This is a genomic window from Anaerobiospirillum sp. NML120511, assembly GCF_023050955.1.
GTDB lineage: Bacteria > Pseudomonadota > Gammaproteobacteria > Enterobacterales > Succinivibrionaceae > Anaerobiospirillum.
Genome location: NZ_JALKIK010000022.1, coordinates 1 through 86,063, shown reverse-complemented (window position 1 = coordinate 86,063; position 86,063 = coordinate 1). Strand labels below are relative to the sequence as shown.

General features: G+C 54.2%; 22 protein-coding genes. 8 read left to right on the top strand and 14 right to left on the bottom strand.

The features are described from left to right. Positions 1 to 87 precede the first annotated feature (87 nt). Entirely contained in the window at positions 88 to 1,029 is a 942-nt protein-coding gene (locus MXE39_RS07665) for a flagellin (RefSeq protein WP_246978001.1), read from the top strand. Positions 1,030 to 5,580: 4,551 nt separating this feature from the next. Continuing rightward, on the top strand, positions 5,581 to 11,457 hold the full coding sequence (locus MXE39_RS07660; RefSeq protein WP_246978000.1) for a hypothetical protein: 5,877 nt from the start codon (positions 5,581 to 5,583) through the stop codon (positions 11,455 to 11,457). A gap of 1,915 nt (positions 11,458 to 13,372) precedes the next feature. Here MXE39_RS07660 and MXE39_RS07655 read toward each other — a convergent pair. The 4 genes from MXE39_RS07655 to MXE39_RS07640 form a co-directional block, all read right to left on the bottom strand. Next, complete coding sequence (locus MXE39_RS07655) at positions 13,373 to 13,993, bottom strand: hypothetical protein (protein WP_246977999.1); 621 nt, start codon at positions 13,991 to 13,993, stop codon at positions 13,373 to 13,375. 420 nt (positions 13,994 to 14,413) lie between these two features. Beyond that, positions 14,414 to 14,641: a hypothetical protein gene (locus MXE39_RS07650; RefSeq protein WP_246977998.1), complete on the bottom strand. Its 228-nt coding sequence runs from the start codon at positions 14,639 to 14,641 to the stop codon at positions 14,414 to 14,416. A 529-nt stretch (positions 14,642 to 15,170) separates the two neighbouring features. Beyond that, a complete protein-coding gene (locus MXE39_RS07645; protein ID WP_246977997.1) occupies positions 15,171 to 21,077 on the bottom strand; it encodes an autotransporter domain-containing protein in 5,907 nt (1,968 codons plus the stop codon). Positions 21,078 to 23,362: 2,285 nt separating this feature from the next. Continuing rightward, positions 23,363 to 29,296 (bottom strand): autotransporter outer membrane beta-barrel domain-containing protein, encoded by a 5,934-nt coding sequence (locus MXE39_RS07640; RefSeq protein WP_246977996.1) that lies wholly within the window; start codon positions 29,294 to 29,296, stop codon positions 23,363 to 23,365. A 3,365-nt stretch (positions 29,297 to 32,661) separates the two neighbouring features. Here MXE39_RS07640 and MXE39_RS07635 point away from each other — a divergent pair. The 3 genes from MXE39_RS07635 to MXE39_RS07625 all read left to right on the top strand — a co-directional run bounded on the left by MXE39_RS07635 (position 32,662) and on the right by MXE39_RS07625 (position 60,366). Then, complete coding sequence (locus tag MXE39_RS07635; protein ID WP_246977995.1) at positions 32,662 to 47,058, top strand: hypothetical protein; 14,397 nt, start codon at positions 32,662 to 32,664, stop codon at positions 47,056 to 47,058. Next, positions 47,045 to 59,869, top strand: coding sequence for a hypothetical protein (locus MXE39_RS07630; RefSeq protein ID WP_246977994.1), 12,825 nt, complete (start codon positions 47,045 to 47,047; stop codon positions 59,867 to 59,869). Before MXE39_RS07635 ends, MXE39_RS07630 begins: the two co-directional genes overlap by 14 nt. A 221-nt stretch (positions 59,870 to 60,090) precedes the next feature. After that, positions 60,091 to 60,366 (top strand): hypothetical protein, encoded by a 276-nt coding sequence (locus MXE39_RS07625; protein ID WP_247073910.1) that lies wholly within the window; start codon positions 60,091 to 60,093, stop codon positions 60,364 to 60,366. Between the two features lie 209 nt (positions 60,367 to 60,575). Here MXE39_RS07625 and MXE39_RS07620 read toward each other — a convergent pair whose 3' ends face one another. The 10 genes from MXE39_RS07620 to MXE39_RS07575 form a co-directional block, all read right to left on the bottom strand. After that, on the bottom strand, positions 60,576 to 61,496 hold the full coding sequence (locus tag MXE39_RS07620; RefSeq protein ID WP_246977993.1) for a flagellin: 921 nt from the start codon (positions 61,494 to 61,496) through the stop codon (positions 60,576 to 60,578). A 143-nt stretch (positions 61,497 to 61,639) separates the two neighbouring features. Then, a complete protein-coding gene (locus MXE39_RS07615) occupies positions 61,640 to 62,560 on the bottom strand; it encodes a flagellin (RefSeq protein ID WP_246977992.1) in 921 nt (306 codons plus the stop codon). A gap of 141 nt (positions 62,561 to 62,701) precedes the next feature. Beyond that, complete coding sequence (locus MXE39_RS07610) at positions 62,702 to 63,631, bottom strand: flagellin (RefSeq protein WP_246977991.1); 930 nt, start codon at positions 63,629 to 63,631, stop codon at positions 62,702 to 62,704. Between the two features lie 140 nt (positions 63,632 to 63,771). Beyond that, on the bottom strand, positions 63,772 to 64,701 hold the full coding sequence (locus tag MXE39_RS07605; protein ID WP_246977990.1) for a flagellin: 930 nt from the start codon (positions 64,699 to 64,701) through the stop codon (positions 63,772 to 63,774). Between the two features lie 137 nt (positions 64,702 to 64,838). Next, positions 64,839 to 65,774: a flagellin gene (locus MXE39_RS07600; RefSeq protein WP_246977989.1), complete on the bottom strand. Its 936-nt coding sequence runs from the start codon at positions 65,772 to 65,774 to the stop codon at positions 64,839 to 64,841. Between the two features lie 139 nt (positions 65,775 to 65,913). After that, positions 65,914 to 66,837 carry a flagellin gene (locus MXE39_RS07595; RefSeq protein WP_246977988.1) on the bottom strand — a complete coding sequence of 308 codons (924 nt, stop codon included), beginning with the start codon at positions 66,835 to 66,837 and terminating at the stop codon, positions 65,914 to 65,916. Between the two features lie 137 nt (positions 66,838 to 66,974). Further along, entirely contained in the window at positions 66,975 to 67,916 is a 942-nt protein-coding gene (locus MXE39_RS07590; protein ID WP_246977987.1) for a flagellin, read from the bottom strand. Positions 67,917 to 68,330: 414 nt separating this feature from the next. Beyond that, entirely contained in the window at positions 68,331 to 69,266 is a 936-nt protein-coding gene (locus MXE39_RS07585) for a flagellin (RefSeq protein ID WP_246977986.1), read from the bottom strand. Between the two features lie 741 nt (positions 69,267 to 70,007). Further along, a complete protein-coding gene (locus tag MXE39_RS07580; RefSeq protein ID WP_246977985.1) occupies positions 70,008 to 70,532 on the bottom strand; it encodes a hypothetical protein in 525 nt (174 codons plus the stop codon). Between the two features lie 2,506 nt (positions 70,533 to 73,038). Next, the gene (locus tag MXE39_RS07575; protein ID WP_246977984.1) at positions 73,039 to 73,611 is read right to left on the bottom strand and encodes a GtrA family protein; all 573 of its coding nucleotides are present in this window, start codon (positions 73,609 to 73,611) and stop codon (positions 73,039 to 73,041) included. A 1,164-nt stretch (positions 73,612 to 74,775) separates the two neighbouring features. Here MXE39_RS07575 and MXE39_RS07570 point away from each other — a divergent pair. The 3 genes from MXE39_RS07570 to MXE39_RS07560 all read left to right on the top strand — a co-directional run bounded on the left by MXE39_RS07570 (position 74,776) and on the right by MXE39_RS07560 (position 85,155). Continuing rightward, on the top strand, positions 74,776 to 78,945 hold the full coding sequence (locus tag MXE39_RS07570) for a hypothetical protein (protein WP_246977983.1): 4,170 nt from the start codon (positions 74,776 to 74,778) through the stop codon (positions 78,943 to 78,945). 2,017 nt (positions 78,946 to 80,962) lie between these two features. Next, entirely contained in the window at positions 80,963 to 83,578 is a 2,616-nt protein-coding gene (locus MXE39_RS07565) for a hypothetical protein (protein WP_246977982.1), read from the top strand. Positions 83,579 to 84,246: 668 nt separating this feature from the next. Beyond that, positions 84,247 to 85,155, top strand: coding sequence for a flagellin (locus tag MXE39_RS07560; RefSeq protein WP_246977981.1), 909 nt, complete (start codon positions 84,247 to 84,249; stop codon positions 85,153 to 85,155). Positions 85,156 to 86,063: the final 908 nt, after the last annotated feature.

The window sequence follows — 86,063 nt, the reverse complement described above, 5'->3', positions numbered from 1 at the left end:
AAACAGGCATCAAAATCAGTGATGCCCAGATGAAATCGATAGACATGGAACCCATTGGGCCATTTCCTCTCTGGAACTATCGAATCAATGGTTTTAAAAGATCAATTTAATTGCTTACAGTTCCTTAATGGTCGCAGATATCTCAATAATGTCCAGAATCAGCTGACTACCACATACCAGAGACTCTCCTCAGGCCTGAGAATTAACAGTGCCAAAGACGACGCCGCTGGCTTACAAATCAGCAGCCGCCTGACAACTCAGATTAACGGCCTCAACCAGGGTAACCGCAATGCCTCTGACGGTATTGCCTTTGCTCAGACTGCCGAAGGCGCCATGGACGAAATCACTGGCATGCTCCAGAAGATTCGTACTCTGGCTGTTCAGGCTCGTAACGGTACCAACACTCTGGATGATCGTAAGGCCCTTGGTAAAGAGGCTTCAGCTCTCGCTCAGGAAATCACTCGTATTGCCAAGCAGACTACTTTCGGTGGTGCTCAGATTCTTGACGGTGCTGCGGGCCTGCTAACCAAGGGTGGCGGCGGTGGTGCTAACGCTGGCAAGAATGAGATTGGTAAGCTTACCCTTCAGGTTGGTGCTAACAAGGGCGATACTATTGACTTTGAAATCACTGCAATGAAGTTCTCGAACATTGCCTCTGCTGCTAAAGTAGATAAGGGCAATGCACTTGAAAAGTTCTGGAGTGCTGGCAAAAACAACGGACCAACAAGCATTACTTTCACAGATGCAGCTAATGTTGATATTGCAATTGAATCACTTGATAAGATGATTGCAGCTGTCGACGCAAGTCGTGCTGGACTAGGTGCAATCCAGAACAGATTGGAGTCCTCAATACGTAACCAGGCTAACGTTTCTGCCAACCAGGCTGATGCCCGTAGCAGAATTCGTGATGCAGACTTCGCCGAAGAGTCTGCCAACCTGTCCCAGCAGTCCATTATTCAGCAGGCTGCTGCCTCCATGCTCATGCAGGCTAACACCCGTCCACAGCTGGGTCTGTCCCTGTTAGGCTAACAGCCCTGTCTGGCAGCCTTAAAGACTGTCAGTTTCATCAGCTGTTCTAATAAAAAGCCCTCTGGTCCTTTCAGATCAGGGGGCTTTTTACTGCAAGCATTATGTTAAGTGCTTTACAAAATATTTAGTAAGTGCTTTAGTTGCATTTTCGGTTTCTGCAGGACCAGCCGCTCAAGGTCCTATACCTCTCCTCGTATCAACCCTCACTCCTGACCCTCCTGCACTCACTAATCTGCGCGCATCAATAACATCCATCTCCTCTTCGGCCCAACTGTTCGTGCGATACACTTCCTCCAGCCTTGTCCCTTTGAATTGTTCATTTTTAACAGTCTTGAAGCACAGTCCCAACGACTAAAACCCTTCCTCTTTCGTGCATTTCCTTGTCGACAAGACCCGCGAGCCTCTTTTGCTGTCTCACGCTATCAACATCGTCAAGTCTGTCCTTCTTGATATCTTTAACATTCACACTCTTACTTGGCTCAGAATTTGCCAACTGTAACCATTTGTAAAGCAAGACATACATTTTCTAATGCAAAAGCACTCGCACCATCCCTTTCTTTCACGCCTGCATTCTCACCTCGGACCTGTCTTTTCAGACGTGCAATCGTGTTGAGTGGCTACTCGACTGACTTGCCGCTTGTCAGGAGGCAAGTATGGCGTCGAGCCTGTTTCAATGCATTCTTGCCTGTCTTACTGCATTCATAAATACCATCGATCCATCCATCCTTTTATCCGTAGATCCATCCCCACCGACTAACAGCCTCCTGCTATTTGATGATGACCTGTCATACAACTGGTTTTGTAATGTTTAGGTACATGGCCAGGTGTGTCATTAGTATCTCTCGCTGCAATGTGGACTGCTGAGGATGCTGAGGCTGTATTCAGCTTGTTCATAGGCCCTTATACCATCGCCTCTGCAAAGCCTGTTACTCTCGCCACGGCTTCGTCTTCTGCTTCGTCCAAGCTATGTGCTGTCTTGATGCCTCTACACCCGTACCTGTGTGCGGGCAAGAGGCTGATGGTGCTTTTGTGATCAAATAGATCTTATAAGCATTGTCCGGTGTTATCTTCATGCGTCATGTGCTAGAATCCATCTCCACACTGTGTCTACGCCTCAGTGTTGGACATTTTTCTTTGCAGCCTCTTGTGAGTGCATGGTTATGCCCGTCGCATCAATGATCCTCATGGCGTTCATACAGTACTCAGCTTTTGGCCCAGCCTTGTTATTCTGAGCTGGTGCAGCTGGTCTGTTGATGCGTTCCTTTTGGGTTTATTGCCTGGTGAGCATGATTTTTCACTTGGATCGTATGGAAAAATGATAAAATCCAGAGGCTGTCATGAAAGACATTTCAGACAGCCCAAGATCCGCAGTTATGCCGCGTCCCTGTGGGACATTAAGCTGCTGCGGCTAATCAGACATAAGGAACATGTCTGTCAGTTCCTGAGCAGTACTTACTAAGATATCAGTCCCGGCTTGAGCCTTCTGGTCTCCTGCTATGGGTAAAATCACTGCTCAGGTACCTGTCCCTTTCACGGCAATGCATAAGCCCTGAAGGCGCAGACAGTTCAGACATCACCGACACAGTTAAGAATCTTTTCTGTGTACCATGGCTTCATTCATGACAGACCATGGCATCTCATTTTCTTTTACCTGAGCATAAGGTATGCAGCCTGTGCTTAGTACCATTCACAAGCCGGCAGTACCCTGACAATTCAGGCTTCAGCTGATCTTTTACCACTTCCCTTACCCCTTTACTTTAATTCTGCAGCAGCCTGACAGGCTGGTGTCCTTATCCTGTTGTTTTGGCTATACCCGGTAATAACACCCGGGAGTGCAAAACGGACCTGGCAGGCTCAATGCTTTGAGCAGTTAATTGCTCTGTTCTTCTGGCTTTTGACTATCGTAAGTCAGCACACGTTTTATGGACCTGCACTGTTGCCGAAAGCGGCTTACAGACACAGGGCATTTGTCTTGTTAAGGACGATGCATAGCCAGGGCTGGGCTGGGCAGGACATGAAAGACAGGACATGACAGTCAGGCTATGGTTAGGGGCCCGCAGGTTGAAGACGAGGAAAGCCAGGGCATCGCAATACCCGGCTGGACCTTGCAAGGCCTGGCCATGCTGTAGCTTGCAGCGCCTGGCCCAGCCGTAACTTGCAGCCCAGTGTCATTGCATGCTTCACAAAGCAACAGGCTGCGTACTGTGCCCGGCAATGTCCCTGTGTCCAGGGTAAAGCATTGCTCTGCTGTACCTTGCAGGCGATATCCGGCCAAATCCTGCGGGGCTGGGCCCGGCTGGTTCGGGCAATGTAATGCCGGGCTTGATTAAGCCTGGCTGGACTGCATACTGGCTGTTTGATGCGCTGGTGCAGCTGGTCGCGGCAAGCCCTGGCTCTGGCCTTTGACATGGCTCAGGCTCATGCTCAGGCTTATGGCCATTGTCCTGCCGATGCCGGGCAAGCCCATGGCAACGCAAAGCAGGCCTGGTCAATGGCCAGCTCAGCCATGTCTTTCCACGGGATGCACTGTGAGGCGTTGCCCAAAAGCCAGTGCCTTACAGGCATGCAGCCCTGTTTTTCATACAGATCCGTGTTGCATCCAGCTCAAAGGCAATCTGCATCAGTTAACTGGTGTGACCTGCCTCAATTGCACGGCAAGCTCTGCACTGCCTGCAGGTCATATCCGGCATTGTGGCAGGTTGGCCTCTGGATACTGTAATCCCCGGCTCAGGTACCGTTACTGATTCTGGTGCTTTTGCCTGCTATGGGTGCGTGCGTATGCATGGAGCCTGATGGTGCTCAAGTCGAGGTGCTGTGGTACGGACCATGTGCTGAGCTGTACCCGGCTGGTGCTGTAAACGTATTGATGCTGGGCTCTACCTGTTCTTGTGTTGAGCTCCTGTCAGCAGAGCTCATGCAACTCAGTACAGCTTCTGGTAACTAAGTACGGCTTCTGGCAGATCTGTACGTCTAGGTACAGGTAAGGAAATAAAGGTGCCCGCAGTTGTGTGCAGCTGCCTGTCGGAGCAGCCAGTACACCGTGCCTGAGAAGGGCTAACAGGTACCATTTGCTGTGTTCAGGATGGCTGTGAGCAGATCCAGTGCGGGCCGAGTGCCTGGTGTGAGGGCACTGCGCTGTTGAGAGAAGTCCTCATCTCTATGGATTCCTGTTCTTGCCATGTATACCCCGTAAGGTGCTTTGCACCTGCGGGCCAGGATTACTGCAAAACTGACTGCCCTGGGGTCAGATGTTTATTATCAATGGGCTGCAGGAGTAACTGTATGTACTCCTGGCAGCTTATGACTCCCTGCTACAGGGAGTCGATCAGGCCTGAAGCTGACAGTAGCAGCTTCAGTCCTGTCAGGATTTGTCATTTTTAACTGCCAGCCTGCGGACAGACAAACACCTTAAAAGCTGTCCTCTGGCATCAGCAGCTGTACAGCAAGCGTGAGGCTGGACTTTTGCGCTGTAAGGCCTGTGGGCAGCTTACCGGCCCAGCGGCCTGCGCAGCCCAGCGACTGTCTGGCCCTGTGGGCTTGCAGGCTGGGGCCATGTTTCAAGGCCATGCCTCGCATAAAGGCAATGCCGGCCTTTGCTCGGGCCTGCCTCTGTTATCTTGCCCGGTAATGTCGTTAGTCATGACCGGGCCTTACGCTGTGTTGCTGCTCTTAAAGGATATGTGCGTCTGTTATGCCCAGCTGCGATGTCAGATATGAAAGGCTGACGCCATGCTATGACCGGCATCTGCCAGGGGGCTGTCCACTGACAGCTGCATGGGCAGCACAGTCGTGCTGTGGAACTGCTCTGTCCAGCCCAGCCATGGCCTGTTCTGCATTCATGCCGCACAGTGGACTGTTCTGCCTTTGCCCATGCCTGCGGATAGTATGAGTCTTCCTGTGGCCTGTGCTCTGCTCTTTGAGCTGGGGCGGCAGGTCAGCAGGTCTTGGGCTGCTGCTCTAATGCAATGCGCTGTGTCCATGCTTGTGCCTGTTCTGTGTGTTAAAGGGCCCAGATGGGGCTCTTTGCTGTCTAACAGTCAGTGCGGCTGTGCTGATGCTGTCAGCTAAGCCCAGCCCTTCTGAATCTGCCGGTCAGCACAGGTTGCATCACGGAGCAGCTGTGAGACCGTTAAACCGGGCAATCAGTCCGGCTATAGCCTGAAGCTGTGCTCTGTGCCAGCCAGGATGACTATGGAAATTGCTGTCGTCAGTAGAGCATGTGCTGCAGGCCTTGCTCCGACCCGGGCCATGTCCCTGTCCCTGGTCCTGGTTGCCGGGACTGCCGTACTGCATGGCAGGAGGCAGCTGTAGCCAGCTGCCGCTGCTGATCGCTTAATGGATATGCTGCCTCCCTGGCAGACTGGTGCTCAGTCATACAGGCTTGCGCTGTGGCCGGCCTGGAGGCCTGGTGACCGGGTTATCTTGGAGGAGGTCGTATGGCCGGGCTGAATGCAGGGGCGGATGCTGGCTGGCAGGGCCGTTGGATCTGTGCTGTGCTGCGCTGTGCATGGGCGGGCAGAGCGCTGTGGTCAATACATCAGGAGTACATTTATGGAATATGCAGATAACCATAACAAGGGTCACGACTGGATGAAAGCAGCCAGCCCTGAGGGCTGTCCTGCTGATGTGGCCATGGCTGTTACTCTGCTGGCTTTCTGCACCGGCTATACTGACGCTGCATCTGTCAGTGCCATGGCAAGAGCCAACCATGACACCTTTGCCCGTATCTTTCCTGATTACCCCCTCAATGATCTCTCCGAAGACATTATCCGCCGTGCCCTGATCTTCATTGGCAGGGAAAATTCCCCACGTCTTCTGGAAAAGTTCTTACTGCCTGTTATAGGCAATGCTCTGACCCGCTGTCCTGAGGACGATACCACTACCATCATTGCCCCGGCTGCCCATAGTGAAGACCAGCAGCCATCCCCGGCTCTGCCGATGCGAGCCGGTGGTGCTCTGGGGCATATTATGGTACCGGGATCAGCTCAGGGCCGTGCTTCAATAAATTCAGCATACAGGGCAGCAGCCCAGTCAGATACAGGTACAGCCAGCTTAAGCGTACCTGGCCTTCCGGCCGGCACTGCCATGGCACCTGCCCTGCCGGTAGCTGGCTTACCTGCCTCTGCCGGCTTATCTACAGATGCCGGTACTGTGCCCTCAGGAGCTGCAGCCAGTGCTGCAGCCGGTGCCCTGCCAAATGTATCAGAGCCTGCAGCTGCCACTGCATCTGCTTTAGCTCAGGGCACTGCCGCCAGTAGCCAGCCGGAGTCAGCTGCTGTAGTCGAAGCCGCAGCCAGCGTTGACGGCCGTGCCTGCTGTGAGCATGGGGCCACTCTGTCTCATTTCCATACTCAAGACCATGCTGATGAACAGGTTCATACTCATACTCATACTTATGCCAATGGCAATGCCCATGCCGCAGCCTCAGGCTCTGGCCTAAAGACTGCCAGCGGATTATGGGATCAGCATGAGGACGGTATTCAGGTTCAGTCCTATGGTCCTCTTATCCTCAGTACTGAGCAAAGAGACAGTAATGATCACTCGGTAAACTCACCTGACTTTGCATCTCCATCACCTTCAGGCTTTGATCTGTACCATGATCAGCTTGATAACTGGGATAAGGGAGCCAGCTGTCCTGTGGGCTCATATACAGGATCTCAGGGCAGTGACCTCTGCTCATCAGGAGCAGGGGATATCAAGGTACATGCCCGCAGCTGCGGTCTTGCTGACCGTCAGGGCAGCAATCTTGAGGAGCTTAGTGCTCTTCCGGCCAGAGATCAGACCCCAGACAGTTCCCCAGCTCAGGCCCCATTGAGCTCTCCTGCCCCTGCCTCAGCTGCTGAACAGGTTGCAGCCGGTTCAGCATACAGCCAAGGTGCCCCTGTGACTGCCGATGTTGCACCAGCGGCGGCTGGTAACACCGCTGCCACTGCAGCTGTCGAGACCATAGCAGATGCGGTTGATAAAACTGGTGCCGCAATGGCTGCCGTGACCACATCAGGTGCGACTGACCACACAGCCGCCGCTGCGACGGCTAAGGGCGTATCTTGTACGGCAGATATCACTGGTGCTGCTGTGGCTGCAAGAGCCACATCAGCTCAGGATGCCAAGGGCGCATCAGGTGCAGCCACCGCTTATGGAGCCTCAGTTTCTGCCCGTGCTCATGCTGCATATACTGCCTTAGCAGGGAAGGCCTATGTTGCGTCTGATGCTTTAGGAGGGAGGGCCGATGCTGCGTCTGATGTTACACCTGAATCTGAGGCCTCATCTAAGGCGTCAAGTACCGGTTCTTATACCTCTGTACCTGCGTCTGCATCAGCAGCTGTCTCTGATGATTCCTCTGTTGCCCAAGCTGCCACTAATGGGGCTGATGCCACTGATCATGAGTCTGCTCCTGCTGCACAGAATGCAGCAGCGGCTGCACAAAGTGCTGCAGCTGCCGCTGATGCGGCAGCAAGCTCCAGTGTCAGGGGCAGGACCGGTTCCAGCACCTCCAGTTATGTTGAGAGTGGTGATGAGAGCAGCTCTGATGATGAGTATGTAGACGGAAGAGACAGGGCTTTTAAGCCGGTACTGAGAAATATCATTACTGTCAGTGAAGACCGTACCTCAAAGGGACGAGAGCGTCGTAACAGCTCTTCTGTCTATCTGCCTGCCGGTAAGGGACGTATGACTCTTGAGGAGCTGTCCATATCAGGCGCAGCTGCCTTAAATCAGCTTAGTGGACGTTCCCGCAGCAGCAATGCATACAGCGCTTCTTTTGCCAGCAGTCAGTCACGTTCATCCCAGTGGCTTAGCAGTTCATTAAGAGAACGCTTAAATACAGCCAGCTCCAGTGATAAAAGCATGTTCCCTGCAGTACGCTCAGCCTATACAGGAAGCAATGGCTATCGTGTCTCTGCAGCTGCAGCCATGTCGGCCCTGGCTGCTCTGCCCGGCCGTAAAGGCTCATGGAACGGTGTTACCGGAACCACAGCTGCAAATACTGCTCAGTCACACAATAAGAACAGCCCACAGACCATAACCAGGACTGAAAGCTCAACTGCAGCTCCCAACTCACCATCTGCAGCTGCGGCTACAGCTGTGGCTATCTCTGCTAAAGCTGATGCCTGCGTATCTGATACCAGGAGCACTACAGTTGAGCACGGGGATGCCCGTGCCATGGCAGCTCAGTCCGTAGAGCAGCCTGCTCACTCGCAGGCAGCTGCCATGGGTGCCCCTTCAATGGAGCAGCGTCAGCACCTTGATACCACTGCCACAGCCACCTCAAACGTAGAGAAGCGTGAGCACCAGGATGCTACTGCCGCAGCTGCCCAGTCCAGGGACCAGCGTAAGCACCAGGACGCTACTGCCGCAGCTGCTCAGTCCATGGACCAGCGTAAGCCCCGGGATGCTACTGCTGCAGCTGCCCATGCTGTGGAGCTGCATGAGCACCAGTGTGCTACTGCCGCAGCTGCCCATGCCGTGGAGCTGCATGAGCACCAGGAAGGTATTGCCACAGCTGCCCATGCCGTGGAGCTGCATGAGCACCAGGATGCTACTGCTGCAGCTGCCCATGCCGTGGAGCTGCATGAGTATTCGGATGCCACTGGCACAGCTGCCTCATGCATGGAGCAGCGCAAGTCCCTGGATGCCGTTGTCATGGCGACTCCATCAAGCAAGCATTCTCAGCACCTGGAACACAGTACCCCGGATGCGCTGGCCACGGAGGCACATCAGCATGAAACTGCATCTGCTGGCTGTGATGCTTATGCTGACTCAGCATCATGCGCTTGCCTGTCATCAGGCTCCTGCTCAGTTTCAGGAGCATCTTCAAGCTCAGGACCGGCTACAGGACAGTGCTCAGACCTGCGCTCACAGTCAGGCATGGGCTCAGATATTGATGCTCTTACTGATGCAAAGCTTGGCTATGATTCTGCCTCTGCCACTGGCTCTCAGGGATCTGTTTGTCAGGATGCAGCTGCGACTGCAGCTTCCAATGCAGCATCCAATGCGTCTGGTAAGGACTCTCCTGACCATTGTGCAGCTGAAGCAGTGTCCTTATTTGAGCAAGAGCCTGGAGCTGATCCTGAAGCTGCTTTTAAGGCAGTATCGACAGCCGCAGCCACAGTTAAAACCGCAGGCACAGCTAAAGCCGCAGCTGCAGAAACATCAGCATCCCCATCAGCTCAAGCAGCCCCAGCTACTGTTACAGCCTCAGGTCGCGAAGGTATCGCAAGCAATGCCGCAATAGAACCATTGTCCGGGGAAGAGGTCGTATTAAATGGCCCTTGCGAGCCTGATTTGCAATCCAGGGGCAGGTCTGCAGCTGAGGCCGCCGCCTCTGACTGTCGGCTTGAGCAGGCTTCTCAGCTTGTGGATTTGGCTGCCCGTGATGCCGATGCCCAGGCTGCTGCCTGTGCCAGTGGGCAGCAGGCTCACTGTTCCAGTAAGCAGCTGGCTGAGGGCGTGGTTGCAGCTCAGAGAGCTGATGAGACTGGTCTGCAGGACTCTGACCTTAGTGACAGAGCATCTGACAGTAAAGCTGTAAGTGTCAGTGACTCAGGTGATAACAGTACTGTACTTACTGAAGTATCAGGATATCTCAGTGCCGCCATATCACCTTTAAGTGACGCCCATTCTGGAACACTGATGGGATCTACAGCAATTTCATTAACCGCGGCTGTTACATCTGACCCGTCCTCCTGTGCACAGGAGCAGGCCAATACTTCAGCCCAGACAGCAGGCCATGGCAATCAGGCTACGGTAGCTGGTGACGGCACCGGCAGTGCCAAGGGCTCTGTAGCGGCCTCCGGGACTGTTGCAGCAAATGCTCTGGCCGCCGCCGCTGCTTCAGTCTCGTATAGTGCAGCTCAGGTTGCCGGTGCAGGCGGCGCAGGAAGTGAACGCCAGGCAGCAGGAGCTGTCGGTATTGCTCCGGCAGTTGATGCAGGAGGAGCCTCAGGATCGGCCCCTGTAACTGCAGCCGACGCTGTGGCAGCACACTCAGGACAGCTGTCAGGCACCTCTGACAGTGCTCTTGTTAGCCATCAGGTATCTGAGACCTTCAGACAGTATTATCTGCGTCAGGTAATTAAAACCCTGTCTGAGGCTGATGAGGAATATGGAGCTGCCTGGGCTGAGCTGTGTGCAGCTGTGGGCGTACCGGCTCCAGCCATGGGAGCTGCCGCTACCGCAGCAGCAACTGCGGCAGCTCATGCCGCTGCTGAGGCTGCCGCCACTGCCGCCATGAAGGCAGCAGCGACTGTTGCAGAGTCGCAGCTGCAGACCATGGGAGGCACGGCCACCTGGGGAGCAGGAGGACATGGAGCAGCTCAAATCTCAGGTGCTGCTAATCAGTCATCGGAGACTTTCAGACAGAGGTATCTGCGTCAGACCATTAAAACCCTGGCAGCAGCTGATGAGGAGTATTCAGCTGCCTGGGATGAGCTGTGTGAGAGTACTGCAGGTCTGCACAGGACCGGACTGGCACCAGCTGCGTCTGCGGCTGCTGCTGCCGCCGCAGGCGCAGCCGGTGCAGGCCGTATCACAGCCGAGCGCAGCGGCTTTAAGTCACCATGGCATGAGCTGGCCTTTTATGAGGGCAGCCGAGGTCTTGCCATGGGCTATTGCCTTGATGGCCTTGAGTGCTCAGACAGAAATGGCGCTACTGACCTTGTCCTGTCCTTTGACCTGCGTGGCTGTGTGGTAAGTGCTGCCGGTATGGCCAATCCCCGTATCTTTGTTGAGTCAGTGCTCTTTAACCATGCTGACTACTTTGTAGCCCTCAAGTCATCGCAGAAAGCAGCCTGTCAGACTGTACGCGAGGTATGTGAGCGTACCTGGGGCATACCTGATTTCCAGTACACTTTCATTGACCCGGTCAGTGCACACAGAACTGCTCGTCTCTTTACTCTGGTACCAGGTTCAGCCTTTGCTGAGGACTTCTTGAAAAAGTGGCCCGGCCTTGCACCGGGATCTGCCATGATGGTACGCACCTTAAGTGGCCCGGCCAACTCAGAGGGTGCGCTGGTAGAAGAGCGCTTCTTCCTGTCATCACTGACCTTTGACGGTTCAGACCGCAATGAGCTGCTCTCTGAGGTCATAAGCAATCACTACGACGGCCCACGCTCACGTTCCTGGCTTATGGATATCAACTTCTACCACTATGGCAGCCGCAGCTTTAATGCTGACTATCTTATTGGCACCACTCTGCTGGAGAAGACAGCTGAGAAAATTATGAATCACGCAGTAAGCCATGGTGGACATGTGACGCGTACCGGAGGCCGTTCAGCCGGAGGCCGCACCGGCTCACGCGCATCAGACAGCCGCAGCACCGGCCGTGGCACAGCCTCACGTGCCGGTGCGGCCAGCCGTACCGCCGTCAAGGCCAGCTTCAACCACCTCAACACTGCCCTGTCGAGCATTTACCAGTACCTCTCCCGCTGACGCCCACGCCCCTGGCTGCCATACAGCAATGAAGCCAGCAAAGCCATAATGCGGCCAGCACAACATCCCTGCAGCCATCACAGCACCCGTGCGGCCAAGAGGATCTATGCGGGCGTGCAGAGCAGCAGTCCCACGTTCAAGGCTGTCATACAGCCATAAGCAGCAGCCATGGGCCAGGATCGTACTGCAGCCGTCCCACACTCCATACTGCCATGCAGTCAGGAATTGCGTCTATGCTGCCATGACCGGACTGCAGCAGTCCCGCACTGCATACTGCCACGCAGTCAGGAGCTGCGTCCCTGCATCCAGTACAGCACCGCAGTGTTGCGGGATCATGCGGGCAAGGATAAAGCGCTGCAGGCATGAAAACTTGCGGCACCACGCCAGGCGCGAATTTAATTATGAGAGTGCGCCGGTGGCCCTGCCGTCAGGCATCTTGCTAAGTGACATATTGCCACGCAGATGATTGCCATGCGGCGTATTGATATGGTCAGAGCGAATGACGCAGCTAACTGATGCTGTCATGTTGTCAGCTTGTGCTGTCAGCTTACAGCTATTACCTCTGTTAACTGTTTCTGACATGCTATGAGCTGACAGCTGAACTTGGATGCAGTTAGCTGGTAAGGGTGCAGCCGGACCTCTGCTTTCACAGAGAGCTGGCAGACAGCCGTCAGCATACCTGCCGGACTGTATATATGCCATGCGACATACATGAGGGCAGTCATGCTCAGGGAGTGTGCGGTCGCACTCCCGGGGGATCAGGCTTGGCGGCTGCTATTAGGTATGTCTTTAGCAGAGCTGGATGGCGGCCAGTCATAAACTCACTGGGCAGGGCTGATCGACTGTCGTACATTCTCATAGAGGGGATAAGGTGCAGCTCTAATGTCTGGCTCCATGTCTGAGGCGCTACCAGACTTATGAACTCCTGATAAGGCAAAATGTCTGCTGGGTAAGCAGACTTACAGCCTGCTAAGAAAGCAGCCTGCCATTCGGGAAGCCAGACTGCCAGCCCTCCATACAACCAGTGCCCGGCTGTCAGCCATGCCTCCAGCCAGCCTACAACCAGTGCCCGGCTGCCAGCCATGCAGCCAGAGCCCGGCTGCCAGCCATACAACCAGAGCGCGGCGCAAGCCATACAGCCAGAGCCGGACTAAGGTCATGAATGACGCTGATTCTGATTGAGTAATGTGAAATTCTCAATATATGCGTTAGCAGATAATCATCCCATCCTGCTATTCATACATCGAACAATACATCAGTCCAGCTATTGATTCGTTCATTCACGCACCAGTCATCAGCCATACCATCATCAGGTTATCAGTTCTGATGGGGGACTGGGATTCAGGTAACAGTGTATGACTGCAAGATGAACTATTAAAAGGACTGGAGATCCGTACGTCTCGAGCACGGCAGACTGTTATACGTTGAGCGTTTGTGAGGAACACTGCTGCCAGTCCGCTACATCACTGAGCTGCGCAGCATCTCAAGTTTGGTACTGTCACATTCAATTCATACAGCTATACACACATCAAATCCAGCCCATACCACCCCATTGCACCCAGTACCAGCGCACAGTAACCAGTCCTGTCCAGTCCCTTACACTCACCTCCGTACGGTTAAGTCGTGCTACTGGAACCAGCCTGAGAGGTATGTAGACTTTTATTGGACACGACGGAATTTAGAGTTCCGGGCAAATGGACATTGACAGTCATCTGGGCCATGCTGGCGCTATTGCCCTCGTCACTCCGTAGCCTGTGCCCTCATTATGATGATACAGAGCTGTGACTGATGGTGTGCCGGGCAATGAGGTCGATCTGTTGCCGCTGTCGTGTATGTCATAATGTGCGCGGCAGGGTGCGCGCTGCAGGATGTGCGCAACGGATGCTGAGCTGACTGGGGCTGTCACAGCCATGGATCAGATAACGTCGTGAGAGAGGATTTCAAACTCAAGGGCATCGTCTGCATGATTAAGCTGGGCTCGTAAATCAAGACCCATATAGTCATCTTCCTCACCCAGCTCATCTCCAGTAAGACGCAGATGCAAAATGACAAGCAGATAGCGGGTTATATCAGGGCTGTTAAGGTCAGCCCACAGCTCCTGCCATGCTTTGCCATTATGGTATTTGCAGCGCAGTCTGCCTTCTTTGAGTTCGTAGTAATGAGATGAGCTGTCCATCCAGGTATAAGAGCACGACAGTGAGCCCACATAGTAATTACCGGTAAGAAAGCGCAGGTCAGGGAAAGAGTCCACCTCTGACATCAGGTCCGTGCTGTGAGGGTTGAGATAGTTATCCCAGATAATACCCTCAGCAAGGTCCAGCATCTCATCAATGCGTCCTCTAACTGTAGCCGCATCCTCAGGAGTCACTTCATCACCAATGGTAATGCACGGCTGCATCCTGTCTTCAAAGGTAATATAGCTGTTTTCCCTGTTCTCACGCTCAAATACCAGGCGTACCGGACGCGTCCCTGTGGTAAGACGTATACTCTGTACAGACTCACCATCTGCCAAAGCGTAATCAGACTTGCATTCCATAAACTGTCCTGTCCTGTTCTTATGTTCCCTGTCATCAGCGCTGCCAGACAAGGCAATCGACTTGCACCTGTCTATGTAAATATAATTTCTAAAACATTATGTAAACAGTATAACTGATATGCCTTTTCGAACATCAACTGTAAGTGACATGCTTCCTGCTCATGTCTAAACAGCTCATTTGGCGCTGTTTTGAAAAGCCCAGGCATGGCAGGTATTGCCTGTGACTGGTATGTTAGCATGAGGGATGAATAAAGGTATAGCCTGCTGATATATCTCAGGTTATCGTTATGTGTCATGCATCACAATGGCAGCCTTTTAGCAGCGACACTAATTTCACATCACATGACCTGAGTGCCCTTGTTTTACAGGTATCCCTGCCCAGGTTTTTCAAGCCTCCTTACCCCCGACTGCCCGCTTCAATCATCCTGCATTATCTAAACCATAAACAGTATACATAAGGTTTGTAAAGCGATTACTGACAGGCAGAGCATAGGTACGGGTATGGGGATGGATATTGATATGGATAAGGATATGGATACGAGTACAGGTACAGGTATGGATACGGGTGCGGGTACGGGTACGGGTACGGGTACGGGTATGGATACAGGTGCGGGTACGGGTATGGATACAGGTATTGCTATGCTGCACAGGTATAGTGATGAATAGCTTGCAATCGACGTATTCTGATCATTCTGGCCTCAGAAAAATATCATGACGTTGCCTGTCAATTAATAATCTACAAATCAATATGTAAAGCAACTATGCACAATTTGCCGTACAAATAGCCGTTCTCAAAAGACACAAATTTCAAACTCAATCACGCCATAAAATCGAGTTACAGTTGCAGCGGCGCCTGCCTCAAAACGAAAAAGGCGACTTCCGGATTGTTCCAGAAGTCGCCTTTAATATTTTGTAAAGCATTAAACCTGTAGTGTGTTCATGCTTCAGACTAATTCCTTACACATGAGCTTGCCTATCATGTGCAGGGAGTTTGTCATGGCATGAGCATGGTTTTGGTTTAAATGCTTTGTAAATCCTTTTGAGTGTGCATACGTATGCAACGCTCTGATAACAGCTATCCTGAGTAATGGTTACCAGGAAATCGTGATGTGGCATCACCACCAGACGCCGGGGCGGATGCCCCGGCTACGGTGACAATGAATATCACAAACTGTTATTAGAATACGTAACGTACGTTAGCGTTAACACCGAACTCCTTGACGTTGGAGGCTCCGGTGTAGTTAACACCCAGACCCATACCGAAGTTGCCGGTCTGAGCAGCAACGCCAATGGCGGTGCTGTAGGTGAAGGTGTCAACGAACTCTGACTTGATGTCAGTGCTCAGGTTGGAGATGCCTTCCCAGTCAACGGTACCGGAGGTCTCGTCATCACCGAAGTTGCCGGTTAAGGTCAGGTCAAAGGCTGGCTTGACGCTCCAGGCATCGAAAGTGTACTCCTTCTCAACGGTTACACCGACTGGTACGGAGAAGACGTTCATGGAGTTGGAGCTGTACTGAGCGAATACGTCAGTGCCGTTACCAACAGCGTAGTCGTCCTGGTCGATGCGGGTGAAGCGTAAACCAGCGTGTGGAGTTACGTTAACACCGCCGAAGTCCATGGCGTACTTGCCGGTTACACCCAGAGACAGTGCAGAGCTGTCAATGGAGGCAGCCAGAGTGCCAAGACCGGTCTGACCCTCAACAGAGTTGTCAACGGTGGTCCAGGAAACATCAGCTACAACGGAGGCAGCACCCATGGTGTAACCCATGTAAGCACCAAAGCCGTAGTAGTCGAAGTCGTTCTTGACGTTGGAGCCAAGACCCTGACCGTCGGCATCACCGGAACCTACGTTGAACATGACACCGGCACTTACATTCTCCATTACGGAGACATCAGCACCAACGGCTACGCCGTAGAGGTTCATGTCAGTACCGTAGTTAACGCCATCAGCACCGAAGCTGTCGGAATCGGCGGTCTTGTAGACAGGGGTTACCCACATGCCTGAACCCTGACCGTTAGCAGCGAAGGTAACAGTACCGTTAACGCCTACACCCATACGGGCAGCAATGGCGTCAGAGGTGGTGTTACCAGCGCGCAGAGCAGCCTGAGCTACGCCACCGAAGTCAGCCAGACGGGCAGCGGTTTCAGCGTCGACACCGTTGAGGCTGGACAGAACGTGAGCCAGCAGCTTGTTCTCAGCCTTGCGGAATACTGCCTTGTTAAAGTCAGTGGTCCAGTAGTCATTGCCCTTGTCGTCACGCAGACCTGCATCTTTCAGGGCCTGATCAACCTTGGCATCAAGATTGGTGTCAATCTCACCCTTCTCGTTTACCAGATGAATAGCGCCACTCTCATCAACGGCGAACTGGCTGTAGCGCTCGCCAACCAGATATACTGGATCCTGGGCAGCAGCGCCTTCAGCGACCTCACGGGCACCAGGGTTGTGGGCACCATAAGCATAGGTGATGATGGTGTCACGAACTGGCTGGGAGATATTGGCAAAAGCCTTCTCTGCCTTGTTGGCATTGAGATTAAGATTGAACTTGCTGCTAAGGCTGGTGTTGTCCAGAGTGTAGGAGAAGAGGCCATTCATGGTCTCTACCTTGAGCTCATTTGCACCGGTTGCGTCAAGCTTAACGCCGGCAGCATCAGTATTGGCAAAGAGCTGAATATCGCTCATGGCGTTAATGCCTTCAGAGGCGATAACTACCTTGGAGGTATCCTTATTGGCTACCTTGATAGTGGCAGCTCCACTCTTATTAAATGTTACAGCAGCACCCTTGTCATAAGCAGCGGTGCTTACAGCAAGAACTGAGTTGTTGCCAATATAGAGGTCAGCTCCGTTGTAAGCGGTAAGCTTAGCATTGGTGTTATAGCCAGTGGTAGAGCCTGAAGCATTATCATCATTGGCGTTAGAGTCAATTACGATATTGGAGCCTGAATCTACCTTGATTTCATCAGCAACATAAGCGATTGCACCTATATCATTGCTCTTGAGGGATCCAACATTGTCAAAATACTGGCCAAATGTGTTCTGGACAGCAGTGATGTTGTCAGAACCAAGGGTAACAATGGAGTTCTGCAGAGCGTAGACGACACCATTAAGAGTACCGGCAGCAAAGCCCTGATTTCCGGCGCCACTGCCTAACTGCTTGACAGCAATTACGGAGGCTGCTGAAGTACCGAACTCAGGATCAGCAACCAGCTTACCACCGTTCAGGTTAAGAGTACCAACAGAGATGTATCCGGTAGATCCAGGGGTCTTATCGGCCTTGTTACCGATAGTACCTGCCTGAATTACAGTAGTATCATCCTTGGCGTTAAGTTCACCGGCAACCAGAGAACCACCGGCAGATACGTTCAGAGGCTTGGATGCATTAACAATAGTGATCTTCTCAGCTTTGGTAACGCCCTTGGTAAAGTTGGCTTCATCATTGAAAGAAACTGCCTTGAACTGGTTGTCAGCACCAGTCAGATTAGCCACCTTACTAAAGGTAGCATCACCCTTAACATTGATGTTACCGGTAGCGGTTACTTCACCGGCAAATGAAGCAGTACCTGCCACATCAAGCTTGCCATCCATTAAGACAGGCATATCGGCAGCAGACTGGGTAAGGTTTCCGTTTACAGATAATGCAGAACCAGCGGTCAGAGCCAGCTTCTTTGCAGAGACATTACCACCTGCAGACAGGTCAGCACCTGTGGCAACACCTAATGTGCCTACATTAACAGCACCGGCTACTGAGGTCTTGCCGCTTCTTACCTGAACCTCGGCAGCGGTGCCGGAGATGTTGTTAAGAATCTCGGTTACACCATTATTGCTGTCGATGAACAGATAGGAGTCATTGCCAAGCTTAACCTGAGAGGTTACACCACCGTTTGCCAGGGTCAGCTGTGACTTGGCGTCAACACTGAAGCCCAGAACAGCATCGTTCTGACCAAGAGCAAAGTACTTCTTGCCGTCAGAGTTGGTCTTGCTGATAGCATTGTAGAAGCCTGCCTTTTTGGAGATGCCAACATTAGAGCTGTCGGTTGAGAGGCCTGAATCATTGGACTTGATGGCACCAAAATGACCGATAACCTTGTCAGAGGAGGTTACACCGGTAAGGGTAGCCTGCTGAACAGCTGGATCAATGTAGTCACCAAGGTAGTCCTGAACTTTCTTGGCATCCTCATACTTGACAGTATTAGTTGCTGCATCAACAGTCAGCTCCTTGATGGAGGCGCCATTAAGGGTAATGGTTCCGCCTACATTTGCAGCAAGCAGATCCTTGATGCTGTCAAGACCGGTAGTGCTGAGAGCAACCTTTTCGGCACCCTCTTCAGCAGCGAAGTTCAGTACCAGAGTAGAGCCAACATTAGAGGTGATAGCAGCATCAGCGATGGTATCAGTAGCGACGGTGACGTCGCCATTTTTATCAACGGTGAAGATCCTCATGGCATCTGCACCAAGGCTCATGGTGCCGTTGAGGTCGACAGTACCTGATGCCAGCTTGATACCAAAGGTATCATCACTGTCATCTTTTGGTGTGCCACCGTCGTTGTACTTGCCGTTAAGGGTATAAATACCGTCTACGGTCAGCTTACCACCTGTCTGCAGCTCAGTATCGAGGGTGGTCAGAGAGCCCCACTTCTTGACTGTTGAGCCAGAGGTATTGGTGAACTTGCCTGTAACAGTCAGACCTGCCTCAATGGCATTGCCTGAGGCATCTTTCTGTTCAGTGGCAGCGCCAATGGTCAGTGCACCGGCGGTATTGGTTAAGTTGCCGGATAATGTCCATAAGCCTGAGTCTAAGTTGACTTTGGTAGTAGCATCGCCGCTGATGAGCACGTTGGATGATACAGTACCACCCTCAGAGGCTGCAGCATAAACACCAGTCTTACCTTCAACAGCATTGATCTTGCCGAGGTTAAGCACGGCACTGGCACCAGATACGGTCAGGCCGGTACCAGTGGCTACACTCAGCTCGTTTAAGACTGTGTAGTTACCGGACTTAAGTACAGAGTCTGCGGCAGCATTACCGTTGACTGTCAGGGTCTGGGCTACAATATTACCGCTTGTTCCCAGTTCGACACCTGCCTGTGCACCAGTGATAATGAGCTCTTCAGCAACTAAAGTACCTTTAGTGGTCTTGATACCAGCAGTAGCGCTTGTACCAAGTTTATCCTTTGCAATGGTAAGTGAGCCAGTAGTATGCAGTTTGCCATCACTCTCAAGGGTAGCTAAAAGCTTATCAGTGGCACCTGTGGTGTTCAGCAGACTAGTAAAGTCCTCGCCCTTGATCTTGATAGTACCGTTGTTAGAGGCATTCAGGCCAGCCACTGCGGTGCTGCCGCTCATGGCAATGGACTTGACCTTGGTCAGGTCAATAACAGCCTTTGCGCCGTTTGCTACGAACTTGGAGGCAGCAGCTGCAGTGATAACAACATCACCATTTAAGGTGAGGGTGGAATCAACAGCAGCTCCGGAGGCAGTAACCGCAGCTCCGCTTACCTTGACGCTGTCCTTGGAGGAGTAGTTACCACCATTGATGGTTACTGCGCCTGAGACTGTAACTGCACCTTCGATAGTACCGGTTTGAGCAGTCTTACCATCGGCACTTACGCTGCTCAGCTCAAGCCCCTTCTTCAGGGTAAAGGCATCGGTGCCATTGTGGCTTATGAACTCGACGTCCTTGGCCTTGAAGCCAGCAACTCCGCTGATATCTACAGCAGCGCTACTGGTCTTTCCGAGGGTCAGCTTATTGGCAGCCTCGACAGTGAGATTGGTTCCGTTGGCAAGATCGGCGCTGACAGTCAGGTTGTTGCCCTTAATTGTAGATGCATCTTTAGCAGCCCATTTATTAAGATCAGCAGTAGCAGCATCCAGAGTAAGGCCAAGATTACCAAGGTCATAGTTGTCGTCAGTCAACTGAACTACTGCGTTCTCGGTAGTTAACTTTGAGGCAGCTGCAATTTCTTTAAGCTTGGATCCTGATACCTTTAAGGTAGCAGGGGTGTTAGCAGCAGAGCCTGAAACAGTCAGGGCAACGCCTGCGGTTTCACCTGAGTACTGGACGGAGTCACCGATAGCAAGAGTGCCGTTACCTGAAACGGTAGTAGCGCCTTTTAAAGACAGGGATCCGCCAGTAATGTTAAAGGTACGATCGGCCTTGGCAGTTGCGTTTTCGACCTTGTTACCGCTGGCATCGAGATCATCAATGGTGTTGGCGTCACCGGCAAAGTTAACGGTCAGAGTATCGCCAGAAGCAATTTCAATTGCGCCGGCAGACATGGAACCATTTACCAGATTGATTGTAAGGCCGGACTTGTCGGTATTATTGCCATTGGTTACGATACTGCCGCCATCAATGGTTAACACAGCAGCGTTTAAAGTTGCATTTGAAGCACCACCTGTTTTCTTGGCAGCATCGAGCTTGGCGTTATTTCCAAGAGTAACCTGAGTGCCATCGGACAACTTTGAAACGGTAGTGAGGGCTTTACCTACAACACCAAGATCTTTGATCTGAAGCACAGCATCGCCTGCAGCGGCAGAGTTTTCACCACCTACAGTAATCTTGCCAGCGAAAACAGAGCCGCTCTTCGTATCACCTGAAGCTGATAGAGTACCCTTGATGATGTTGATGGTCTCAAAAGTGGCTGTACCAGTACCATTATTATTACCAGCCACACCAAGACCAACAGTGTTGTCACCAGTAGACTCGATAAGAAGGTTCTTTGCTACGAGAGCACCATTCTTATTTGTGGCAGCACCTTCAACTTTATTATTTGTGCCGGCAGCGCCAGAAGTAATCTTGATATTGTAGTTTTTGATACTAGAAGAGCTGGCATCATCCTGAATAGAAATGTTATCAAATGTACCCTGTGCCGTAGCACTTCCAGTGCCAATAATTGTAAGAGTATCAATCTCGCTACCAACTGTAGATAGGTCAGTTGCAGCTTCAAGGCTTGCAGCCTGAGCCTGGCCTGCAGCCATAACTGATGTCAGGACTACGGCAGAGGCGATGCCTTTGAAGTAGGCGTTCTTGTAGATTGCACGATATTGAGCCATCAGGAACTTGATGGCGTTGTTTGAAAGTTTCATCTAGTTTTTTGAAAATTTTGATGAAGTGGGCGTTCTGGCCTGATGCGTGTTGCTGCGCCTCTGACTCGTTGTAGTAAATGCTTTTTTAAATGCCGGCTGGCAGAGCTGGCCGGTCAGAGTTCAGAGGGAATCACAGGAACCTGTAGACCACCTCACTTCGGTGGTGGCCTTATGCGGGACACTGCAGGCAGCGGATTGTTCCATTGCCGTGGTTGCAGTGAAGAGGAGACAGAATGGTGCAGGCACATCGATACCCATGCCATGGGCCTGGGCAGCTTTTTGTTCAATGTGTCGGGACAGGAAGCGTCAGGCAGAGATTGACGTATGTCAGAGGGACACCATATCTGGTGCTGGACGTGGGCAGGACAGGGCTGTGGCCTTGTCTGCTGAAGCAGTTGAGGGGGATGCCTGGCTTCATGCTCAGTCTGCGTGCCGACTGTAAGTCCCTGGACTGGCCAGTTCAGCAGTGCGGCTGGTTGAGCATTTTGCCTGGCTCAAAGGACAGTATTAAGCCGTCGCTGTCTTCCCATGCTCAGGGGTACTAAGCCTGAGTGGTGTGCCATGATGCTTTTTCAGCACCGGCAGACAGTGTCGTTGCCACTCCTTGCGAAGGTTGGCTGCTTAATGCTGTACCTGCTTTTGCTGACGTGTAAGCGTCATTCGTGCAAAAGCTGTTCTGAGGAACCATAAAGGATGGACCTGAGATTTTTGCAGGTCAGAACATCCAAAGGCGCGACAGATGGCGAGGTTTCAACTACAATATTAGAACCCGTCTGCTCTCATTTAGTGCGTATATATAAAAAGAAGAATTACGCATGAGTGCCAAAATGGGCTCCTGTCCAGAGCGGAGGGGCAGGACAGAACTGGTAGACTAGTAGACAAGTATTTTTGCCGGGAATGGCTTAAATATCAGGTCCACGAGCTGTAAAATTTAAAGACGGGCCCATCGCCAGAGGTGCGAAAAAAAAAAAAAAAAAAAGCATACTTAGTGCCAACTTAAAGTTCATATAAAAATTCGCTCCGCGAATTTTGCCATGCCAACTGTTTTGCCGGGCGGCGATTGCCCTTAAATGGCGCATTGGCAAAAGTATATTTCAGTGTACTGTTTGATCTTTAATGGTCACTTGTTGTGCTGCCTGACTGTGATACAAGATGCGCTTCTACCTACCTACCTGCGCGTCTCATACACAGAAGCCATTCCCTCTGTCTTACATCTCAGTCTTTTCCTGATAATCTCACTTCACAGAAGGCCTTTTCTTTCCATTTGTTCATGGCTACACTGCGTCTTGTTATGATATCTCCCAAGACAGATGTGTTCTTTCTGCTTGTCTGGATTGCTGTTGTGGCTTTACCTGCCCACACCACGGTCAATACTGCACGCCGCTTGTGATCGTAATCTGCTCTCAAGCAGGTTCAATGTGGGGAGTGCGTGTCACTGATTCTGCCGTGTTCTTCATGTGCTTTGCCATTACTCGAAGTGTATGGGATGCCATAGCATCGGTACTATCAAACAACCCCGCCTCTATGTGTATACAATCGGCCTGCCTGGACAGTACGTCATGGGAGTCAACGCCACGTAACAATCTATATGTGCCACTCTTAGGAGAATGTGAATCTATATGCAGCTAAAGTCAAACCGCATAACCATGAGTGCCTTGAACTTCTAAGATTTCCTGCTATCGGGGCACGCAGTTCAATCATTATGTATTACCTTAAGATCTAATACTTTACATTACCTATTATGAAGTATCTAATGGCATGGTATATTTGTCGGGTATTAGACTGTTTGCTGTCTGCTATAACATCTCCTTAATAGTCATATTGTTATCTAGTTTATAAATAATCTACTATACTTTATGTAAAGTGACTATGCATAACTTGCTTAGCAAGTATCCAGTTTAAAAACGTCCAAAATTCAAACTCATTCACGCCAGATTATCGAGTTGCAGTTGCAGTGGCGCCTGCCTCAAAACGAAAAAGGCGACTTCCGGATTGTTCCAGAAGTCGCCTTTAATATTTTGTAAAGCATTAAACCTGTACTGTGTTCAAGCTTCAGACTCATTCCTTACATATGAGCTTGCCTATCATGTGCAGGGAGTTTGTCATGGCATGAGCATGGTTTTGATTTAAATGCTTTGTAAATCCTTTTGAGTGTGCATACGTATGCAACGCTCTGATAACAGTCTTCCTTAGTAAAGGTTACAAGGAAATCGTGATGTGGCATCACCACCAGACGCCGGGGCGGCTGCCCCGGCTACGGTGACAATGAATATCACAAACTGTTATTAGAATACGTAACGTACGTTAGCGTTAACACCGAACTCCTTGACGTTGGAGGCACCGGTGTAGTTAACACCCAGACCCATACCGAAGTTGCCGGTCTGTGCAGCAACGCCAATGGCGGTGCTGTAGGTGAAGGTGTCAACGAACTCTGACTTGATGTCAGTGCTCAGGTTGGAGATGCCTTCCCAGTCAACGGTACCGGAGGTCTCGTCATCACCAAAGTTGCCGGTTAAGGTCAGGTCAAAGGCTGGCTTGACGCTCCAGGCATCGAAGGTGTACTCCTTCTCAACGGTTACACCGACTGGTACGGAGAAGACGTTCATGGAGTTGGAGCTGTACTGAGCGAATACGTCAGTGCCGTTACCTACAGAGTAGTCGTCCTGGTCGATGCGGGTGAAACGTAAACCAGCGTGTGGAGTTACGTTAACACCGCCGAAGTCCATGGCGTACTTGCCGGTTACACCCAGAGACAGAGCAGAGCTGTCAATGGAGGCAGCCAGAGTGCCAAGACCGGTCTGACCCTCAACAGAGTTGTCAACGGTGGTCCAGGAAACATCAGCTACAACGGAGGCAGCACCCATGGTGTAACCCATGTAAGCACCAAAGCCGTAGTAGTCGAAGTCATTCTTGACGTTGGAGCCAAGGCCCTGACCGTCGGCATCACCGGAACCTACGTTGAACATTACACCGGCACTTACATTCTCCATTACGGAGACATCAGCACCAACGGCTACGCCGTAGAGGTTCATGTCAGTACCGTAGTCAACGCCATCAGCACCGAAGCTGTCGGAATCAGCGGTCTTGTAGACAGGGGTTACCCACATGCCTGAACCCTGACCGTTAGCAGCAAAGGTAACAGTACCGTTAACGCCTACACCCATACGGGCAGCAATGGCGTCAGAGGTGGTGTTACCAGCACGCAGAGCAGCCTGAGCTACGCCACCGAAGTCAGCAAGACGGGCAGCAGTTTCAGCGTCGACAGCATCAAGAGAGCCATCAAGAATACCGTTGAAGATAACATTCTCAGGGATGTAGTACAGATTGCCCTCTGTATCCTTGGTTAAGTAGCTGCTTACTGCAGTACCAGCAGCGTTAAGGATACCGTCAGCAATCAGCTGCTTCTTCTCGGTTGGATCCATCTTATCAAGAGCGACTGCCTTGCCGTCGTCACCTAAAAGAGAACCCTTGGCATCTACCTTGTAGCCAGTAGCATCGCCAACAACAGAAACAAGCTTCTTAGGATCCTGCTCGGTATAGTTCAGGTCACCCATGGTATAGGTGATGATGGACTCACGAACAGGCTCAGAGATGTGACCCATCATGACGCGGGCCTTTTTCTCATTAAAGCCGAGCTCAAAAGACTTGTTCAGGTCAGTGATTACTGCGGAGAACAGACCATTGAGGGTTTCTACTGTTAATTCAGTGGCAGAGCCATCGACGAAGCTTACAGAGCCACTTCCAGCGGAACTGCCAAAGAGCTTGATGTCATAGTAAGGAGAGAAGCCCTTACCGGTCAGAAGAACCTTGGCATCTGTCTTGTCAACATAGACCTTGGCATCCTTCTTGGCAAAGGTAACAGCGGTCTTGCCATCCTTTACAGCCTGGTAGTCAACGGCCAGGGCAGACTTCTCAGAAATATTAAGGTCAAAGTCTTCCTGGTAATCATTGTTGACCTTGTCGTCAGTGCCTTCTGGGTCAATGACAATCTTATTACCATCCTTAACGCTGATGCTTTCAGCTACATAGGCGATGGAGGAGATGCCATTTGCACCAAGGGAACCATCCTTTTCGTCAAAGTACTTGGCAAAGGTGCCCTTTACAGCTTCAACATCGTTAGAGCCGAGAGCAACAATGGAGTTCTGCAGAGCGTAGATATTGCCATCTACAGTACCGGCAAAGCCACGTACACCTTCAGCCTCAGCCTTGGCATCAGAGAAGCCCTTAACTGCGGCAACGGATGCGCCCATATCGTAGTCTGGGTCAACTACCAGGGAGGCACCGTTGAGCTTGAGGGACTCGACGCTCAGATAAGCATTGGATGGAGCAACACCATCACCAGCGCCCTTGGAGGTCTCTTCCCTGCCTGCAGTACCAACGCTCAGTCTCTTACCAGAGTTGTCGGCAGTTAAACCAGAGAACTCAATCTTCTTAGCTGTAAAGCCTGCGCTCTCACGTACTTCCAGGTTTCCAGATACTGTAGCGGTGCCAGCAGCAACAGTGTCACCATGGATCTCAGCGAGCTGACCAAACTTGACGTCAACAAACTTGTTGCCATCACCAGCTAACTTTGCGTCAGCCTTGAAGTCTGCAACTGAGCCTGAGCCGGTTACCTCGATAACACCTAAGGCAGTAACGTCATCAGCTGCAGTGAAGCTGCCGGAAGTTACCTTCAGGGAGCTGCCCTTGGCAGTATCAAGAGTCTTGTCAGCCTTGAATGTGCCTGCTACGTTGACATCGCCGTTAACAGTAGTAGCACCCTTGAACTGAGCATTACCGCCTACAGTTAACTTGCCGCTGACTTTGGATGGAGTGTCACCTACAGTAAGGTTGGTACCTACAGAGATATTTGAGGTCTCTACAGAGGTCAGCTTGCCAACATTTACTGCCTCCTTGACATTCAGGTTGCCTGAAGCAGCCAGAACGCCAGTGCCGGAAACGCTGTTCAGATTGGTGGTACCACCAGCAGTTGCTACATCAAGAGTTGCACCTTGGCCTAACTTAACAGCACCGACATTGCCGGCAGCGTTAAGAGTCAGATAGGCATCCTTCTGGATATCAACGCCCAGAACTTCGCCTTTCTTGTTGTATACGAGGTTGCCATTTTCAGCAGCCTTGTTCAGGGAGGCTTTCTTGTCAATCTTAATTGAGGTTGCGTCAGCAGAGTCTACCTTGATGTTTGCCACGTGACCGTAAACAGTGTCACCGTCCTTGGCAACCAGGATAGTGCCCTTGAGCTCATCGTTCTTGTAGGTTGGCATTACGTCCTTGGAAGCCTGGGATAATGCAGCATCATTCCAGTCAAGAACCTTGTTGCCCTCTACATCCTTGATTGGCAGACCCATGGTGGCAGCGCCAATGTCGATAGAGCCAAGTAAGGTGCCGCTGAACAGGGCATCCTTTAACTTTTCAAGAGCCTCGGTAGTAAAGGAAGTGCCGGAGTCACCTATCTTGATAGCAAGGGTAGAGCCCTTAGCATCAACGAAGGAACCAGCATCGGCAAATACACCCTTAGAACCGGAAAGGCCCTTTGTGATGGAGTCGGCAGTTACTTCCTTGCCGTCAACAATGCCAAGAGCGTTCAGAACACCTTCACCAGCCAGGGTTACAGTGCCACCTTCCTTAATCTTGATGGCGTCGTCACCAAGAGTCAGTCCGTAACGTGCATAGACGTCGCCAGAAGTTGCTTCGCTGCCGTCATAGCTTGTGTTGATGTTCAGCTTGCCATTAACATCAATAAAGCCAGTTCCATCAACTTTCAGGCTGTCAGCGGAAAGAGTGGCTGCCTTGTTTAAGGTAATAGACTTGGCGGCAGCAACCTTAACTTCAGTTGCATCGATAGATGTCTGAAGCAGATCGCCATTGGCGTCCTTGGCTGCAGTATCGCCTACAATGAAAGAGCCGCTCTGAAGGTCAATCTTGCCGGCATTCCATGTGCCAAAGTTTACCTTTACAGATGCGCCGTCTCCACTGACAGTAAGATCGCCAGCAATTTCGCCACCACCTACACCAGTCTGGTACAGGACAGTGCCGGAGTCGTTCTTGACATCAACAAATGAACCAAGGGTTAATTTACCATCCTTGGCAATCTTGAAACCCAGAGTAGAGTCAGTAGACAGACCGCTGTTTACAAAGAAGCTGCCGCTCTTGATCTCTGTAGCATTGCCAGCGTTAGCATTGCTGTGGGAAATGGTGTTGGCAACAACCTTAGCGTTAGCTGCATCGGCTGTAGCAGCTGCAAGATCAAGTGCATCAGCACCACTGGTTACCAGATCGCCAGTGATTTCAACAGTACCCTTTTGCAGGTCGATACCATAGTCAGCAGCGTCCTTCTTAAGGTGACCTGCTGCAATAGCTAAACCGCCGTCAATCTTAAGGGTTGATTCTGCATTCTCACCAATCTTAAAGATAGCAGCTTTTGAGGCTTGAGGTTTAGTCGGAACAGTCAGTGCAGACTTTATTGCCTCCTCTGAGATAACAATGGTACCGCCTTTATCTGCTGCAAAGCCAGCTGCGCCAGTTTTGCCATCGCCAGTAACAGTAATCTTAGCCTGGGTCAGGTCTAACTTGGACTTTGCGCCATCTACTTTGGCGGTTCCAAGACCGGTTGCACCGGTGGCAATCTCAAGCTTGCCCTTTACAGTCATTACAGACTCAGAGGCACCGCTTGAGTTCTTTACTGTAAGGCTACCAGAACCTAATGTAACTGTATCTGTAGAGGCGATTTCGTACTTGCCACCATCAATGGTGAGGCCTTTGCCACTTGTCCCAAGATTGAGGTTACCGGAGATCTCGCCCTTCTGAGCAACCTTGTCACTATTTACGTTTGACAGGGTTACTGAGTCCTGAAGCTTAAAAGCATCCTGGCTGCTCTTGAATGTGACATTCTTAGCTGTTGCGCCGCTGAAGCCTAAAGCATTGGCATTACCATAGGTGCTGCTGCCAAGGGTGAGGTTGTCAGCCTTTACAGATACTAAATTCTTGTTATTGCCTGTCAGAGGCTTGCTAACCTGAAGGTCAGCAGCAGATACGGTAACAGCAGTATCTACATTGATTTTGCCAGTACCTGCGGCGTTGCCAAAATCTATACCGCCAACATCTACCAGCACATTATCATTAAGTTTGATTTCTGTGTTCTTAACGGTCAGCTTGGCGCCACCAATTAAGCTGGTGAGCTTATCCTTGGAGATATTAATTGCGGAGCCGGAGCCGGAAATCTTTAAGTCACCGCCACCAGTAATAGTGGCTTCTTTAACATAAAGAGTACCTGCACCGGAGAACTTGAGCTCATTGGTAAGGGTAACATTACCTGAGTTCAGTTCGAACTTGCGCTCGGCGTCCTTACCTTTTTCCTTAATGCCACTAGTGTTATCGAAGTTAACGGTGAGAGCACCGGATCTGCCTACCTCAATCTTACCGCCGTTTAAAGCACCCTGAACGACAGAGACTGTCATTGCAGAGGTCTTATCTTCGGCAGTATAGACCTTAAGCAGACCGCCACTTATGTTCAATGTTGGTGCCTTGACGGCAACGCTTTCCACATTAGCGGTGCCGGTTTTTGTCGCAATAGAGCCTGCAGAGCCAATGGTGATGCTGCCCAGCTCAGACAGCTCGCCAGCTTTAATTTCTGAAACTAAGTTAGAAGCAGTGCCAAGAACAACCTTACTTTCAGCGGAACCTTCACTGCTGCCAATTGAGATAACGCCAGCATTCAGTGTTGAATCGGCAGTGGAGGCAGTCTTACCCTCTACAGTAACGGTACCTTTGATAACATCCAGGGCGGCTACTGTCAGCGATGCCTTTTTACCATCTTGATTGGTACTTAAAGTAAGGGTAGCTGCATCGCCACCTTTTGAGCTGGAAACTTTAAGAGTGGCATTTTTTGCAGTAACTGTTGCACCAGACTGGGCGGTAGTAGCAATAGTGCTGTCGCCTGACTGCAGGTCAAGAACTGTCAGGTTATTTGCATCGGCAGAACCATCAATACCACCAGACAGATCGATCTTGTTGGTGTCGTCAACAATCTCTACTTCACCGGTAAGACCTGCCCAAGCATCCTTGTCGTCTACAGCAGCTGATGGACTAGCAGCCTGAGCAGCGCCAGCAGCCATACCTGCGGTCAGGACTACGGCAGAGGCAATGCCCTTGAAGTAGGCGTTCTTGTAGATTGCACGATATTGAGCCATCAGAAACTTGATGGCGTTGTTTGAAAGTTTCATCTAGTTTGTTGAAAATTTTGATGAAGTGGGCGTTCTGGCCTGATGCGTGTTGCTGTGCCTCTGACTCGTCGTAGTAAATGCTTTTTTAATTGCCGGCTGGCAGAGCTGGCCGGTCAGAGTTCAGAGGGATTCACAGGAACCTGTAGACCACCTCACTTCGGTGGTGGTCTGATGCGGGACACTGCAGGCAACGGATTGTTCCATTGCCGTGATTGCAGTGAAGAGGTGACAGAATGGTGCAGGCACATCGATACCCATGCCATGGGCCTGGGCAGCTTTTTGTTCAATGTGTCGGGACAGGAAGCGTCAGGCAGAGGTTGACGTATGTCAGAGGGACACCATATCTGGTGCTGGACGTGGGCAGGACAGGGCTGTAGCCTTGCCTGCTGAAGCAGTTGAGGGGGATGCCCGGCTTCATGCTCAGTCTGCGTGCCGACTGTAAGTCTCTGGACTGGCCGAGCCAGTTCAGCAGTGCGGCTGGTTGAGCAATTTGCCTGGCTAAAAGGACAGTATTAAGCCGTCGCTGTCTTCCCATTCTCAGGGGTACTAAGCCTGATTGGGACGCCATGGTGCTTTTTCAACACCGGCAGACAGTGTCGTTGCCACTCCTTGCGAAGGTTGGCTACTTAATGCTGTACCATGCTTTTGCTGACGTGTAAGCGTCATTCGCGCAAAAGCTGTTCTGAGGAACCATAAAGGATGGACCTGAGAATTTTGCAGGTCAGAACATCCAAAGGCGCGACAGATGGCGAGGTTTCAACTACAATAATAGAACCCGTCTGCTCTCATTTAGTGCGTAGGTATGAAAAGATAAATTACGCATGAGTGCCAAAATGGGCTCCTGTCCAGAGCGGAGGGTCAGGACAGAACTGGTAGACTAGTAGACAAGTATTTTTGCCAGAAATGGCTTAAATATCAGGTCCACGAGCTGTGAAATTTAAAGACGGGCCCATCGCCAGAGGTACGAAAAAAAAAGCATACTTAGTGCCAACTTAAAGTTCATATAAAAATTCGCTCCGCGAATTTTACTGTGCCAACTGTTTTGCAGCGCGGCGATTGCCCTTAAATGGCGCATTGAGAAAAGTATATTTCAGTGTATCGTTTGAGCTCTAATGGTCACTTATTGTGCTGCCTGACTGTGACACAAGATGCACTTCTGTATGGTCTCCCACCTCAATTACAGTCTTGTGAGTCACCAGCAGGCTTCGTCTTTTCCCACCTGAACCATGCATCCATGAAGTCCACGCCTGCCCTTTCCAGCGCCGCTGCGAGCACAGACCCCATCATCTCCTCACCTGTCTGCACTGTGGTATTCAGCCTGACTCCGCTGCCATTCATGCTCAATTGAGGTGGTCTGGCCTTTGAGCTTGCAGGCTTTCCCACCGCATTTCTGCCCTTGGCATATGCCTTTTACAGCGCCCGCCCAGAGGACGTTGATGCTGTATATGCCCGTACCTGGGCGCTTCCGTTGTACCATACCTTCCCCGCCCTTACCGGCAAAGACATCATCCCTTTACCTCACTGCACCTGAACATACCTTGTCACCCATAAAGCAAATTAAAAATACTGGCAGCGCCCGCCCACAAACTGCAGTAGCAATTTCAGCTGTCAGGCCGGTAACTGTGCCCTTTCAGGCAATTTTCATTGGGCTCAAAGTCTGCAATAAGCTAAAATAGAAAAATAGGAAAAGTGTACCTGTAAAGGTCATGCATATTACTATCACCGGTTATGACAGCTCAGATGGTATTTATCAGTCTCAACAGGATGATTCAGGCTTTTGCTGTTTGCAATCAGTCACTGGTGCAAATTGCAAACGTCGCTTTCCAGCCAAACTGCCAGACTAATGTTTTCTTTCAAGGCAGCCATGAAAGGCATGAGGCGTGTATGTGCTCTCTGAAAAGTCGCAAAACAGCGTTACTTCACTGTTTGAGCTCAGCCTGCTTTTGCAAAGCCATATACACAGCGACAGCAAAGCTCAGGTCACTGTCCATGCTTACTTGCTCATGTAACAGCCTGTTTCACTGGGCACATCCTGTTTTGCCTGTGTCGACAGTGCATTCATGTTTGTAATCCTTCGGAGGGGCTCATGCGTGTTCCAAAGCGGAAACACGCAATTAGAGCTCAGTTACGGCATGAAAGCATCGCTCAAAAGTCAACCAGTGGCTATGCATGATTGTTCCATCGCCCTGAATGTCATATGCCCGCACCGGTAAGTCCCCTGTGGGTGCTGCGTGGTCACTCAAACAGCCTGACTCCGCCCTTGGGCATTTGTCATAAGCTCTAGCTTCTGCATGTGGCCCTGCAAGCTCGCCCATGCCGCCCGCTGCTGTCTAAGCATGAAGCGGTTAAGTCCCTCTGGGCTTTGCAGGCTGACACCATGAGCCTGACTGCCCGTGGTCATGCGGCCTGAATCGACGTCAGTTGCCAATGCTCCAGGCACCGGACGGTCATGCCAAACGCCAGTACCGGCACAAGCCCGCACCGGTAAGTCCCCTGTGCGAGCAGCATGGTCACTCAAACAGTCTGATTCCGCCCCTGGGCATATGTCATAAGCTTTGGCTTCAGCATGTGGCCCTGCAAGCTCGCCCATGCCGCCTACTGCTGTCTAAACATAAAGCGGTGAAGTCCCTTTTGGGATTTGCAGGCTGACATCATGAGCCTGATTGCCCGTGGTCATGCGGCCTGAATCCACGTCAGTTGCCAAGGCAACAGGCTCCGGACGGTCACGCTAATCACCAGTGCCGCACAAGCCCGCAACGGTAAATCCCTTTTGGGCTCTGCATGGACACGCAAATAGCCTGACTCAGCCCCTGGGCATTAGTCATTAGCTCTGACTTCAGCATGCGGTCCTGCAAGCTCGCCCATGCCGCCCGTTGCTGTCTAAACATGAAGCAGTGAAGTCCCTCTGGGATTTGCAGACTGACATCATGAGCCTGACTGCCCGTGGTCATGCGGCCTGAATAGACGTCAGTTGCCAAGGCCCCAGGCTCCGGACGGTCACGCTAAACAGCTGTGCCTGCATAAGCCAGCACCGGTAAATCCTCTGTGGACTCTGCGTGGCTACACCGTCCTTCAGTGCTGCCATACGGCATAAGGCATACGGAATAAAGCATATGGCATACGGCATTAGCCCCAGACCGCTGCCCGGGAGTTATGGAGTTCCATTGCTACGCTAATCGACCAGCGCTTCCATAAGGCATAAAGCCATCAGGCAAAAGCCATCAGCTCCTGCCCGGCCTACTGGCCCTGCACAGTCACCCTGGCCTGCCATTAGCGGCCCTTGACACTTTCCCTGTTCATACCCGTTTTCATCTTTCTTCTTCAGCAGGAGGCAAACAGACTGCCGCTGCGGTTCAGGAGGCATTATGCATAAGTCACTGTCCAGAGACGCTAACTCATTGAGCGCCTCATCTTCAGTCGCCCGCACCTCTGAACATGAGCATGCCCGCAGCAGCGCTACCGTGGCCAGTCAGACACCTGTTGCAGCAGCCAGCGCAGCCGTCCCCGTTGCCTCTGCCGCAGGCAGCGCATCCGCCCCAGTTGCTCCTGCCACACGCAGCGCTCCAGAAGCTAATCAGTCACTCGTTGCAGCCACTAGTGCAACTGTCCCAGCTGTACCTGCCCCTGCTGCAGGCAGCTCAGCAACACCCCCATCAGCCACCCTCTCAGGCCTGCTGTTCGGTCAGCAAAGTTCAGTCCTGCTTGAGCATTACCTTGCCTATAACTCCACAGCCGCGTACCTGGCCGCCCCGCAATATGGCGAGCCTGTTTTCGGCCTGTCTGAGGATATGTCCTCTGGCAAGGCACGTAACTTGGCCCGTAACATGGCCTATGGCATGGCCCCGGCCACCTCTCAATATCAGCCTCATGAGGACTCTGAGTCTTTATCCTCAACTGCTGCCTCAGCCGGTTCCGTCCGTATGGCTGCCGGTACGGGCATGTCGGTACGTACCGCTCACTCTGACGGTATCAGCCGCCTGTCCATTCACCTCAACTCAGTGGTCGATATCACCATAGACCACAGAGGTACTGACTTTGTCATGCCGGCCCTGGGTGAAACCGTCCTTGAGGTTCCTTCGCTGCGCCTGCTGCTTGATGCCTCTTCACGCCTGCAGGATGTCCAGCAGCTGGGCATGCCCTCTTTTACCCACGACTGGTCAGCCCCTTACTTTGCCTCTTCAGAGCCGCCTTATCTGCCAGTCTGTCCATCAGGCCCTTTGAGCTCTGTCTACCCGGACTGTCACCTGTCCCTGTATGACAGCTCAGACATACTCATTACCCACAGTGAGCTCCTGCCCTTTGTATTAATGGACGAGCAAAGCGCCCGTACCTGCAATTACGCTGTTCCGGACCTCTGTGACTTTGAGGGCCTTGCTGTATGCACGCCATGGCATCACAGTATGCTCCTGCCTTGCGCTCCTGAGGCCTTATCTGCCCACTCCCTGGCATTAAGCCCAACTCTGCCAGAGCCTCACAGCTGGCTGTTCTCATCCCTGTCCGTCCAGAAGGCAGGCAGTACGGCACGTGCTTTCAATTCCATGGGTCAGTTATCTGAGTCCAGTGAGGCGGGCTTTAACGAATCAAACGAATCAGCCGCGCCATCTGCAGCCTCCCCATACCCAGGCGCCCACAGTTCACCTGACGCTTGTAGTCAATCCGCCTCAGACAGCGCCCCAGCGCAATCTGTCAGTACCACCGCTGCTTACGATTCTGGTGACGCGTCCGTCACTTATGTGGATGTTTCCATGGCCATGCTCGGGGGCAACGCCTATGACATAAGTTCTGACTATGGATCCTGTGGTCTTTGTGACTCACACCCTGACTCTGTGAACCCGCAGTACCAGAGCTTTGCCCATGGCGCGTACTATGCCGCAGGCGCTGCTGCGTCCTTTGCCGCTGCAGACACCTTCCAATACGGCCCGGCATCAGCACAGTCGCCTGCCCAGGCTCAATTCCCAGCTCAGGCAGCATCCGCCCTGTATACTTTCCAGACCCGGCACCAGGGTCAAGATGCATCCACCTTGCAGGCAACATCTGCCTCAGGCTCATTAGCGCCATCATCCCTGGCACCAGCCACAGCCTCAAGCGCTGCTGCGGCTGCAATAAGAGCTGCAACCTCAGCCCAGAGCGCGCTCCCGGCCACGTCTCCTTTTAGCGGCGTAAACGCTCAGCAGGCCGTACTTGCCTATATCTACGCCCTCAACACCAACAGCTCTGTTCAGTCTGTTGCCCCAGGCTATGCCCATACAGCCTCAGGGCCTCAGGGAGCTTCAGCTCACTCAGCCGCTGCCGCTGACTCTGCCTTTGCCGACGTCAATGCCGCTAATAATGGCAATGCAGGCAATAATGCCATTACGGCCCATACAGCCGCAGCGGGCAATCTGAGCACTGCAGACAGCTCCAGCAACTCCTGCAATACAGTCACTGCTGGCAATTCCAGCAGCCTTGATGCTGCTGCCCATGCCGCTAATTCAAGTACTGCTGCTGGCACTGCCGCTACTGCACAGACCCAGAATTCAGCCCGCCCGGAAAAGCCATCATCGCGTGGCGCTGCAGTCATTACCTCAGGCATAACATCCGGCTCCTCAGCCCATGAGCGCACCTTAAGCTCAAGCTACAGTCATGCCCTGCAGGCGGCCTCACAGGCAGGTCTTGCTGACCGACCATCCGGCCGCAAGTCCGCCTCCCGCAAAGCCGCCCGGAAAGCTTTTACCCCTGACCTCACTGCCTTTGCTCATATGGGCAACCTTGCCCATGCCGCAGCATGGGCCGGCTTTGCCTGCTCTCAGGCAGGCGGTGCTCAGTGCCAAAGCTCTCACACTCCAAATATCAGTGCTGCCCCATATGCACTCAATGGTAGCCAGGACAGCCTGGCTCTTAGTGCAGAGGAGGGCTTTGGCGCCCTGACCTCATTTACCGTCCCTGCACCTGCAGACTCATTGAGCCGCGCAGTCAGTGACCTTGCTGCCTGTGCGTCAGCATCTGTACCAGGCTCGGTCCCGGCAGCCAAAGCGGCCTCAGACTCAACTGAATGCCAAGGCCCGGCCGACTCTGTCCCAGCTTCACCATCCGGCACTGCCGGCTCTGCAAGCCTGTCAGCCTCAGATTCAGATAGCACCCCCGCAGCTGACTGTGCTGCCCATGGCTCTGAATCGAGCCCGGCCGCGGCCACTGCTGCCACCTCACCTATCACCACAGCTGGGCCTACATACCTTACATCCTCAGATGCAGATGCCGCCTCAGCAGCTGACTCTGCTGCCCCGGCCCCAGAATCCACCCCAGCAGCAGCCCCTGCCGCCACCTCATCTATCAGCACGGCTGGCCCTTCATACCTTACAGCCTCAGATGCAGATGCTGCTGCCCGTGCCTCTGAATCGAGCCCAGCAGCAGCCACTGCTGCCACCTCATCTTTCAGCACAGTTGGCCTTTCACACCTTACAGCCTCAGATGCAGATGCTGCCTTAGCAGCTGACTTTGCTGCCCGTGCCTCTGAATCAAGCCCAGCAACAGCCACTGCTGCCACCTCATCTATCAGCACTGCTGGCCCTACATACCTTACAGCCTCAGATGCTAATGCCGCCTCAGCAGCTGACTGTGCTGCCCTGGACTCTGAATCGAGCCCAGCAGCAGCCCCTGCTGCCACCTCATCTATCAGCACGTCTGGCCCTGCATACCTTACAGCCTCAAATGCTAATGCCGCCTCAGCAGCTGACTCTGCTGCCCGTGCCTTAGAGTCCGTCCGAGCAGCCACTGCTGCCACCTCATCTATCAGCACTGCTGGCCCTTCATACCTTTCAGCCTCAGATGTTAATGCCGCCTATGCAGCTGACTCTACTGCCCGTGCCTCAGAATCGAGCCCAGCCGCAGCCCCTGCTGCCACCTCGTCTATCAGCACTGCTGGCTCTTCATCCCTTTCAGCCTCAGATGCTATTGCCGCCTCAGCAGGTGACTCTACTGCCAGTGCCTCAGAATCGAGCCCAGCAGCAGCCCCTGCTGCCATCTCATCTATCAGCATGGCTGTCCCTGCATACCTTACAGCCTCAGACGCAGATGCCGCCTCAGCAGGTGACTCTGCTGCCCGTGCATCTGAGTCGAGCCCAGCCGCAGCCCCTGCTGCAACCTCATCTATAATCACTGGTGGCCCTTCATACCTTACAGCCTCAAATGCAGATGCTGCCTCAGCAGCTGACTCTGCTGCCCTGGGCTCAGAATCAGGCTCAACAGCAGCCACTGATGCCGACTTATCCATCAGCACTGCCGGTTCTGCAACCCTTTCAGCCTCAGATGCCAATGCCGCCTCAGCAGCTGACTCTACTGCCCGTGCCTCTGAATCGAGCCCAGAAGCCACCGTCCCAGCTTCACCATCCAGCACTGCCGGCCCTTCATACCTTACAGCCTCAGATACAGATGCCACCTCAGCAGCTGACTCTACTGCCCGTGCCTCTGAATCGTTCCCAGCAGCAGCCCCTGCCGCTATCTCATCTATCAGCACGGCCGGCCCTTCATACCTTTCAGCCTCAGACGCAGATGCCGCCTCAGCAGCTGACTGTGCTGCCATGGGCTCAGAATATGGCCCAGCAGCAGCCACTGCTGCCACCTCATCTATCAGCGCAACTGGTCTCACCGGTCCAGACACATCTGTCCCGGCTTCAGCCTTACATGCATTCACGGCATCTCATGCGCCATCATCAATGGCTGCACATTCCCCGGCATCCCCGGCCTCAGCCCTCCTGGCGCCTGTTTCCCCGGCCGCCCTTATGGACAGCCTGGAGAGCAGCTATGCTCTAAACAGTGCCGCTGTGGAGTATGGTGACAGCCCTGCTTTTACCGCTGCCCTGCTTGGTGACTATCTGCAGTGCCGTGATTATCTGTCCTCTTACTGCCGCATAGGCTATGTAGATCAGGACAGCCATACCGTACCGGAAAAGAAAACTGTCTATGGCGGTATTACCCGCAATGTGCTCAAAAACACAGCGCATAAGGAATATGTCCATGCCCGCCCTGAGGAGCATGATTTTGCCCTGCGCCGTCAGATGGACCTTGCAGCTGTATACAGTGCCTTTAAACCGGCCGTCCATGATGACGACCTTGCCCTGCTTGCCATGCCCCGCCATCACTGGTGGGGTTCAGTGCAGGCCTTTGAACTGCAGCTTGCCCTGGGCCGCTATTTGTGCCCTGAGGACATGGTGCTCAAAGACTCCCTTATCGGCAGTCACCATGTGCCTCTTACTATCATGGCCCGCTCTGGCCTCATGATGCTGTGCGACATCAGCTCAGATACAGTTGACAGCCTCTCGGACCCTCACTGTAAGTCCAATATGGCTGCGCTCTTTGACCATTTAAGCGCCGCCCGTGAGTCCCTTGTTGAGAGCCTGTCCCGTCATGAGCTCATCAGCTCCCACAGCGACGCCCGTCAGTGGCTGACCTCACGTATCAGCCTTACCCTGGTATTGCGCAACTGTGAGCCCGCTCAGCTCGCCCGCCGCCTCAAAGAGCAGCTGAGCTCAGCCCAGACCCGCTGTGAACAGCTGCAGGCCGAGCTGGCTCACCTTGATGCCATGGCACATGCCGACAGTGAACCGTCCCCGGACAGTGCTGTCCTTAACTCAGACATGGTCGCTCAGCCTGATACAGCTGATGCAGCTGAGACCTCAGGCGCCCGCACTCAAGCTTCATCCTCAACTGACGTCACCACCTGGACCGCATCAGCCCCGGCTCCAGCCTCGTCCACGTCAGGCTCCGCCACATCAGCCTTTGGCTCAAGCACAGACGCAGACTCAGCCTCAGACTCAGTCTCAAGTTCAGCCGCATCAGCTGACAGCTCTGCTTCTGCCTTTGCATCAGCCAGCCTGAGCACAAGGCAGCGCCGTCAGGCTCTGCAGCAGGAGTATGAGCACGCCAGCGACAGCCTGAGCTTTGCCCAGCGCTGCCTTGAGATATTGCGCAACCTGAGCACCAATAATATGTGCCTGGTTGCCATGGATGCCGTTACCCTGGCTGAGTACAGTACCTTAATGGGCCGTGACCCTCTGGTAAAAGTCCGCCTGCCTGAAGAGCAGGTCTGCGCTTCATGGTTTAACCCGGGCTCAGTGACAGCTGAGCTTGCCGCCTGCAAGTACGCCCCGGTACAGTCCAGCCTGTACGCCAGTGGCGCTGCCCATGACTCTTACCAGGCCTCTGCAGCCCCTTCAGCTGCATCCCAACCGGTGCACGCATATTCATCCCATGCAGCTGCAGTCCCAGCCGCCCACGCAGCTAAATCCCCTGCATCAGCTGCACTAAGCAATACTGCCTCAGAGGACCCTGCTGCTACTGAAACCTCAGTATTGACCCCATCAGGCTCTGCTGCCCCTGGCGCTCTTACTGGCTCCATTGCCTTTACCCAGGGCCGGAAGCAAAAACAGCATGGCCAGAAGCAAGGTAACAGCCAGGACTCCGCGCCAGGCGAGCATGCCCTGCACGGCGTGCACACTCTCTACGAACATAGCCGCCAGCATGGCGACCATGGCGTTTACAGCAATGACACCCATAACAGCCACACTGTAGAGCATGGTGAGTACAGCCTGAATTCCCAGAGCAGCCTGCGCAGTCAGCACCTGGCTTTCAAGAACAGCAGCCACTCTGCCCTGCACATCCCGTCTGCTCCGTACGTCTCTGCTTTTGACCCGGCTGCCGCTGCGGCCCAGGCCTGGTTTGTCGACAGTGCCTGGCCATTGCCAGGCAGTACCTGTACTGTTTCTGACAGCAGCAATGAGGCCTCCCAGGCAAAGAGCAGTTCCTCTGGTAAAGGCATGGCTGAGTCTGGTCGTGCCCGCACGGGACGTACCGGCCGCAGCAGCGCCGTCAAGTCAGGCCTGGAGGCCTGGCTTGAGCAGCAATGGCGGGGTGGCAAAACCCTCTGGCTTAATGACGACCTCACAGATAATGAGGATCGCTGCCTTGGTATGGAGCTTGACCACAGCACCGTACTGACAGTCATGCCTGATGCCATTGACGGTAAGGAAGCAGCTGGTGTTGCTGCCCATGGCGGCGCGTCTGCTTCTGGTGCCTGTGCTGATTGCAGCATTGGCTCAGATGCCTCGTCCCCAGCCGGTGAGGCAAGCGCTGTTGCATCCGGCTCTGCCCGTGCGTCTGCATCTTCCATATACGCCACCGCAGTCTCGTCTACAGCCAGCGCAGCAGCTACTGCTGCCGCTTCAGGTCACGCTTCAACCCATTCCACCCCGGCCGACACAGCTGTGTCTGCCGCATCTGATTCTGCTCACACAGTGGCTGCTCAATCCGGCGCTGCCCGTGTATCTGCATCTTCCGTCGATGGAGCAAATACTTCCGCAGCCAGCGCAGCGGCTAATGCTGCCGCCTCAATCCCGGCCTCTGCCCATACCACTCCGGCAGGCTCAGAGCTCTCTGCCGTTTCTGATTCTGCCCACACAATGGCTGCAGGGTCCGGCACTGCCCGTGTATCTGCATCTTCCGTCGAGGGAGCAAATACGTCCGCAGGAAGCGCTGCTGCTAATGATTCCGCCTCAATCCCGGCCGCTGCCCATACCACTCCGGCAGGCTCAGAGCTCTCTGCCGCCTCCCCTTCAACAGCCGCCTCAGCTGCCTCTGCAGCAACCTCCGCCGCAGCCTCTGCGCCAGCTGCTGATGCTGCCTCAGCATCTGCCGCAGCCAGTGCCAGTGCCGGAGTGAGCGCCATGGCCGGGCTGCCGCAGTGGCAGCAGCAGGTTCTGCAGGCCGTGCGCCGTATCAATTTGTCCCTTGGTGGCAAGGAGCATTACAGCTCCTTTACCAGCAGCCTGGTGCGCCGCAGCTGCAAAGAGCAGCCTGTGGTCATGAGCCATGTTTCCTGGCTGCCTGTGGCTCCCCTGCACTGTGACTTTTCTGGTCAGGCATCAGTAAGCTCAGAGCGCTCGCGCTCCTGGCTGTTTAACATGCTCAGAGTTAACAAAGAGCCGGCCGCTCCGGCTCAGGCCCTGTTAATGAGCATTATGACTGCCACAGCTGTCCATGATTACCGCCCGCTGCACGGCAGCGTGGATATTCAGGTTTTACGCTCAGCCTGGATGCAGCAGTCCTTTATGGCAGGACGTCTTACCATGGCCGCCCGTATGCGCCTTGCTCTGCCACAGCTGTATCGCTTTGCCTGCAGTGAGCAGCTGCAGCTGCTGCACAGCCGTGCCCAGGCTCTGGCTCTGCTAAATAAGGCCCGTAACCATCTCAGCTGTGGCCCTTATGAGCATATGAGTGCCCAGGCAGCCATCAGTGCCGCACGCCGTGCCGGCATAGAGAGCCATAACCGTGCTGTAGCTCAGGGTACAGCCCGTACCATGATGACCATGGGCATAAGCCAGGTACAGTCAGACCTTGCCCGAGCTGCCCTTGCCCACAGCATCAGACAGTCAGTTGAATTTGAGCGCGCCACCGCCATTGACGGGCGCCTGAGCGCCGCCCTGAGCGTACGCCCTGACAGGGAGGCAGCCGCCGGCGTACTGCGCAACCAGCATTTCCTGCCATGGATAGACCAGCATGTGCTGCGCTCCACCTTAAGCTCTATGGCCAGTACCTACAGCTCAACCTCCTGGGATACCCTGGTGGAGCGTCAGGAGCATGCCGCCCGCCTGGCCCGCAGCCACGAGCATAAGCGTCAGACCCGCCGTGAGCAGCAGCGACTGCAGGCCCAGGAGCGCCTGCAGGCCGCACGCGAGCGCCGTGCCGCCTCAGCCCGTGCCCGCCTCGAAAAGATCTTTGCTCAGGCCGCCCAGCGCATGGACGAACGCGCCGCCGCCCAGGCAGCCCAGGAGGCCGCCCGTGAGCGTGGTCAGGCTGAGGCTGCCGCCGCCGCAGCCGCAGCAACAGCCGCTCAAAGCGCCGCCGCCACGGACTTTGCTCACAGCTCTTACCAGGAAGGAGCGGCTGCCCAGGCGGCTTCAGACTCAAAGCCAAGCACATACTCAGAATCAAAGGCCGCCGCATCAGCCCCTGCCTCTGGCGCAACTTCATCTGCCCATGGCGCATCATCAGCCCCGGCAGCTGACAGCGCCCGCGCACCTGAGTCCTCCGCTCACGACCACAGCGCCGCTCACGAGGCCGGGGATATCATGGCCTCAGCCCAGCCAGCCACCCAGGCTGCTCACACCGGCAGCACCGCCCCGGGTCAGGGCGCAGCAGCCCCAGGAAGTGGCCCGAGTACAGTGAGCGGCTATGACTTTATCAGCGCTGCTGATGGTACTTACAGCCCTCAGGGCCCTGCCAGCCCTCTTGCGGGCATGGATGTCTTTGACGACTGGGATGATTACGCTGAGTCTTATGATTACAGTAATCAGGACTCAGATCAGGACAGCGCGTACGACTTCTTTGCCGACCCGGCCGACCAGTCCGACCCGGCAGGCTCGGATCACACGGCACCGGGCACCACACAGGCCGGTGACGCCGACGTGACCAGCGCCCGCGCCTGTGGTACTGCCCATGCCCAGGGATCAGCTGACAGTTCCCACGCAGCTCACGGCCTCAACGGCCGCAGCGGCAGTGCCTTTACCGCATCTGGCAACAGTGCCTTTACCACAGCCCCGGACTCAATAGACTCAGACAATACTGTATTCCTGCAGGGCAGCGCAGCTGCATCAGGAGATCTTGCCGGGGTGGAGCCGGACTGGTTCTTTGACAGCGTGTCAGGGGATGGCCCGGGCGCAGCTGCATACCATTCCGGCGCCATGCCTGGTATAGCCAGTGCCGGCACGGACCTCGTCTTTGATAAGGATGCCTCAGCGGACAGTTACCCTGACCCTCACAGCCTGGTGAGCTCCCAGGGTGGACAGGCTTTTACCCCTGAAGGTGCCGGGGCTGCCGATAGACTGCAGGGTAGCGCCCAGAGTCTGCAGGGCGGAGACCACGCTGTGGATCTGGCCGTACACTATGCCATGGCGGCCGTACCGGCCTCAGCAGAGCCAGCCGCCGCAGCGGCCAGCGGCGGACCTGCAGCTGCAGCCCATGGTCAGGATGCCCTGAGCACAGCTCTGCCAGGTCATGCCGGAGCTGATTCTTCATTTGATTGCCGTGAGCTTGATTTCCTTTCAGCTCAGGTACAGCTGCATCTGCAGCCTTTTGATTTTGACCTCGACCTGAGCTCCAGTAACGATACAGCCCCGGGCAGTCACACCGCCCCTGGCCATGGCCATGGTCATGGCCCAGCCTTACACTCAGGCCCCGGCCAGGACGACAGCTGGGATTTATTAAGCCCGGAGGCCGCCCATGCAGGGCAGGGCGCGGCAGCGCACACCTCAATGACAGGGGCTGATGCATCAGCTCTGGCAGCTGAGGCTGCAGCTCAGACTGCTCTCAATATCCACCCAGAGGCTGATGCCATGGCTGACCCACGGGGCCAGGACGCCTCCTCTGAAGTATCCACACCGGATGCTGCGGCAGCAGGCGCCCATGCCCAGGCTGACCTGGCTGCCCAACCAGACCTGACAGGACAGTCAGCCGCCGCTGAGGGCGCCCTGTCAGCTGAATCAGCGGGCCATGCTGTCTCTGCCGCCCGGAGCGGTATGGACACCCACCAGACCGCAGATTCCATGGCCGCCCAGGATGACCTGGCTGCCCCATCAGACCTGGCAGGACTGTCAGCCGCCGCTCAAGGCGCCCTGTCAGCTGAATCTGCTGGCCATACTGTCTCTGCCTCCCATAGTGGTATGAACACTCACCAGTCCGCAGATTCGATGGCTGCCCAGGTTGACCAGGCTGACCTCGCTGCCCCATCTGACCTGGCAGGACTGTCAGCCGCCGCTGAAGGCACCCTGTCAGCTGAATCAGCGGGCCATGCTGTCTCTGCCGCCCAGAGCGGTATGAACACCCACCAGTCCGCAGATTCCATGGCCGCGCAGGCTGACCTCACTGCCCCATCAGACCTGACAGGACTGTCAGCCGCTGCTAAGGGAGCCCTGTCAGCAGAATCAGCGGGCCATGCTGTCTCTGCCGCCCAGAGCGGTATGAACACCCACCAGTCCGCAGATTCCATGGCCGCCCAGGCTGACCATTCTGTCCCATCAGACCTGACAGGACTGTCAGCCGCTGCTGAGGGCGCCCTGTCAGCTGAATCAGCGGGCCATACTGGCTTTGCCGCCCATAGTGGTATGAACACCCACCAGTCCGCAGATTCCATGGCCGTCAAGGCTGACCTGGCTGACCATGCTGTCCCATCAGACCTGACAGGACTGTCAGCCGCCGCTGAGGGAGACCTGTCAGCTGAATCAGCGGGCCATGCTGTCTCTGCCGCCCATAGTGGTATAAACACCCATCAGTCCGCAGATTCTATTGCCGCCCAGGCTGACCATGCTGGCTCTCATGCCCCGGCTGCTGATGTTGCTGCACAGAACATGAAATCACAAGCCGCTTCAGTCGCACCTGCTGAAGGCACTGCCCCGGCAAGCCTCGACACCGACGAGACCGCAGCTGCAGCAACTGCTGCAGCTAACAAGTATCATGATGCAGGCCTTTTTGCCCTGGGCGACCAGTCTGCCACCGCAGCTGCCGCTGTCGCTGCATTCTCGCCTTCCTCAGTGGACCATTCAGCCCCGGACTTCCTGTCTGATTCTCACAGCGCCAGTGCTGTCCCTGAGCTCAGTGCCAGCGAGGATTACTCAGCTCTGGCTGATGACTTTGGCTCCCTTGATGATATGCGTACCTGGAATATGCTCTCAGGCAATGCCAGAAACAGTTCAGGATCTGCAAGAGCCCGCTCTCTGAGCGCTGATTTTGACAGCTGGCTGCCCGGATCTGATGGCGGTACTGTATCGGCCTTATCTGCCTTTGCAGGGCGTGGAGCCGGTACTGGCAAAGCTGTCAGTGCTGCCGGTTCTCATGGCACAGCGCCATCAGGATTTACAGCAGGTTCAGGCCATAGCCCGGCAGGGTCTTATGGCGCAGCTGCTTCAGACCCGCTTGCACTTGCCGGCCGCCAGCGCATTGGCTCCCCGGCTGCCTGTGCCGGTGAGAGTGGTCCTGGTGCACAGTCAGCAATAGCGCACGGTGCTCAGGCTTTTATCCCGGGTTCTGAGGGCGCTGCAGACGTTGCTTCTTCAGCTATGGATCCATGGGACTTTTTATCCTGGATGCAGCCTGATGATCTCGAGTTTAACGGTGCCGACATTCAGGAGCGCCGTCGCCTTGCCACCACACCTGTGGTCAGCCTGGCACGCGGCCGCCGCCGCACCCGGGCCACTGCTGATACCCTCAGCCCTGCAGACAGATCAGATGCCGCCCGGGGCAGCAGTGCAGCTGCACTGTCCGCAGCCGCCACTTCTGGTACTGCAGCAGGTGCTGCAGCATCAGCAGGTGCTGCTTACCGTGGTTATGCCTCGGGTGTAACAGCTGCAGCCGGACATGAGGGCACTGAGGCTGCCTCTGACCGCCCTTATGCTGCTTTCGGCTCAAATAATTCGGCATACAGCAGCCATGGCGCCCACAGCTCTGATAATGCCCATTCAGCTTATGGTGACCATGCTGACTATGCTGCCCTCGGCGCTTATGGTGCTTATGGCTCCCCAGACGCTTCAGGTTATTTCCCGGGTCAGAGCCCGGCCGACAGCGCCGCTGGCAGTGCTCACGGGAATGGTGTCCTTCACGGTGCCGGTGCCAGGGAGTCAGACCCGCAGGGCGCGGGCTTAGCTCAGGGACAACAGTCCAGGCACGAGGCGTACCGCCATGGCGGGGCTGGGGCAGCTGCTGCCCGGACAGATACAGGCACGGCTGCCTTATCCAGGGATGCAGCATCATCAACTGCAGCAGCCACAGGTAAGAATGACAGCAGCTCTGCAACCACCAGCTATCAGGGCAGTGATGCCATTGCCCGCTGGTTTGCTCAGGCTGACCGTCTGTTAGGTCCTGACTCTGCTAATGACAGCAGTGCCGGCAGTGCAGCTGGCGGCTATGCAGGAGGTTCAGCTGCGGCCGGCAGCTCTTCGGCCCGCAGTGTGGGTGCAGGGGCTGCTTACGGCTCCGGCGCGGGCGCTGAGCCTGGCTTTACAGGAGCGGGCACCGCTGCAGCCGGTCATGGGGCTGCGACTTATGCAGGCCAGTCAGGCCAGTCAGGCCCAGCTGGGCAGCACGCCCCTGTGGGCCGTGCCGGCTTCTCTGATGGCGCTTATGCAGGCCCGGCCGGTGCCGGTCAGGCCGGTGCCGGTCGTGATGACAGTAAGGTTTATCCAGGTCGTGCCGGCCATGACAGCGCTGTGGGCCGTACCAGCCACGGCGCTCATGGCTCCCATGCAGGCCATGACGTCCATACAGACTATGGCAGCCATGCGGCATATCAGTCTGGTGGAGCTCAGGGCTCTGCCCCTGCTTATGCTCATGACAGCATACGCCCTGTGGGTGATAAGGCCATCAGGGTAAGTACCAGCCATTCCCTGAGTAATGACCCTTACTTTGGTGCCGCCTTTGAGAGTGCTGATGCCCCTGGTGGCGCCGGTGGCTCAGACCGTGCTCATGGTGCAACTCTGTCAGGGCCATTTGCCCAGGCTGCGTCAGCTGCCCCGGGCAGTGGTATCTACCAGGGTGATGATCTGGCCCTGCAGCCGGTAAGGCGCGGTCGTGGCCGCCCACGCAAGTACCCTCCTCAGGAAAAGAAGGTACTGCCTGTTATCCTCGATGAAAACGGCAATGTGGTCAAAAGAAGCCGTGGCCGTCCGCGCAAGCAGCTGCCACCGGGCCAGCACTATGCCTCTGAAGATGAGCTCATTGCCCTGTATGGGCCTTACTGGCAGGAAGTACTGTCAGGTCAGGCTCCTGCAACTCAGTCACCTCCGGCAGTAAGGCCACAGGACCACATGCCGGGATATATGCATAACACCCAGGCCGCCCCGGCCACTGCAGGCATGGGCTTTGAGCATATGCTCAACCCTGACGGTTCAGCAGTGCAGCTGTACGACGAATACAGCACTGCTGCCCTGAGCGCCCACCACGAAGATCTGTCTGACGCTGCCTCCCACGGCAGTGCTGCAAAGGGTGGCCAGGACAACTGCTCCAGCCATGCAGGCAAGGGCGGCCAGGGTGACCTGGGCAGCGCCCTGAATGCCAGCCACAGCCATGGCAGGGATGCCGCAGCGGCACAGGGTCAGAGCGTACCAGGGGATTATTACCAGACTGTGTACTCAGGTGCTCAATACTATGACCACGGCCGTGCCCCTCAGGCCCATAAGGCTAAGACCGCTCAGGAAAGCGAGCATTCTCAGGACGCTCAGTCCGTTCATTCCGCTCATTCCGCTATGTCTGTTCAGTCCGAAAGGGCGGCTCAGCCAGCGACAGCTCAGTCAGCCATGGCAGGACAGCCAGGCCTGTCTGGTGAGCAGGACGGTTCTGCCTCAGCTGTCGCCAATGTCACGGCTCAGACCAACTCTGCCCAGGCCTCAGCAGGCCAGATCTCACGATCCGGGGGTCAGGGACAGCAACAGGGCTCGGGAGCCAACCCGGCAACAGCCCAGGCAACGGTTCCAACAACAGAGCGAACAGCTGCCGGGGCAGCGCAATCGTCCCATAGGGCACAGAGCGCTCACAGCGCTCAGGGCGTTCATGGCAGAGGATCGGCATCAGCTGCTGCCTCACCAGTCACAGCAGGAGCAGCTGCAGCCGTGCCGTCGTACCTGCAGGGTATCAGCCCTGAGGACGAGCCAGAGGACCGGGAGCAGCACCAGGGCCGTACAGGCCATCAGTCAGTAAACACTAATTCAGGCCAGGATAAGGGAGGCCACCATGACCAGCACTAAATCTGATCGCAAAGCACATCAGGCTGACCAGGTACAGTCCTCCAGTCTTATGCCTGAAAACAGTGAGCTGGATATCTTAAGCCCTCAGGACGCAAGAGAACCTGAGGCTGAGCTGAGCACTCAGGCCCGGACAAAAGGAGCATCAGGCTCTGCCCGCAGCGCAAAGGCCGCCACTGCCACTAAGGCCGCAAAGACAGAAAAAGGCACCAGATCCACCAGGACCAGAAAAGCCGCCTCAGGTAAAAAGGCCCCAGGCGCTGGTGCAGCTGATCACAGTGCAGATCTCGACCATAGTGCTGCCGCTTCAGGTCAGCAGGCCGCCGTATCTGGAGCCTCAGCGGCACACAAAAGTGCTGCTGCTTCACAGAAGGCTGCAGGAGCTGTAAATGGAGACCATTACAGTGATGCGGCGTATGACCTCAGTGGTGGCCGCGTGGCTGGTGATGATGGTGCCGAGGGTGATGCTGACAGCGCAGGTGCTGATGCATCTGCTGAGAAGTCAGGTGAGCGCAAGGCCCGTCCAAAGAGCCGCGCTACCTCCAAAAGCAGTGCCAAAGGCGCTGCAACTTCACAGGAGACTGCCGGTGCTCAAGAGGGAGACCATTACAGTGAGGCTGCGTCCTGCCTAAATGGTGGCCGCGTGGCTGGTGAAGGTAGTGCCGAGGGTGATGCTGACAGCGCAGGTGCTGATGTATTTGCTGAGGGCTCTGGTGAGATCAAGGCCCGTTCAAAGGGCCGCGCTGCCGCCAAAGGCAATGCCAAAGGCGCCGCAGCTTCACAGGAGGCTGACGGAGCTGTAGAGGGCGACCATTACAGAGAGGCGGCGTCTTACCTCAGTGGTGGTCGCGTGGCTGGTGAGGGGTGTGACGGTGCTGGCGCCGACAGCGCAGGTGCTGATGCATCTGCTGAGAAGTCAGGTGAGCGCAAGGCCCGTTCAAAGGCCCGCGCTGGCTCCAAAGGCAATGCCAAAGGCGCTGCAACTTCACAGGAAGTTACCGGAGCTGTAAAGCGAGACCATTACAGTGAGGCTGCGTCTTACCTCAGTGAAGGTCGCATGGCTGGTGATGATGGTGCCGAGGGTGGCGCTGACAGCGCAGGTGCTGAGGCATCGGCTGAGGGCGCATCTCAGCGCAAGGCCCGTTCAAAGGGCCGCGCTGCCGCCAAAGCCAATGCCAAAGGCGCTGCTGCTTCACAGGAGGATACCGGAGCTGTAGAGGGAGACCATTACCGTGAGGCTGGGTATGACCTCAGTGGTGGCCGCGTGGCAGGTGATGATGGTGCCGAGGGTGATTGCGACAGCGCAGATGCCGGGGTATCTGCTGAGGTCTCTGGTGAGCGCAAGGCCCGTTCAAGGGGCCGCGCTGCCGCCAAAGCCCAGGGCAGCTCCTTAAAGTCTGGCAAAGCTGCTGACGCGGGCAGGGACTATGACTGTGCGCTTGACGACCTGTCCTGTGAGTCTGAAAAGGACAGCCCGGCAAAGGCCCAGTCCGCCCGTACCGGCACCAGGACTGCCAAATCCACTCCGGCTGGCAAAAAGACCAGCCCGGGCAGCTGCGCAAAAGCAGACCCGTCTGACAGGCCAGGCTTTGCTGATTCCCCTGCCGGTGCTGACCACAGTGAGGCTGCATACAACCAGGACGATGATTACACTGATGGAAGTAATGCCTCTGGTGGGGACAGCTGTGCCTGCGACGGGGAACATGAGAGCGGCAGTGACAGCAGCTCACAGGACAGGTCACGTGCTATGGGCAAAGGTGGAGACGGTGGCCCTGCTGCCGCTGCTGCCAGTGTAGCCGGCCGTGCTCAGGGCCGCTCCGGTCGCTCTGGCGCTGCATCTGAGGGCGCGGGCTGGCATGACAGCTCTTCAGACATTGATGGTGCGGGTGCAGAGAGTAATCTTGCTGCTGCCACCATGGCAGATTTGCAGGAGCGCAGCGCAGGTGAGATAAGCCGTCAGGGTGTACTGGCAGGAGGACCGGGCGATGCCCAGCTGGTTGCGGCCTCGGCCGGCGAGCGTGAGCAGCTGCTTGATATTACCCAGTTTAGAAACCGTGTGCTCTTTAACCTCGGCCGTGAGCTGCGCTCAGCGGCCCCGGCTCATAACCGTGATGTACTCATGCGCGGCAGTATGACTGTGCAAAAGCCACTTGCTGACCGCCGCCTTACCCTGCTGTCCCTGCCTCCTGAGCAGCTTGAGGTGGTAACCTCATCCCAGCCTCTGCTGGTAGTAGATGCCCTGACCGGTATAGACCTCAAGGCACTGGCCGTAGAGCGTGCCGTATGGCTGTATACCACCCTGACCATGGAGCGCCTGCAGGATGCGGGTGCGGCTGTCGCCGGCGCTGATGTCGTGGGGAGCACTGTGGACAGCACCGTGCATGGCGCTGGGGGTGATGCCGGCAGTGAGGCTGTCGGGGATCATGACGGAAGCGAGCGTGCATCTGAGTCTTCAGCTGCTGGCGCGGGCGCTGGTGCAGCCGGAGCCGGGCCTGAGGGCCTTACCGGGGCTGGGGCTGCTGCTGGCCGGGCAAGGCCGGTAAAGGTGCTCATTGTCTCGGGCAGGGCTAATGGCAGTCGTGATTTTGAAGAGCTGCTTTGTGAGCATGTGGCCAATCTGGACCTTGCTCACTTTACCGTATGCGATCAGGTCAATATCACCGGTTCATTGTCACAGTGGGATGTAGTAGTCATAAGTGATGCCACGGCAGTAAGTCCGTGGCTGCTGCACCGTTTTACCGTAACCGAGAGGCCTGAATATCTCACCGTCTTTATGGATGGTGCCGAATTTATCCATAACATTACCTCTCATGGTGATGAGCCTGTTGAACATATCCTGGCTCTGGGCATGCAGCCTGTGCTCTCTGATCTCGAGATAGCCGTACTGGGCTATGCCATGGCCCGTGCTGATATAAGAGGACCTGATGCCGACTCTCTTATTGATGATGCCCTGTACTATGCCGAGCACTTTTGCTCTCAGGAGCAGAGTGATTTGCTGGTAGCTGATCTCTACAGCTCCTTAAAGGGTGAGTACTCCAAATCTGTCAGACTGTCCCCGGCTCAGACCCGCAAGCTCAACAATATGCTGCGCTCGCGCCTTAATGTCGACCCTGACCATCCCGGCCGCTGTGAGCTCAGCAAGGTAAGCCTCAATGACGATGAGCGCACTGCCCTGATGAACTGGCAGCTGCGACCTCAGACCTTCCTTGAGCAATGCACTTCAGGTCAGAGCGCCACTGTTTTTACCTCGGCCCTGTCACACTCGGCCGCCTCCCTGGCCCGTGCCTGGCCGTGGCAGGCACGACGCAATGCCACCCGCCGCAATCTGCAGCTTTTTAACGATTTGCTCAGATCCTGTGGCCTTGAGGGCTTTGAGGCGGGAGTTAGCGCCAGGGCCGGTAATGGCCATCACAACTGTGAGCATGGTCTGCACTCAGCAGCCCTGCCGGGCCTGGCTCAGCCTGGGGCAGCCGTACCGGGTGTCCCATTGCCGGGAGCTGCATTGCAAGGCGCAGCTGTGCCTGGTGCTCCTTTGTCTGCGGCAGCTGTACCTGGCACTGTATTGCCCGGATATGCCGGTACTGCTGGCCTGTCTGGTAATGCAGGTGGAGCAGGTCTGGCCGGTAGCGTGGGTATTGATGCTCATGCAGCTAATGGAGACAGTGCTCCTGATGCATCTGATGGCCTCAGCGATGCTCAGGCAGCCTGTGGTGCGGCAGTGACAGCACAGGGCGCTGCATATGGTGATTACCATGGTGCCATGCCAGGCGCTGCTCAGGGCGCCACAGCTGGTGCTGCGCATACTGCTGCTCAGGGCGGTGCTGATGGCTTTGCCATGGGTACTGCTGCTGGTTCAGCCGAGGGTACTGTTGATGGTACTGCTGTGCCCGGGGCTGCTCTGCCTTTATGGTATGAAGGGTCACTGTTTGATGAACTGGGTATTACCCTTGAATACTGCTCGAAGGTATTGCACAGCCCTGATGTATTACCGTCGGTGGTGTACCTTGATGAAAAGGCACGCCGTCCGGCTGTAGCTCATGCTCTTAAGGCTGTGCCAGGTGATGAGGGTCTGGCCGGTGATACCGTTTACGATGGTGAGTATGGCAAAAGCGCTGCGCCAGGTCAGAGCGATGCGTCAGGCGTAACAGCTGAGAACGCAGCGTCTGCCAGGGGCCGTGGTGCCGGGGATAGCGCTGAGCCTGGTGACAGCCTCGATGCAGGCATGGCCTCAGGGGGTAGTTACGGGGATAGCGAGGACGGTGAGGACGGTCAGTCAGGTCCGGAAGAACATGCTGGTCATGCTGGTAAGGACGGTGCCTCAGGTCAGTCAGATTATGACGACGGTAACGCTGCAGCTGGTGCTGACAGCGCCTCTGGTCTTTATGGGGCTGACGGCCTGGACTGCCTGGGCGGTTTGGACATCCCTGGTGGTTTGGATGGCATGGGCGGTTTTAACGGCTTTGATGTGCGTGAGAACCTGGATGCCGTGGAGCAGATTGGCTTTGGGCCGCGTCAGGCCTGTGGTGCCAGCGGCCCTGAGCAGGGCCTTGGTCTGGCCCCTGAGGTTTTGTGCGCCCTGACAGCCGAGCTTGAGATACCTGTATTCCATTCCTTTGCCTTTGCTCTTGCCAGTATGCAGGTGTACTTAAATGCCCGTATGGGCTTTAAGGTAGATGCCACTGCACAAAAAGGATGGTCTGCCTTCGTGCGCCGTAAGAAATGGCGTTCCTTTGCTGATGACTTTGACCGTCGCTGGCTGCAGTGCGTTACCACCCTGCGTGCCAACCGACAGGAGCGATGTGAGGCTCAGACAGCCCTGCGTCTGCTGACCCTTAATACCACAGCCGCACCATTACTTACCTCGGCCCTGCATAACTTTGCCTCACGCTGGTACCGTGACCACGGTATTGATACCCGCCTGGCCCTTAACAGCGATGAAAGCCACTGGCAGCTCATGGACGCTGCCGCCCGTGCCAGCCTGCTTTCCCAGGCTGACGCCCTTGATGAGGCCTGGGCCCGCAGCCTTGCAGACCATGGCGCCGACAGGAGCACCGGTACCAGCTCTGGCGCCGGCACCGGCGCCGGGGCACGTGCTGCTCACAGCGCAGGCGCGGGCGCGGGACCCCAGGCTCTGGCAGGTTCAGCTGGCGGGGCGGGCGCTGGCAGTATAGCTGTGTCACCTGCCGGTGCGGCTTTGCGTGCTCAGGCTCTGTCCTTTAAGGCCCTGTCGGCCTTTGACCGTAACCGTCTGGCACTGCTGGCCTCCCTGGGGGACTGGTGTCTTGACCATATGGACAGTACTGCAGCCGGCAGCACAAGGCAAAGCTCGAGCCTGAGTTCAGGTGCGGGCGCCCAGAGCATGGGCCTGGCTGCCAGTGCTGCCCAGGGCGGGACTGAGCGACATGCTCAGGAGCGCCAGCGTCAGCTGATGGTCTGGATGCTCAGTAAGGGCCTGACTCCATCACAGTCTGCCACCATGCTGCGCATGGAGCAGCTGCATGAGGCCCTGCTTGCGCTGCAGTCTGCTTCGGCCTGCAGCTGCACCCTGCCTGGTATTTCTTCCCAGGGCAGGGGTCCATGGGGTAACAGCAGCTTTATTGATGGAGCTCCAGGCTCTTTCTACCGTCGCTACGGCCGGGGTCGCAGTGCCAATGTAACTCTGGGCATGAGCCCGGCTGCGCCAGCGGCAGCTGCGGCCAATGCTGCAGCTGCAGCATCAGCATCTGGTGATGGGGCAGCCTCAGCCAGCTCTGCTATGGAAAAGTCTTCAACACTTGCCGCCGGGGCTGCGGTTGGGGCTGCATCAGCAGCTGCGGCCCCTGAGGCTGATGCCTCACTGCTGGCAGTTTCGCCTGCATCAGCTCAGTCAGCAGCTCCTGCCGGTGCAGCAGCTGCGGCTGCTGATACTGGCGGTCTGCGCCGGGGCGGAGCCGGGGCTGGAGGCTCTGGTATGCGCGCCAAGGCTGACAGTATGTGGGCTCAGTGGGAGCGAATGCTTAAGGCAAGGCTGCGCAATGTGTGGCACAGGCCTCATTATGTGCTGCTTGAGCCATCGGTATTAAGCCGCCCTCAGGCTGAGGATCATGCCTGGGGATCACTAAAGCTGATAAGCCATGCCCCTGGCCTTAAAGAAGAGGCCCGTCGTGAGGCTGCCTGCTCAGTGGTGCTCGATGAGAGCAATGAGCTCTTATCCTGCTCCCTGTCCTTTAAGCAGCAGTGGTATGAAGATGCCGCTCTGGATGCTGCGGTAAGCGGCCTTGCTACTCTGGCACAGCGTGCCGCCATCAGCGGCTCGCCTGTACAGCCTCTGGCCGTAACTCCCCGTCGTGGCCGCTCCCGTATCGACGGTAACAGCCACAGCACCTTAATCAGGGCCCTGCAGCAGCTGCCGCAGCGCACCAGCTCCGCCACCCGTGCTGCGGCATCAACCAGCAGCTCAACAGCCTCTGCCATTAATGCCGGGTATGGGCAAGGGGCTCCTTTATCTGCTGCAGGCGCTGCACAAAGCGCCGCCGCCGGGTACAGCTCCCCACTTGGTGTTAATGACCAGGCTGGCATGACCTGCCATACAGGCATGAATGGCAAGGCAGGTCAGGCTGCTCACAATGACCATGCCGGTCAGCATGACTATGCTGCTCAGCCTGGCAGTGCAGCTAAGGCAGGGCAGGCTTTATCAGGCCCGGTCCCGGGAGGCGGCCCTGCTGCACCGGCTCTGTGGCAGCAGGGGGTGAGCTTTGAGGGTATTAACAGTGCTGTACCTTTATGGTCGACCCTGCAGGGATCCTTACTGCCTGGCGCTGCCTGCTGGCAGCCTGATTTGACTACTGCCTGGACCATAAGCTCAGTACAGACTTCCTTTAATGTACCAGGTCTGCGTCCTCTGGCAGCTACCTTAAGCTCACAGAGCTATGACGCTCTGGCCGATGAGGTCAGAGCCGGGCTTAATATCCGTACCGAGGCCCAGGGCAGGACTGGCTGTGCCGCCGGTCGTGGCCGTATCAATACCCGGTTCTGCCCGGATCTCAATGGTGGTCAGGTCAGCATGAACAGCTTATCTGCAGCGGCTGATGGCTTTTCATCTGGGGCTGCTGCCTGGGCCATGACTGGCCATGCCCCGGCCCCTGTCTCTGGTGCTGGTGCTTGCGGAGCTGTTGATTGCGGCACTGCAGTGCCTGGAGCAGGATCGGCTGCAGGTGCAGCTGCAGCTGCTGGAGCTGTGGCCGGGCATTGTTCATTTTCTGCAGCCCTGCCTGATCGACAGTGGAGCCGTCTGTCGCTGACTTCGTCCATGGGAGCATGGACAGTAGCCATGGCTCTGCACTGTGGCAGTGATGTCATGTCCTCACTGCAGCGCAGGTCCCGTGACAGTCTGCAAGTCCAGGAGCTGCGTGATCGTGTTTATTACCAGTCCCAGTTCGACAACGATGAGGGCAGTGCCGCTGTTTCTGCCCATGCTCATGCAGATACATTGGCTCATGGAAATGCATTGGCTCATGGAGAGTCAGCTGGCTGTGGTGTTGACCTGGCTCATGGAGTGTCAGCTGGCTGTGGTGATGACCTGGCTCATGAAGAGGTACGGGCCCACGCAGCACACGCAGATCTCCAGTCTCAGGAATCTGCTCAGGTAAAAGACCATGGCCAGTCTCAGACCATGGCAAGTGCCAGGAGAGGTGCGGTTGGGGCTGCTGGCGGCCGTGGTGCAGCCGCAGTAGCTCAGCGACGCACAGTGGCTAAGCGACGCACAGTGGCGCGCAGCATTAAGGGAGCTCCTGAGGAGATTGATACCGTATCAGTACGTCAGCCGGCCCTGCTGGCTGTATTTACCTCACGCAGGCTTAATGATGAGCGTCGTGAGCATCAGTATTCACCATGGCGTACCTTTTACAACGAAGATGAAAGCGCATGGCTCAGTGATTTAATGGCAGCGGTCTGTTATAACAGCCGTGATGAGCAGGCTCTGTTAAGCACAGTACTGCTGTGCTCGGATAACAGGGAAATCAGTACTGTGCTCGATGCTGTCAATACTGCAGCTGCCCGTATGCATTACCAGGGATCAGATGATCTTGGTCTGCCATATCACGACCACAGCCACATTCCGGCCTCACGTCGTGCTCTGCAGGCTGCCGCAGCTCTGCACGGCACCGACGGCACAGCCGCAGCTGCCGGTGCCCCGGCTCCGCTGGACGAACGCGGTGCACGGCGCTCAGGCCAGACAGGTGAGGTACTGGCCGCAGGATCTGCAGTGGCTGCAGGCTATGCAGCTGATGGCGGGACTTACGGCAGTGCTCATGATGGGTACTCTCTGAGTGGCCACAATGGGCAGCCTGGTCATAACGGCTCTTACAGTAATCACAGTAAGTCAGCTAAGAGCAGTCATAATGGCCCTTACAGCCAGAGCCGTAATAGTGTGCATGCCGGTCTGTATGGCAGCCGAACTCAGGCTGATTTAAGCCATGAGTGGACTACCTTCTGGTCATGGGGATCGGATCTCAGTGCTGCCGGTATTGAAGCATCGCTCAGTGCTGCGCTCTTTGCTCCGGGCAGTCAGTCCGAGCAGGCCGTTCTGGCCGCAAAGGCTGACCGCTATGCTCAAAGTCTGACAGGCAGCAGCGCTGACGAACTTTCAGGCGCCGGCACCGGCTCAGTATCAGCCGGGGCCCTGGCTGGCGGCACTGTTCCAGCCACTTCGGTCCTTGCAGAGGTTGCAGCTGAGGCTGCAAGACAGGCTCACTATGACCTAAGCGGTCTGTCAGATCTCTATGGTGACAGTGATGTCCAGGACAGGCCGGGCAACCTGGATAACCCGGATAACAGCCAGAGTGACAGTCTGTCAGCTTCTATAGCTGACGGGACGGCTATTTTACTGGCCTGTGGTAAGGGCAGTGGCCTCAGGCCTGGTATTAATCCATTCCCGTCAGGAGACAGACACAAGAGTGCCGGCCGCCGTGCGGCTGAAGCTGCCAATATGGGCACAGAGCGCTCAGACAGTCTGATTAAACAGGCTGTACATAACAGCCGTGACCATATGCTCGACTCCCTTGCGGGCCTTATCGACCCGCAGCGCCCTCACGGCCCGGCCGAGGCCGGCCGCTTAGAGGCCGTGCCTGGTACACAGGGCTTATCTGAGGCGCAGGGCGCAAATGGCGCGCACAGCTTATCTTCTGTACCGGGTGCTCCCGCTGCCCAGGGTACGTCCGCTGCCCAGGAGGCGGCTGCTGTGGCGGCTGCTGCCTCTGGCGCGCAGGGCGCCCCGTTAAGCTCAGGTAAGCCTGGCATAGCCGGGGCTGCAGGATCTCCATGTGCTGATACATCATCTGAGCTGGCCCGGGCCGGTATCTTAACCTCCGGACCTGCTGCGGCCTATGCGCCTGCTGCTGTATCAGAGCATGGGGCTCTGACTTCAGGCTGGGTATCACTGCAGCTGCAGCGTGCTGCGGCCCGTAATACTTACTATCTCTTTGCTCAGACTGGTGGTGAGGGCATTATTGAACGCTCCCTGCTGCCACCTGAGATCCTTGAGCAGCTGGCCCAGCAGGCAGAAGACAGCGAATCTGTATCCGGCCAGGGCCAGGGGCAGATGCAGGGACTCAATCAGTCTCAGGCTCATGTCCAGACTGCAGTAACAGGGCGTAATGTGGCTCCGATCGGCTCCTGTCCATGGCAGCCGGGCAATGGCCTGCAGCCTCTTACTGCCCTGAGTACTGAGCAGCTGTGGCCAGTGATAGTCCCGGCTGCTCCAGGGGATATCAGATCAGCACTGGATAACAGTGCCGAGTATCAGGCTGCCAGTGACAGTGCCTTTGCAGTATCCCGTGCTGTTTTTGCTTCTTCGGGTATTGAGCAGACCACCTTAAAGAGCCCTGATAAGGCCATGGTGGAGGCTGCCTGTAATGCCTTTGCTCAGGCCGATATGGCGGGCTGTACCTTAAAGCGCAGCCGGTTCTACGCCGGTACCGATGAGGCCATAGCGCATGCATTTGCGCTGCCATCCCGTGCCCGCAGCCGCCGCGAGCAGCAGCTGCAAAGGCAGAGGCAGTCGCAAGAGCAGCTGCAGGGCAATGAGCAGCCTCAGGGAGATTTTCAGGCTGACCGTAACCAGGACCTGTACTCATCAGGAGGGCTATACGTAGTAAGCGCCGGTGCTCATGATGAGCACCACGACACTGCCGCTGGTGCTGCCGCTGCAGCAGGCACTGGCTATGACAGTGGGCAGGATCGTGGACATGAGGGGATGCCTGGCTATCGGCAGAGTCTGCTCAGCGGTACGAATCTGACTGACAGCATTGAGGGTGATGATTACCTCGATAACGACAGTGCTGCTGATGCCATGACCACCCTTTATGCCGGCCTGGGCCCTGACCCTGATTTACGCTATGGCGGAGATGAGCGCAGCCGTGCTCTTGAGCAGGCGGCAGCTGACTTGCGCGTACGCGTAGGTCAGGCTCAGCAGCGCTGCCGTGAGGCTGCTGCTGCAGTTAAGACACTTGCTGACAGGGTAATGGGCCGCTTTTCATCTGTAGAGCTGAGTCAGATTGAGGACACTGGTGATGCCCTGCCTGAGTTTGTGCTGCAGATTGAGGACTTTGTGCCCGATCTCTACAGTCGCTATGCCGTGTTTAACACGGCTGCTGACGACTTTTCCTGGCTGGGCCTGCCTGCAGGCGAGCCCGGTGCTGCTCAGACCAGCATGGTTGCCACCCGCCAGCATGGTACCGCCCAGTATCTGGACTTTATGCTGCGCTATGGTTCTACCCCGGTACGTACCTCACTGTCAGCCCACAGCATGGAGCTGGTAATGAGCCGTGCCCTTAATGCCCAGTTGCGTTCTTCATCACACCAGACCACGGTATTGCGTCATATCTTTGAGCTCTACCGTCTGACTCTGGCTCATCTTGAGACCAGCTCTACCCCGGCAGCCCTGCGCAGCCACTATGCCACAGGCCTGAAAAACGTGGAGCGCGCCGCCGTGGACTTCCTGGTGGAGCTTATCACCAGCCTGATGCGACCACAGCCTCTGCCAAAGCCTCAGCCGCAGCCGCAGCCTCAAGGCCAGGCTCAGCCAGACGCGCATACCAGTGCCAGGGCCGGGGCCATGGCCATAGCCAGTGCCCCACAAGCCCGACCTGATCTTATGGGCAGGGCTCATGTTTATGAGCAGGGCCATGCCATTGGTGTCAGTGGTGTGGCTCAGTGTGATGCCGTTCAGGGTCAGGCCCTGCACCGCATCAACAATGTGGTCAGTGCTCCGGCTGCTGCCATATTGCGTGAGGCTGAAAGCTCACTGAGCTCAAGGGTGTATTTTGGTGATGACAGTAATGCAGCTGCCCGCTGTGCAGCCGGCATTACCATTAATCCGGAGGTCAGATCCGGTTCACAGGATCAGCAATGCCACAGCAGCCATGAACATGGCTGGTTCAGTGCTGAGCAGCAGGATCAGGCAGCAGCCCAGCGCATGCTGCGTGAAGAGCTCATGCTCGAGAGCCATTATGAGCAGTTTAATGAGTACACTCTGGTAGCTTTTGAGTTTATGGACAAGCTCAGAAAGGAGCTCGATCTGGACAGTTTTGACTGGGGTATCAATTTAACCACTGCAGGTGAGGACTATGTCTATGTCAGGGAGCGCAATGAATTAAGCCGCCGCCGCGCCTGCGGTGAAGAGCCGTCCGGTGCTCTTGACTGGCAGCTGCTGCACAGCCTGCTGCCTGAGCAAAAGCAGCGCTGGTTTATTACCAGAGTGCTTGAGGTCAGCTCATGGCTTGATAACAGTCATGCCCGTCGCAACAGCGGCTACTTTGAATACGCGGGCGTATTATCGCTGAAAGACCGCATTACAATGGCGGCCTTAAGCCCTGACTTTATGACCGGTGCCGTCACCCTGCTTAGCAGTCTGATGGCCATCAACAGTCCGCTGGCCCACAGCAGGACCGCCCGCCGCTTTGACGCTATCATGGCTCACAGCTTCAGACTGCCCCAGGAAGGCCGTCTGCCAGCCCTGACGTCAGCAAGAGCTGACGAGCAGGCACCGGCAGCACCTGCAGCAGTATCAACTGCAGCGGCAGCATCTTTTGCCTCAGGTGAGGAAACAGCCTGTCTGAGCCAGCATCAGCTTGAGCGTATCAGGAACTTCTTTGTCTCCCGTGCTATTACCATGGCTGAGCAAAATGATGACAGTCGCCGCAGCATTGAGCTGCAGCTGCTGGCGCCTTCGGCTCATGACCGTGTTATCTGTCTGCTCTGTGCCCAGCATCTGTCAGCACTGCATCCTCTGTATGAGAATATGCGTGATGAGATGATTCAGGCATGGCTGCCAGCTCCGGGCTCTGACCTCAACGCTCTGGCCGACAAGGTAAGAAAAGACAGAGAGCTTGCCCGTGAGCAGATTGCAGCTCGGGCTCCACAGGGCAGCGTCAGCTCCCGTCCATCGGAGCTTGCAGAGGTGCTGGAGGTTAATGATGGCTATGATGCTGCTTATGGACAGATGCTTGAGGCGGTAAGCACTGCGCTGCAGGATGACTATGAGGTATTTTCAAGTGAGCTTACCCGTGCTGCAGCTGCCCGTACCCGCTTTAAAATCAGCGCTGAGGAAATCAATATCAACTTCTTCAGCCGCCTCAATCAGGAGCATGTCGATCGTATCTGCATTATGCTCGGCCCTGATGAAGTGCCTAAGATGAAGGAGCTGGTACCGGTAGCCGGTCTGGCACGCTCTGAAGTCAGAGTGGTGCACTGTCACGAGAAGCTCACCACCGGTCTGAGCCAGGTAACAGGCACAGCCCTGACCATGCATCAGGAGCTTATCCGCCGCCTGAGCTGACAGGACAGAATAAAATCTAAAATGCAGGCAGAAGGGCAAACATCACTTTATGAGTGATTGGATGTATACCTGCCTGCATACCTGCATGCATTCATGCATGCATGCATGCACGCAGGCCTGCCAGACAGAATGACTGTCCGAATACGGGACTTCCTGCATGCATTTCTGCCAGTAGAGCTGTCAGTGGTTTGATTACCATGCGGCAACTTTTGTCGTGGCAAGTGCCGGGACTTGCCAGGTTGGGCTGGGATTTTTGCAGTGGGGGTTTACCATCAAAATTAAGGATAAAACCAGGCAGAAAATTAAGGAGAAAATGGCGGGATTTACAGAGAAAACAGCCTGAAACAGCCGTTTGTGCAGGTGTGGAGATATGGCCTGTAATCAAGGTCAAATGGTATATTACCTGCATTGGAAAAATAATTATGCGTGGCTTCTGGTTGGAGTATGAGCCACATCTGCAGGTTAACAATGACCTTGCATCAATTTCTGCCGCCTGATAAACAGGCGGCATGCTGCAGATTTGCCCCTTGCACAGAAAGTTACAGTTATTTCAGAGGGGCTTTTGTTCTTCGTGCACCTGAGTTTAAGGTGCCCAGATGTTTAGTAAGCAAAAAAGCCATGCTCCGAAAGCGGAAAGCATGGCTTTTTGTTTTATAAAGCACCATGAACAGTTCATAGTGCCTGAGATCAATGCTCAGTTACTTTATTATCCCAGCAGGCTAAGTGCAATAACAGGACGCTGGTTGGCCTGTGCCAGAACTGACTGGGAAGCCTGCTGAATAATGTTGTTCTGGGTCAGAGCTGCGGTCTCAGAGGCGAAGTCTGTGTCTCTTATGCGGCTGCGGGCATCAGACTGATTCTCAGAAACGTTGGCCTGATTTCGAATAGTGCTCTCCATTCTGTTCTGTAAAGCGCCCAGGTTGGCACGCTTGGAATCTACAGCCTGGATCATGGCATCAATATTAGCCAGGGTATTAGTAGCAACAGATGCAGTACATACACCAAAACGTACGATATTACCTGACTTTACAAGACCTTTAGGGCCCTTGTCGGTGATGTCAGCTGCAGCGATTTTGGCCTGGCTGGCAATAGTTGATACGGTAAATGCAGAGGACCAGTTTAAAACCAGAGTATCGTTGGCATTAGCGCCTACCTGGAAGACAAGCTTGCCCTTATTATTACCATTAGATGGAATAAGGCCTACAGCACCATCAAGAATCTGCTGACCTGCAAAGGTTGTCTGCTTGGCAATACGGGTAATTTCAGCAGACAGCTGGCTTACTTCTTCCTGAATGGCCTTACGGTCGGCTGCTGAGTTGGTACCGTTAGCAGACTGAACAGCCAGCACGCGGATGCGCTGCAGCATGTTGGTGGTTTCGTCAAGAGCACCTTCAATGGTCTGTGCCAGAGCGATACCATCATTGGTGTTACGGTTACCCTGGTTGAGGCCATTAATCTGAGTTGTCAGACGGTCGGCAATCTGCAGACCTGCAGCGTCGTCCTTGGCGGAGTTGATTCTCAGGCCTGAAGAGAGGCGCTGATAGGAGACATTCAGATTCAGGGTTGCATTACTGAGCTTGCGCTGGGCATTGATGGAACTGACGTTCGTATTAACGTATAAAGCCATAATCTTATCTCTCTTATCTGCCTTTCTCAGGACGATTGTCTGATTAAACTACAGATTTATGTCAGCACAACATCTGGTGCTGCAAACATAGAAATCGTAAAGGACAGCAGATAAACGGTGCAGTATCTGCTGTCTAAAATATCTTAACCAAGCAGGCTCAGGGCAATAACAGGACGCTGGTTGGCCTGTGCCAGAACTGACTGGGAAGCCTGCTGGATAATGTTGTTCTGGGTCAGAGCTGCGGTCTCAGAGGCGAAGTCTGTGTCTCTTATGCGGCTGCGGGCATCAGACTGATTCTCGGAGATATTGGCCTGATTACGAATAGTGCTCTCCATTCTGTTCTGTAAAGCACCAAGGTTAGCACGCTTGGAATCAACAGCCTGGATCATGGCATCAATGTTAGCCAGGGTATTAGTAGCAACTGATGCTGTACATACACCGAAGCGGATGATTGCGCCTGATTTAACCAAACCCTTTTTACCAGTCGGATCCATATCACCAGCAGCAATACCTGCCTGACTGGCGATAGTTGAAACTGTGAAAGCAGATGACCAGTTTAAAATCAGGGTGTTACCGGCATTTGCACCAACCTGGAAGACCAGCTTGCCTTTGTTATTGCCCTGATTAGGAATAAGGCCTACAGCACCATCAAGAATCTGCTGACCAGCAAAGGTAGTCTGCTTGGCAATACGGGTAATTTCAGCAGACAGCTGAGTTACTTCCTCCTGGATGGCCTTACGGTCAGCTGCGGAGTTGGTACCGTTAGCAGACTGAACAGCCAGCACACGGATGCGCTGCAGCATGTTGGTGGTCTCATCCAGAGCACCTTCAATGGTCTGGGCTAAGGCGATACCGTCATTGGTGTTACGGTTACCCTGGTTGAGGCCATTAATCTGAGTTGTCAGACGGTCGGCAATCTGCAGACCTGCAGCGTCGTCCTTGGCAGAGTTGATTCTCAGACCTGAAGAAAGGCGCTGATAGGAGACATTCAGATTCAGGGTTGCATTACTGAGCTTGCGCTGGGCATTGATGGAACTGACGTTCGTATTAACGTATAAAGCCATAATCTTCTCTCTTATCTGCCTTTCTCAGGACGATTGTCTGATTTAACTACAGATTTTTGTCTGCACATCATCTGGTGCTGCAAACATAGAAATCGTAAAGGACAGCAGATAAATCACTCAATATCTGCTGTCTGAAATATCTTAACCAAGCAGGCTAAGTGCAATAACAGGACGCTGGTTGGCCTGTGCCAGTACAGACTGGGAAGCCTGCTGGATAATGTTGTTCTGGGTAAGAGCTGCGGTCTCAGAGGCGAAGTCTGTGTCTCTTATGCGGCTGCGGGCATCAGACTGATTCTCTGAGATGTTTGCCTGATTGCGAATGGTGCTCTCCATTCTGTTCTGTAAAGCACCCAGGTTAGCACGCTTGGAGTCAACAGCCTGGATCAGCTTATCAATGTTCTCCAGGGTATGGGTGGCAGTACTTGCAGTAGAAACACAGAATCTAATGAATTTGGCACCTTGAGGGCCGTCTTCTGTTAAGCCTTTCTTTGTATTCTTCATGTCCTGGGTTGCAATACCTGCAACCGTAGCAATGGCACAAAGAGTAAAGCCAGTTGACCAGTTAAGGGTAAGAGTGTTGCCTGCGTTTGCGCCTACCTGAAATATGAGCTTGCCCTTATTATTACCATTAGATGGAATAAGGCCTACAGCACCATCAAGAACCTGCTGACCAGCAAAGGTCGTCTGCTTGGCAATACGGGAGATTTCCTGGGAAAGCTGGGTTACTTCTTCCTGGAGGGCCTTACGGTCAGCTGCGGAGTTGGTTCCGTTAGCAGACTGGACAGCCAGCACACGGATGCGCTGCAGCATGTTAGTGGTCTCGTCCAGTGCACCTTCAATGGTCTGGGCAAGGGCGATGCCGTCATTGGTGTTACGGTTGCCCTGGTTGAGGCCGTTAATCTGAGTTGTCAGACGGTCGGCAATTTGCAGACCTGCAGCGTCGTCCTTGGCAGAGTTAATACGCAGACCAGAAGACAGTCTCTGGTAGCTGGTATTGAGGTTAAGAGTCGCATTGCTCAGCTTTCTTTGAGCATTGATGGAACTGACGTTCGTATTAACGTATAAAGCCATAATCTTCTCTCTTATCTGCCTTTCTCAGGACGAATGTCTGATTTCACTACAGATTTATGCCAGCACTTCATCTGGTGCTGCAAACATAGAAATCGGAATGGACAGCAGATAAAAGATGCAGTATCTGCTGTCGAAAATGTTTAGCCAAGCAGGCTAAGTGCAATAACAGGACGCTGGTTGGCCTGTGCCAGTACGGACTGGGAAGCCTGCTGGATAATGTTGTTCTGGGTCAGAGCTGCGGTCTCAGAGGCGAAGTCTGTGTCTCTTATGCGGCTGCGGGCATCAGACTGATTCTCAGAGATATTTGCCTGATTACGAATGGTGCTCTCCATTCTATTCTGTAAAGCGCCCAGGTTAGCACGCTTGGAGTCCACGGCTTGAATCAGGGAGTCGATGTTTTCCAGGGTCTTTGTTGCAAGTTCAGCAGTTGAAACGGTAAATCTTGTTGTGCCACCAGTGCTCTTGTAAAGGCCTTTAGTCTTATCAGTGATATTTGCATCAGGAATTTTAGCCTGGGAAGCTATTCCGCTTAGGGTGAATGCAGAGGTCCAGTCTAATGTGAGAGTGTTACCAGCATTAGCGCCTACCTGAAATACAAGTTTGCCGTCAGCAGGAATAAGGCTGTTTTTATTGGTGTTGTTATTAGCTTTGCCGTTAATAACGGTCTGACCAGCGTAGGTGGTCTGCTGGGCAATACGGGTAATTTCTTGGGAAAGCTGGGTTACTTCTTCCTGGATGGCCTTACGGTCAGACTCAGAGTTGGTACCGTTTGCAGACTGAACAGCCAGCACGCGGATGCGCTGGAGCATGTTGGTGGTTTCGTCCAGAGCACCTTCGATGGTCTGGGCCAGAGCGATACCGTCATTGGTGTTACGGTTACCCTGGTTGAGACCGTTAATCTGAGTTGTCAGACGGTCGGCAATCTGCAGACCTGCAGCGTCGTCCTTGGCAGAGTTAATACGCAGACCAGAAGACAGTCTCTGGTAGCTGGTATTGAGGTTCAGTGTCGCATTGCTCAGCTTTCTTTGAGCATTGATGGAACTGACGTTCGTATTAACGTATAAAGCCATATTCTTCTCTCTCTTATCTGCTTATGTCTGGACCAGTGTGTGATTTGAGTGCAGATTTATACGTAGGCTGCGTGCTACGTCTATACAAATTCAATGTGGCAGCCATACTTTCTAAATTTAATGACTGCCATGTTTGATTAGCCCAGAAGGCTCAGCGCAATAGTTGGACGCTGGTTAGCCTGTGCCAGTACTGACTGGGAGGCCTGCTGAATAATGTTGTTCTGGGTAAGAGCAGCTGTTTCTGATGCGAAGTCTGTGTCTCTTATGCGGCTACGGGCATCGGACTGATTCTCAGAGATATTGGCCTGGTTGCGAATGGTGCTCTCCATTCTGTTCTGTAAAGCACCCAGGTTAGCGCGCTTGGAGTCCACGGCCTGGATCATCTTATCGATGTTTTCGAGAGTCTTTGTAGAGGTACTTGCAGAGGATACAGACCAGCGATAATCATGTTTGCCAGTACCGAAAGCATCGGTGAGTTTATGCAGTCCATTATCCTTGGCTACCGGGTTGTTAATTCCGGCCTGCTTTGCCAGACCTGACATGGTGAAAGCGGCTGACCAGTTAAGATCAAGAGTATTACCGGCATTTGCGCCTACCTGGAAAACAATCTTGCCCTTGTTGTTGCCAGTACCAGGAATTAAGCCAGCGCCTGCGCCATCAAGCACCTGATCACCTGCAAATGTTGTCTGCTTAGCGATACGAGTGATTTCAGCTGATAGCTGAGTTACTTCTTCCTGAAGAGCGTCACGATCTTTCTGGGAATTGGTACCGTTAGCAGACTGAACAGCCAGCACACGGATACGCTGCAGCATGTTGGTGGTTTCGTCCAGAGCACCTTCTATGGTCTGGGCCAGAGCGATACCGTCATTGGTGTTACGGTTGCCCTGGTTGAGGCCATTAATTTGGGAGGTCAGGCGGTCAGCAATCTGAAGGCCGGCAGCGTCGTCCTTGGCAGAGTTAATACGCAGACCTGAAGACAGTCTCTGGTAGCTGGTATTGAGGTTCAGAGTCGCATTGCTCAGCTTTCTTTGGGCATTGATCGAACTGACGTTCGTATTAACGTATAAAGCCATTTTCTTACTCTCTCTTATCTGCTTATGTCTGGACCAATGTCTGATTTGATCGCAGATTGATACGTAGGCTGTGTGCTACGTCTATACAAATTCAAAGTGGCAGCCATACTGTCTAAAACATAATGGCCGCCTGTTTTGATTAGCCCAGAAGGCTCAGCGCAATAGTTGGACGCTGGTTAGCCTGTGCCAGTACAGACTGGGAGGCCTGCTGAATAATGTTGTTCTGGGTAAGAGCAGCAGTTTCTGATGCGAAGTCTGTGTCTCTTATGCGGCTGCGGGCATCAGACTGATTCTCGGAGATATTGGCCTGATTGCGAATGGTACTCTCCATTCTGTTTTGGATTGCGCCCAGGTTGGCACGATGAGAGTCGATGTTCTGAATTAAGGCATCAATATTTGCTAAAGTTGCTGTAGCAGTAGCAGCAGTAGAAATAGAGAATCTGACCGGACCATTAGCAGCGCTTTTTACTACACCTGTTTTAGAGTAGTTTGCAGCTTGATCTTGAACATCAACCTTAGCTCCTCCAGCAATGGCACAAAGTGTAAAGCCCTGAGATAAAGTAATGCCGAGGATGTTGCCTGCGTTAGCGCCTACCTGGAAATTAAGCATTTGATTTTTAGCAGGGATAAGACCCTTGCCGGCACCATCCAGTACCTGTTCGCCTGCGAAAGTGGTCTGGCGGGCAATACGGGTGATTTCAGCAGATAACTGAGTTACTTCTTCCTGGAGGGCCTTGCGGTCGGCCTCTGAGTTGGTGCCGTTGGCGGACTGAACAGCGAGCACACGGATGCGCTGGAGCATGTTGGTGGTCTCGTCCATGGCGCCTTCAATGGTCTGGGCTAAGGCAATACCGTCATTAGTGTTACGGTTGCCCTGGTTGAGGCCATTGATCTGGGAGGTCAGACGATCAGCAATCTGTAAACCTGCAGCGTCGTCCTTGGCAGAGTTGATTCTCAGACCGGAAGAAAGGCGCTGATAGGAGACATTCAGGTTCAGGGTGGCATTGCTCAGCTTGCGCTGGGCATTGATGGAACTGACGTTTGTATTAACGTATAAAGCCATTGGTAGCTCACTTATCTGCCTTTCTCAGGACTCACGTCCATCGACTACAGAGGTTTAAACGCAGTATGTACTACTGCGTGCATAGAAACAGGAGAGGAAAGCAGGGAACCGGTATGATTACCTGCAGTAAAAATTGTTTAGCCAAGCAGGCTCAGCGCAATAGTTGGACGCTGGTTAGCCTGTGCCAGTACGGACTGGGAGGCCTGCTGAATAATGTTGTTCTGGGTCAGAGCAGCAGTCTCTGAAGCGAAGTCTGTGTCTCTTATGCGGCTGCGGGCATCAGACTGGTTCTCAGAGATGTTAGCCTGATTGCGAATGGTGCTTTCCATTCTGTTTTGCATTGCACCTAGTGCGGCGCGCTTGGAATCAACTGCCTGAATAAGGGAATCAATGTTCTTCAGCACATTAGTAGCAGTTTCAGCGGAGGTAACGGTGAAGATTATGGCATTAGCTGCTGCAGCATCTTTTGTGAATCCGTTATCTTTTGTGAGATTAGTTGCTTGCTTGAAGCCTGCTTGAGATGCAATGCCGCTCAGAGTGAATTCTGAACCCCAGTCGAGGGTCAGTGTGTTGCCAGCGTTGGCGCCAACCTGGAATACCAGCTTGCCATCAGCCGGGATTAAGCTGTTTGGGTTTTTGTTATTGGCAGTAACTAACTTGCCATTTATTACGGTCTGGCCAGCAAAGGTGGTCTGCTTTGCAATACGGGTAATTTCGTGAGAAAGCTGGGTAACCTCCTCCTGAATAGCCTTACGATCGGCATCGGAGTTGGTGCCGTTGGCGGACTGCACTGCCAGCACGCGGATGCGCTGGAGCATGTTGGTGGTCTCGTCAAGTGCACCTTCAATGGTCTGGGCTAAGGCGATACCGTCATTGGTGTTACGGTTGCCCTGGTTGAGGCCATTGATCTGGGAGGTCAGTCGGTCGGCAATTTGCAGGCCGGCAGCGTCATCCTTGGCAGAATTAATACGCAGGCCTGAGGAGAGACGCTGGTAGCTGGTGTTCAGGTTCAGGGTGGCATTGCTCAGCTTGCGCTGGGCATTTATGGAGCTGACATTCGTGTTTACGTATAAGGCCATAGTAAGTATCTCCTCTGTAATCGTGTATCAGCGCACAGATGCCGTAGCTTTCTGAACTGTTAACGCAGCTTTGAACTTGCACCCGATTCCGGGAGCTGCAAGTTATGGGAATAGGAACATGCTTCAGCCATACTGTTGGAACTGAAGCATGACACGATATTGATTAATGTTATTGAAATAAGAGAGTGGTAAAGAGAGTAAAGAAAGAATTCCGTACAAGGATATGTCTATTCTGAAATCGCTTTATCTGCACGGCTGCCATCGACGGCGCCGGGCGTCCACTTTGGGTTTTACTTTATAAAACCCTTTAGTAAACATACCCCAGTCATACTGTATACTGGGGCATGACACGATATTAAGAAATATTGAAATAAGAGAGGATGATAAAGAGAGTAGAGATAGAAATATTATTCTTTATCGTCCCAGCAGACTCAGCGCAATAGTTGGGCGCTGGTTAGCCTGTGCCAGTACAGACTGCGAGGCCTGCTGGATAATGTTATTCTGGGTAAGCGCGGCTGTTTCAGAGGCAAAATCTGTGTCTCTTATGCGGCTGCGGGCATCAGACTGGTTCTCAGAAATATTGGCCTGATTTCTGATAGTGCTTTCCATTCTGTTCTGTAAAGCGCCCAGCGCAGCGCGCTGTGAGTCTACAGCTTGAATAAGCTTGTCCACATTGGCAAGCAGGTTGGTTGCAGTTGATGCAGTACAAAGAGAGAAACGAATGGCACCGCCGCTCTTTACGAGTCCTACAGGGGCTTTTGTATTATCAATATCAGTCTGGTTAAGTTTGGCCTGAAGAGCAATGCCGCTTAAAGTGAACTCATCACCCCAGTTCAGTGACAGGGTGTTGCCAGCATTGGCGCCTACCTGAAACTTCAGTACACCATCAGCAGGAATGAGTGAATTTTCATTGGTATTCTGCTTGTACTTGCCATTGATGACGGTCTGACCAGCAAAGGTGGTCTGCTTGGCAATACGGGTGATTTCCTGGGAAAGCTGGGTTACTTCTTCCTGGAGGGCCTTGCGATCGGCAGCTGAGTTGGTGCCGTTGGCTGACTGGACTGCCAGCACGCGGATGCGCTGGAGCATGTTGGTGGTCTCGTCGAGAGCACCTTCAATAGTCTGGGCAAGGGCAATACCGTCATTGGTGTTGCGGTTGCCCTGATTGAGACCGTTAATCTGGGTTGTGAGGCGGTCTGATATCTGCAGACCGGCGGCGTCATCTTTGGCAGAGTTAATTCTCAGGCCAGATGAGAGGCGCTGATAGGATACATTGAGGTTCAGCGTAGCATTGCTCAGTTTGCGCTGGGCATTAATGCTGCTGACGTTCGTGTTAACGTAAAGTGCCATACGCTATTCTCTCTTTCTCTCTAATTCTCTTTTCCGGAGGAGCTCTGTGAATAAACTCTCTTCGGTAGCATGTATGGCCGGATGGTAAGCGATTTTGTCATCCTGGCAAAAATTGACCATGCAATGCATATGCCACTATAGATAAGATAAAAAGAATGCGTAAAACAGGCTTAAATCCAGTGATCCCGGGGCCTGATGCTGCACGTGGGATCCTGAATTTTCTGCCCTGTGTAAGGTATCTGCTTGCCGCCTTTGGCTGAACTGTTTGCCGGTGTGATTTACTGCGGCAATACAACGGCAAAAGGCGGCAAGTACTCCCGGCATCACAGTCCTTGCCTTTGCTTACTTCTGGCAGCAGGGGCCTTTTCTTTGTTCTGGCACTTCCGGCATCAGGGCCTGCCCTGTGCTCTGATACTGCCGGCATCAAGTACTTTCCTGTGTTCTAATACTCCCGGCATCATGGACTTTACTCTGCTATGACTTTTCGGCTGTATGTGGCCCATGGTCAGGCCGCTCTTTGCGTGAGGTATGACTATTTGCCAGGCCCGGCCGGTGAGGTGCTGGTTGGTCCTCCAAGGTGGGGGCTGACTGGCTGGTTGGCTTTTTGGGCTGGTGGCTGAGTGCATGCTGTTTGTTGGTCTGGTTGTGAGCCATGGGGCGTTTGAAGTGCCGGGGCTGAATGCACAACGCCCCGGACTCGGGGGAGTTCGGGGCGTTGATGGTTGGGTCTGCCGCGCTTTATCAGCTCATCTTGGCTTTGAGGTACTTGCGCAGCTTGTCCAGGGTCTCAAGTGTTCCTTTGGCCTCGTTGAGGAAGAATGCAGGGTGGTGCTGGAAGTACTCAAGCATGTTGAGGATGTAGTTGGCAACGTTGGCGTTGTCGATACACCACTGAACATCATCGGTAGGAGAGAAGTCAGGCTGCAGGGCACGGTAGATGCCGTTATAGCATGCGCCAATGCACAGCTCCTTGTTCATATCGCGCTTGTAGCGGGTGTCGATATGAGGGTAGTTGTTTACATGGCAGCCCTTGAGCATGGTGGTTGCCCAGCTGGCGGAAATCACGCAGATCTGGCCAGGGGTGAAGGTGGCCTCGCGATTTGAGTGCATAAGCAGAGCACTGATATGGTCAAAGCACTGAGCCGGATGAATGTCATTGGAGGAGAAGTCGTACAGGCCGCCTTTCTTGCCACGGGAGGTCATGGCAAAGAAATCACACTGGCTGTAGTACTTGCGATAGCTTGCCAGAATCTGTGGAGATGGCACAGGGAAGCGGGTACTTTTGTACTTATGGAATAAGGATACGCCTATTAATCCTGCAATAAATACAATGGTCTGAATGATTATATGAGCGGCCAGCCCTGTATGCGTCAAGTACAGGACGCCAAAAGAGACGGCATTTATTCCAAGGATGATTAGCACGTAAGACCAGCGCATTTACATTTCTCTCCATGTACAGTTATTTCGCTCAGTAAGCTCAATGCAGGTCTTCAATGGCATCAAGTTTACCCAGGCAGCCGTATGAGGGCTTGTCAGCCGCTTAAACGGTTAAGGCAGGTCTGCCTTGTCAGGTCAGTTCTGTCCTGACTTCACAGGTGAGCGAAACATGGCTTTTAGTATGGGGACCATGGACAGGTCTGGCCACATACATTATCTGGCTTCCTGACAGCAAGGCTGCAGGGTTTATCCGTGTGTAACGGCATTTTATGAATGTACTGCAGTGCCACAGGGCAAAAATAGTATATCTGTTCGTAACGGGCATAGCTGCCCGAATCAGCGATGGAAACTTGATCTGCACAGATCTGCTGAGCAGGTCATCAAATACCCGGTTAATGAGCTGCAACAATATTTATGAGCTTTGAGCCTGTACTGTGGGCGGCTCTTTAAGGACTCAGGCTGACAGCTGCATGACAGCTTTCATTTAAACCTGAAGTCTTGATACATGGCCTTTAAGGCAACAGCTGCACAGACTGCCGCAGTTTGATTATCAGGCTGTATGGCATGTATTAATTGCCATATTACAAACACGAGCTCCCGAGGATATCAGTCTGGTTGTCATAGCTGTCCCAGTAAAAATACGGTTCAGCAGAGGTTTACTGCTTCCTGCCTTATAAGAACTGGTACTCACCACATGTCCAGTCTCCATGGCGGGTATCGCATTTATGCTCAAAACAGAGCCACTTTGCAGTACAGATAACATCGGCACAGTAAACCAGGTGATCGTTGCAGCATACCGGTGTAATGCCTGGCTGTCCAGTTCCTGGCAACTGAAGTGCTGGTTGTGTCACTTATTATCTGTTGTGCAACTGCGGTCAGAGTACCTGCGTCATTTTCAGACTGCTGCTCTTACTGCCTGGCATTTGAACAATACCAGGTACCATGGACCCGGTGCCCTGGATCAGGTGCACTTGATCATGAGCTATGTGCAGCTATAAGAGGCATTTGCCAGGGGCCAGGCTCCCGGCACACGAGATCTTTTCAGGTGAACTGACGATTGCCAGGTTCTGCGACCTTGACTGTCTGTGCCGGAACTGCTGGTTAACCAGAATGCTGCTTTACACGCACTGTCCCGGACAGGCTGAATGTCCTCAGGGTAAATGTTCGGCACTGTATTGTTGCTATTAGCCCTGTATTGGCAAGCCCCTGCATGATGAAAAATGACCTGAATTACGCGTCACATTTTAATGGATGCTATAACTAGGAAGCCTGATAAATCCCTGATGTGCGCCGTTTATCGAAATAATTGTGTTTAAAGGACGTTTTACAAATGTTGATAATAATTATCACTTTGGCCCGGATAGGGCATGAGACGATTGACTAAACAAATGTCTGACCTTGCTTCCGAGCTGCGGGACAGATATGTCTGGGCGGGCTTTTAAGACAGAGAAAAACAGAGTAATGGCACTTACTCACATCATGACTTGGCAGCTTGAGGAACAGCTGTACAGGCCATGTAGAGATGCCGCAGAAAAAGGTAATACTCTCCCGGCACTTCATGCCCTCAACTGCAGGTCAGCAGATGGGCGTTAAGAGCTGAGATTTATAAGTTGGGTCTGGTAGCTGGGAGTTGCGAGTTGGGGACTGGAGGCCTGGAGTTTCGAGTTAAGCATTGGAGCTGAGTGGCGGCACCACTTTGTGGTGCCTGACTGGAATTGCCGCTTTTCCTGGTGTGAAGTCCAAATTGGAACCGCGCGCGGCACATGGTTATCACGTCTTATCCTTGCTTGCCAAGCTTTACCAGGTCTTACCCTGTCAGAAAGGGCCCAGGTAATAATAGCATTGCAAGGGACTGCAGGTCATTTAAGGCATTACAGGATACGTCATGGTGTGGCGTGGCATGGCGTGGCATGGCGTTGAATGGTGAAGCGCGGCACTGCCAGGTTGTTTCGGATTGACGGGCAGAACCATGGTGCTCCGCAAAGGCGTTGAATTGCGGGCCTTAATCAGCGACTTTATGGCCTTCAGGAGTGCGAGAGTGAGGAAGGAGAGGGCAGGGTGATGGCAGTGATGATGGTAAGCTGCCTGGACGTTACATTGCCTGGCTGAGCCAGGCCTGGCTTTGCAGGTTCTGAAAAGCACAACAGCGCCGGGTGGCGCTGCTGTGAGATTGATTTATTGTGACTGGACTTATGGGGTGGGCTTGTCTGGGCTGGGCCTTGCTTATCTGGTTTGGGATTGTCCTGGTTGCCCGGGCTTATGCTGTGGTTTTGCCAGCCGTGATGGCTCCGCGATGGAGTCGGGATAGCTGAGCTGCAGGAGCATCAGGCGCAGCCTAAGGATTGGCCCTGCTCTGCTCATCCTTGGCTGCAGTGCTGTGGGGTTCCAGAGCAGATGCTGCAGTGGACGATGTGTCTGTCACGGATGGCCCTGCGGCGTCAGCTGCAGGGGCGGCGGGCTGCCCTTGGTCGTGTTCGTGACTGTGGCGCAGGCGGCCTTCGATGAGGATCTTTCTGGTGATGAAGTTAAAGACCATGACCACAGCTGTGGCAAAGAGCTTACCTGTGATGTAGCTGATAGCCAGAACCTCTACGCTTACCCACATAATGCCGTTGTTGATTAACAGACCGCATACGGCCAGTACGAAGAACAGTACTACCTCAAGGGCACTGCGGGTACGGGTTCTTGTGACATTCTTGCGGGCTGTGAATACCCAGGCAATGCTCAGTATGTAGTTGACTATTACTGATGCAATAAAGGATATGGTTGCCGAGGTCAGATAGTTCAGACCGACATATTCGGTCAGCACCAGCAGTAAAGTGAAGTCGATAACAAAGGAAAGACCGCCTACTACGGCAAAGCGCATAATCTGACGGAACAGCTTGCTGTTATGGGGTTTACTGGTCATCAAATCACCCGAAAGATAATTGTCCTGAAAAACATCAGCCTCTGAGATCTTATAGCCTCACAGGTCCGGCATCGGCAGCCTGCCCAGGGACAGATCTGCACTGGTGGAGGGAAAGCTCAGGTCGTACTGTGTGAGGGCCGAGATAAGGTCCTGATTATGGAATCAGTATCTGCTGCCTGATAAAACGGAAAAAGCATTCCTGCCGTCCGTATTAAGGCTTAATTTAAGCAAGTGAACAGGAGCTCAGGTCGATATCATGCCTGAAAACAGCCTTTCATTCCAGTCATACGCAAAAGATAAGCGTCCTGTCATGACGCTGCACCCTGCGCAGGTGTCACGCTGACCTTTACCTCACCCACTGGGCGGTTAAAGTCGCCGCAACAGACCGGGAAACATGCTTTGCTCACATGGGAGCATGCATTTATGCCCGCAGCCCGCCTGCATTCATGACTGGCTGCATGGCAAATAACATTGCCGGCCGCCATGCTGTGTCGTTGCCGGTGCAGCCTCAGCTCGGGGCCATCAGCGTAGTCAGAGGTCAATGCCATGGCAAAAGCTCAATAGCTTATCCATTGACTATGCTGTCCTGTCCGCTGTTTACCAGCCAGCCAGTACAGCCCCCTGCCTGCACCGGAAGCAGTACTGCGGCGTGTCAGGCAGTTTGCCGCTAAAAGCCACCCTGTAACAGTGGCAGCAGCGGAAGGGATAAGAGGTTTGGTGAATCGTGCCAGTGACCGCCTTTCTGCGGAGCATGGTTGATACCCTTTAGTTTGCTGTATGCAAGCTTTTGGTACTCCTGTCCGTTACCGCCTCAGTCACTCAGTCATTCAAGCAGGCATCAAGCAGGGCAGTGGCCCATGCATCCAGACAGCTGTCAAGCCAGTCACCCAGCAAGTCAGCTGCTCAACCCATGGCGCAGGGCAAATTCAAAGGGACTTTATCCCTGGGACTTTGGCGTCAGTGTTCTTTGACTATTGCCTGGCAGGCCTCTGCCGGGTCAAGAATCCGAATAAAGTGCCGGCCGGGTGCGAGGACGCGGAAGGTGAGCGTGCTGCGGGCTGCGCGCTGCGGGATGCCCGCGCTGCAGGGTGCGTGTGGTTGGGGGAGGGCGGGACTTTTTTGGTAAAATAGGCGCCTTGATTTTATTCTGGGTCAGAGGCGCGTATGAACGGTTTTGATGGCGACAAGGAAAATTGGCAGTGGCCTGATGATGGTGACTTCGATATTAAAGATGCTGCCGATTCCAGGTACTTCGATGAGCTGGCTTCATATCAGCAATATGACCATCCTCCAACTGAAGCACGCTGGACTGGCCGCAGCGTTCCTGTTGAATGCATTATGGATGTGATCCTGCCCGTAACGAGCAGCAGCAGAAAGGACGACTTTTACTCTCTGGCCGCCAGCATAATCAATGGCAGTCTCTACAGCTGGGGTAATCTTAAGCTCCTTGATACTCGCTACTGCAGGTTTGTTACCGTGGGGCTGATACCTGAGTATGACTACGCCTATCTGACAGCCATGATTATGGGATGTTATGTGCTGACGGAAAACGGCGTGCTGGTTGATGAAAAGGGCAGGACCTTTGCTGAGGCATTTGCGGGCTTTAATCAAATAGAAGAGCTCTTTGACAGGTGTGAACCTTACTTTGGCTACTCCTGCGGCTTTTTCTATCTTAAGGGACTGTGGTACTTCCTGACCGGAGCCGACAGCCTTGCCCTGCATGCCTTTACTGTTGCCCGTGGTTACTTCCGTGCCGATTTTATGGTCTTCAAGTGTTACGAACGTTACACTGAACAACAAAACAGAGCCATGAAAAAGCTGAAGGAGCAGAAGCTGGTATTCCCGCAAAGCTTTGGCGCTACTCCTGAAGTATGTTCCAGACTTTTTACTCTGGCAAATTCTCTTATGCCTGATATTGCCGCTGCTGCGTCAACTCCATCTGGTCAGTGTCTTACCCGTCATGATCTGGTCAGCAGCTTTGACGAGCTGGTAAAACCTGATGTCAAAGCATGTATTAATGCAGCTGCTGCCGGAGGCTTCAGCAACAGCCGCACCCCGGTTGCAAAGGGAACAGCTGCGGCCAGAGCAAGTAATATTATGCTCAGCCTCCAGCAGCATCTCAATCAGTGGCTTGCCCAGTTCTGCCCTTTCGTTCAGATGCATCAGGTATCAGGATCATTTGTCTCAGGTGGTCAGGCTGCCAGCACCCGTCTTGACTCCCCTGTGTGCTTTAAGCTCCTGCCATGGAAGCCCGGAACACCATTAACTGTTCTTAATGAGCCTTTTGCCGACAATCGCATTGACAGTATTGAAAATAAGGTTGTCACTGAAAATCAGTCGCTTTCCTGGAGTAATGCTCTGCGCCTTGTTATTGCAAGGCGCTTTGCCCACATCGTTAATGCCGCCCTTTCAGATGTTATTACTCTGCAAGTCAGTGATGATGACTTTGCTGATAAGGAGGTATCAAAGGCTGTTGCTCCTGAGGGTATGCTGCGTTGCAGTTTTGAACAGTATGAGCAGTTCAAAACTAAAAATACCAGCCTCGAACAAAAGGTAAAAGTTCCGGCCAGAAGCAGGCCAGAAAGTGCCCTCCCGGAGACCTCTTATAATTACCTGTACCTTGAACGTTGTGGCCCTCAGTACAACAGGCATAACTATCACAAGCGCAATAGTGATGTCAGTTTTTACGGCCGGTTGCCAGGTGCCCAGGATGTTATTAAAGCTGCCGGCAAAAGGGAGACTGATCTATACAGGATTATTGCCTGGTATGAGCTTCATGGACAATTTCACAGGATCGCTGTCAGCCAAGAATCTCTTAATGAATACCAGATGCTCTATGACTCTAATCCTGGGGCACGAGTATCCCTGCTCAGGGCTGTCTACTGGGATTTACCAGAGATCGCCAGCCGTTATCCTGACGCCCCCACTGTGCGCGAGGCGATCACAAAATGTCTTAAAGTAAGGCAGTATGAGGAGGAAGCCCAGAAAAGCTGTCCTTTTGGCACTCTGACCGATGGTGAGATGCCATTTTGTTCGCCTGATTTTTCACTTTATGCCATGGTTCGCTATTTCTGCGACCAGGGCAAATATGACGAAATCGACCCTGACAGACAGAGTATTGCTGCCCTTTTGGAAGACGAAAGATATCTTGAAAACGATGTCATTATTTATGACATCCCTGAATACGATATAAAAATACGCGGCTTTGGCAGTCGCACTGTCAGGGAGCTGGTCAGAAAATTCCGTGTCAATGACGGGACTCAAAACCAGGGCTGTGGTGATCTTGACCAGAGAGTCAAGGTGCGTGACAGGGGTATGAGTTACGACAATATGACCCTTCCGGTAACACGTTATCCTGGAGCCCCTTATGTACTGAGCATGCATGAAGAGCTGCAGTGGCGTACCTCCGGCAACGCTCTTGCGCTTAAAGCTGGCAGGCGCGTATACAGTGACGCTGCCGTGATGGACTGGCTCAATATGCTCATATTGCGCTATCACAGCTGGCGTCTTAACTTCCCTGAAGATGTTATGTGCCCAAGGCGCATCAACCCTCGTTCATGGTCCAGCCCGCTGGCTGCAGCCCTGCAGATTGAGGCCATGAGCAGCCTGTTACCAGTTGATTCAGCTCAGCTGCTGTACATACTGCATCCTTACCATCAGCAGATTGCCTGGCAGGCAGGTTTAAGCCTGCATTATGTGGTGATAGAGTTCAATCAGCCTCTGGCTGATGATTCTGGCCTTACTCCAGGCATGGCCATTAAGAGCAGCACAGCCGGCAAAGCAGCGAGCAAAGCAGCAGGCAAGACAGATGGCAAGACAGTGGGCAAAACTGGCCGTATGGTACTGCCTGATGAGCTGCTCATGCTCATCAGAGCCCTGCAGTCCGATCTGCCAGCCCAGCCTCTCGACTATGACTCCGCCAGCCCGGCTCGCGCTGCCAGTGGCAAGACCACAGACTCAAAGGACGGCACTGCCGGCAAGGCAGCCGCCAGATCCACTGGAGCAGCCGGAGACGGCAAGGCAGGCCATGACTGCCGTGCTGCTGCCATTGATCTGCGCTTTAACCGTCCGGTGCTGGCCTCGGAGCGTAAGACCCTTGGTGAGGTAAACAGCAACAGCAGTCATGATCTGTCCGCCCTCTATCTGGGCTGGACTCAGACTGATCGCTCCCTGATAGTGGACTTTCTGGTCTATGACTATGACAGCTTTGCCTATATTGCTGATCAGTGGTCACGCCTTGGCCGTCTGGACAGCCTTAACATCAAACGCATTACCATGTGCGCCCTGTCAGGCTGCGCTACTCCTCACTTCCTCTACGGACCAGAGGCCGGCCGCCTGAGCAACTCAGCTCCGGCCTGTGCTCCGGATGCTTACCCAGCTGCTGACGCAGCTGACAGCTCCATGGGCAATGCCCCACTGAGCCCGTCTGGCCGTGCTGCATACAGCGCAGCTGCTGGCGCTGCCTCTGGCAGCGCTGCAGACAGTGGCAGGAGCTCAGGACGACTGAGCCTCAGACCACGCTCAGGTGGCAATACCGGCCTGGTAGGCATTGCCGGTATTGGCTCATGGCGAGAGGATGACAGAGACCGTAAGGCAGCCACCAGTGGCAAGTCCAGATCCCGGACAGCCTCTGCCTCAGCATCATCTTCGTTTGCAGCATCTCAAACAGCTACGGGCAAGTCCGGCACCCGCCAGGGCAGAAACAGCCGTTCTGAAGGTGCCAGCGCTATCTCAGGCGGCTTGAATGCTGCTGCCGGCAGCAGGCTCAATACAAAGGATTACCCGGCAACTTCCGGATCAGACACAGCTGCCCGGGCCTCAGCCGCCGGGTCTGGAGCAGGAAGTCTTTCAGGCATCGCCTTCTGGGCAGACACACTGGCCTCAGCCTGTGGTGCAGACATGGCAGGCTCCCCTGACTCCGCTTGTGCCCCTGCTTCGTCAACAGCATCATCACCAGCTTCATCCGGGGATATGCCATCGGCTGAAGACCTGCTCAATATGAGCTTTGACCTGACCCCTGTAGTTCATACTGATTATGAGGCTATGGGGCTCTTTGGCAGCCCGGCTGCTGCCTCATCCCCAGGCCCCGACGCTCCGGCATCTGCCTCCAAACGGTCAGCCACAGCCAGGAGTACCGCCACTGGAAAGGCTGCGTCAGCGTCTGCTGATAAAACAGGATCTGCAGCCTCTGCTGCAGACACAGGTGCAGCCCCATCAGGCACGAGGAGCCGATCAGGAAAGAGGGCCGCCAGCACCACCAGAACTGCCAGGACGACCAGGACTGCCAGGACCAAAGCAACCGCAGCCGCCTCAGATGCGGCAGATAATGATTAAGCAGCGGCATCTGCTGCCGTCACGGTAGTCGCTGGCATAGGTGCTGCCTAAAAACAGGCCCGCACCAGACCAGGGAGCGCCTCAGGTCTCAGGGGCCTTACTGCTCGCGCACCACAGTCCCTTTACAACTGGTACCAGACTGACCAGTAATTAAGGGCAGCGGGGCACGTCAGGCCATATTCAGCCACGGTTGCGGCGTGACCGTTATTTGTCTCTCACCGTCTGCCGTCATCAGCCGTAACTCAGTCCACCGACTGACACGCGCTGTGCCCAGCCTTGCAGCAGGGGTCATCACCCGCATGGATGCCTGACTGATACTCAGGCTAGCAATTGGGGCTGACCTTAACATGCAGCCATTCATCCGTGCATCCATGCCTGCTCTGGCTAACGCTACGACTCGAGATTCAACTCTCAAGTCATCCAGCCTGGCTGGTTTGCTGGCGCGCCAGCCGTGACCTGTTTCTCTACAGCTGTCCGGTTCCCATATGTCATGCGGCCTGGCTTCAACAGGGCAAGCATATTCGTCCTTCTTGAAACTGACCTTGTTAATGCTGCTGGACAGCTGAGCAGTCAGCCCCAGTCGGTATTATTGCTATCTGAGCACAATGCATACTGGGCGGCAAAGAGCCTGCTGCCAGGGGCCGGTGCCATGAAAACTATGGTTACAGGCAATGCTTTTAGCAAGGCAAAGGCAGCCTGCACCATGCAGCACGCGGCAAGCATCATGCGTCCCTCAGCATGATGCAAGGCTGTCAGGCAGGAAGCCTGTCATCCCTGGAAGGAAATCAGCCGCAGTAGCTGTATTGCTGAACCTGGCACTGTCAGCGCATGACAGTTCAAGGCAGCGCAGCGCATGGCATGTCTGATAAGCGCAGGTATGGCAGGCAGGCTGAGCAGGGGTGGACTGGCAGGGTTTGGCGGGAGCTGCAGCCTTGGCGGCAGTGCACTTTTTCAAGGCACGCCCGTGAGGAAGCTAACTGGGCTTTTAGTGGGATTTGGTGGGGTGCAGGGCGCTCGTTTTGTGCTATTTTACGCAGCTCACTCAGGACTATGGCGGAGAGTGCAGGACTGACTGCGCTCCTTTACACCCGGGGCAGGAGGCCTTTTATGCGCCAAAGTGTGGCATATTGCTGTCCTTTTCCTTACAATTAGCAGACTGAGTTTTAATATGATGGGAAATCACCGCAGTTTTTTTATTGCTGTGGATATGACTTTCCTCACTCGGTACTTAAAGTGCGCTTATGTCACCTGAAAGTACCATTTTTTTAAGACTGGCCTGATGGCATTCGTTGATGCCTGCTCCATAATGGAGCCAGGTCATTAATGCATTGTTATCAGTAAACAGGTAAACCAGTCTTTTCTTCGCCGATGCGGAGCATATGCTCCTGCCGCGTACGGTATTAATGCCATAATGTCGCAATGCTGTTTTGCAGCTGTGTTGCATTTGAGCCCCGGATGGCCATCACAGGCCATCGGACCCTGGCACCAGTGCCACAGCCTGCCCTGCGGGGCTGTCCTGCAGTTAGCTGCGGGTTAAGCTGTTAACTGCGCAGCTGAGCTGACCCAGGACTGCACAGGAACTGGGCCTGGGCCTGGGCCTGTCCAGATTCCCAGCATCGGGCACCTGGTAACAGGGCTGTGGTCACAGTACTGTGGTCACTGGGCTGCGGGGCCTGGTATCAGGCATTGGGCTTTTTGCTTTCAGACGGGCAGGGGCAGGGCCATATGGCCTCAAGCTGCTGCGGTCGGCATTAAAGGCATCACTGACAGCTGACAGGTTCAGCTTTTGTACAGAATAACAACAGAGGTCTCTCCTGAAATTTAGAGCCTCTGCAACAATCAGTTCAACTCAGACAGGACGTAAGCCCTTGTCTGTCCACGGCACGGGCAGCCTCAACATGGCTGTCAGCGCACTGTCATGCCCTGCAGGCATGGACAGATACTGCGCTGTCGGTCCCTTGCGGCCTGAGTGCGTGCTCAACGTCAGAACTTTCTTGGACTATCCGGAGATATCAGAGTGAAAGGCAGGTATGATGAGCGCTTTGGTGCTCAGCGCTCTTCTCGAAGCAGCGCTGCTTCTGCACGCCTGACTTTTCCGCGCGGACAGCCAGCCTGGCCGACAACCACCGATACCTGGTCCACAGGTGACAGCCAGCTGGCCCGCCGCGATGAAATCGCTGCTGCTGCCGAGGCTGCCTCACGCGATCAGTATGCTTCTGACCACTCCTATTCTTCAGCTCAGGATTCCTCTGACTCCATGGCAACAGGCACTGGAGACAGCAGTTCCATGGGCATGAATTCCTCATCCTATTCATCCTCATCAGCATCATCAGCCGATTCCTCCTCAGCATTAAGCGCCGATCAGAGTTCCAGCCTTAAGGACAATGGTATTCAGTCCTTTAGCACTGGCAGTGGTCCGTCCTTCATCTCTCTTGATGATGAAAGGTCCGCCGGGGGCGAAGGTGGCAGCTGGGGTGAGGAGTCACAGGCAGCCGATCTGGCCTCATTTATGGCCGCACACCGTGCCGGCAAGATCCCGGCCCCAGGTGACTCTTATGGTCGCAGCTCACAGTACGAAGAGCCGCAGCGCGATGAGGTTATCCCCGCACCCCTAATTGAAATGGTGGCTACCATTCCACCATCATCACCTCACAGAGCCCTGGTAACCCGCGCCCCACGTACACCTGAAGATGACGACCAGAGCATGATGCGTGATCTCAATGACCCAGAAGGTCAGGATGACGCAAGCTCTGCTCCAGCAGCTCAGGAACGTTCACCTGTAGAACCGGACCAGCCTCAGAGAGCTACTGTTACCAAGGCTGCTGACTTTGCCGCCAAGGTACACTCCCAGCTCCAGCAGGTACAGCAGGCCGCCGTGGCTGCAGCCCGTGCTGCTCAGTCAGGTATGCCAGCTTCACAAAGTGCTGCCGAGCTGGCTGCCCTGGCCGCAGCCACCTCAAACAGAGGACCTCTGGGCTCATCTGGTGACGATGATGGCGCTGAGGCTGCTGCCTATCTTATTGCTGCCGCTACCGGCCGCTCCATGAGCCAGCCTCAGCCACGTCAGCAGGAACCTGCTCCTCAGGCCCCGGCCCGTCCAGCTGTCTCGCTTGAGTCTCTGGGACCGCTTATCAGCCTCAAGGCCCGTATGCTTGAGGAATACTTCTGTCACAACATTACCGGCAATGATGCCCTGATCGTAGACATGCAGCTCAATGGTCAGCATCTGCCAGTAGTGATAGTAAACCCTCAGTATGGCGTACTCATTCTGGAGCTTTACTACCATGGTGCTGAGGAGTTGATGCGCAACAGCCAGCTCGTGCACCAGCACAAGAAGCACTGTATGCAGCTGCGTGAGCAGTTTGCCCGCACCTACAGCGAACGTGGCAACGAATTTTCCCGTGAGGACGTGAAGCAGGTAACTTACGTGCTTCAGTGCTACGAGAATCTCAATGCTCAGGAAGTGGCCCGTATCTTCCCTTCCCAGAGCATTCAGACCTCGCGTGCCGGAGGCAATACCTCCAGTATCTTTACCCGCTGGCCGCCATCAGGCCTTACTCAGCGTCTGCATGGCTACATGGATCAGCATTTCATCAACGTATGGAATGCCAAAAAGCCAGGCGATCACATGACCACCTGGCTCTCAGGCGCCCAGAATGTACCTTTCTTCCTGGCCCGCGCTCCAAGGGAGAACAGCCTCTTTGAAAGTCTGGGGCTGCCACCGCTTGACCGAGCCCAGCGTGAAATTTCAGTGCTGCTCAACCAGCGCCGTACGCTCAGTGGCCAGTTCTGCAAGTTCTCACGTCCAATGCCAGAGCACGTTATCCGTGCCCGCAATCCGCTACCCGGCAACACTCAGGGCCAGGCCCATGGCCAGCAGATGGCAGGCGGCAACCGCCCTCAGGCCCAGATGGCACTGCAGGGACACCCAGGACAGGGCCAGCAGCGAGCTGCTCAGGGCCGTACCGGCCTTGGTCAGGGGCCACTGCCAGGCCAGCAGGGCCGTCAGATCATGCCTCAGGCTCAGGGCCAGCATCTGCAGGGTATGCAAGGACAGCAGGCTCAGCAGGGCCAGCAACAGGCACGCCGCCCACAGGGCCAGTCAGGTCAGCCAATGCAGCAGGGCTCCCGTCCAGGCCGCATGATCAATACCCAGCCTGTGCCACAGCCATCACAGGGCAATATGGGACAGCGCCCACAGGGGCAGCCAAACCAGGGGCAAGGTCAGGGCATGCGTCCTGGCAGCGGCACTGCTGGCCGCCCTGGCCAGTCAGGCTCATCTCAGGGCTCTGGCAACCGTGGCAATGTCTCCCGCAGCCAGCAGCTGCTTAACGCTGCCGGCATGGGCCAGCGTGCTCCAACCATTGGAGCCCGCTCACCCGCCCAGGGCCAGGGCACGGGCCAGCAACAAGGCCAGCAACAGGCCCAGCAGGTCCAGCGTGCACAGGGAGGTCAGGGCAGCCAGGGAGGCCAGGCGCGCCCTGGAAAAGGCCAGAACCCAAATCAGGCTAACGCCCAGGGCGGCAATGCTCAGCCAAGACCACAGGGGCAAGGCCAAAGCCAGGCCCGTCCAGGCGGTCAGTCAGGCTCAGCCCAGCAGCAGCGTCGCCCTCAGCAGGGTAACCGCCGCTGATGCTCCCGGCCATGCAGGACCTGCCACAAAAAGCACCCTCAGGGGTGCTTTTTTGTGCCCGGAATTTGGACCTGTATCGCGCAAGGTGTTTAAGTTTCGATGGGTACCCGACAGGGGGCGAAATCGAGAATGCTCTATTTGAAAGGTACTGTGGGATGCTGCCATAACTTGTAGATGCTTGCCAGTACGTGGCCGAATGAGCAAAACAGAGCAATGTGCATAAAGCTTTGTGCAGTGAAAACTCCAGCTCTTGACTAACTGCTCCACCATCTGCACATGCTCTATGAGGAGTCCTGAGCTCTTTTGCTTGAGCATGCTGGCTTATGTATGTCCTTGACGAAAGGTTCAGGCAGGCGGAAAGACAGATAAAGGTTCAGCAAATGGTCGATATTGGGAGCAGTGTTCATTGGTATTTTGGGACACGGTTAGTTTGATGAATTTAGATGGGGCGACATTTAATTCATGCTGAAATTTTGATCAAAAATCCCGGAGCAATGCACTTTCTGTACACTTCTTGTCGTATCTATATTCTTGTATGAACTGCATCTTTTGCAGTTTAAATTCTGTGTAATCTAAATTATGCATAGAGGCAATGAAATAACGTTAAAGTGTATAAGCACAACATTTACAGACTTCTTGAGTCTCGCTATATATGATGGAGAAACACTATGGCTGTATACGTAAATACCAATGTGAGCTCACTTAATGGCCGCAGATATCTGAACAACGTTCAAAACCAATTGACAACCACCTATCAGAGACTCTCTTCTGGCTTAAGAATCAACTCCGCCAAGGACGATGCAGCAGGTTTACAAATCTCCAGCCGTTTAACTACCCAGATAAATGGCCTGAATCAGGGTAACCGCAATGCCTCTGACGGTATTGCTCTGGCCCAGACCATTGAAGGTGCCATGGACGAAATGACTGGCATGCTCCAGAAGATTCGTACCCTTGCAGTACAGGCCTCAAACGGCACCAACACAGAAGCTGATCGTAAAGCTCTGGATACCGAGGCCACTGCCCTCGTAGCCGAGATTGACCGTATTGCCGGTCAGACCAGATTTGGTGGAGCACTTGTCCTCGACGGCTCCAAGCAGACCGGACTGCTCGTTGGTGACAAGGTTTCAACTGGCCAGCTCACCCTGCAGGTTGGTGCCAATAAGGGCGATACCATTTCTTTTGACGTTGCTAATGCCCACTTCTCCAAGCTCATGGAGCTGGCCGGTCTGAAAGACAAAAAGTTTGATAACGTAGACTTCTTCGACGCCACAAAGAAGCTGCTTTTATCAACTGCAGCTGGTGCCCAGGCGGTTATCGGCGCCATGGATAAGATGATTGGTGCACTTGACGGTCAGCGTGCCGGACTAGGTGCAATCCAGAACAGATTGGAGAGTTCGATCCGCAACCAGGCAAACGTTTCCGCCAACCAGGCTGATGCCCGCAGCAGAATTCGTGACGCTGACTTCGCAGAAGAATCAGCCAATCTGTCACAGCAGTCCATTATTCAGCAGGCTGCTACCTCCATGCTGATGCAGGCTAACACCCGTCCTCAGCTGGGTCTGTCCCTGTTAGGATAAGAGCAATCACAGCATAAGGCGGTACAGAGCAGCTGATGCAGTCAGAGCTTTGCGCCCTCTATGCTCTCAGCATGGGCTCCGAGTTGCAGACATACTTTGGAATAAAGCCTATCGGGCAAAAAGCACCCTAAGGGGTGCTTTTTTGTGCCCGGAATTTGAAATCGGACCGTGCATGGAGTTCAAGTTTTCGATTGGTACCTGACAGGGGTCGAGGTGTTGAGGCCTCCAGGTTTGAAGCGGTGTTGCTGGTTTGTGCAGGTCCGGAGTAAAACGGCATGAAAACGCCTTATATGCTGTCTTACTGGCTGTAAGGTGGCATCAAAGGCGCACTCGTTAAGCCGCTTAAGGCTTATAACGACCTGACAGGTAGACATGAACTTCATAAATCCGCTCCTCCCTCTCTATTTGGCTCGGTGAAGCACGCAGGGAAGAATATGGGCATGTCTGGGTTCGCGACGGCTTAAGGAGAGTCTGATGTGCGTCACACGGCCATGGCGGTACCTTAACTCGGCTTATGAAGTACGCAGTTACGGCTTTGGCGGGGGAAGTAAGCAGTGTTCTTAATGAGCTGCGAGCACAGAAAATTTAAATTAGTCATTAGCAACTAATAAAACTAAATTCCCTTAAATATCAGGCTAACAGAGGAATTCATAGGCTGTAATGCTGTATCTATACGAGCCTGTTTTTCGCATCTGTTTAAGATTATATTTTGTGTAATCTGAATTACACACTTGTCATAGCGAAAAGTCGTTAAGCTTAATAAGGGCCCGTGTTTCAGGGGCTTTATTACTATTTCACATACATGATGGGGAGAACACTATGGCTGTATACGTCAATACGAATATAAGCTCTCTGAACGGCCGCAGATATCTGAATAATGTGCAGAATCAGCTCACTACAACCTACCA

Coding starts and splice junctions, on each gene's coding strand:
- MXE39_RS07665 (WP_246978001.1), top strand. CDS start 88: ATGGTTTTAAAAGATCAATTTAATTGCTTACAGTTCCTTAATGGTCGC.
- MXE39_RS07660 (WP_246978000.1), top strand. CDS start 5,581: ATGGAATATGCAGATAACCATAACAAGGGTCACGACTGGATGAAAGCA.
- MXE39_RS07655 (WP_246977999.1), bottom strand. CDS start 13,993: ATGGAATGCAAGTCTGATTACGCTTTGGCAGATGGTGAGTCTGTACAG.
- MXE39_RS07645 (WP_246977997.1), bottom strand. CDS start 21,077: ATGAAACTTTCAAACAACGCCATCAAGTTCCTGATGGCTCAATATCGT.
- MXE39_RS07640 (WP_246977996.1), bottom strand. CDS start 29,296: ATGAAACTTTCAAACAACGCCATCAAGTTTCTGATGGCTCAATATCGT.
- MXE39_RS07635 (WP_246977995.1), top strand. CDS start 32,662: ATGCATAAGTCACTGTCCAGAGACGCTAACTCATTGAGCGCCTCATCT.
- MXE39_RS07630 (WP_246977994.1), top strand. CDS start 47,045: ATGACCAGCACTAAATCTGATCGCAAAGCACATCAGGCTGACCAGGTA.
- MXE39_RS07620 (WP_246977993.1), bottom strand. CDS start 61,496: ATGGCTTTATACGTTAATACGAACGTCAGTTCCATCAATGCCCAGCGC.
- MXE39_RS07615 (WP_246977992.1), bottom strand. CDS start 62,560: ATGGCTTTATACGTTAATACGAACGTCAGTTCCATCAATGCCCAGCGC.
- MXE39_RS07610 (WP_246977991.1), bottom strand. CDS start 63,631: ATGGCTTTATACGTTAATACGAACGTCAGTTCCATCAATGCTCAAAGA.
- MXE39_RS07605 (WP_246977990.1), bottom strand. CDS start 64,701: ATGGCTTTATACGTTAATACGAACGTCAGTTCCATCAATGCTCAAAGA.
- MXE39_RS07600 (WP_246977989.1), bottom strand. CDS start 65,774: ATGGCTTTATACGTTAATACGAACGTCAGTTCGATCAATGCCCAAAGA.
- MXE39_RS07595 (WP_246977988.1), bottom strand. CDS start 66,837: ATGGCTTTATACGTTAATACAAACGTCAGTTCCATCAATGCCCAGCGC.
- MXE39_RS07590 (WP_246977987.1), bottom strand. CDS start 67,916: ATGGCCTTATACGTAAACACGAATGTCAGCTCCATAAATGCCCAGCGC.
- MXE39_RS07585 (WP_246977986.1), bottom strand. CDS start 69,266: ATGGCACTTTACGTTAACACGAACGTCAGCAGCATTAATGCCCAGCGC.
- MXE39_RS07575 (WP_246977984.1), bottom strand. CDS start 73,611: ATGACCAGTAAACCCCATAACAGCAAGCTGTTCCGTCAGATTATGCGC.
- MXE39_RS07570 (WP_246977983.1), top strand. CDS start 74,776: ATGAACGGTTTTGATGGCGACAAGGAAAATTGGCAGTGGCCTGATGAT.
- MXE39_RS07560 (WP_246977981.1), top strand. CDS start 84,247: ATGGCTGTATACGTAAATACCAATGTGAGCTCACTTAATGGCCGCAGA.